Raw genomic sequence first — 108,724 nt, forward strand, 5'->3', positions numbered from 1 at the left:
GATCCAATCCGGCATCGTATTTTTGCGCTTCACAATGCTGAAGCCCCACGCTCTTAAATCTCAAGCATACCATCAGATCAAAGCGATTGCATTGAATCTCCCGCGCCGAGGCCGCCTGTGCAATGGGCAGAGAGGCGATAACGATGGCGCTGTTGCGCGAATACCCAAAAAGTAGGCTGTCTCGATCGCCTTCCAAATTGCTGATATTCGCTGCCACCGCAGGGTTTGGGACTGTGCGAACTCACGCGATAGCGGGCGGAGTGGCCCCCCCAAATCCCTTCTTCACCCACCGGGCTCTGGCTTACGGGCCGCCCTTGCTCCAATGCCTCACCTGATGCAAACTTGCATACGGTGGAGGAATGCCTGTTTCACCGCGGGTCTGCTGCCAAAAAGACCATCGCGGCGATGTGTTTCGGGAGGAGTGCGCCATGACATCCAAGACCGCAGGTTCCACACCACCGGACGATCTGACGCCGCAGCAGCCGGGCAGCCCCGCGGTCAACAAGGTGACAGCGGATGACATCGCCGAGGCACTGAAGGCCGGGTTTTCCGACTTTCTGGCGCGCCCCGTCATGAGCGGCTTCTTCGGCCTGTTCTATGCGGTATTCGGAATCCTGTTTGTTTGGTGCCTGTTCTGGCTCGGCAAGATCTGGATGGTCATTCCCGCCGCCATAGGCTTTCCGCTCGTCGCGCCGTTTGCCGCCGCCGGGCTATATGAAATGTCCCGCCGGCTGCAGAAGGGAGAGAGCTTCGGCTGGTCTGAAATCCTCACCGTCATGGCCAAGCAACGCAAGCGTGAAATGGGCTGGTTAGCCTTTGTCACCCTGTTCATTTTGTGGGTGTGGTTCTACCAGTTTCGGACATTGCTGGTGATTATCCTGAAAGACTCGTCCTTTTCGGATTTGGACGGGTTTTTGAACACTGTGTTCTTCACATCGGAGGGCTGGATCTTCCTTGCTTTTGGCACCTGCGTCGGCGCATTTCTGTCAGCTGTCCTTTTCTCGGTGACCGTCGTCGCCATGCCCATGCTGCTTGACCGGGAAGTTGACTTTATTTCTGCAATGCTGACATCCATTCGCGTCGTTTATGAAAATCCGGTGGTGATGCTCGCCTGGGCGGCGATTATCATTGTCACCATGCTGTTGTCGCTGGTTCCGGCGTTTCTGGGTCTGATTTTCACACTGCCGATCCTTGGTCATACGACATGGCATCTCTATCAGCGGGCCGTGACCCCAGCCGAGGGGTGATCCCCGATACGCTTGGGTCGAAGCTCCCCTGTGTGCAGAACACGCTTTATTCGATTGCCGAAGATGTGCGAGGTCCGCTTTGGACTCTGCGCTGACTTGCGACAGAACGGCAAAACCATACAGGCGAGCCGACCAAAATCGTTTCGAGACTAGGTTGAGAAATATAGGGCAGCTTTAAAGTAGTTCCAGCACTCTGTTGGCGCATAGAGATCGCAAATTGATCCGATGGCCTTGAAGACCTCGTTGAATGTTCTGGCTCCAATGCGGCGCAAGTGTGCTTTCAGTTTTGAGAAGGCCTACTCAATTGGGTTCAGATCGCGAGAGTTCCGGCGGCCACGCCATTCATCATCACCGGATAACGCATCGCTTTGGGTGCTGCCGGGACAACGGTGGTGGCGTCTGAACTGCTGGCAGCGCGAAACGGACTTGGCTTCCTGCTGCAGAAAGGACGGCGCTATTTCCTGGCCGATCAGGTGATGATGGCGATCGTCATCGTAAGCACCTGCGCGTTCGTCATGGACAGGATCTTACGCCGGATTCAGGCGCATCTCATGCAATAGTCGGCGGCGCGAGAATAATGCGCGAGGTTACAGTCGACAATCTGATCCAATCTTGCGGCAAAGGCGGGCCAAGACCGATCCCGTCAGCAACCGCGTGCTCACGAATCTTCGACGCCTTGATCAACCAGAAAAGATGCGCATGAAAACCAATGGTCCGCCCAAGCGTGACCATTGAGACAGGTTTGGGGACATCTCGGCGTGGGTGCAAACGGGTCAGATGCTATTTCTTGTCCAGCACGTTTTCCTTGAACGCGGTTTCGAATTCGGCCTGTTTTTCCGGGCTGGCCTCGGTCTGATAGGTCGATTTCCATTCATCCATGGTCATGCCATAGAAGATCTCGCGCGCCTCAGCCTTGCCCATCTCGATGCCTTTTTCGTTGGCCGCTTCCTGATACCAGCGGCTCAGGCAGTTTCGGCAGAAACCCGCGAGGTTCATCATGTCGATGTTCTGGACATCGGTGCGGTCTTGCATCAGGTGCTGCTGCAGGCGGCGAAAGGCGGCGGCCTGAAGCTCGATTTCGGTTTGAGGGTCCATTGTCGGGCTCCGGGGTTGAGAGAGACTGTTGTGCAGTAACACCACAGGTTGGCTGGAAAAACAAACGCTTGATCGTGGCGGTCTGCTCAGGCCAGCTTCAGGGCCAGCCAGGGTGTCAGGCAGAAGATCAGCGTCATAATTTTGTAATTGGCTAGAAAGGTGAAATAGGCCTTTCGCACTTCGGCGGGGTTCATATCGAACATTCTGCCGTGAATATCAGCGACCCAATCTTTCAGGACGATGATCATGATCGTGCTGAAGCCGAGAATCGCGAAGTTGAGGAACGTTAACCACCCGAAAACGGTGGTGAGCATATCCTGTGTCATCGGCACCTCCATTGCTCAAAAGATGGGGACCGGGCGGCGGGCACACAAGAAACGGCGCGCTGATTGCGCGCCCTTCAGACACTATGTCACAGGCTGCTCTGCGCCAGTGCGTCCTGCAGAATCAGCGCCAGCCGTTCGGCCCAAGCGCGCTGCCCGGCATGATCGGCAATCAGGTCGTTGCGCAACTCGATCAGCACATTTGGACGGTGATGCCCCGTGCAATGCCGGTCGATGGAATCCCCTGGTAAAACACCGCTGTAAGGTTCGTTGACACCAACGCGCAGGTCGTCTTCGAGTTCTAACCGGTCGACCAGGGGGCGCGAGAACCGCTCATCCGGGGTGTGCAGCACGCCCACATGCCAGGGCCGGGGCGCGCGACCGCGCAATTGCCGGGTGAAGGAGTGCATTGCAATCACAACCATATGCGGCAGCGCCGCAAGCCGTTCATACGCATCGTGATACGGGCGATAGCACATGTTTAACCGTCGCTCGCGTTCATCTGCGTCCGCATCGCGGTTGGCGGGAATGACCGACCCGTCATAGAGCTTCATCAACAGGGTGGGATCGTCCTCGCCCCGGTTGGGGTCAATGGCCAGTCGCGAGAAATTGGCGGCGATCACCGGGGCGTTCAACAGCTCTCCCAGATGTTTCGAGACCTCATAGGCGCCGACATCATAGGCGATGTGGCGTTCCATATCCTCGCGCGGCAGACCCAGATCGCCACCATTGATCGCGGGCGGTACCATATTGGTGGCGTGATCGCAGGTGATCAGCCAGCGCCCGGGGCGATCTTCACCATGAATGAAAAAGGGGGAATATGTCATCAGCCTGTCATCTTCTTTGCCGCACCTCTAGGACAGTTGCCTGCAAAAGGGAATTGGGTCATAAGCGGCGCAACCGATGTTTGCGGTAACATCTGGAATGGCAGGAGGGCAAGACGATGCGACGTCTGAGAAATGTGAAAATAGTGGCGACGCTGGGACCGGCGTCAGAGACTTATGAGACGATCCGGGCCTTGCACGAGGCGGGGGCAGATGTGTTCCGTTTGAACATGAGCCATGGCTCCCATGAAGAGATTCGCGAGAAGCACCGTATCATTCGCAAGATCGAGCAGGATCTGGACAGCCCGATTGCCATTCTGGCCGATCTGCAGGGACCGAAGCTGCGCGTCGGTGTCTTTGCAAATGGCGCTGAGGACCTGGTTGAGGGCGCGGCCTTCCGGCTTGACCTCGACGATGCGCCGGGTGATGCCACGCGGGTCTGCCTGCCGCATCCCGAGATCTTTCAGGCGCTGGAACCCGGTGCGCGTCTGCTGGTCAATGACGGCAAGATTCGCCTGATCGTGCAGGAATGCGGCCCCGATTTTGCCAACACAACCGTTGAGACCGGCGGTACCATCTCCAACCGCAAGGGCGTGAACGTGCCCGATGTGGTGCTGCCACTGGCGGCGCTGTCAGAAAAGGATCGCAAGGATCTGGAATTTGTCTGCGAACTGGGCGTGGACTGGCTGGCGCTCAGTTTCGTTCAGCGCTCCAAGGACGTGTTCGAGGCGCGTGCACTGGCCGATGGCCGCGCCGCGATCCTCAGCAAGATCGAGAAACCTGCGGCGATCGAGGCGTTTGACGATATCCTTGATGCTTCGGACGGGATCATGGTGGCGCGGGGTGATCTGGGCGTGGAATTGCCGGTCTCTGCCGTACCACCGATTCAGAAGCGTCTGGTACGCAAATGCCGGGCTGCGGCCAAGCCGGTGATCGTGGCCACCCAGATGCTGGAGAGCATGATCGAAAGCCCGATGCCCACGCGGGCCGAGGTTTCCGACGTGGCCACAGCGATCTATGAGGGCACCGACGCCATTATGTTGAGCGCCGAATCCGCTGCTGGATCCTATCCGGTGGAATCGGTCAGCACCATGAACAAGGTGGCCATCGAGGTCGAGGCTGATCCGACCTATACACAGATCATCGCCGCGTCTCGCTCGGCCGCCGGGACCACTGTTGCGGACGGTATCGTCGCTGCCGCTCGTGAGATTGCGGAAAAGACCGAGATCAAGGCGATCTGCTGTTTTACCCAGAGCGGCACCACCGGTCTGTTAACTGCTCGCGAACGTCCCGGCATCCCGATCATCGCCATGACATCGGTGTTGGGTACCGCGCGACGGCTCTGCCTGTCCTGGGGCTGCAACTGTGTCATCACGCCGGAATTGGAGCGGTTCAAGGGTGCCGTCGTCGCCGCCGCACGCGCCGCGCGCTCAGGCGGGTTCGCCGCCGAAACTGATCAGATCGTGGTCACCGCCGGCGTCCCCTTCAACGTACCCGGCACCACCAACATCCTGCGCATTGCCCCCTGCGACGAGCGGTTGATCTACAATATGGATCCGGGCTGAGGTAGGAGTTCAACCAAGTTAGAAAGACCCAAGCCGACCGACAACGGTAGGCTTGGACGATATCAGCAGCGTAGTCGTGCGGCATCTCAAAGGTCAGCAATGCGGGACAAAGCGAGCTTTCAAATCTTTGGCTAGATGTCCGCTTGCAAGCTAAAACGTGCTATTGCCGATTTTTCATTGAATGCAGATCTCGGGGCTTACATTCTTGTTTTCATACAGTTTTTCCACTGAAAGCTTACATTTCCAAGCCGCTCTTTTTGCCAGAGCTCGAAGCGATAGCGAACTGCAATTATCCAAGGCGAACTTTTTTGAGATGTTGCTGTCGCTTCAGATTCATGATGCCTCGCATCGCTACAGTCTCTGTGCGATTGGTGTTTGTCTTCAAATAAATACGGGTAACGCAACCGCAGTTCGATATCGTTGAAGTTCATATTCGTTCCTCCGATAAAAGATTTGCGTCCAGAATATGCTAGCCAGAACAACAAAACTTCGGTAAATGCCGAAGCATGGCGTCATCGAATAGAATAGCTGCTGTGGCTGCAGCGATGGGAGATTCTGCACGGATCAACATGCTGATAGCGCTGCGCTTTGATTGCGTGCTGTCTGCAAAAGAGCTCGCGGCTGTCGCGAATATTGCGCCAAGCACCGCGAGCGAGCACCTCACAAAGCTCACAGTAGCAGGCCTTATTTCGTGCAAAAAGGTTGGCCGCAGCAGGCTCTATTCAATAACTGATGGAGACGTATGTGACCTAATCGACGGCATCACAGCTCATGCCGACAGAATTGGGTCGCGACACGAGGACAAATCGCGGCTTCCAAAGGCTGTCAAGCACTCCCGGCTTTGCCTTGACCATTTAGGTGGAGAACTCGGGTGTCTTGTCAGCAATGCGATGTTCTCTGGTGGTTATCTTCGTCATACACCGAAGGGTCCAGAGGTCACTCGAGACGGGGAAGGGTGGTTGAGTTCGCATGAAATTGGCAAGCACTTTCCAAATGAACACCTACGATGCCCGCTCCGGCTATGCCATGACTGGACGCACGGTGGTTATCATTTGGGAGGCGGCATCGCTGCGGCATTGCTTGCCACTTTCGTAGAGCGCGATTGGCTGCGTACTCGCAGAGGTGAGATCGCAGTTTCTCTGACACCGAAAGGCATCACCGGTCTGGGTAAGACGTTCGGTCTAGATCTAAGGCAGGTGACTGGATAAGCACCTCTCAGTACGTAGAGAGCTACCACGTTCAGTCCGAACTACTTGCGCACAAAACGGACATTTGAAAAGTCTACAGCATTTTGAAATTTGGGCTCACTACCGTCGTTCGTACCCATGACAAAGACGCGCCGATGGAGGCGCGCCTTAGACTTTGTTCCCGAACTGATCAGACCTTCAGGTTCGGAATGATCTGCTTTTTGCGGCTCATCACGCCTGGCAGAACCACGGTGTCACCTGCCGGGGCGACGTCGAAGGATTTCTCGGCCACGGTTTTCACCAGATCGTTCGGGACCAGCAGGGTGGCTTCCTCGTTCAGGATATCCACCACAAAGAGCAGCACCTGATCGACGCCATCCTCGGAGGCCACGGTGGTCATGCTGTTCATCAGCGAGGCTTTGCGATCCAGCACCACGCCCGGCGCAGTGGTTTCCAGGACAGAAACGCGGAACTTGGTGCCCTCGACCGCGTATTCCTTGCTGTCCATGCGCAGCAATTCGGCATCCGAGAAGCTGGAGACGTCGGATTTTGCGGCAAACATCTCGGCGGCATAGGCCGAGATATCCAGTCCCAGGTCCGCGGATAGCGCCTCGGCGACGGCGCGGTCGTGGTCGGTGGTGGTGGGGGAGCGGAATTCCAGCGTGTCGGACAGGATGCAGGTGAGGGCCGCGCCCTTGACCGCTTCGGGCATCTTCGCGGCATCATCCCCGATCAGGTCCATCATGATAGTTGCCGTGCAGGCCAGCGGGCGCACGGTGATGTCGATCGGGCCTTTGGTTTCCAAGCCGCCGACCAGTTTGTGGTGGTCGATGATGGCGCGGATATCGGCGCTGTTGATGCTGTCGGGCAGTTCAGCCGGATTGTTGGTGTCAACGATGACGACCGGAGCATCCTCGGCCACGTCACCGATGATCTCGGGCTTGTCCAGGCCCCAGCGTTCCAGCATGAAGGCGGCCTCGGTGTTGGGCTCGCCCAGCAGCACCGGCTTGGCGGTCTCGCCCTTGATCTCGTTCAGGTACCAGGCCCAGAGAATGGGAGAGCCGGTGGAGTCGGTATCGGGGGATTTATGTCCAAAGATTTGGGTGGTCATGTCACTGTCCTATCGTCACGAATTTGCGCGCCTTATATGGGGGGTGGCAGGCCTTGTCACCCGGGCTGTTGGCGGCAAATGGACGCCGGGCCGCCAGTGGCATAAAACTAGGGACAATGGAGCGCGAGCAGGATCTTTATGCGCCGGTCAAGGCGCTGCTGCAACGACAGGGATATGTCGTCAAAGGCGAGGTCGGCGCCGCTGATGTGGTGGCAAGGCGCGGTGACGAAGCGCCGGTGATTGTGGAGCTGAAGCTGCGGTTTTCACTGGCGCTTTATCATCAGGCGATCGCGCGGTTCCGGCTGACCGATCAGGTTTATATCGCGGTTCCCAGACCCACAGGCCGCAGTCAGCGGCGGGCGCTGCGGGACAACATTGCCATGTGCCGCCGGTTGCGCCTGGGCCTGATCACGGTGCGGGGTGACGGACGGGCCGAGGTGCAGTGCGATCCGGGGCCTTATGCGCCCCGCAAGTCCCGCAAGCACACCGAGCGTTTGCTGCGCGAGTTCGACCGGCTGCAGGGCGACCCGAATGCGGGCGGGGCCACGCGGCACGGGATTGTCACCGCTTATCGACAGGACGCGCTGCGCTGCGCGGCCTATCTGGCCGAACATGGCGTGACAAAGGGCGCCTTGGTGGCGAAATCCACTGGTGTGTCGCAGGCGACGCGGCTGATGCGGGACAATCATTATGGCTGGTTCGAGCGGGCCGGAAAGGGGTTCTATGCGCTGACCGAGGCGGGCACTGAGGGGCTGCGACACTGGGCTTATAGCTGGGAACCCGACTGAGCGCAGTTTCGGCTCGTTTCGCTGGCCAGTGTAACAAATTCTTCATGCTGAATTCATGCCGACATGTCGTGTATGTTACAAACGCGGTCTCCAGTTCTCTCACTCGTCAAAGCCGACAGGGAGCTTTTCATGCCACTTATTCGACCTTCGCGCCGCGCCGTTCTGGCTTCGGGTGCGGCCTTTGTTGCAATGCCCTCGATCAGCCGCGCCGCGTCGCGCCCCACCTTCACCCACGGGGTTCAATCCGGGGACGTCGATACGACGTCGGGGATGATCTGGACCAGAACCGATCGTCCCGCCCGAGTAATGATGGAGGTTTCGACCACCGAAAGCTTTGACAACGCGCGTCAGCTGTCACCGATGGATGCGATCCCGAATTCAGACTTTGCGGTGAAGCGCCTCGTGGCCGGGTTGCCGTCGGATCAGGATATCTTCTATCGGTTCGTCGCCGCTGATCTCAGCGACATCAACGTCACCTCCGAGCCGCTGGTGGGCCGGTTCAAGACAGCGCCCACCTCGCGCCGTTCGGTGCGGTTCGCCTGGTCCGGTGATACGGCAGGCCAGGGCTGGGGCATCGATGACGAAGGCATGGCGACCTACACCACCATGGCCGGTCATCAGCCTGATTTCTTCATCCATTCCGGCGATACTGTCTATGCAGATGGCCCCATGGAGGATGAAAAAGAACAGCCTGACGGCACCATGTGGAAAAACACCACGCTGATCGATTCCAAGCGCAAGGTGGCCGAAACGCTGCAAGAATTCCGCGACCAGTGGAAATACAATATGATGGACCGCCACGTGCGGGACATGAATGCAGCCGTTCCGACGTTCATGCAGTGGGACGACCACGAGGTGGTGAACAACTGGTCGGACAGCAAGGATTTGCTGGGCGATGACAGATACACCGAGAAGTCGGTGCATGTGCTGCAGTCGCGGGCCACGCGCGCGTTCCACGAGATGACGCCGCTGCGCCGCTCTGCCGAAGAACCGGCACGGGTCTATCGCAAGATCAGCTATGGTCCCATGCTTGATGTGTTCTTCATCGACCTGCGCTCATATCGCGGGCCGAACGCCGCCGAGATGACCGAAACCCTGACTGACGAACAGCGCGTTTTTGGGCCCGAACAAATCGCATGGCTGAAAGAAGAGCTCGCAGGATCAAAGGCGACGTGGAAGGTCATCGCCTCGGATCAGCCTCTGGGTCTGATCGTCTGGGACAACTTCCGCGAACAGGCCGGATCCGAAGGTGTCGCCGATGGCACCAATGGCCCCGCCAAAGGGCGTGAGGTTGAACTGGCTGATCTGCTGCGCTTCATCAAGACCGCGGGCATCGACAACACCGTCTGGCTGACCGCTGACGTGCATTACACGGCGGCGCATTATTATAACCCGAACGCGGCGCATTTCAGTGATTTCGAACCGTTCTGGGAATTTGTTTCCGGCCCGCTGCACGCTGGCAGCTTCGGACCCAATGCGCTCGACAATACGTTCGGCCCCGAGGTGAAGTTTGTGAAAGCGCCGCCCGAGGGCCAAGTCAACCTGCCACCATCGATGGGGCTTCAGTTCTTCGGTCTCGTGGACATTGACGGCGCGACGCAGCAGATGACCGTCCGTCTGATGGATCGCGCGGATACCGAGCTTTACCGTGTGACGCTGGACCCGGTCGGCGCATCAATCTGATCGTTCAGGGGGCGTGCCGCCAGGCGCGCCCCGCTTTCTTGATCGCTCCGATATGAGGCGCGTATCTGCGCTGTTGGGGCCTGCAATCCGGACGATCAAGAATTTGCCAAGATAATTCACGCAGGGCCGTTGACACACACATGCGATATGCCTAGCTATGCGCCGTTAGCACTCAGGATGTCTGAGTGCTAACGGCCCTCCGCGGGAGGCGTGAGGGCGCAAAAGGAAACGTACTTTGAGCCCAAGGAGCTGCAAAGATGGCATTGAAACCGCTTCATGACCGTGTGCTGGTTCGTCGCGTCGAGAGCGAAGAGAAAACCGCAGGCGGCCTGATCATTCCCGACAGCGCAAAAGAAAAGCCCAGCGAAGGCGAAGTCGTCGCGACCGGCGAAGGCGCGCGCAAGGACAGTGGTGAGCTGATCGCGATGTCGGTCAAGGAAGGCGACCGCATCCTGTTCGGCAAATGGTCCGGTACAGAAGTGAGCATCGACGGCGAAGAGCTGTTGATGATGAAGGAAAGCGACATCATGGGAATCATGGCCTAAGCCTGCGTGCTTTGCCGATCCCATATCGCTCAACGCTGACAAGAATTCTCAAGGAGAAAGAACATGGCTGCAAAAGACGTCAAGTTCGAGACCGATGCCCGCAACCGCATGCTGCGCGGCGTCAACGTTCTGGCCGATGCCGTAAAAGTAACCCTGGGCCCCAAAGGCCGTAACGTGGTTCTGGACAAGTCCTTTGGCGCGCCGCGCATCACCAAGGATGGTGTCTCGGTTGCTAAGGAAATCGAACTGGAAGACAAGTTCGAAAACATGGGCGCGCAGATGGTGAAAGAAGTCGCCAGCCGCACCAATGACGAAGCCGGCGACGGCACCACCACCGCGACCGTTCTGGCTCAGTCCATCGTCAAAGAAGGTCTGAAGCAGGTTGCAGCGGGCCTGAACCCGATGGATCTCAAGCGCGGCATCGACCTGGCAACCGCCAAGGTTGTTGAAGGCATCAAGTCGGCCTCGCGCGAAGTGAAGGACTCGGCAGAAGTTGCTCAGGTTGGCACCATCTCGGCCAACGGCGAAGCTGAAATCGGCCAGCAGATCGCAGACGCGATGCAGAAGGTTGGCAACGAAGGCGTTATCACCGTCGAAGAAAACAAAGGTCTGGAAACCGAGACCGACGTTGTCGAAGGTATGCAGTTCGACCGTGGCTACCTGTCGCCCTATTTCGTGACCAACGCCGACAAAATGATTGCAGAGCTGGACGACTGCATGATCCTGCTGCACGAGAAGAAACTCTCGTCGCTGCAGCCGATGGTTCCGCTGCTGGAATCGGTGATCCAGTCGCAGAAGCCGCTGCTGATCATTGCTGAAGACGTCGAAGGCGAAGCGCTGGCGACCCTCGTGGTCAACAAGCTGCGTGGCGGTCTGAAAATTGCTGCTGTCAAGGCACCGGGCTTCGGCGATCGCCGCAAGGCCATGCTGCAGGACATCGCGATCCTGACCGGCGGTCAGGTCATCTCCGAAGACTTGGGCATGAAGCTGGAAAACGTCACCATGGACATGCTGGGTTCGGCCAAGAAAGTGTCGATCACCAAGGATGAGACAACCGTGGTTGACGGCGCAGGCGAGAAGGCCGAGATCGAAGCACGCGTCGCTCAGATCCGCACCCAGATCGAAGAGACCACTTCTGACTACGACCGCGAAAAGCTGCAGGAACGCGTTGCCAAACTGGCAGGCGGTGTTGCCGTGATCCGCGTCGGTGGCATGACCGAGGTCGAAGTGAAAGAGCGTAAGGACCGTGTGGACGATGCTCTGAACGCGACCCGTGCTGCTGTGCAGGAAGGTGTTGTCGTTGGCGGCGGTGTTGCTCTGGTCCAGGCAGGCAAGGCACTGGACGACCTGAAAGGCGCAAACGCCGATCAGGACGCAGGCATCACCATCGTGCGCAAGGCCATCGAATCGCCGCTGCGCCAGATCGCTGAAAACGCAGGTGTCGACGGTGCCGTGGTTGCTGGCAAAGTGCGCGAGTCCTCGGACGCCGCATTTGGCTTCAACGCACAGACCGAAGAATATGGCGACATGTTCTCGTTCGGCGTGATCGACCCGGCCAAGGTTGTCCGGACCGCTCTGGAAGATGCAGCCTCGGTTGCGGGCCTGCTGGTCACCACCGAAGCGATGGTTGCAGACCTGCCCCAGAAAGACACGCCTGCTGCAGGCGGCGGCATGCCCGACATGGGCGGCATGGGCGGCATGATGTAAGCCACCCGGACCGTTTGGTTCACAGATTGGGGCGGCCTTCGGGCGGCCCCTTTCTTGTTATGTCGCCCCCAAGGCATTTGAGCCGCGCGCGCCAAGCCAGCTTGTTTCACGGTTTTTTTGGTTTATTCATTGGACGCATAGATTTTCGGAGATTCACGTGGCGACCCCAGAAATACACCCCTTGGCAGCCGAGCATATTCCCTCTTACGTGGTGGCTGCTGATGGCAGCGACTTTCTGTTCACCTTCATGCTGATCTTTACGGTCGCAGTGATCCTGCTCATCGGGGTGGGTTATTTCACCCTGCATTCGATCCCGGAAAAGATGGCCCATGAGTCCAACCACCCGCAATTCCAGCTTGTGGGCATTCTGGCGCTGCTGGCCCTCTTTACCCATAACGGGATTTTCTGGATCGCGGCGATCCTGGTGGCGGGGTTCCAGATTCCCGATCTTGCCGCGCCGCTGCGTTCGATTGCAGATGCGATCCGCTCTCTGACCCCCGCGCGGCAAGTGCCACCCGCGCCCGAGCCGCCTCGCGACCCCGAAACTCTGGTCGAGGAGCGCTGATCCATGCTGGAAACAATGATGTGCGCCCTGATCACGGTGCTGCCCGACTACCTGTTCCGCCGTTATTTTCAGGGCAAGCGGATCGGCCATGAGATCACCTTGTTCACCATGTGGTACGAGTTGCGCTGGGGTTTGACCGCCTGCGCGATCCTGGCCCTGACGGTGATCACCACCTTGTTCTACTTTCATCCGGCCAGCTCCAGCGTGGCCTCGTATTTCCGCACGGTGACCATTCTGCCCCAGTTGGGCGGGCGCGTCTCCGAGGTCTTCGTCAAGAACAACGAACTGGTGACCGCCGGGCAGCCGATTTTCAGGCTTGAGGATTACACACAGCAGGCGCAGGTGCAGGCCGCCAATGCCAAGATCGCCGAAGTTCAGGCCTCAATGAAGGTTGCCGAAACCGATCTGGCAGAGGCTGATGCGGGCATTGCAGGCGCGCGTGCCTCGCTTGCGCAAGCGGTCGAGGATCTTGAGCGCAATGAAACCCTGCGCGACGAAGGCTCCAGCGCGGTTCGACTGGCCGAGGTCGAACGGCTGGAAAACCTTGTCGCCGAGCGCGAGGCGCAGGTGGTTGCGGCGCAGGCACAGAAGGCAGCAGTTGAACAACAGATTCAGGAGTTGATCCCGGCGCAGATGGCAAGTGCGATTGCACAGCTAGATGCCGCCAATACCGAACTTGAAAAGACGCTCATTCTGGCCGGTGTCACCGGTACAGTCGAACAGTTCGGCCTGCAGGTCGGCGACTATGTCAGCCCGCTCTTGCGCCCCGCTGGCATTCTGGTGCCGTCCTTTTCCGGGCGCGACCGGTTTGAGGCCGGATTCAATCAGATGGCGGCGCAGGTTATTAAGCCCGGCATGATCGGCGAGATCGGCTGCATGACCCGCCCGTTCAAGGTCATTCCGGTCGTCGTCGTCGGAGTGCAGGATGTCATCCCCTCGGGTCAGATCCGCCCCAGCGACGAGTTGCGTGATCCGGCAAGAAACCAGGTTCCCGGCTCGATCCTGGTCTATCTGGAGCCGCTCTATGAAGGTGTGGCCGACCACATTCCACCGGGCAGCACCTGTCTGGCCAATGTCTATACCGACAACCATCACAAGCTAGAGGATGAGAATCTGGGCTTCTGGCACAAGGCGTTCTTGCATGTGGTGGATGCGATCGGCGTGGTGCACGCGGCGGGGCTGCGGTTGCGGCTGATCCTGATGCCGGTCAATACGCTGGTTCTGACGGGCGGCCATTAAGGCTCGGGCTTTCGCTCGCCGAGCCCACCACTCTTTCAAAAGCGCTAGGCGCAATGCGCAGGAAACGGATCGTCTCCTGCGCGCGCGCATGTCATCGCTGGCTTGTCAAAACCAAGGAGCCGGGCGATGGGACCAGTAGCCAAATCAATGGATGTGCAGGACTGGGGTCTGCTTGTTTTTCTGTCGATCCTGTGGGGGGCGACCTTCTTCTGGGCCGGGGTCGCGGTAAAAGAGTTGCCGCCACTGACCGTTGTGCTGATCCGGGTCGGGCTTGCCGCACTTGCCCTGCTGCCGCTCTTGTTCTGGGCCGGTCACCGCCTGCCGCGCAGCCTCTCTGGCTGGGTGCCGTTTCTGGGCATGGGGCTGCTCAACAACGTGCTGCCGTTCGGTTTCATCTTCGCTGGTCAGACACAGATCGGCGTGGGTCTGTCCGCCATCATCAACTCGATGACACCGCTATTCACCGTCCTGGTCATGGCCGGATTCGGTGAAGAGCGTCTGACCCGGTTCCGCTTGATCGGTGTGTTGATGGGTGTCGGAGGCGTTGGCGTTCTGAACGGTGGCGGCGCGGCGCTGCAAGGGGGGCAGATACTGGGTATCGCGCTCTGCATGGCGGGCGCGATGAGCTACGGGTTTGCCGCACTCTGGGCGCGTCGCAGGCTGGCGAATGTTCCGCCGCTCAAATCCGCCACTTGCCAGTTGATGTGTTCGACAGCGATTCTGTTGCCTGTTGTGACGCTGATCGATCGGCCCTGGACGCTTGCCATGCCCTCTGACGGGGTTCTCTATGCGATGGTTGCATTGGCGGTGTTGGGCACGGCGCTGGCCTATCTGGTGTTTTTCCGCATTCTTGCGAGCGCTGGTCCAAGCAATGTGATGCTGGTTACCCTGCTGATCCCCGTAACCGCGATCCTGCTGGGCTGGGCCTTGCTGGACGAGGCTGTGACGGCCCGCGATCTGATCGGGGCCGGGGTGATCGGGCTGGGCCTGCTGTTCATCGACGGTCGCATTCCGTCCCGACTGGGCGGAGTGCGGCGCGCGAGGTCATGACTGCACCCGATCCGGCGCATACGCGGAATTGAGTGTTCAAGGCGCGGCACAGCGGATATGGGCAGGTATGCGCCTGATTTTGCTCATCTGTCTCACCATGGTGGCCTTTGCCGCCAACTCGATCCTGAACCGGCTGGCCGTGGGCAGCGACGCGGCTGATCCCGGCTCTTTTGCTGTGGTCCGCGTCTTGGCCGGGGCGGTGTTCCTGTGCCTTCTTGTGCTGGCGCGGGGGGGGCGGGTGCCGTTGACGGGCTCGGGCCGCGTGGTGGGCGCGCTGTCGCTGACTATCTACATGGTTGGGTTCTCGATGGCCTATCTGACGTTGGATGCCGGGCTGGGCGCGCTGATCCTGTTTGGTGTTGTGCAGATCGCGATGTTTGCCTTTGGTGCGTTGCGCGGCGCACGACCCTCGCCGAAACAGATTCTGGGCGCGGCGATTGCCTTTGCGGGGCTGGCCTATGTGCTCTGGCCGTCTGGTGGCGCGCAGGTGGATGCCGGTGGCGCTGCCCTGATGGCCCTGGCCGGGCTTGGCTGGGCCGCTTATACGCTTGCGGGTCGCTCCGCTCCGGACGCGCTAAAGGCCACCGCCGCCAATTTCGTGGTCGCCCTGCCGTTGACTGCGGCTGCGATCTGGGTGGTTGGCCCGGCATTGAACATGACGCTTACCGGGCTGGCGCTGGCCTGCCTTTCCGGGGCGGTGACATCGGGCATGGGCTATGCGCTCTGGTACCGGTTGGTCCCACAGCTCAGCCCGGCTGTGGCGGCGACGGTGCAGTTGAGCGTGCCGGTGATCGCGCTGGTGGCGGGCGTGTTGCTGCTGGGCGAGGTGGGCAGCCTTTCGCTGGTTCTGGGCACGGCGCTGGTGTTGGGTGGCATCGCCCTTGCGGTCCTGCCCGGCGCGCGGCGCTGAGGGTTTATCCCGGCACGGATTGAAGGTATCCCGCTGCCATGCGTATCCTGTCTTTCCTGTTGCTGATCCTGCCTGCGCCGGCATTGGCCGAATGTGTCATCCTGCTGCACGGGCTGGCCCGGACCGAGGTGTCGCTGACCGTCATGCAACAGGCGCTGGAACTGGCGGGATATGACACGGTTGCGCCGGGTTACCCCTCGACCGATCTGCCGATTGACCAATTGGCCGCGCAAACGCTGCCCCCCGCGATCGAGGCCTGCGGCGATCAGAAAGTGAACTTTGTGGCCCATAGCATGGGGGGTATCCTGATCCGCTACTGGATGCAGGATCACAAGCCTGAGAATATGGGCCGTGTTGTCATGCTGGGGCCGCCCAATCAGGGCAGCCAACTGGTCGATGAGTTGGGCGATTTTGAGGTTTTCGGCCTGCTGCACGGGCCCGCGGGTCTTTCGCTGGGCACCGGATCTGACAGCGTGCCGCTGAGCCTGCCGCCGGTGAATTTCGAGCTTGGGGTGATCGCTGGTAGGAACTCTCTGAACCCCGTCTTTTCGGCGATGATCGACGGGCCGGATGATGGCAAGGTGTCGGTGGCTTCGACCGCTGTGGCGGGGATGGACGATCACATCGTGCTGCCGGTCACCCATACGTTCATGATGAACAATCCGCTGGTCATCAGAGAGACCGAGCATTTCCTGAAGTATGGCCGGTTCGACCCTGATCTGACCTGGATCGATTCGCTGATCGGGCCGGTCAAGGAAGGCTGCGACGGGCAGGATTGCGGCGCCGATGAGGAGGCGCCGCGCGAATGAGCCTGGAACTGACATTTACCGGAGCCCAGGTGCTGTTGCCGGGGCAGGGGCTGGTTGAGGCTGAAGTTTCCATTGCCGACGGGGTGATCTCGGAGGGCGCGGGCCGCAAGGTAAATCTGGATGGCTATCTGGTGCTGCCCGGTATCGTCGATCTGCATGGCGACGGGTTCGAGCGGCACCTGGCCCCAAGGCGCGGCGCGATGAAGCAGATGGACGAAGGGGTGATCGCCACCGAGGCCGAACTGGCCGCCAACGGCATCACCACCGCTGTCATGGCGCAATTCTGGAGCTGGGAGGGCGGCGTGCGCGGCCCGGATTACGCGGCGCAGGTCTTTGCCGCCATCGCCAGAATGCGCGCGCGTGTCGTGACCGATCTGCTGCCGCAACTGCGGTTCGAAACGCATATGCTGGAGGATTATGACGCTCTGCCGGAGCGTCTGGCGGATTGGGGCGTGTCTTATCTGGTGTTCAACGACCACCTGCCGCATGATCGGCTGGCTGCGGGTCGCACACCGCCGCGCCTGACCGGGCAGGCCTTGAAAGCGCGGCGCAACCCCGAGGCACATCTGGCTCTGCTGCAGCAGTTGCACGAGAACGGAGCCAAAGTTCCCGCCGCGCTGGATCGCATATGTGAGATTTTGCGGGCGCAGGGCGTTGTGCTGGGCAGCCATGACGATCAGAGCGCACAGGACCGCGCGGACTGGCGCGCGCGGGGGGCGCGGATTGCCGAGTTTCCCGAAACCATCGAGGCCGCCGAGGCGGCCAAGGCGGCAGGTGATCCGGTTATCCTGGGGGCCCCGAATGTAGTGCGGGGCGGGTCGCATAAAGGCAATGCCAGCGCGCTGGATCTGATCTCGATGGGGCTGTGTGAAGCCATCGCCTCGGATTATCACTATCCCAGCCCACGCCGGGCGGCACTGATGCTGGCGCGCAGTGGTGTGTTGGACTTTGCTTCTTCCTGGGATCTGATCTCATCAGGACCGGCGCGGGTGCTGGGACTGGAGGACCGGGGCGCGCTTGCGCCGGGCAAGCGCGCCGATCTAGTGGTGCTGGAGGCCGAGAGCCATCGGGTGGCGCTGACACTTGCAGGCGGGCGCGTGAGTTATATGAATGGTGCCATTGCCGAGCGGCTGCTGAGGTAGCGCGGACGCGGCGGCTCGGGCCCGGCGGGCCGTCGCCGCCACGTCGAAAATCTGTGATTTTCGGGCGTCAGGTGGCGCGAGTGATGCGATTGACATGGCCCATCTTGCGACCCGGCTTGACCTCGGCCTTGCCATAGAGATGCAGCGCTACGTCCCGTTCTTGCGCCAGTGCAGGAACCCGGTCCATATCGTCACCGATCAGGTTTTCCATCACCACATCCGCATAGCGTTGCCCGTCACCCAGCGGCCAGCCAGCGACCGCGCGGATATGCTGTTCGAACTGGTCTACAGTGCAGCCGTTTTGCGTCCAATGGCCGGAATTGTGTACGCGTGGGGCGATCTCGTTCACGATCAGGCCTTGCGGCGTTACAAACAGCTCCACCCCCATCACGCCGACATAATCCAGACGATTCAGGATATTGGCGGTCAGTAGCACGGCATCGGTTTTCTGCGCGGAGGTCAGTCGGGCGGGGACCGTTGTGGTGCGCAGGATACCTGCCTCATGCACGTTCTCACCCGGGTCGAAACAGGCGACCTGACCGTCGAGCCCGCGTGCGGCAATGATCGAGACCTCGTGCGAGAAGTCCACAAACCCTTCCAGAATGGCGGGTGCCCCTGCCATGTCGGCCAGCGCCACCTCGGCATCGGCGGGGGTTTTCAGGCGGGCCTGCCCCTTGCCGTCATAGCCGAAGCGGCGGGTTTTCAGGATTGCGGGTGTACCGATCTCGGCAATTGCAGCCTGCAGGCCAGCCAGATCGGTGATATCAGCAAAAGGCGCGGTTTGCAGACCGAGATCGCGCAGAAAGTGTTTTTCGGTGAGCCGGTCCTGGCTGATCCGCAGCGCCTCGCGCCCGGGGTGGATCGGGCGATGTGCTTCGAGCAGGTCGAGCGCCTGTGTCGGTATGTTCTCGAATTCATAGGTGATCACGTCGACCGATTGGGCAAAAGCGGTGAGCGCGGCCTCATCTTCATAGGAGGCGGTTGTGACGGCATGGGCAACATGGCCTGCAGGTGGGTTTGCGCCGGGTTCATAAATATGCGTGACAAAACCTAACCGCGCCGCTGCAACTGACAGCATCCGGCCCAACTGGCCACCACCCAGAATACCAATCCGTGCGCCCCGGTTTAGCGTGTCTGTCATTGCTATGTCTCCAACCGTTTGCAAATTTTGGTCAACGCCGCAAGTAGGGCTGCATGCGCTTTGCCTGCTTTCAGGGCTTGTGTCATCTGCAGGCTGAGTGTGCCTTCTGTCGCCAGCGCGTCGCGTTCTTCGGCGAGTCGGCCTTCTCGGTCAGCGGGCATCGTTGCCAGAAATCCAGACAGGAGCTGCGTGGTGTAAAACTCGGCTGCGTCTGCATCGCCGGTTTTCTGGGTCAGCCAGTCTGAACCTGTTGCCATCAGGTCCAGAATGCCGGGGATCATTGCACAGACAGCGAAATGTGCGTTCAATGCCGCTTCATCTGCGACTCTGACCACCGGGTTTTCCGGTTCAAACAGGTCAGCCAAAAGCGCGTCATCGCCAAATGCGGCTAGCGGGCATCCGCCCTGCTGAATGAAGCCCAAAGGAATGGTCCGGACGAAATCCGACGCCGGAGCGCACAGGCTGCAAAGCTGATCGGTTGAGATCGCTGCCATAACGGAAACGATCTTTTGATCCGGGCGAAAAGTCAGTAGTTCAAGGATATTTGGCGCCATTTGCGGACGCAGGCACAGAAACACGATGTCGGTGGTATCAATGACCGTCTGCGGCGATCCCACCGTGACATCCAGATCGGCTTTGAGGTCGGCCGAAATGCGTTTGTTGCGTTCCGTTACCGCAATGTCATGTCCCTTGGCAGCTAGAAAGCGCACCATTGGAGCTGCAATATGCCCGGTTCCGATGAACCCGATGCGGCTCATCCCTGCGGCTCTTCCGGGATTGACGCGGAAAGGGCGTTGCGCCAGGCGTCGAGCCGCCCTGCCAGCGTGTCATCTTGCAGCGCGAGGATACCGGCAGCCATCAGCCCGGCATTGGCCGCCCCGGCTGATCCGATTGCCATGGTCGCCACCGGAAAGCCCTTGGGCATCTGCACGATGGAATAGAGCGAGTCGACGCCTGCGAGCGCGCGAGTCTGAACCGGCACGCCGATCACCGGCACGCGGGTCTTTGATGCCATCATGCCCGGCAGATGAGCGGCGCCCCCTGCGCCCGCGACGATCACGTGCAACCCGCGATCTACGGCGGTTTTGCCATACTCCCAGAGTCGATCCGGCGTGCGATGGGCCGAGACGATGCGCGCCTCGTAAGCCACGTCGAGCGCGTCAAGAATATCGGCTGCCTCTTTCATCGTGGGCCAGTCCGACTGGCTGCCCATGATGATCCCCACTTTGATGTCGCCCATCCGCTCGAACCCCGGCTTTGGAAAGAGCGCGCACTATAGCCAAATCGCTGCGGCTGGCAATGCGGATGCGCGCGTCGGGCTTGCGGGGCAGGGCAGGTCGTGATCAAACCGGATGACGAACAGGGAGGAGGGGGAGAATGCAGATCAGAGAAGCCGGGATCGAGGATGCCGCGGGCATCCATCGCATATTGCAGGAACTGGTTGCAGCGCGGCTGCGCACGCGACCCGCTACGCTTGATTTCGCGCGTGACAATTACATCACCCATCCCGACAAGTTGTGGTGCGGGGTTGCAGTTGACGAAGGCGGGACACTTCTGGGGTTTCAGGCGTTGAAACTGGCGGTCGAGGGAAACGAGTTTGACGTCCAGCCCGGCTGGGGCGTTATCGGAACCCATGTCAGTCCCAACGCGGCCCGGCGGGGTGTCGGCGCAGCCTTGTTCGCCGTCACGCGGGAGGTCGCGCAAAAGCGGGGTCTCAGCAAGATCGATGCCAGTATCGGCGCGGATAACGCGGTGGGGCGGGCCTATTACGACGCGATGGGGTTCGTGACCTACCGCACGCCCAAAGGGCTGGACTGCAAATGTTACGAGGTGGTCTGACCGGCCCGCACCCCCGCCCAAGGGTCAGGCAATGATATCCGGCGTCAGCCGATCCTCGATCAGGGCAATCATGTCCTTGAGGCGCAATTTCTGCTTTTTCAGCCGCTTGATCGTCAGCTGATCCGCCGTCCCCTTGTCCACGAGCGCATGGATCGCCTCGTCCAGGTCACGGTGCTGGCGGCGAAATACCTCCAGTTCGACACGCAGCACATCGTCGGTTTTCATCGAGAGGTCGGTAGGAGCGTTCATGAGTGACTCGGGTCTTTGTTGGATCTTGCCTGTACCCTAGAATACGCGTTCACGATGATTTCGCCTAGACCTTGTGGTGGGCAAGGTTTCTCCCCATATTGTCTTATGCGCGGTTGCCGGAACGGGATCGCGCGCACCGTCGCTTTGACAGAAAAAGGACGATTGGACGTGTCAAAAACAACGCTTGCGTCTTACCCGCATCTGCTTGGGTTCGAGCAATTGGAACGCCTGCTGGAACGCTCGGCGAAATCGGGTAACGAAGGCTATCCGCCCTATAATATTGAACAAACCTCGGATCATTCCTATCGCATCACCCTGGCCGTGGCCGGGTTTGCGGAAGAGGATCTGGCGATTACCGTCGAGGACCGCCAACTGGTCATACGCGGCCGTCAACGCGATGACAGCGAGGGGCGCGTGTTTCTGCATCGCGGCATCGCGGCGCGACAGTTTCAGCGCATGTTTGTGCTGGCTGACGGCGTGGAGGTCGGTGAGGCCATCATGGAAAACGGGTTGCTGCATGTCGATCTGACCCGCGCGATCCCGGATACCGTGGTGCAGAGGATCAACATAAAGAAAGGGTAAGCGATGAATACACCGTTTGAGATGAAGAATGACGCGGACCGGATCGTTTATGTGAAAGCGGTCGATGTGGCTGATTTGCCGGATAAGCTGCGCTCGCAAGCCGGTGATCTGGAGCAGATCTATGCGGTTCACGACGCCTCGGGCCAGCAACTGGCACTGGTGGCGGACCGCAAGCTGGCCTTCGTGCTGGCACGTGAAAACGACTATATGCCAGTGACCGTTCACTGACGCTTTTGCCGCGCGGGCCGGGCAACTTCCCGCGTGACAAGCCGGACAGAACCGGAGATAGATGTCACCCTGACGGCCCGCCAAAGTCAGGGGATACGAGATGAGCAGGTTCGATTTCGATTGGGTTGATGCGTTTACCGACCGCGCCTTTGGCGGCAATGGGTGCGCCGTGGTGCATCAGGGCGCAGGGCTGTCTGATGAGACCTGCATGCGCTTCGTGCGCGAGACATCGCTGATGGAATGCACCTTTACCGGCCCCTCTGACACAGCCGATATCCGGGTTCGCTATTTTCTGGCCAGCCGCGAGATTCCCTTTGCCGGTCACCCGACCATCGCGACCGTGGCGGCGCTGCGCGCGCGCGGCCTGATCACGGGCGACAAGCTGATTCTTGAGACCGGTGCAGGGATTGTGCCGGTGCATATTGACGGCGACCAGATCGAGATGACGCAGGTTGCGCCCGAAATCGGGGTCGAGGTTCCGACAGATATCGTGGTAAACGCAATTGGGCTGAACGTCAGCGACATTGTTGGCCAGCCACAGATGGTTTCGACCGGTCTGCCCTTCTGCGTCACCCTCCTGCGGGATCGCGCGGCGCTGGAGCGGGCAGTGCTGAATATCGATGCGTTTCGCAGCATGACGGATTTTCTGGGCTATGACGGCACCGACATGATGGAGCCATTCATGGTCACGCTGGGCGGCGCGACTGATAAGGGTGATACCTATTCCCGGCTTCTTCTGGCCCCGCCCAGCCCGGCCGAGGACCCGTTCACCGGATCGGCCACCGGCGCGATGGCGGCGTATCTCTGGCATCACGGGCTGATGGACAAGGACAGTTTCATCGCCGAGCAGGGCCACGGCATGGGGCGACCCGGCCAGGCGCGGGTGACGCGGGTTGGGCCGCGTGAGGCCATGACCGGGATTCGCGTCTCGGGCCAGGGCTTTGTGCTGATGGAGGGGCAGGTCAACATGCCCGAGGACGCGGCATGAGCGACGCACCGGGCATCGCGATCCTGCCTTATGGCACCTCGTTGGGGCCGAATCTGGCACAGATGCCGCTGTCGGACCTGACCTGGCCGCTGGGCTGCCCGGACCGCCTGTTGGGCAAGCGTGTGGGTGATCTGGAGTGCACCGATCACCTGATCATGTATCCCAAAACCTCGCATCATTATGTGCTGCGCCGAGGCACCAGGGCGCGGATATCGCTGATGATGGGCGAGCCCTCGGTGATCCATGCCAAGCATATCAAACTGCTGAAATGGACGTGGCGGCGGTTTTATCGGGTGCTGAGTTTTCACGAGGCGTTAGTGGGTGCGATCCCAAATTGCGTCTTTTTCCCCTATGGCACAACCTGGGTGACCGAATGGCGCGATCTGAAGATCGAAAAGACGAAACCCTGCTCGCTGATCGCCTCGGCCAAGCGCGACACGGCGGGGCATCAGCTACGACATGAGATGGTCGATTGGGTGCGCGAGACGGGGCAGGATGTGGATGTTCTGGGGCGTGGCTATATGCCGTTTGACAAGAAATCCGACGGATTGGCGCCTTACCGCTATTCCATCGTGATCGAGAATGTGCGCGAAAAGAACTATTTCTCGGAGAAGCTGCTGGATGCGGTATTTTGTGAGACCGTGCCGATCTATTGGGGCTGCCCGAATATTGGCGACTTCATCGATCCTGAGGGGATAATCATCTGCGAAACGCGCGACGAGGTGCGTGCGGCGGTGCAGACTATGTCCGAGGAAGATTATCAGCGTCGCTTATCTGCGATCCGGTCGCTCAAGGACCCGTTGCAGACTTATGCAGATATCGATCTGCGGGCGGCGAAAGTGATCGAAAAGGAAATCGCGGCCTCCGGTTGACTGGCCGGTCCCACCACGCGGCGGGACCGGATGACAGGCGGTGTTTATTCCGGGATTAGAACCGTGTCGATCACGTGGATCACGCCGTTTGAGGCCTCGACATCAGCGGTGACGACCTTGGCGTTATTGACCTTGACCCCATTGCGGGCGTTGACGGCCAGGCGGTCGCCCTGAACCGTCAGGACCTTGGCGCGCTTGCCGGCAATGTCGCCCGACATCACTTTGGCGGGCACCACGTGATAGGCCAGAACCGCCACAAGCTGATCCTTGTTTTCGGGCTTCAGCAGGTTTTCCACGGTGCCTTCGGGAAGCGCTGCAAAGGCTTCGTCGGTCGGGGCAAAGACGGTGAAAGGCCCGTCGCTTTTCAGCGTGCCCACCAGATCGGCTGCCTGAACGGCGGCGACCAGTGTGCCGAAGGAACCCGCCTCGACAGCGGTATCGACGATGTCTTTCTGGCCTGCCGCAAAGGCTGCGGTCATGCTGGTTGCTGCGATTGCGGCGGCACTAAGGGTGGCGATGAAGTGGCGTCTGAACATTGGTCTCTCCCTGTGTGAATATGGGTCTGTTACGTCCCCGCCCGAAGAAGTGGATCACATTGAGGTCAAAGAAAATTGAGGCCGCATTTTTGAAAAGAAAATGTTTCTATAAAAAACAATCCATTAATAGGCATCCAGAAAATGAAAATGCCCGCCAATTGGCGGGCCTTCCGTTTCAGCTGGTTTAGTGATCAGCCTGCGATCAGGCCCATGCTTTCCAGTTTCAGCAGCACCTGATGGGCGCAATTGTCGACATCGACATTCTCGGTTTCCACGCTCAGCTCAGGGTCTGCGGGAACGTCATAGGGGTCCGAGATGCCGGTGAACTCCTTGATCTTGCCTTCACGCGCCAGCTTATAGAGCCCCTTTCGGTCGCGGCGTTCGCATTCCTCGATCGAGGTGGCAACATGCACTTCGACAAAGGCACCGAAGGCTTCGATATCCTCGCGCACGGCCCGGCGAGTGGTGGCATAAGGCGCAATCGGCGCGCAGATGGCGATACCGCCATTCTTAGTGATCTCGCTGGCCACATAACCGATGCGGCGGATGTTCAGGTCGCGGTGCTCTTTCGAGAAGCCAAGCTCGGAGCTGAGGTTTTTCCGCACGATGTCACCGTCCAACAGCGTGACCGGGCGGTCACCCATCTCCATCAGCTTGACCATCAAAGCGTTGGCGATGGTGGATTTGCCCGAACCGGAGAAGCCAGTGAAGAAAACGGTGAAACCCTGTTTCGAACGTGGCGGGTAGCGGCCGCGCAGCTGGTCCACCACCTCGGGAAAGGAGAACCATTCCGGGATCTCCAGCCCTTCCCGCAGACGGCGGCGCAGTTCGGTGCCGCTGATATTCAGGATCGTGACGTTGTCCTTATCGGCGATCTCGTCATTGGGCTCGTATTGCGCACGCTCCTGCACATAGACCATGTGTTTGAAATCGACCATTTCGATGCCGATCTCGTCTTGGTGTTCGCGGAACAGGTCCTGCGCATCATAGGGGCCATAGAAATCCTCACCGGCAGAGTTCTTGCCAGGGCCCGCGTGGTCGCGACCAACGATGAAATGGGTGCAGCCGTGGTTTTTCCGGATGATCCCATGCCAGACCGCCTCGCGCGGACCGGCCATGCGCATCGCAAGGTTCAGCAGCGACATGGAGGTGGTGGCGGCCGGGTATTTGTCCAACACCGCCTCATAGCAGCGCACACGGGTGAAGTGGTCAACATCGCCCGGTTTGGTCATGCCCACGACCGGGTGGATCAGCAGGTTGGCCTGCGCCTCTTTGGCGGCGCGGAAAGTCAGTTCCTGATGCGCGCGGTGCAGCGGGTTGCGGGTCTGGAAGGCCACGACCCGACGCCAGCCCACTTTGCGGAAATAGGCGCGCAGCTCGTTCGGGGTGTCGCGGCGGGCACGGAAATCATAATGCACCGGCTGCTGGATCCCCGTGACGGGCCCGCCCAGATAGACCTTGCCAGCCACGTTATGCAGATAGTTCACCGCCGGATGGGCCTGATCGTCGGCGCCAAATACTTTCTCGGCCTCGTTGGATTTGTCCGGCGTCCAGCGGTCGGTCACCGTCATGGTCGCCAGAATCACACCTTCCTGATCGCGCAGGGCGATGTCCTGACCCAGTTCAATGCTATCGGCGAACTCTCCGGACACATCCAGTGTGACCGGCATAGGCCAGAGCGAGCCGTCCGCCAGACGCATGTTTTCGACCACGCCGTTATAGTCGGTCTCGCCCAGAAATCCCTTGAGCGGGTTAAACCCACCGTTCATCAGCAATTCCAGATCGCAGATCTGGCGCGGGGTCAGATCGTGGCTGGTCAGATCCGCAGCCTCGACTTTGAGTTTTTGGGCAGAATCGTAGGAAACATACAGCTCCGGGATCGGAGCGAGATTGGCAAGCATGGTCATTCGAATACTCTCTGATCAATCCGTAATTTCGGGTTTGATGGACACTGCCGCGCACTTGCCCGGTCTTGTTTCGGAAGTCCAGAGATTGAGAACAATTGAAGGAGGAGATGTGCGGAAAAACCGCAATTTGGAACAGATTCCTGCTCATATGGCGGGTTGTATACCATATGTTCCCAATCGCGCCCGCAAGGGTCAGCCGAGATACGCCCCTTTTTTCAACGGTGCCAGCGCGATGGTCAGCTGCGACGCGGTGACCACCGGCAGGCCCCGGATCGGTTCGGAAACACCACGCAGCTTGAACGGGTGCAGCGCGATATCATCACCCGAATACCCTGCTGCATTCAGCAAAGGCGCTGAAACGATCAGCTCGACGCCCATTCTCTTGGTTTCCGCCTGCAATCGGCTGGTGGCGTTCACGGCATCCCCGATGATCGTGCGCGGCGCGTTCTCGGTGGTTCCGATCTCACCCAGAACCACATTGCCCAGATGCAGCGCCATGCCAATCTGAACTGTGCGGTCGTTGTGATCCGCAAGCGATTGGTTGAAGGCCTCCAGAGCCTTGCCTGCGCCTTCGGCGGCGCGCAGCCCCGCACGGGCCGAGTCCTCAGCGGTAGCGCTTTCGAACACCGCCAGGAAACCATCCCCCATATATTTGTCCACGTTGCCGCCCGCCTCGGTAACTGCCGGTACTATCGCGTCAAAAAAGCGGTTGAGGAAAAACACCACGTCATAGGGCAGCTGCCCGGCAGTGCGGGAGGTGAAACCGCGCATGTCCAGGAACAGGATGGCAAGCTGGCGTTCTTGCCCCTGACTGGCATGGGCGCGGGTGCGCCCGCCCTGAGGGCGGAAGACCCGGTGGACCGTCAACGGGTCGACAGGCCGGATCTGGCAGGCCAGGCGCGTATTGGCTGTTGCGCCCACGGCCTGAAGGCTACGCGCTTCCGCCTCGCTCGGGGGATGCAGCAGATCGGCACCCTCCTCGATCACCACCCGGCACGTGGTGCAGCGCCCCTTGCCGCCGCAGAGCGCGGTATGGGGGATGTTGTTTGCCCTCGACATCTCCAGCAGAGTCATGCCGCGTTCGGAGGTGATTTCGGGGCCGTCGACATAGCTGACCTTTACCGATCGCCGTCTGCGCAGCAATTTACGTGTGAGATACACGATAGCTGTGACGGCTAGCAGCGCCCAGAAGATGTTCTGGGCCAGGTTTTTGGCTGCAAAAAGCTGCTGGAATGCGGCCTCATCAGGCCAGTTGAAATACTCGATTGCTATGTCGCGCAATTCGGGGTCGCCAAAGGCCGCCCACATGTTGCGCCCCTCAGTCAGCAGCCCGGCAAAGGCAAAAGCTGGGACAAGCACCGCAAGTCCGATCAGATAGGGAACGGCGTGTTGCCACCAGTGCGTCAATCGCAACCAGAAATGCAAACCCATGCAACCATGCACCCAGACCAGCAGCAACAACAGCGATTGATACCAGACCGAAGGGTTGTTCCACATCAGCACGATCAGATAGCTCATCTTGTCATTGACATCGAAAACCTCATGCGCAAAGCGCGTGAAGGCCAGATGCGATAGCAGCTGCAACGGGATCAGCAGGCCAAGAATAACCTGCAGTGCATGTGGCCACGACATGCGCACTGTGCGGCGTGTGGCAAGATCATAAAGCGCGATCCCGATATGGATCAGGAACGCGCCATAGAGCAGGGTCGACCCGATCGGGTTGCGGGTGATGGCATGCCGCCCCGCCTGAAACGCATCCATTGCCTCGACCGATATAAGGCCCATACCGATATTGAGGAAATGGAATAGGGCATAGGCGAACAGGATCAGGCCCGAGATGATCCGCGCCCGTACCAGCCAGCTTCCTTGCCACAACACGTTGGCCACGCGCGTTCCTTTCGGTTTCGAGGGGCCAGAGTGGGGCGCTCGGGCAGTGGGGTCAAGTCACAGCCGCGTGCTGTTGCAGGTATCCTTGGGCCAGGGTTGCGCAGCGGCATCGGGATGTGCTCGTGCGATCTGGGGATCGAAGATCACCAGATGGCTGAGGTCCGGGCGTGAGCGCGAGGAGTAGAGCATTGCCTGCGCGCCATTTGCTCGGGCCGCGTCCGAAAACGCCCAGGTGGGCGATGGCGCGCCGGTGGCGCGGATGTCCTGCCAGATCACAGAGGCGTCGCGATTGCCCCGCAGATCGGCCACGCGCGCCGCATCTATCTGCAGCGGTTGGATCTGGCGCGGCGCATCCTCGGGCGACATGTAGCGGCGGATCGCGATGGCGGTACCCTCAGCGGTGAGCGAACTGTAGATCGCCACCTGCCCCGAATGGTGAAACCGCCCCTCGGGCGAGGTGACCGGGACCCGCGCATCCTGACCCTCAAAGGTCATGCGCCAGACGGTCCCGGTGAAGGGGATCATTCCTGCTCGGCCAGGAAGCGTTCGGCATCCAACGCCGCCATACAGCCCATCCCGGCGCTGGTCACCGCCTGGCGATAGACATGGTCGGTCAGATCACCCGCCGCAAAGACGCCGGGCAGAGAGGTTTCGGTGGTGCCGGGTTTGGTGACGACATAGCCGCCCATATGGGTGTCGAGCTGATCAATCACCAACTCGTTTGCCGGCGCATGGCCGATAGCGACAAAAACGCCTTTGCAGGGGATTTCGGAGATTTCGCCGGTTTTGACGTTCCTGACCTTCACACCTTCGACGCCCAGCGGCGTGTCGGTCCCGGTCACTTCTTCCAACTGGTGGAACCAGAGTGGTTCGATCTTTTCGTTCTTGAACAGGCGATCCTGCAGGATCTTTTCGGCGCGCAACTCGTCGCGGCGGTGGATCAGCGTGACCTTGCTGGCGAAATTGGTCAGGAACAGCGCCTCTTCCACGGCGGTGTTGCCGCCGCCGATCACCACGATTTCCTGCCCGCGATAAAAGAACCCGTCACAGGTGGCGCAGGCCGAGACGCCAAAGCCCTTGAACTTCTCCTCCGAAGGGAGTCCCAGCCACTTGGCGCGCGCGCCGGTGGCCAGAATGACCGCATCGGCGGTATAAACCGTGCCGCTGTCGCCCTTGGCGGTGAAGGGGCGTTTGGACAGGTCGAGATCGCTGATGATGTCGCCGATCACCTCGCAGCCCATGGCTTTGGCATGGTCCTGCATCCGGACCATCAGGTCGGGACCCTGAACCTCTGTATCGCCGGGCCAGTTCTCGACCTCGGTGGTGGTGGTCAGCTGACCGCCCGGTTCGATGCCCTGCACCAGGATCGGCTCCAGCATGGCGCGACTGGCATAAACGGCGGCGGTATAGCCCGCCGGCCCGGATCCGATGATAAGAACCTTGGTGTGACGTGTCTCGGCCATGGGAACCCCGTTTTGACGGATGGCGGGAGCGCCATCTTCGGAGGATGCATATAGCGACGCGCAACCGCAGCTTAAACCCCTTATCTGATACAGCCCAGCGCTAGTGATATGCGATGCAAGCACGCCCGATTGGTCATTGTGATTAACATAATTGCGCTACGATGAAATATTATTGCTCATCCCGGTGCGGCTGATATAACAACCGCAAAAATGAGCGGAGAATTTCATGGTCGCGACCCGACTCGATCCGATCGACAGGAAAATACTGGCAGAATTGCAGGCAGATGGCCGGATGACCAATGTGGAACTGGCCAAAAGGGTCGGCATTTCCGCGCCGCCCTGCCTGCGCCGCGTCCGCTCACTGGAAGAAGCGGGCTATATCCATGGATACCATGCCGATGTGAACGCCCGCGAGCTGGGGTTCGAGGTGCAGGTCTTTGCCATGGTCGGGCTGGAAAGCCAGGCCGAAGTTGAACTGTCGGCCTTTGAAGAGACTTGCCGCAATTGGCCGCTGGTGCGCGAGTGCCACATGCTCAATGGCGAGGTCGATTTCATCCTGAAATGCGTCGCGCCGGACCTGAGCAGTTTTCAGAGCTTTCTGACCGGCGAATTGCTGTCCACCACCAACGTGGCCAGCGTCAAGACCTCGCTTGTCATTCGCGGCGCGAAGGATGAGCCCGGAGTGCCCTTCGACGTGCTCGAAGACCGCCTGAGCCGGAGCGCTTGAGTGCAATCTGCTCCTTAGTGGTCACGGTTGAGGGCAGAAAGGCGCTGATGAAAACGCTGATCATCCATAGTAGCATCAGTTTCATGTCAGACCTCAGACGCCGATCGCGTCATATTCACCATCTCCGGCACGCGGCAGTATCTGCGGCCCGAAATCGGTGAGCTTCTCGATATGCGCGAAGAGGTTCAGATAGAGAGACCTCATCGCGTGGCTCATGACCCGCACCGCATGGATGCCGGGGTGATAGGTTTCGAACTGCAGCCCGTCCACCTTGATCACTGAATGGCGTCTGAGGCACAGATGAAACACCTCGACCGGCGTTGGCGGCGCGGTTTCGACCACGTTCATGCCATCCACGAATTCCTTGATCGGCGTCAGAATCTGATCTCCGGCACATAGACTTCGCAGATGTCCGGGCGTGGCCAGCAACCGGGCCGATGGCCCGACGATCACCCCCGACATCGGGCGCTGCATGCCAAAGCTGTCGGCCATGATTCGGGTCAGGCTCTGCGCGCGCCCTTTCAGGTCGGGTCGACCGGGGATCAGCGTGGTCGATCCCTTCCAGAGCAGTTCCTGCGCCGATCCGTCCTGCACGACCAGGCGGTCACCCGGCAGCAAATCCTCGATCGCCAGCGGCCCCATATCCGTTTCCACCAGCGAGCCACGGGAGAAGGCGCAGAACGCCTCTTCGAACAGCGGCAGCGCCGGAGCGATATGGCGTGTCTGGGCAATCTCGTTCTTGCCGATTAGCGTGCTCACCTCATAGCGCCGCAATTGTGGTTTGGACCGGCTTTGCAGCTTGGCCGGATCCTCTAGCAGTTTGCCGGTTTCGACAGCATTCCGCGCCGCTCGTGCTAGCGAGTGGGGGATAGTCATACCTATTCAACCTTCTTCATACATGTCAGCTCTGTGTTGGCCCCAGACAACGAGTCAGAGCGACTCGGTTTTAATTGTTTTTGCCCCCAAAATTACCTTCCGGCCGCGTGGTTTTTACACCGCGTTCCCCAGTCTGCGCCCATCCGGCTCACGATCCCATTGACCCCCCAATGGCACCGTTTCGTAGCGGGAGGATGTCTTACTCCCGGTCTTCTTTGCTGCCCAAACCCGCCTCGCCATTGGGCGAGGCGGGCTCTTGTCCCCGGCCGGTCAGGGGCAGCGTCCGGCACCGGGTTCCAGAGGTGAGCCAATCAGGCTCACCCGTATTGCGTACCGCTCAACTGCTACCGCGCCTCTCAAGGCCGCTTTGAGCGCGGCGCGCGATCATCTGGGCGCGGCGTGCGCCACGGGTCCAGGGCAGTTGAACCTTCTGAGCAGACACGGCGGTGATCTTTAAGGTTGTATTGCGTCCCTTGATCTTCAACCCTGTCCCTCCTGATCCTGCTTGCGGGGCCGGTCCGGCACCGCGTGTTCGACAGGATCAAAGTCGCAGTTCTTTGGGGCGGCGATTGGGCTGATCCGGGGAAAATAAGGGACGTTAGGAGACGGCGCGGCGTCACAGGTTGAGAGCGCGCCAAACGAGGTTTCGCTCTGATATTTATGACAAAAACCAAAACGGGCAGCCTGTCTACCAGCGGCAGATGGTCTATCTTCGGCCACATTTGTGACACGTCAGAGCCGTCCACCTGCGATGTCAGAGGCGAATGGCCGAGATCAATCGCCCGTAATCGGCCTCTTTGGCATGGGTGCTGCGACGATAGGAATAGAATCGGTCGGCATCCGAATAGGTGCAGTGCCGCGTCCATTCCGCCTGTTCGACCCCGGCGCGGCGCAGGCGGTGAAGGCCAAAGGCGGGCAGGTCGAACTGCATCCGGTCGCCTTGTCCATTGGCAAAGAAACGCGCGTTTTCCGGGTCGTCCTGCATGAACTCGTCAAACATTTCAGGCCCGACTTCATAGGCGCGCTGCGAGATAGCTGGGCCGATCACGGCCATGATCTGCGAGCGCTGCGCGCCCAGACCTTCCATTGCATCCAGTGTGGCTTCTAGCACCCCGGAAAGCGCGCCGCGCCACCCGGCATGGGCTGCGCCGATGACACCCGCCTTCGGATCGGCAAAGAGCACGGGCTGGCAATCGGCCGTCAGAATCGACAGCGCCAGACCCGGCGTAGACGTCACCACCGCGTCGGCTTTGGGCTTGTCGGGCAGTGGGTGGTCCACAATCACCACGTCGGGGGAATGCACCTGATGCACGCCAACCAGATGGGTCTCTGGCACGTCCAGCGCCTGCGCCGCGCGCTGGCGGTTGATTGCGACCGCCTCTCGTTGGTCGGATGAGCCGGTGCCGCAGTTCAGCCCGGCAAACACCCCGGACGAGGCTCCGCCCCGGCGGGTAAAGAACCCGTGTCGAATTGGGGACAGGCCATCTGAGGTCAGGATTTCCAGTGTCATGCTTCCAGCCCGGGTGGAGGGTTCGCGGCAGCTGGGTAGAGGCCCAGCACCTTGAACAGGTTTCCCATTTCCTCGGGATGCGTCAACCGGCGATGCGCGGAAATCAGGGATTGCAGCTCTGATCCGCTCAGGGGTTCCGCAAGTTTCTGCGCGCGCTCGGTGATGCCCAGCCGCTCCAGAAACACGCCTTGCGGAGTCAGGCGGGTATGGGCGCAGCCCGTGCGATGCGCCATCTGCGCCAGGACTTCGAAATCCACATGCACGGTCAGATCGGCCTGTCCGGGCTCTGCCAATGGATCGGTTTTCTGATGATGTCGCACCGCCTGCAGCGTGTCACCCAGCGAGCGCCAGTCACCATAATCGATCAGCAGCGCCGCGCCGCCATGTGCCACGATTCGCTCTGCGATACCCGTTATGATCGGGCGCGCGGCATCGCATATCTCGACCAGATCGCCGGGTTCGGTGTCCTCCAGACGATGCGCCAGACCCGGCTGCGGGGCGTCTGCCCCCAGACCAAAGGCTAGCACCCCGTCCTGCGCACCGATAAGGCGTTCGCGCCACCCCGAGGCCTCGCGGATGAATTGCCGAATCGGCAGCGCGTCGAAGAATTCGTTGGCGATAAGGAAGAGCGGCGCCTGCGGCAGGGTGTGGACATTGTCTGTCCAAAGCGGATCGTCCGTAGCCAGTCTGTCGGCCTGCATCTGTTGCAAGGTGGGCGAGGCCTCGATCAATATGATCTGCGCGGCGGCGTGAAACCCTGGCACCGCGGCGGTTGCGCGCTGAAGATCTGCCATCAACGTGCCGCGACCGGGGCCAAGCTCGGCCAGCGTGAAGGGGTCGGGGCGGCCCTGATCGATCCAGGCCTGCGCCAGCGACAGGCCCAACAACTCGCCGAACATCTGGCTGATCTCGGGCGCGGTGGTGAAATCGCCCCGGACGCCAAAGGGATCGCGCGTAGCGTAATAGCCGAATTCCGGGTGCAGCAGGCAGTCTGACATGTACTGCGCCACGCTCAGCGGCCCGGTTTGGCTGATCCGCTCCAGCAGCAGGGCGCGCAGGCTCATGCCGGTGCGGCGCTGGCCGCGCGACGTGCCCGCAGGATGAACCACAGCCCCAGCGCGATCATTGGCAGCGACAGGATTTGTCCCATGGTCAGCCCATAGCCGCCCACATGCCAGGCGAGCCCCAGCGGGTTGCCGGGCGAGATGAACTGCGCATCGGGCTGGCGCAGGAACTCGACCAGAAATCGCGCAAGGCCATAGCCTGCAAAGAACGTGCCCATGATCTGGCCGGGCCGTTTGAACGCCCCACGCCGATAGGCCAGCCAGAGCAACAGCGCGCCTAGCACCAGCCCTTCCAGCGCGGCCTCATAAAGCTGTGAGGGGTGGCGGGCGCAAAGACCCTCGACCCCCGGACAGTTCTGCGCGGCCCCACCGGGAAAGATCACCGCCCAGGGCAGCTCTGACGGACGCCCCCAAAGCTCGGCATTGATGAAATTTGCCAGCCGACCAAGCAACAGCCCCGGCGGCACTGTATGGGCCACCAGATCGCCAAGCGTCAGCGCGGGAACCTTCTGCCGGACGGCAAAGATCCAGGACGCGGCCACTACGCCCAGCATACCGCCATGAAAGGACATGCCGCCCTGCCAGACCATCAGGACCTCGATAGGATGGGCAAGGTAATAGGCGGGTTCGTAGAACAGCACAAAACCCAGCCGTCCGCCCAGAATCACACCCAGAATGATCCAGGTGATCAGATCGTCCAACTGCACACGATTAAGCGGCGCATGATCCCCGTGCCAAAGCGCCGGGCGCGCGATGGCCATTCGCGCCAGTTGCCAGGCGATCAGGATGCCGACGATATAGGCCAGCGCATACCAGCGCGGCGCAAAGTCGAAACCAAGCAGCGAGATGGTGAAGATCTCGGGCGAAAAATCCGGGAAGGTGAGAACAGCCTGCATGGCGCTTCAATGCCCATGCGGGGCAGTGCAAGTCAACCTTGAGACGCGGCGCATTCTTGCCCATATAGAGGGCAGCCGCGAAACCGGAGACATGACATGCAAAGCCGCAACAAAGTACTCGACGATATCTCGCAACTGATGACCAACGCGATGGGCGTGGCGCAAGGCGCACGGGAGGAGGCCGAAACCGCCATGAAGTCGATGATCGACCGCTGGCTGGCCGACCGCGACTTCGTCACCCGCGAAGAATTCGACGCCGTGCGCGCCATGGCGCAGAAGGCCCGCGAAGAGAACGAAGCGCTGGCCGCGCGGATCGCCGCATTGGAAGAAAAGCAGGGCGGCTGACGCAATACTGCACATCCTCGACGTCAGGGCGCGCGGTGTATCATGCACCGGTGCGCCCTTTTTGCAAGCAAATCCCGGTTAACACCCCAATATTTCGGGCGAAGTGACAATCACTCCACAACTTATTGCCGTTATCCCCAAAATTAGGGGTTGCCACACTGGCTGCAACGCAGCACCATATCTGGTACAAGCTGCGGGAAACGCCCCGGTTTGTAGAGCAGGCAACTAGCGCTGGGGCGCTGCCAGCCCCAATCCGCTAGAGATCAGTGAGGTGGCATCATGGCCCTTTCCGAGCAGTATCTGGAAGAAGACATTCACCCCATCGACATCGTCGAGCATATCGCCGAGCACCATGACTGGGATTTTGATCGTATCGGGGACGATCAGATCGCCATGGCGGTAGAGGGACAATGGCGGACCTATTCCATCACACTCGCCTGGTCGGGTTATGACGAGACCCTGCGCATGGTCTGCACCTTTGAAATGGAGCCGCCCGAGGAAAAGCTTCCGCAGCTATATGAGCTGATCAACGCGATGAACGATCAGTGCTGGGCGGGGGCCTTCACCTATTGGGGTGGTCAGAAACTGATGGTATATCGGTATGGTCTGGTTCTGGCGGGCGGCCAAGTTGCAAGTCCCGAGCAGATCGATACGATGATCAACGCTGCCGTGCTAAGTGCCGAACGGTATTACCCGGCGATCCAGCTGATGGTTTACGGTGATCGCAGCCCGGCGGATGCGATGCAGGTTGCCATTGCAGAGGCGTATGGCCGCGCATAAACCTTGACCCCGAACGTATCGACGGGAGGGGTGTCATGGACATGTCACGGATCGCGGCGCAGGGGCTTGTCCTGCTGGGCTGCGGAAAGATGGGATCGGCGATGCTGGCGGGCTGGCTCTCGGAAGGGCTGCCCGCTTCGTCCGTTTGGGTGATCGATCCGGCCCCTTCGGACTGGTTGCGCGGAACTGGCGTGCATATAAATCAATCGCTTCCCGACGCCCCAGCGATTGTTTTGGTCGCGGTCAAACCGCAAATGATGGGCGATGCGCTGCCCGTCCTTCAGGATCTGGGAGGCGGGGCGACACTGTTCGTATCAGTGGCGGCGGGCACCGCCATCGCCACCTATGAAGAGATCTTGGGCGACCGCACCCCGATCATCCGCGCCATGCCCAATACCCCGGCCGCCATCGGGCGCGGCATCACGGCGCTGATCGGCAATGCCCATGCCAACGAAGATCACCTCGATCTGGCCGAGGGGCTGCTGGCCGCTGTCGGTCAGACGGTTCGGCTTGACCATGAGGGTCAGATGGATGCGGTTACTGGCGTCAGCGGCTCTGGCCCGGCTTATGTCTTTCACCTGATCGAAACCCTTGCTGATGCAGGTGAGGCGCAGGGTCTGCCCGCAGACCTTGCATTGCAACTGGCCCGCGCGACCGTGGCAGGTGCCGGCGCGCTGGCCGAAAGCGCCGAGGAAAGTCCCGGCCAGTTGCGCGTCAACGTGACCAGCCCCAATGGAACCACGCAAGCCGCCCTTGAGGTGCTGATGCACGAAGAGGAAGGGTTTCCGAACCTGCTGCACCGCGCGGTGACTGCCGCGACCGAGCGCTCAAAGGAGCTGTCCCTTGGCTGAGATCTCGTTTGATGACTTCCTTAAGGTCGATATTCGCGTCGGTGAGGTGATCCGGGCGGAGCCTTACCCCGAAGCACGCAAACCGGCGATCAAGCTGTGGATCGACTTCGGCGATGAGATTGGTGTGCGCAAATCCTCGGCCCAGATCACCGCGCATTACGCGCCCGATGCGTTGATCGGCAAACAGGTGATGGCGGTGGTGAACTTTCCGCCGCGCCAGATCGGCAGATTCATGTCCGAGGTGCTGGTGCTGGGCCTGCCGGATGACGAAAAAGAGATCGTTCTGATCGGCCCCGACGGGGCTGTGCCCAAAGGCGGGAGGATGCATTGATGCGCGTCTGGATCACACGTCCAATGACAGAAGCGGTCATCGCGCGAGCGAAGGAGACGCTCGATGTGGAATTTCGAGCGGAAACTACCCCGCTTGACCCCGATGAGCTGCGCCGTGCCCTGACTGAGTTCGACGTCGTGGTACCGACGCTGGGCGACCGGTTCAGTGCCGAGGTATTTGGCGCGGTGAAGCAGCCTCGCTGCCGCCTGCTGGCCAATTTCGGGGTCGGCTACAATCATATAGATGTTGTGGCAGCGGGCGCCTCCGGCATCGCCGTCACCAATACGCCGGGCGCCGTCACTGATGCCACCGCGGATATTGCCCTGACGCTGCTGTTGATGACCGCGCGGCGCGCGGGCGAGGGCGAGCGGCTGGTGCGTGCGGGCAATTGGCAGGGCTGGCATCCGACCCAGATGCTGGGTCATCACGTCACCGGCAAGCATCTGGGCGTTGTGGGCATGGGCCGGATCGGGCAGGCAATCGCGCGGCGCTGCCATTTCGGGTTCGGGATGGAGGTGTCGTATCTGGCCCGCAGCCCCAAGGAACTGAGCTTTGCCGCCACGCAGGCGGATGATCTGCGCGGCCTCGCGGCCTCGGTCGATTTTCTGGTCATCGCGGTGCCGGGCGGGGCCGAGACCACCCATCTGATCAACGCCGGTGTGCTGGCAGCGATGAAACCCTCGGCGCTGCTGATCAATATCGCCCGAGGTGAGGTTGTGGATGAGGCCGCGCTTATTTCGGCCCTGCAGGCAGGGCAGATCGCGGGGGCGGGGCTGGATGTCTATGAATTCGAGCCAAAAGTGCCGGATGCGCTGATCGGCATGGAGAATGTGACCCTGCTGCCGCATCTGGGCACGGCAACTGAAGAGGTCCGAACAGCGATGGGGTATATGGCGTTGGACAATGTGGTGGCCTGTATCGCCGGTCAGGACCTGCCGAACCTTGTGAGCTGACCCCCCGTCGTTCGACCCGGTTCAGCGTGCCTCCGTGGGGAGGTCACCCATCGCCTCGCGCCAATGCTTGCGGCAGAGTGAGACATAGGTTTCATTCCCGCCGATCTGAACCTGCGCGCCCTCAGTGATTGCACGCCCCTGTTCATCCTGCCGGATGACCATCGTGGCCTTGCTGCCGCAGGCGCAGATCGTGCGCACTTCGCGCATTTCATCGGCCAGCGCCAGCAGGGTGGCCGAGCCCGGAAACAGCTTGCCCTGAAAGTCGACGCGCAGCCCGTAGGCCAGAACGGGCACCCCCAGATCATCGACGGCGCGCGCCAGTTGCCAGACCTGATCGGGGGTCAGGAACTGCGCCTCGTCAACAAAAACGCAAGCCAGCCGCCCTTGATCTAGCTGGCGGGCGATCATCACAAAAACGTCATCGCTGGTGGTGAAGGTATCGGCTTCGGCGCCGATGCCGATCCGTGAGGCGATCCGGCCTTGCCCGGCGCGCCCGTCGATGGCGGCCGTCATCAGATAGGTCTGCATGCCGCGTTCGCGGTAATTATGGGATGCCTGCAGCAAAACGGTCGATTTGCCGGCATTCATCGTCGAATAGTTGAAATAGAGCTTGGCCATGGGGCCGGTCTAAATCGCAAGACAGTCCCGGACAAGTTGCGAAGTAAAGGAAAAAACCATCGTCTCCGCACATCCTCGCAACTCTTGTGCTGCGCGCTTGGCAGCAGGCCGCGTTGGATGGCGGAGACCTGTACCCCAACTCACTCTCTAATTCACCACAACGGCTCCAGAGGCTTTGGTATTGCCCACCAGAGCCCACTAGTTAACCGACGCCGTTCGACGCCCCCACTCTCTCAAAAACCCTCAGAAAACCTGAGGGATAGCCAATTTGTTACATTTGATTTAAGAGTCAGGAATGGGAAATATCCCGGGCCTTTCCCCTCTTGGTGACTGTTGGGGGGGCGACAGTTGAGAGAGGGTAACAATGGCCGAGATCGGGTCTTATCTGAAAAAGCACACCGAGGCGCTGGTCAAGGATGTGGGTATTGAGGCAGCCTGCGAACTGACAGGAAAATCCAAGGCGACACTGGGGCGGTATTATTCCGACAATTCCGAACATCTCGACCGCTTCATGCCCGTGGATGCGGTGGCCCGGCTGGAACAGGCGGCAAGCTATCCGCATGTAACTTCGGCGCTGGCAGAGTTGAAAAACATCACGCTGTCTCACGGCAGCGCCCCGGCCAATAGAGAGCGTCAAGGCGGCGTGAACGCGGATGTCATAGCGCTCAGCCAGCGTTTTGCGATGCTGATGACGGAATATCAGGAAGCCATAGAGGACGGCATCATCACCGTGAATGAGGCCAAGCGTCTGCTCAGGGAAACCGTGGCGCTGCAGCAGGTTCTGATCGACATGAAGCTGCATCTGCAGGAAGAAAGCACCTGAACCGGTGGATCTTGACGACCTGCCGAGTATCGTCCCCGAGGCGCTACAACCGATTGCCGTTGATGGCCTGATCGCCGAGGGGGACCCCACCCATCCGCCGCGTATCCTGTTGCTTTACGGGTCGCTGCGCGATGTCAGCTATTCCCGCAAGGCTGCGGAAGAGGCCGCGCGCATCCTGCGCGCCTTTGGCTGCGAAACCCGCATATTCGACCCCGCCGGTCTGCCTTTGCCCGATGATGCGGGGGCCTCGGAACATCCCAAAGTGGCGGAGCTGCGCGATCTGGCGGTCTGGTCCGAGGGTATGGTCTGGTCTTCGCCGGAACGGCATGGCGCGATGACCGGTCTGATGAAGCTGCAGATCGATTGGCTGCCCCTGTCACTCAAGGGCGGCATCCGGACAACCCAGGGCAAGACGCTGGCGGTGATGCAGATCTCGGGCGGGTCGCAATCCTTCAACGCGGTGAACCAGATGCGTATTCTGGGGCGTTGGATGCGGATGCTCACCATCCCGAACCAAAGCTCGATCCCCAAGGCCTGGCTGGAATTTGATGAGGACGGGCGGTTGCCCGAAGGCTCGTTCTATCGCCGGGTGGTGGACGTGATGGAGGAGTTGGTGAAGTTCACCTATCTGGTGCGCGGGCGGCAATCCTACCTCGTCAATCGCTACTCGGAACGCGTCGAGAGCGTCGAAGAGGTGCACAAGCGCGTGTCGAAACCATCCTGAGCTTCGATCTGCTCAAACGCCCTGGCAATGTGATCTGATTGCCGGTCTCTGCCGTATTCAATTCATATATATATTTTTTTGAAAGGAATTGAGATGTCAGGAGGACATGTTTTGGGATTTGGGAGGAGTGTGCCCCTCGAAGACAAGATTTCCGAGCTTGATGATTATCGTCTGACAGATGAGGGCTATTTGCTTTTCACGCTTCTCCACATCGTGGACGACATCGACGTTGATGCGTTCGTTTTCAACGACGAACGGGCCGACGCCCCTGCGCCCGCAGAGCCAAGCGCCGAGTTTGCTCCGTCCTTAGGGGCCGTCGCGCTCGCGGAGGATGCTGGTCAGGGTTTCACTGGTTCCCTCGCGCCTGCACCGTTGAAACCTTCCGACGATGTCATTGAGCATATTGATTTCGAGGATGTTCTTTTTGAACCTGAAACCTATGAGCACGTTCTTTAGGCCCGGCCTTGGCACGTGAGTTTCCGCTTGGCTTATAGTTCGTGCAGACCTGCGCGGGCGGCTCTACCGCCCCGCGCGATCAGCTATGGCGCCGGACGATCACCGAACCCACGGAATAGCCCGCCCCGAAGGAACAGATCAGGCCAAGATCACCCTCGGCCAGATCGTCGGAATATTTGGAAAACGCGATGATAGAGCCTGCCGAGGAGGTGTTTGCATAGTCCTGCAGAATGTTGGGTTGCTCGCCCGCCTCTGGTTCGCGGCCCAGGACCTTCTTGCCGATGAAGTCATTCATCGTCTTATTGGCCTGATGCAGCCACAGCCGTTTCAGATCGGCGCTGCCGACGCCCTCGTCGGCCATGTGATCGGTGATATGCTGGCTGACCATCGGCAGCACTTCCTTGAACACCTTGCGGCCGTTCTGCATGAACTGCATGTCGCGGCGGTCTTCCATGCCAGCGGGGCGCGAGCGACGCAGGAAACCGTTATTGTTGCGGATATTATTCGAGAATTTGGTGGCGCAGCGGGTCGAGAGCACCTCGAAACAGGGGCCTTTGGCGTCTTCGGTGCGTTCCAGAACCACGGCGGTGGCCACGTCTCCGAAGATGAAGTGACAGTCCCGGTCGCGCCATTCCAGATGCGCGGTGCAGATCTCGGGGTTCACCACCAGCGCCGAGCGGATGCTGCCCGAGCGGATCATGTCAGCAGCGGCCTGCAGGCCAAACGTGGCCGAGGAACAGGCAACGTTCATGTCAAAGGCGAACCCGTCGATGCCAAGTGCGTCCTGCACCTCGATTGCAATTGCCGGATATGCGCGTTCGTGGTTGGATGCTGCGCAGATCACGGCATCGATATCGCCTGCTTCGCGACCGGCCTGCGCCAGGGCTTTTTCAGCGGCGTCCACAGCCATTTCAGTCATGAGCCCTGGTTCGTCATCGCTGCGCTGGCGCAGCAGCGGGTGCATCACATCGGGGTCCAGAATGCCGGTCTTGTCCATGACATAGCGGTTCTCGATCCCACTGGCCTTGAAGATGAACTCTTCCGACGAATGCTGCATCGCGTCAACAGAGCCTGCGGCGATCTCATCGGCATGTTCGCCATTCCAATTATCCGCATAGGCATTGAACGCCGTGACCAGTTCGGCATTGGTGACCACATCGGTAGGCGTGAAAACACCGGTGCCTGTGATGGCGGGCGTGTACATGGCTTGCTCCTGCGAAATGATGATTTGCCTAAGATGCTGCGCGGGGCGGCAAGGTTCAAGAGGCGTCGCGCAGCACAATCTTGCTCATATGCGGCATTTGGCTCTGCACACCCGCGCCGAACGGGCCTAGGCTGGCCGCAACTCAACCCATCAGCGCAGAGAGAATGCGATGACAATGACGGTTCCCCCCGACACCAAAGACGCAGCAGGCCAGCTGTTGAGCGGGCAGAACATGCCCTGTTTCGAGGCGCTGCTGCAACGCTCGCGGCCACATGACCCGATCCGCACCGCGATCGTGCATCCCTGTGACGAACATGCGCTTGAAGGCGCGATGCAATCCCGCGCGGAAACGCTGATCGAGCCGGTGCTGGTCGGCCCGCGCGCGCGGATCGAGGCCGCCGCGACTGCGGCCGGTATCGACCTGACCGGGATCGAGATCGAGGACACTCCCCACAGTCATGCCGCCGCCGAACGCGCGGTCGAACTGGCCCGTGCAGGCAAGGTCGAGGCGCTGATGAAAGGCGCGCTGCATACCGACGAGATCATGGGCGCAGTCGTGCATGCCAAAACCGGGCTGCGCACCGAACGCCGCATGAGCCATGTCTTTGTGCTGGATGTCTCGCGCTATCCCCGGCCTCTGCTGGTGACGGATGCGGCCATCAACATCTTTCCCGATCTCGAAACCAAGGCGGATATCATCCGTAACGCGATCGGGCTGGCCAGATCGCTGGGCATCGACCCGCCGAAAGTGGCGATTTTGTCGGCGGTCGAGACGGTGACCGAGAAGATCCCTTCGACCGTCGAGGCGGCGGCGCTGTGCAAGATGGCAGATCGCGGTCAGATCAAGGGAGGTGAGTTGGATGGCCCGCTGGCGTTCGACAATGCGGTCTCTCCCGAGGCGGTCGAAGCCAAAGGCATCGTGTCTCCGGTGGCCGGGCAGGCGGATATTCTGGTCGCCCCGGATCTGGAGGCAGGCAATATGATCGCCAAGCAACTGATCTATCTGGCGGGCGCGGGCTGTGCCGGTCTGGTGCTGGGCGCACGCGTGCCGATCATGCTGACTAGCCGGGCGGATGGGGTTGTGGCGCGGGTGATGTCGGCGGCGCTGGCCCAGCTTTATGTGCGTAACAGACATGGCGCGGTGCCGGGAACGCTGGCCAAGCCGATAGCCGAGGATTGAGGGTGCAGGAAAGGCTTGACCTCAACCTAACTTGAGGTCGTAGCAAGGTCATAGTCACGCGGAGAAGACCATGACCGACCTGTCTCAATCCTCCGAGCCTGCCGTTTCGGGCAGCGTCTCCTGGCGCGCGTTGCTGACTGGGCCTCATGCCGCTGCGCTGGCGTTGATCTGCCTGTCGGTCTGGCTGCACTCCGCTGACAGCCTAATGGTCGCAACCATGCTGCCGTCCATCGTGGCCGAGGTTGGTGGTGCCGCATTGGTGGGTTGGTCGGTGTCGCTTTATGAGATCGGGTCGATCATCGCGGGCAGCGCCAGCGCCCTGCTGACCATGCGTTATGGTTTGCGCAGGCCGATGATCTGCGCCGCATCGCTCTTTGCGGCGGGCTGCCTCGTCAGCGCGCTCAGCCCGTCCATGCCCTTGGTGCTGATGGGCCGCCTGTTGCAGGGGCTGGGCGGCGGCGGCTTGGTGGCGCTGGGCTTTGTCGCGGCGGGCGTGATCTTTCCGCGCAGCCATACGGCGCGGGTCATGGCGGCCATTTCGACGCTTTGGGGCGTCTCGGCCTTTATCGGGCCGCTGATCGCGGCCTTATTCGTGGAATATGCCAACTGGCGTTGGGGATTTGCGTTTTTCGGCCTACAGGCAGTTGCGCTGGCGCTCTGGATCGCGCTGCGGCCGGAACCGGAGAACGCGCGCGGCACGGGCGAGGCGGGCCGGTTCCCGCTCAAGCGTCTGGCGCTGCTGTCGGCGGGGATCGTGTTGGTCGCGTCGGCGGGGGTCGAGATCGGCCCCCTGCGCACCCCCGCGTTGATGGTCGCAGGGCTGGCCTGCCTTGCCACGTTTCTTTGGCTGGACGGGCGCGGCGGTGAGAGCCGGTTGCTGCCGCGCGCTGCCTTTGACCCGCGCCACCCGACCGGCGCGGCGTTGCTGATGATCCTGTGCCTGTCGATGGCCACGATTGCCATCACCGCTTTTGGCCCCCTGCTGCTCACCGCGATCCACGATGCCGCGCCTCTTGCGGTGGGCTATATCATCGTCTGCTCTTCGGTTGGTTGGACGCTCACCGCGATCCTGGTCAGCGGATCACCCGAGCGCTACGACAGGTTCTTCATTGCGCTGGGCATGGGCCTTGTCTGCCTGAGCATTCCCGGCTTTCTCTATGCGGTGCCGCGGGGCCCGCTCTGGCTGATCGCGATGATGGCCGCGCTGGAAGGGGGCGGGTTCGGCATGGCCTGGACCTTCATCCTGCGTCGCTGCACCGCGTTGGCCGCGCCGGACGAAGTGCAGCGCGTTTCGAGCGCTATCCCGACGGTACAGCGCGCAGGCTACGCGCTGGGCGCGGTGGTTATCGGCATGGTGGCGAACGCAACCGGGTTTCTGGAATTGCAGCGCGAGGGGAGCGCTGCCACCGTCTCCAACTGGGTCTTTGTCGCCTGCATTCCCTTCGCGATGATCGGGCTTTGGGCGATGGTGATGTTCCTTCGCGAACGTCCCATGGCGCAGGCCAGAGGCCCGCGCCAGGATGCCGTCTAGTCGCGATCACATCTGCAGTGATTTCACCTCGACATCGCCGTCCGCTTGCGCACGGATTGCCAGCGCAGCGGCATATGAGGCGGCAGCGGTGGTGAAATAGGGGATCTTGTCATAAAGCGCGATTGAGCGGATCGACTTGGAATCCTCCACCGCTTGCGCGCCTTCGGTCGAGTTCATCACCAGTTGCACGCCACCGTTTTTCATCAGGTCGGTGACGTCCGGGCGGCCTTCATAGACCTTGTTGACCACGCCACAGGGCACTTCATGCCCATCCAGCCAGCTTTGGGTGCCGCGGGTAGCAACCAGCGTAAAGCCTTGCTCCACCAGCACTTTCGCGGCCTCCAACATGTCCGAACCTTTGTCGGCATCCTTGATCGAGATGAAGGCACAGCCCGACGATGGGAGCACCATGCCCGCGCCGATCTGCGCCTTGAGGAAGGCGCGGGGGAAGTCGCGGTCCCAGCCCATGACCTCGCCGGTCGAGCGCATCTCGGGGCCAAGGATGGTATCGACACCGGGGAAACGGGCAAAGGGCAGCACGGCTTCCTTCACCGAGAACCACGGCATGTTGGGATCGGCCAGCGTCATCTGGTCGGCGATCTTGGTGTCATCGACATGTTTGTAGGGCGGGCGCATCGGGAAATTCGACAGCGGCTCGCCCGCCATCACCCGTGCGGCGATGGAGGCAATGGCGCTGTCGGTGGCCTTGGCCACAAACGGTACGGTGCGCGAGGCGCGCGGGTTGACCTCAATCAGGTAGATCTCGTTGTCCTTGACGGCGAATTGCACATTCATCAGCCCGATCACATTCAGGGCCTTGGCCAGCTTATGCGCCTGATCCTTGACCTGTTCGATGATCTCATCCGACAGCGAATAGGGGGGCAGTGAACAGGCGCTGTCGCCCGAATGCACACCAGCCTCTTCGATATGCTGCATGATGCCTGCCACATGCACATCCGTCCCGTCGCAGAGCGCATCCACATCCAGTTCCACCGCCCCGGCCAGATAGCTGTCCAGCAACACCGGACTGTCGCCCGAGACCACAACGGCCTCGCTGATATAGCGCTCAAGCTGCGCCATATCGCGCACGATCTCCATCGCGCGACCGCCCAGCACATACGAGGGGCGAATCACCAGCGGGAAGCCGATTTCCTCTGCAATGGCAAGAGCTTGTGCGTCCGTCGAGGCAATGCCGTTGCGGGGCTGCTTCAGACCTAGGTCATTGACCAGTGCCTGGAACCGTTCGCGGTCTTCAGCCAGGTCAATGGCGTCTGGCGTGGTGCCCAGGATCGGGATGCCCTCAGCCTCCAGCGCATTGGCCAGTTTCAGCGGGGTCTGGCCGCCGAATTGCACGATCACGCCATGCAGGGTGCCGTTTTCCTGTTCCTTGGTCAGGATTTCCATGACGTGTTCGAAGGTCAGCGGCTCGAAGTACAGACGGTCCGAGGTGTCGTAGTCGGTGCTGACGGTCTCAGGGTTACAATTGACCATGATGGTTTCATAGCCCGCATCCGTCAGCGCGAAACAGGCGTGGCAGCAGCAATAGTCAAACTCGATTCCCTGACCAATCCGGTTCGGGCCACCGCCCAGAATAACCACTTTCCTGCGATCCGAGGCGCGCGCCTCGCATTCCACCTCGCCCATCATCGGGGCTTCGTAGGTGGAGTACATGTAGGGCGTCTGCGCCTCAAACTCGGCGGCGCAGGTGTCGATGCGCTTGAACACCGCCGAAACACCCAGGTTTTGCCGCGCGCGGCGCACGTTGTTTTCGTCCCGGCCTGTCAGCGCGCCCAGACGGGCATCTGTGAAGCCCAGCATCTTGAGCGAGCGTAACCCGGCCTCGGTCAACGGCAACCCGTCGCGCCGGACCTGCGCCTCGGCTTCGACGATTTCGCGGATACGGGCGAGGAACCAAGGGTCGAACTTGGTGACGCCAAAGATTTCATCATTGCTCAGCCCGTGCCGCATGGCCTGCGCGATGGTGCGCAACCGGTCGGGCGTCTGCTGGCTGATCGCCTTGATCACGGCGGCCTTGTCATCCGCCTCGTCCCAGGGACCCACGTTGAGGCCCGGAATGGTGACCTCGTCAAAGCCGGTCAGACCCGATTCCATCGAGGCCAGCGCCTTTTGCATCGATTCGTGGATGGTGCGGCCAATCGACATCGCCTCACCCACCGATTTCATCGCGGTGGTCAGATAAGGTTCGGAGCCGGGGAATTTCTCAAAGGCGAATTTCGGGATCTTGGTCACGACATAGTCGATGGTCGGTTCGAAGCTGGCGGGCGTGACCTTGGTGATATCGTTGTCCAATTCGTCCAGCGTATAGCCCACGGCCAGCTTGGCCGCGATCTTGGCAATCGGGAAGCCGGTTGCCTTCGACGCCAGCGCCGAAGAACGGCTGACACGCGGGTTCATCTCGATCACGACCATGCGGCCATCCTCGGGGTTGATCGCCCATTGCACGTTCGATCCACCGGTCTCGACGCCGATTTCGCGCAGAACGGCAATCGAGTGGTTGCGCATGATCTGAAATTCTTTGTCGGTCAGCGTCAGGGCTGGCGCGACGGTAATCGAGTCCCCTGTGTGCACGCCCATGGGATCGACGTTTTCGATGGAGCAGACGATGATGGCATTGTCGGCGGTGTCGCGCACCACCTCCATCTCGTATTCCTTCCAGCCCAGAAGGCTTTCATCGACGAGGATCTGCCCCACAGGGCTGGCATCCATCCCCGAGCGGCAGATCGCCTCATAATCATCGCGGTTATAGGCGACGCCGCCGCCAGTGCCGCCAAGGGTAAAGGCCGGGCGGATGATGGCGGGCAGACCGATTTCCTCAAGCGTTTCCAGGGCAAGTGCCACGCCTGCTGTCAGGTCTTTGGTGCCATCGGAATCCTTGGGCGCAGTCACGATGGTGGCGCGCGGGTTTTCGATGCCCAGCCGGTCCATCGCCTCGCGGAACAGCTTGCGGTCTTCGGCCATTTCGATGGCGTCGCGCTTGGCTCCGATCATCTCGACGCCGAATTCCTCCAGCACGCCCATCTCTTCCAGCGCCAGTGAGGTGTTCAGCCCGGTCTGCCCGCCCATAGTCGGTAGCAGCGCGTCAGGGCGTTCTTTCTCGATGATCTTGGCGACAATCTCGGGTGTGATCGGCTCAATATAGGTGGCATCGGCGAGGCCGGGATCGGTCATGATCGTCGCCGGGTTCGAGTTTACCAGAATGACCCGGTAGCCTTCCTCGCGCAGCGCCTTGCAGGCCTGGGCACCGGAATAGTCGAACTCACAGGCTTGGCCGATGACGATGGGGCCCGCCCCGATGATCATGATCGACTGGATGTCGGTTCTCTTCGGCATGGCCCAAACCCCTGTGATGTCGCGAGTCAACGGGCACACCCCTGCGCCCAAATTGTCCTGCGTTATAGGGAGCGCGCGAAAAGGTGCAAGGGGTATCGGAAACCATCAACAACCTGCCGCTTTCCCCCTTCCAGTTTTCTGTGGTTGCTCTATATCCGAAGCCTTCTGACACGGGGCTGGATGTGGACATACGCTTTGATCAGGGTCCGGCGGGTCCGGGCACAGCGTTTACTTCTGCCGATGAGGTGATCCGCGCGGATGTGGCGGCGGATGTGCCAGCGACATTGGCACGCATCGATGCCGCGCGCGCCTCAGGCAAATGGCTGGCGGGCTATGCCAGCTATGAGTTGGGTTATGTGCTGGAGCCCCGGCTTGCACCGCTGCTGCCCGAAGGCAGGCGGCTGCCGCTTTTGTGCTTTGGCGTCTATGACGCGCCCGAGGTGCAGGATGCGCAGATGCCCGGTGCCGCGCTCTCGCAACCAAAGCCGCGCTGGGACGAGGCCCGCTATTTGCGGGCCTTTGACCGCGTGCATGAGGCGATCGGGGCTGGCGACATCTATCAGGCCAATCTGACCTTTCCAATCGATCTGGATATCGAGGGCGAAGCGGCCCCGCTGTACTCGGCGCTTTGCGGCGTGCAACCGGTTCTGCACGGCGCGCTTGTGACACAGGAAGGCTTGCCCGATCTGCTCAGCCGCTCGCCGGAGTTGTTTTTCCGCACGGATGAAGATGGTGTTATCGAAACCCGCCCGATGAAAGGCACCCAACCCCGCAGCGTCGATCCCGAAGAGGATGAGCGCAGCCGCGTGTTTCTGGCCGGTGATGCCAAGAACCGGGCTGAGAACCTGATGATCGTGGACCTGTTGCGCAACGACATCAGCCGGGTCTCGGTACCCAGCACGGTGAAGGTGCCCGAGCTGTTTCATGTCGAATCCTATGCAACGGTGCATCAGATGACGTCGCTGGTGCGGGCACAGCTACAGCCCCGCACGCAATTGTCGGACATCCTGCGCGCGCTCTTTCCCTGCGGCTCGATCACCGGAGCGCCCAAGATCAAGGCGATGGAAATTCTGCGCAATCTGGAACCCTGGCCGCGTGACATCTATTGCGGCAGCATTGGCTGGGCCGCGCCGGACGGGCGGTCGGAGTTCAATGTGGCGATCCGCACATTGATGGTCGAGGAAGGCGCGGCAACCCTGAATGTGGGCGGCGGTGTGGTCTGGGACAGCACCAGCGCCTCGGAATATGAGGAGGCGCTATGGAAAGCCCGCTTCGCCACCCAACTGAGCCTGATTTCCGCCTGATTGAAACGCTGGGCATCGACCCTGCGCGTGGCTTTGTCCGGCTGGACCAGCACCTGGATCGTATGGCGCACTCGGCGCGGGTACTGGGCATTTCTTTCGATCGAGCCGCCGCGGTCTCCTGCCTGAATGGGGCGGAGGGCGACGCGCTTTTGCGTTGCCGATTGACGCTGGATGCAAGCGGCGCATTTGCTCTGGCCACCGGCGCGCTGACGCCATCGCCTGCGCTGTGGCGCGTGGCGATTGCACAAGAGCGCCTGAACCCGGATGACCCTTGGCTGCGCCACAAGACAACCCGGCGTGCGCTTTATGACACCGCCCGCGCGGCCTTGCCCGGCGGTGTGGACGAATGGCTATTCCTGAACACAAAGGGTGAACTCTGCGAAGGCACCATCACCAATCTGTTCGTCACCCGTGAAACAGGTGAGGTGATCACCCCTCCGCTCTCCTGCGGCTTGCTGCCCGGCATTCTGCGGCAGGAAATGCTGATGCAAGGCGCTGCAAGCGAACAGATCGTCACCCTTGACGATCTGCGCTGGGCTCGGCTCATATCGATGGGTAATTCCCTGCGGGGGCTGATCCAGGTGGAGCTGGTTGAGAGTGTTTAGTGATCTGTCCCTCTACAACGCGCCAAGCGACCGAAGACTGAAGCTAGAGTTTGTCTTGTTCTATCTGGCCGCTCCTGTGTTCATTGCCGTGTTCCTGCCGCCCACCATGATGTTCCAGGCGCTTTTTGCCTTCACCGGGCTGGGGCTGGCGCTGTTGCATTTCACCCCGGATTTCCGCTGGGCCGAGCTGCGCTATGGCTGGCGTGACTGGGCCTGGCGCGAACTGGCCCTTTTTGCGATCCTGATGCTGGTACTCTGCGTGGCGTTGATCTACCTGCTGCGACCCGAGGCCGCGTTCTTTCTGCTGCGCCAGCGCCCGGAACTGCTTGCCTTCATCTGGATCGGGTATCCGCTGGTCTCTGCCCTGCCACAGGAATTGCTGTTTCGTCCGCTGTTCTTCCGCCGCTACGGCGCGATCCTGCCACAGGGACAAAGGGCCGATATTCTGAACGCGGCGATATTCTCGTTTGCGCATCTAATGTATTGGAGCTGGCTGGTCGCGCTGATGACCTTTGCCGGAGGGCTGCTGTTCTCCTGGGCCTATCGCCAGCGCGGCGCGTTTGTCTATGCGGTGCTGCTGCACGCTGTTGCCGGAAACATCCTCTTTGCGGTCGGAATGGGCGTCTATTTCTATTCTGGAAACGTGGTGCGACCGTTTTGAGCCTGTTCCGTCCCGTGCTCCCTTGACTTCCCGCGCGTGCCGGGGTGTATCGGCGCGACATTTTACGCGCCCGAAGGGATATCACCGATGCATGTCTATCGCAGCCACACCTGCAACGACCTGACCGCCGCCAATGTGGGCGAGACCGTCCGCCTGTCCGGCTGGGTGCATCGGGTACGAGATCACGGCGGGCTGCTCTTCATCGATTTGCGCGACCATTACGGTGTGACGCAGGTCATGGCCGACCCCGACAGTCCGGTCTTTTCTGAGATCGAAAAGGTCCGGTCCGAATGGTGCATCCGCATCGACGGCAATGTGAAAGCGCGCGACGAAAGCCTGATCAACTCCAAGATCGCCACCGGCGAGATCGAGGTGTTCATCCGCGATATCGAAGTGCTGGGCGACGCGGGTGAGTTGCCGCTGATGGTGTTCGGCGATCAGGAATATCCCGAGGAAACCCGCCTGCGCTATCGCTATCTGGACCTGCGCCGTGAGGCGATGCAGCGCAATATGACCCTGCGCTCGGATGTTGTGGCCTCGATGCGCCGCCGGATGTGGGACAAGGGGTTCCGCGAATACCAGACGCCGATTATCACCGCATCCAGCCCCGAGGGCGCACGCGACTTCCTCGTGCCCTCGCGCCTGCATCCGGGCAAGTTCTACGCCCTGCCGCAGGCGCCGCAGCAGTTCAAGCAGTTGATCATGGTGTCTGGCTTCGACAAGTATTTCCAGATCGCGCCCTGTTTCCGCGACGAGGACCCGCGCGCCGACCGTTCGCCCACCGACTTCTACCAGCTCGACCTTGAGATGTCCTTCGTCGAACAGCAGGACGTGTTCGATACGATCCAGCCGGTTTTGCAGGGCGTCTTCGAGGAATTCGGCGGCGGTCGCAAGGTCGATCAGGACTGGCCGCAGATCAGCTATCGCGATGCGGCGCTCTGGTATGGCACCGACAAGCCCGACTTGCGCAACCCAATCAAGATGCAGGACTGCTCGGACCATTTCCGGGGCTCGGGCTTTGCCATCTTTGCCAAGCTGCTGGAACAGGACGGCACCGAAATCCGCGCCATTCCCGCGCCGACGGGCGGCAGCCGCAAATTCTGCGACCGGATGAACAAGTTTGCCCAGCAAGAGGGCCTGCCGGGCATGGGTTACATCTTCTGGCGCGATCAGGGCGAGGGAATGGAAGCGGCAGGACCGCTGGCAAAAAACATCGGTCCCGAGCGCACCGAAGCCATCCGTGAGCAACTGGGTCTGAGTGTGGGAGACGCGGCTTTCTTCCTGGGTGGCAAGCCGAAAGCCTTTGAAAAGGTTGCAGGCAAGGCGCGCGACGTGATTGGCGCCGAACTGGGCCTGACTGATCAGGACCGTTTCGCCTTTGCCTGGATCGTCGATTTCCCGATCTACGAACAGGACGAGGAAACCGGCAAGATCGACTTCGAACATAACCCGTTCTCCATGCCCCAGGGCGGCATAGCGGCGCTGGAGGGTGATCCGCTCAAGGTGCTGGGCTACCAGTATGACCTGTCCTGCAACGGCTACGAGCTGGTCTCGGGCGCGATCCGGAACCACAAGCCCGAGATCATGTTCAAGGCCTTCGAGATCGCGGGGTATGGCAAGGACGAGGTGGAAAAACGCTTTGGCGGCATGGTCAACGCCTTTCAGTACGGCGCGCCGCCCCATGGCGGCTGCGCGGCGGGCATCGACCGGATTGTGATGCTACTGGCGGACACGGCGAATATCCGCGAGGTCATCATGTTCCCGATGAACCAGCGCGCCGAAGACCTGATGATGGCGGCCCCCTCCGAGCCCAGCAGCGACCAGTTGATGGAGCTGGGCCTGCGCGTTATTCCGCAGGATTAAGCCTGGCCCATTCGCAAATATTTGCCGGCGCGCGACGGAATCCGCGCCGATCTGCGTTTAATGGTCTCAAGAGCGTGATTTCGGTGGTCCGGGCCTCTATGCTAAGTCTCGGGCGATCCTGGAACTGAGGAGGGTAGAGGTGCGCTATTCCCCGGAATTGGCGGCGATCCGGTTTGGGTGCGGGTTGTCTCCTGCTTTGCCTCCGCCACGGTCGGTCAGCGATTTGCTGGACGGGCTGATCGGACCCGATGAGATGGCCCGAACCTATCCGATCGAGCTGTTTGACCGGTACCAGAACCGGTTGATCGACCTTACCGCCCTCTGGAAAGCGCATCGCAAAGCCAAAGAGCGCGAGGCAAAGGGCCAGCTGCGTGACCAGATAGATGCGGTCCGAGATCAGGCGCGGCGCGACGCGTCGATCTGGTTTGCCCATACGCTGATGCGCTGGATCGATACGCAGAGCGGCCTGCGCGAACGGCTGGCATTTTTCTGGGCCGACCATTTCACCGCGCTTGGCAAGAGCGGTGCGATCCGCTATTCTGGCCTGCCTTATGTGGAACAGGCGATCCGTCCCAATATGACCGGGTATTTCTCGGATTTGCTGATCTCCGTCACCACCCATCCGCTGATGCTGCAATATCTCGATCAGGCCTATTCGATCGGCCCCGGCAGTCCTATTGCCCGGAAAAAGCCGGGCAGGGGGCTGAACGAAAACCTCGCGCGCGAGGTACTGGAACTGCACACGATGGGCGTCGATGGCGCCTATACACAGTCCGATATCCGCGCCCTGGCCGAACTTTTCGCCGGGTTGAGCTATGATTGGGCGGGTGGTTTCCGCTATCGGGCCGACTTTGCGCAACCCGGGGGCGAGACGGTTCTAGGCCAGTCTTACGGGGGTAAGAAAGCGTCGCTGTCACCGGTGTTGGAGTTCCTGCGCGATCTGTCGGTCCATCCCGATACCGCCCGCCATATTGCCCGCAAGCTGGTGGTACATTTCGTTTCGGACACGCCCGATCCCGATCTGGTCGCGCATGTGGCGCGGCGCTATCGTGAAAGCAATGGTCATCTGCTGACGGTCTATGGTGCTCTGCTCGAACACCCCGGGGCCTGGCAATCCGAGTTGATGAATGTGAAACCCCCTGCCGATTTTGTGGCGTCTGCCTGCCGTGCGCTCAATGTGCGCCCCGATCGGCTTGATCTGGACCGCCCGGGCCGGTTGCGTCGGCGGCTCGTTCACCCGATGGCCGGGATGGGGCAACGCTGGATGGCGCCCGAGGGGCCGGATGGCTGGCCCGAGGAGGACGCCGCCTGGATCACGCCGCAGGGTTTGGCGAGCCGAATCTCATGGGCCATGACCCGGCCCCGGCAGTTGGTCGGCGACCTGCCCGACCCGAGGCGGTTTCAGTGGGATGCGCTGGGCTCTTATGCGCCCGCATCGGTGCAGTTTGCGGCGCAGGCCGCGGAAACGCGGGCCGAAGGGATCGGTCTGGTGTTGGCATCGCCAACGTTCCAGCGGCGATAGAAGGGGAACGCGATGGCACTTGATCTGACACGACGCAGCTTTCTGACCCGATCGGCACTTATTGGCTGTTCGGCTGCGGCCAGCCCTCTGCTGACGCGGGTCAGCTTCGCTGCGGCCCCTTGGGACACAAGGCTGGTGGTGATCATCCTGCGCGGCGGCATGGATGCGCTGGATGTGGTGCGCCCCCTTGGCGATCCCGACTATACAAGCGCGCGGGCAGGGCTCCTGCGGCAGGACGATCCGGTGATCGATCTGGACGGGTTCTATGCGCTGCATCCGGGGCTGCAACCTCTGCTGCCGCTCTGGCGGGCAGGTGAGTTCGGTGCCGTGCAGGCGGTTGCGACGCCCTATCGTGACAAGCGCAGCCATTTCGACGGTCAGGACCTGCTGGAAGCGGGCAGCACGGGGCTGGGCGATGTGGCGGGCGGCTGGCTGAACCGGGCGCTGGGGCAGGTGCCGGGCGTATCTTTGCGCACCGGTTTCGCACTGGGGCATGGTGAGATGAAGGTGCTGGCGGGCGACACGGCGGTGACCGACTGGTACCCCGATACGGCCCTGACTCTCAGCCCGCAGGCCGCCCTGCTTGCCGAACAGATGATGGCCGAAGACCCGTTGTTCCACGGGGCCTATGCGCAGGCCATGGCGCTTATGGGAGAGGGGCAGGAGGGTGAGACCGCCACCAACGGAGCTGCCAAAGGCAAGCGCCGATTGCCCGAGCATGTGAACATCGCCAGCTACGCCGCCGAACAGCTGCGCGGCGACGCGCGGGTTGTTGGCTTCTCGCTCAACGGATGGGACACCCACCGGGCGCAGACAAAGGGGCTGACCCGGGCGCTGAAGCGGCTGTCGCAAACGATCCTGACGCTCAAGCGCGAGCTGGGCGCGCCAGTCTGGGGCAAGACCGTGGTGCTGGCCATGACTGAGTTCGGCCGCACTGTGCGTCAGAACGGCACCGGGGGCACCGATCATGGCACCGGCGGCGCGCTGCTCTTTGCGGGTGGGGCGGTGCGAGGCGGTCAGGTGCTGGGCGACTGGCCGGGCCTGCAGGAAAGCGCTTTGCTCGATCGACGCGACCTGATGCCGACCGCAGATCTGCGGGCCTATGTCGCGGGTGTCTTGCAAGGGGTTGCGGGTTTGGACCGTGCCGCGCTTGAAGGCACGGTTTTCCCGGGGCTGGATATGGATGGCCCGACAAGCTTGCTGCTGTGATCCATCGCGGTAATGCTGGCGCAAAAACACGGTTGACTCGGCCCATGCCATCTCTATAAGCGCGGCTTCATTGGTGTTGGTGGCCCCCGCAAGGGGATGCCTGTCATGGGGTCAGACCCAAGAGGACAACGCCCTTCATAGTGGTCCATCCCGGACCTCGACCTAACGAAGGAGATCAGCCGTGACCAAACGCACGTCTGCCAAGCATAAAATCGATCGCCGTATGGGCGAAAACATTTGGGGTCGCCCCAAATCCCCCGTCAACCGCCGCGAATACGGCCCCGGCCAGCACGGTCAGCGCCGCAAGGGCAAGCTCAGCGATTTCGGCATCCAGCTGCGCGCCAAGCAGAAGCTGAAAGGCTACTATGGCGATCTGACCGAAAAGCAGTTCCGCCGCATCTATGCTGATGCCGTGCGTGTATCCGGTGACACCGGTGAAAACCTGATCGGCCTGCTGGAGCGTCGCCTGGACGCCGTCGTCTACCGCGCCAAGTTCGTGCCGACCGTCTTTGCCGCCCGTCAGTTCGTGAACCACGGCCACGTGAAAGTGAACGGCAAGCGCGTCAACATCCCGTCCTACCGAGTCAAGGAAGGCGACGTCATCGAGGTGCGCGACAAGTCCAAGCAGCTGGCCATCGTGCTGGAAGCCGCCGCTCTGGCCGAGCGTGACGTGCCGGACTACATCGACGTTGATCATTCGAAAATGACCGCCACTTTCGTGCGCGCACCCGGTCTGGGCGATGTGCCCTATCCGGTCATGATGGAGCCGAACTTGGTCGTGGAATTCTACGCGAAGAACTGATCTTCGCCAGATTTCCGGTTTTTGGAAGGGCTGCGCGGATTGCGCAGCCCTTTTTCGTGCGCTGAACAGTGATTCAGCGCGGATGATAAGTCTTTGAGAAACTCTGATATGCTGGGCCTAAACATCAGAAATGGATGCAGCACCATGTCAGACCCTTACTCAGACCTAGCCGGGCAGAACCAGAGCACCCAGGCTCTGATCGCCGACGCGATGGAGGCACGCTGTATGGAACCGGCCCAGATCGCGATCCGGCGCGCTTATCTGAGCGGGCTTTCCGTGCCCGCCGATGCTTTTGCCGTTGAGTTCGGATCGGGAACCGGTCATGTAACAAGCGATCTCATTGCTATGGCTGGCGCTACGCGGGCGCTTGGCATTGAGCCGTCGCCGGTGATGGTTGCTCGGGCACAGGCGCATTTTGCCGATGATCCGCGTTTGAGCTTTAAAACCGGTGACGCCAAGCGGACCGAGTTGCAGGACGCCACGGTTGATCTGGTCCTGATGCACACGTTGCTGTGCCATGTTCCCGAGCCGCAAGAGGTGGTTGCCGAGGCGTTTCGGATTCTGAAGCCCTGGGGACAATTGGCGATCTGTGACGGGGACTACGATACCGCCACGGCCCAGATTGCGGATTATGATCCGCTGGATCAGATCATTCGTTTCATGATCAATCAAAACGTGACGAACCTGTGGATCATGCGCCAGATCACCGAGATTCTGACGGGCGCGGGGTTCACGCTCGGGCCACGGCAGGGGCATGGCTATGTCGCGGAAGGCGAGGCCACCTATTTCATGACCGTCATCAGCAGGGGGGCGGATCGGATGATGGAAACCGGGTTGCTGTTTCCGGAAACGGCCCAAGCCCTGAAGGATGAGGCGCAACGCCGGGTCGAGGCCGACAAGTTCTTTGGCTTCATGTCATATGTCAGCCAGATTGCGATCAAACCTGGCACTGCGTGATCGCGTCGGGCGGGCCTTCAGCGCAGGATCAGCCGGGGTGCGGGGCCCAGCGGGATCGGGCCAAGAGCTACGAATCCGTCGCGGAAATTCAGCTGTACGTCGAGCGAATTGCGGTTACCGCCAAGGCCGGCCAGCATGCCCAGAACCCGGTTTGCCGGGCCAACCGCCTGTTCAGGGATGGCACCCGCCGCTTGCGCCATGGCCAGCATTTCCTGCCAGTTTTCCGCCTTGAGCGCGACTTCTCCGGTGGGAATGCCCTGGCCATCGACCTCCAGCTCTCCGGTCGCAAAGAGCCTCAATTCGCCCCAGCGCATTTCAGCCAGACGCAGGTCGATCATCTGCGGCTGCGGTCGGTTCTCTTCCAGCGCGCTGCGATCCCAAGGCTTGTCGAAGCGCACCGCCACGTCGAGTTCAAGCGTATCGAGACTGCGGGGCAGGGCGGAATCCGAGCGCAACAGGCGGCGCAGCGCATCGCCCGGCGTGAAGCCTTCGGCGGATATCCCGAACATGTAGGTCTCGGGCTGCGCCTCCTGCGCCATGGCAAGCGACATGGTGTCTGCCTGAAGGGCGGTGCCGTTGACGGTGTCGATACGCCACGGACCCGCTGTCAGCGCCATACGCTGCAGCTCAAGCCGGACGCCGGGATGCAGGTGCAGGTCTGCGGTCAAGTCCTGCGCCGTCACAACGGCGGTCTGGTCGAAATAGGACAGGCGCTGCGGCGTGTCGGCAAAGCGCAAGGTCTGACGACCGGGCCAGATCGCGGGGCTGTCAAACATGATCCAGTCGGCCTGCCAGGCCGCTCCGGTGCGCGGATCGGCCAAGGCGGGGCTGGTCAGGGTGGTTTTGTGGCGCAATGGATAACCGGCGGTCGAGATCTCGGCATAATCGGCCTGCCAGCCCCGCTCTGCCTGGGCGGCAAACCACGCCTCGACACTGCTGCGCAAACCATAGGCGGCGGCCAGCCAGTAGCCGGACCACAGCACGATCACCACAATGGCGAGTTTCAGCAAACGGCGCATGCTCGATTGGCCCCTTTTTCCCGGCTCTGATTTGGTATTTATAGGGCGAAACAGGCAAGGACCAGTGCGATGACGATGTGGGTGTTCGGCTATGGATCGCTTTTGTGGAACCCCGGGTTTCCGGTGGCGCGCAGCGAGGTTGCGACATTGCACGGCTATGCGCGGTCCTTCTGCATGAGTTCCATTCACCACCGGGGCACCGAGGAAAAACCGGGGCTGGTGCTGGCGCTGGATGAGGTTGACGGGTCCCATTGCCGAGGTCTGGCCCTGTCGGTGCAAGAAGGGCAAGAAGACCGGACGCTGGCTGAGCTGCGCGAACGAGAACTGATTTCGTCCGCCTATCTGGAGCGGATGTTGGCAGTCGAGTTGGAAAGCGGCGACCGCGTCACCGCCGTCACCTATGTGATCGACCCTAATCACGTGCAATATTGTGGCGGTCTCGCGCTGGAGGATCAGGCCCATATCATCGCCGATGCGGTGGGCGGGCGCGGCCCCAATACCGACTATCTCTACAATACAGCCGAACATCTGGCCGAGATCGGGCTCAGCGACCCTGATCTGGACTGGTTGACCACCCGGGTACGGGCCCTGACCGCATAAAGCCTTGGCCTTGCGGGCGGCTTTTCGGTAGGTTCTCCCTAGAGCAGAAAATCAGGACACGCGCATGGCGCAGGCACGTTTCGAGGCGAGACCGCAATTCTCGCGCCCCTTCCGGCAGATCATCATGATGCTGGTCGTGATCGGCCTGTCGGGTTTCGGCGTTTTTGTGGCATTGCCGCGCGTCGCCTCGGTCTTTCAGGCAAATCCTTATCTGAACGGATTTATCGTTCTGGTCTTTGTCATCGGTGTTTTGGCCTGTTTCTGGCAGGTCTTCCAACTGATCGGATCGGTGCGCTGGATCGACGGCTTTGTTGGCGGCTTTGAACGCGAGGGCATTCCCGCCCCGCAGCTTCTGGCGCCTTTGGCCACGCTGCTCAGCGCCCGCAGCGCGCGGATGCAGATCAGTTCCACCTCGACCCGTTCGATCCTCGATTCTGTCGCCGAGCGCATCGAGGAAGAGCGCGAGATCACGCGATACATCACCAATGTGCTGATTTACCTCGGATTGTTGGGCACTTTCTTTGGTCTGGCCACCACAGTTCCCGCCATTGTCGACACCATCCGCAGCCTCAACCCGCAGGAAGGCGAAGAGGGTTTGGCGGTGTTCAACCGGCTCATGGTTGGGCTGGAATCCCAGCTACAGGGCATGGGCGTGGCCTTTGGTTCCTCCTTGCTGGGTCTCGCCGGGTCGCTGATCGTGGGCTTGCTGGAGCTTTTTGCCAGCCATGGCCAGAACCGATTTTACCGCGAGTTGGAGGAATGGCTCTCGACGATCACGCGGGTCGGGTTTTCCTCCGGCGATGAGGGCGGGTCAGATACCGGCGCTATAGATGGCGTGATGGAGGCGATGACTGAGCAAATGGATGGGCTGCGGATGATGTTCGAAAACTCCGAACAGGACCGGGCCATGCTGTCGGATAAGATGGGTGAGTTGGTCGACACCATTGCCCAGATGAACCAGCGCCAATCCGATACTGACGGTGTCACGCGCGCGCTGGAGCGCCTTGCCGCAAATCAGGAAGCGCATGTGGAACTGCTGCGCAGCCATGAACACGGCGACGGGATTGATGCTGAAAGCCGGATGCGGCTGCGGTCGATCGACGTGCAGATGCTGCGCATTCTTGAAGAGATCTCAGCCGGGCGGCAGGAAAGCATGGCCGAACTGCGCCGGGATATCGATACGCTCGTCATGGCGCTGATCCGCAGGGCTGATACGCGCGGCATGGACGGGGAGTGATCCATGGCCCTGTCACGGCGCACCGGTCAACGGTTCCAGGGCTCTGTCTGGCCCGGTTTTGTCGATGCCATGACCGGGCTGCTGATGGTGCTGACCTTTGTGCTGACCATCTTCATGGTGGTGCAATTTGTGTTGCGCGAAACGATCTCTGGGCAGGAAAGCGAGCTTGACGCGCTGTCGAACGAAGTCTCGGCGCTGGCGCAGGCGCTGGGGCTGGAAGAGCAGGAAAACGATCAACTGCGCCAACGGGTCGGCGCGCTGAATGCCACGCTTTCGGAAGCGCAGGGCAGCTTGGCGCAGGCGCAGAATCTGATCGATACTCTGACAAGTGAGCGGGATCGGCAGGACGCGGCTCTGGCCGAGGCCCAGACCCGGATCACCACGTTCGAGGCCCAGGTTGCGGCGCTGATCGCAGATCGAGATCAGGCCTTGGCCAATGTGGAAAGCCTGTCGGCTTTGCAGGCCGATCTTCTCTCCGAGCAAGAGGCGCTGAACCTCGCCCTGGCGCAGTCGCGCAGTGAGATCGACGCTCAGACCGAGGCTGCTCGCCTAGCCGCCGCGCGTCGCGAAGCGCTGGAGGCGCTGGTGGCGGATTTGCAGAGCGAAAGCGCCGAAACTTCTGGACAGATAGCCGCGCTTCAGGGCCAGCTTGACGAGGAGGAAGAGGTCCGGCTGGCCGAGGCCGCTGCTGCTGAGGCGCTGCGGGCGCGCTTGCAGAATGCCGATAGCGAACTGACGGCGATGACGCTGGCGCTGGAGGCACAGCGCAAAGAGGCCGAAGAAACGCTGACCCTGCTTGCGGCGGCGGATGCGGCCCGGGATGCGTTGCAGGGCGAACTGGAGGCTGCCCGTTCCAAAGCAGATCAAGCTGATACCCGCGCCGCGCTGCTTGCTCAGGCCCGCGAGTTGTTGGCCGCAGAACAGCAGGTCTCAGCAGCAGCGCAGCGGCAGACCGCTTTGCTGAACCAGCAGATCGCGGCGCTGCGCAGCCAGTTGGGCGGGCTGCAGGCGCTGCTTGACGACTACAAGGCGCGCGATGAGGCGGCACAGGTGCAATTGCAGTCGCTCGGGCAGGACCTCAATACGGCGCTGGCCCGCGCTGCGTCGGAAGAACGGCGACGGCGCCTGCTGGAGGAGGCAGAGCGCAGGCGGCTGGAGGCGGAGGCCGAGGACCTGCAAGCGCAGGCCAAGGATCTGGAACGCTATCGTTCGGAATTTTTCGGACGGCTGCGCGATGTTCTGGGCCAGCAGGAGGGCGTGCGGATCGAGGGCGACCGATTTGTCTTTTCCTCCGAGGTGCTGTTTGCGCCCGGCTCGGCCACGCTGTCACCCGAGGGCCGGTTTGAGATCGCCAAGATTGCGGAAATCCTGCGCAGCATCGCAAGTGATATCCCGCCCGAGATCAACTGGGTGATCCGGGTCGATGGCCATACCGACAACACGCCGCTGAGCGGCGGCGGGCGCTATCGCGACAATTGGGAACTTAGCCAGGGCAGGGCGCTGTCGGTTGTGCGTTACATGGTGGACGCGCTGGGCATCGCACCAAATCGGCTGGCGGCCAATGGCTTTGGTGAGTTCCAGCCGCTGAACACGGACGATACCGAAGACGCGCGCGCGCAGAACCGGCGGATCGAGTTGAAACTGACCGAGAAGTGAGTGCTGAGGGCTACTGAACCGTTGTCGTCGTCGATTTCTGGCTGATCACCTGCCCATCCCGTACCAGACTCACCCTACCGGTGTAGGTTCCCGCAGGCCATCGCTCAGCGGTCAGACGTTTGCCATAGGCCCGGAAGAACCGGGCGCGATTGCGTTCCAATTCGACCTGCTGGCCGCCAAAAGGCCCGTCGGGTCCCACGATCTCGATCCTCATTACATCGCCTTTCAGCCCACCATAGGCGAGACCGTAAAGAACCAGCCCAGAGCTCTGGTCGGACAACACGTCTTGCGCGGCGTCACCTGCAAGAATCGCGTCATATTCCGGGACCAGCGGGGCAAAGCCCACATCCAACAACGCGCCCGGCACATAGTCGGGCGTGTCGGCCCAGAGGTTATCGCCCCCTTGCCCGCATTGCGCCTGTCCGGTGGTGTCGAAGGGGTCGACCACCTGACCGTCCTTGCGCACCGAGAGGTGAAGATGCGGAAACTGCGTCTTGCCGCTCAGCCCCACCTGGCCCAGCACGGTTCCGACATCGATCACATCGCCGGATTTGACCCGGATCGAGCCCTGCCGCATGTGGCAATACTGGGTTTCCCAGCCGTCCTCATGCTTGAGGACAACGCCATTCCCGCATTCGCGCCCGTCGACTTGAGCCGTGGTCTCACTGGTAAAAAGCTGATCGGGCATGGAATTGCGAGTGCCCTGCACGATGCCAGGTGCTGCAGCGCGCACATCCACACCCTGCTGCATGGCGCGCAGCGTTGGCAGGGCAAAATCGGTGCCTTTGTGCCCGTCATAAGACAGCGTGCCACATGTGAAATCGCGGGCTCCGGCACCGGGATCACGGTCGACGAATTGCTGGATGTAGCAGGTCTCGCCCAGCTCGCAGTCAATAGGCAGGCTCAGAACGGGATCGCTCGCCGCCGGTCCGGCAGCGAGCGCGAGAGTCGCGAGCAGTCGCCCGTACATCAATCTGCGGTCAGCAACGGCGGCTTGTCGCCCGGAATGCGCGGCTGGCGCGGGCCGTTGATCTGCAGATCCAACTCGCCGTTCTTCACAGCGACCTTCACCACACCGCCTTTGGCAAGTTTGCCGAATAGCAGTTCTTCGGCCAAAGGCTTCTTGATGTGTTCCTGAATGACGCGTCCCAGCGGGCGCGCACCCATCTTGTCGTCATAGCCTTTGTCGGCCAGCCATTCAGCTGCCGGACGGGTCAGTTCTATTGTCACATTGCGATCCAGCAACTGCGCCTCCAGCTGGAGGACGAATTTCTCGACCACCTGCAAGATGACCTCTTTCGGCAGCGGCGCGAAGGAAATCACCGCATCCAGGCGGTTGCGGAATTCCGGTGTGAACATGCGCTCGATCGCGGCGGTGTCCTCGCCCTCGCGACGGTCGCGGCCAAAGCCGATGGCTTCCTTGGCCTGCTCCTGCGCCCCGGCATTCGAGGTCATGATCAGAACCACGTTGCGGAAATTCACCGTCCGGCCATTGTGGTCGGTCAACTCGCCATGGTCCATCACCTGCAGCAGGATGTTGAAAACATCCGGATGCGCCTTTTCGATTTCGTCAAGCAGCAGCACGCAGTGCGGGTGCTGGTCGACCCCATCGGTCAGCATGCCGCCCTGGTCAAAGCCGACATAGCCCGGAGGCGCGCCGATCAGGCGGGAAACCGCATGTTTCTCCATGTATTCAGACATGTCGAAGCGCAGCAGCTCAACACCCAGCGTATCGGCCAATTGCTTGGCGACTTCCGTCTTGCCGACACCGGTGGGACCGGCAAACAGATAGTTGCCGATTGGCTTTTCCGGTTCGCGCAGGCCCGCGCGGGCCAGTTTGATGGCGCTGGACAGCGCGTCGATGGCCTTGTCCTGTCCGAACACCACGCGCTTGAGCGAGGCTTCGAGGTCTTTGAGAACCTCCGCATCGTCCTTGGTGACGTTCTTGGGCGGGATGCGGGCGATCTTGGCCACCACCGCCTCGATCTCTTTCACGCCGATAGTTTTGCGCCGCTTGCTTTCCACCACCAGATGCTGCGCCGCGCCTGCCTCATCGATCACGTCGATGGCCTTGTCAGGCAGCTTGCGGTCGGTGATATAGCGCGCCGCCAGTTCGACCGCCGATTTGATCGCGTCGGCGGTGTATTTGATGTCGTGATGTTCCTCGAAATAAGGCTTCAAGCCGCGCAGGATCTTCACGCTGTCTTCGACGGTGGGTTCGTTCACGTCGATCTTCTGGAACCGGCGGCTGAGTGCGCGATCCTTCTCGAAATGCTGGCGGAACTCCTTGTAGGTTGTCGAGCCCATGGTGCGCAGCTTGCCGCCTTGCAAGGCTGGCTTGAGCAGGTTCGAGGCATCCATCGCACCACCGCTCGTGGCACCGGCGCCTATCACGGTATGAATCTCGTCAATGAACAGCACCGCGTCTGGGTGGCTTTCCAGTTCCGAAACGACGGCCTTGAGCCGTTCCTCAAAATCGCCGCGATACCGGGTACCCGCCAGCAGCGCGCCCATGTCGAGCGAATAGATCGTGGTGGCCGACAGCACCTCGGGCGTGTTGCCATTGACGATCTTGCGTGCGAGACCTTCGGCGATGGCGGTTTTGCCCACGCCGGGGTCGCCCACCAGCAACGGGTTGTTCTTGCGGCGACGGCAGAGCACCTGAATGCAGCGTTCCACTTCAAGGTCACGGCCGATCAGCGGGTCTACATCGCCATCACGTGCCTTGGCGTTCAGATCGACGCAATATTTCGACAGCGCGCTTTCCTTCTGGTCCGGCTCGCTTGCTGCGGCCTGCGTTTCTTCTTCGGGTTCATCCGAGCCCGAGACGGACCGGTTTTCGCCATAAGCCGGGTCCTTGGCCACACCATGAGCGATGAAATTCACCGCGTCATAGCGGGTCATGTCCTGTTCCTGCAGGAAATAGGCCGCGTTGCTTTCGCGTTCGGCAAAGATCGCAACCAGCACGTTGGCGCCGGTCACTTCGGTGCGGCCCGAGCTTTGCACGTGGATCGCTGCGCGTTGGATCACCCGCTGGAAGGCGGCGGTCGGCACTGCCTCGGATCCGTCGATATCGGTCACCAGATTTGACAGATCTTCGTCGATGAACTCGACAAGAGTGCCGCGCAATTCATCCAGATCGACGCTGCAGGCTTTCATCACCCGCACAGCATCCGGTTCATCGAGCAGCGCCAGAAGCAGATGTTCGAGCGTTGCAAATTCGTGGCGCCGTTCATTCGCGGCTGCAAGCGCTGCGTGAATGGCTTGTTCTAGTGTGCTCGAGAATGAAGGCACCGGCGTGCTCCTCTATACTGGGGTTGGCTGGGGGCAAGTTCGGCGTTGGTCCCCCCAGACCAACCATGTCCTCATATTATTAGAGTTTGGTTGAACGCACGGCGGCTTCAAGGGTTTTTTGTTAAATCATCCTCACATTTAATGTGACTGATGCCATGAAGCTGGAAAAACAGGCCTTAGAAGCGGTCTTTGCGGGCGCGAATCTCGGCGAAAACATCCACCGGCGCACTGCCGGTCATTCCCAGATTTGCCTGAATTCCCGGTTCATTGGCACGCAGGAACGGATTTGTGGCCTTTTCCAACGCCAATGCTGACGGAACTGTGGACCGCCCTACGGCTCTTGCCGCAGATATATCTGCGATGCGTTTTTTCAATGCGGCATTTTCCGGCTCGATTGTTTCCGCGAACCGACCGTTGGCCTGCGTGTATTCATGCCCGGAGTATACGATGGTGTCGTCCGGCAGTGCGGCCAGCTTGTTGAGCGAGGTCCACATCTGTTCTGGCGACCCCTCGAACAGCCGCCCACATCCCAGCGCCATCAGGCTGTCCGCAGTAAAGACCGCATGGCTTTCGGGCATATAAAAGGCAATGTGGCCGACCGTGTGCCCGGGCACCTCGATCACCTGCACATCTTCGCGCGACAGAGAAAAGACGCTGCCTTCGCGCACCTCCATATCCAGTTTGGGCAGACGTTGCGCATCCGCCGCCGCGCCCACAACGCTTGCGCCGAATCGCGACCGGAGCGCTTCGACCCCGTCGACGTGATCCCAATGATGGTGTGTCAGCCAGATCTGGTCCAGTGTCCAGCCGCGCCGGTCAAGCTCTGCCTCGATGGGGGCGGCCTCGGGGGCATCCACGAGGGCAGTCAATCCGCTGCCCGGCGCATGGATCAGAAAGGCATAATTGTCGCTGAGGCAGGGGATTGTGACGATCTCAAGAGGCATGGTCTTTTGCCCTTTCATTGCTAGACTGCGCCCAGCTAAGCCGATCACGCGAGCACCTGCAATGCATCTGGATGTCCAGGATCTAAGGAATTTCTACTATCGCAGCACGCTGGGGCGCGCGGCACAGGCGGCCATTCGCGGTCGCCTGCTAGAGCTTTGGCCCGAGGCGCATGGCCAGACGGTGGCCGGGTTTGGCTTCGCGGTTCCGCTGCTACGGCCCTACTTGAAAGATGCGCGGCGGGTGATCGGGCTGATGCCCGGTCCGCAAGGGGTCATGCCCTGGCCCGCGGGGATGCCCAACGTGTCGGTCTTGGCGGAAGAGACCAGATGGCCCATCGAAACAGGACATGTGGACAAGCTCGTGGTGATGCACGGGCTGGAAACCTCGGAACGGCCCAGCAACGTGCTGGACGAATGCTGGCGAGTGCTGGGCCCCGGCGGCAAGGCAATGTTCGTCGTGCCCAATCGCGCCGGGCTGTGGTCTCGATCGGACAAGACGCCGTTTGGTTACGGGCGGCCTTATACGCTCAGTCAGTTGGAAGCGCAGTTGAAAGAGCATGACTTCCTGCCCGACGCGCATTGCTCAGCGCTGTATCAACCGCCGTCCTTCCGCCGGTTCTGGCTGAAATCGGGAGCGTTGATCGAAAAGGCGGGAACCCGGCTGCCGACCGTTATGGCGGGCGGTGTCTTCATGGTCGAGGCCAGCAAGCGCATGCAACCACCCAGTGGCCGGGTTGTTCCGCATGAGCAGAGGCGGCCCATTCAGGCGCTGGACGGGTTATTAAAGCCCGCCTGAGAGGTGTGAAAAGCATTGTTCAAAACCCGTCAGATCGCTGTAACTTTGCGGCAGGAATCGCGAAAACCTGCGATCTCGTAACATTTTTCAACGAGGGTCGTGAGGTCAAACCGTCACACTTTCTTCTAACCCATTGAAAACAAGTAATTTGGGGATAAGTCTTCTGCTGTTATACTGTATTGCGAGGTTGTGAACGCTCTGCTACATCCCCGGTGATTTTGATGCCCTGCCGTCCTGGCGGGGTTTTGTCACGCCCCCGGTTTGCCTGTTCTGCGCGAATTCGGGGCCAAGTAGCGGAAGGGTGGACGTGTCCGAACCAGCTTCGATTTCCGCCGGCATAGCCGAGCGTTACGCCACCGCGATCTTTGAGATCGCGAAAGAGAACAAGAACCTTGACGGCCTGGAAACAGGTGTCACCGATTTGGCCGAAGCACTGGACGCTAGCGCAGACTTGCGCGACCTGATCCAATCGCCCCTGATCTCGCGAGCTGACCAGGCGGCGGCCATTGGCGCTATTTCCCAAAAGATGAACCTGGCCCCGGTGCTGGCCAACGCGCTGGGCCTGATGGCGCAAAAGCGCCGTCTGTTTGTCGTGCCACAACTGATCGCAGCCCTGCGCGCGGCACTGGCGGATGAGCGCGGCGAAGTGACCGCTGAGGTGGCGTCGGCCAAGGCACTGACCAAGACCCAGATGGAAAAACTGTCCAAAACGCTCGGCGAGCAAGTGGGCAAAACCGTAAGTATCAATGCGACCGTCGATGAAAGCCTCATTGGCGGTCTTGTCGTCAAAGTAGGCTCGAAGATGATCGATAGCTCGATCCGCTCCAAGCTCAACTCCCTACAGAATGCAATGAAAGAGGTCGGATAGATGGGTATCCAAGCTGCAGAGATTTCTGCAATCCTGAAGGACCAGATCCAGAATTTTGGTCAGGAAGCAGAAGTGGCCGAGATCGGTCGCGTGCTGAGTGTCGGTGACGGGATTGCCCGCGTCTATGGTCTCGACAATGTGCAGGCCGGTGAAATGGTCGAATTTCCTGGCGGTATCATGGGAATGGCGCTGAACCTGGAAAGCGACAATGTCGGCGTTGTGATCTTCGGCTCGGACCGGGACATCAAAGAAGGCGATACCGTAAAGCGCACCAACTCGATCGTGGACGTGCCGATCGGGAACGAGCTGCTGGGCCGCGTTGTGGACGGTCTGGGCAACCCGATCGACGGCAAGGGCCCGATCAACGCCACCCAGCGTGGCGTGGCCGACGTCAAGGCACCCGGCATCATCCCACGTAAATCGGTGCATGAGCCGATGTCGACCGGCCTGAAATCGGTTGACGCGATGATCCCGATTGGCCGGGGCCAGCGGGAACTGATCATTGGTGACCGCCAGACCGGCAAAACCGCCGTTGCGCTGGACACCATCCTGAACCAGAAATCGGTCAACGAAGCTGCAGGCGACGATGAGAGCAAGAAGCTCTACTGCGTCTATGTCGCGGTTGGCCAGAAACGCTCGACCGTGGCGCAGCTTGTGAAGCGTCTGGAAGAGTCCGGCGCCATCGATTACTCGATCGTCGTGGCCGCAACCGCCTCCGACCCGGCGCCGATGCAGTTCTTGGCGCCTTATGCCGCCACGGCTATGGCCGAGTTCTTCCGCGACAATGGCCGCCACGCGCTGATCATCTATGATGACCTGTCCAAACAGGCTGTGTCCTATCGTCAGATGTCGCTGCTGCTGCGCCGCCCGCCGGGACGTGAAGCCTATCCGGGTGACGTATTCTACCTCCACTCGCGCCTGTTGGAGCGTTCGGCGAAGCTGAACGAAGACTTTGGTGCTGGCTCGCTGACCGCTCTGCCGGTTATCGAAACCCAGGGCGGCGACGTGTCTGCCTTTATTCCGACCAACGTGATCTCGATCACCGACGGTCAGATCTTCCTGGAAACCGAGCTGTTCTACCAGGGCATCCGCCCCGCCGTGAACACCGGTCTGTCGGTTAGCCGTGTGGGCTCTTCGGCGCAGACCAACTCGATGAAGTCGGTCGCCGGTCCGGTGAAACTGGAACTGGCGCAGTACCGCGAAATGGCCGCGTTTGCTCAGTTTGGCTCCGACCTCGACGCCGCAACCCAGCAGCTGCTGAACCGTGGCGCGCGCCTGACCGAGCTGATGAAACAGCCGCAATACTCGCCGCTGACCAATGCGGAAATCGTTTGCGTCATCTTCGCGGGCACCAACGGCTACCTTGACAAGATCGACGTGTCTGACGTGGGTCGTTACGAGGCTGGTCTGCTGGCGCATCTGCGTGGCAAGCATGCCGACCTGCTTGACTGGATCACCAACGAAGATCCCAAGATCAAGGGCGAGGCATCTGACAAGATCAAGGCTGCTCTGGACGAATTCGCCGCAAACTTCGCTTAAGGAGACGCGGCAATGCCAAGTCTAAAGGACCTTAAAAACAGGATCGAGTCAGTCAAATCGACCCGCAAGATCACCAAGGCCATGCAGATGGTCGCGGCCGCAAAACTGCGCCGCGCCCAGGAAGCGGCCGAGTCCTCGCGCCCTTATGCCGAGCGGTTCAACACCGTGATGGCGGGGCTGGCGGCCTCGGTCGGCGGCAGCGATAACGCGCCGATGCTGCTGCGCGGTACCGGTAAGGATGACGTGCATTTGCTGGTCGTCATGACCGCAGAGCGCGGGTTGTGCGGCGGCTTCAATTCAAGCATCGCCAAACTGGCCCGCGTCAAGGCTGAGGAGCTGCGCGGCAAGGGCAAGACCGTTAAGGTCCTGACCGTCGGCAAAAAGGGCCGCGACGCGCTCAAGCGTGATCTCGGCGAGTTCTTTGTCGGCCATGTGGATCTGAGCGAAGTGAAACGTCTGGGCTACAACAACGCGCAGGATATCGCACGCGACGTTCTTGGCCGCTTTGATGCGGGCGAGTTCGACGTGGCGACGATTTTCTTTGCCAAGTTCCAGAACGTGGTGACCCAGATCCCGACCGCGCAACAGATCATCCCCGCCGCCTTTGACGAGGTTGAGGGCGATGATGCTGGCACGCTTTATGATTACGAACCCAGCGAAGAGGCCATCCTGGCCGACTTGCTGCCCAAGGGGGTCGCAACCGCGATCTTCTCGGCCCTGCTTGAAAACGGTGCCTCGGAACAGGGTGCCCGGATGAGCGCGATGGACAACGCGACCCGCAACGCGGGTGAGATGATCGACAAGCTGACCATCCAGTTCAACCGCTCGCGTCAGGCCGTGATCACCAACGAGCTGATTGAAATTATTTCCGGCGCCGAAGCGCTGTAGAGACAAACCGGAGACGAAACATGGCGAATGCAAAAGGCAAAGTCACTCAGATCATCGGGGCCGTCGTCGACGTGCAGTTCGATGGCGAGTTGCCTGAAATTCTGAACGCGCTGGAAACCACCAACAACGGCAAGCGCCTAGTGCTGGAAGTTGCCCAGCACCTGGGCGAGAACACCGTGCGGACCATCGCAATGGACGCAACCGAAGGTCTGGTGCGCGGCGAGGCCGTGACCGACACGGGTGGCCCAATATCGGTGCCGGTGGGCAATGCCACGCTGGGCCGCATCCTGAACGTCGTGGGCGAACCCATCGACGAAAAGGGTGACGTGAAAGCCACTGAAACCCGTGCGATCCACCAGCCCGCGCCGGAGTTCGACGAACAGTCGACCGAGTCGGAAATTCTGGTGACCGGCATCAAGGTTGTGGACCTGCTGGCTCCTTATGCAAAAGGCGGTAAGATCGGCCTGTTCGGTGGTGCCGGTGTGGGCAAGACCGTTCTGATTATGGAACTGATCAATAACATCGCAAAAGTGCACTCGGGTTACTCGGTGTTCGCGGGTGTTGGCGAACGGACGCGTGAGGGCAACGACCTTTACTGGGAAATGATCGAATCCAACGTGATCAAGCCCGACAACCTCGAAGATTCACAGGTTGCTCTGGTTTACGGCCAGATGAACGAACCTCCGGGAGCGCGTGCACGTGTTGCTCTGACCGGTCTGACGCTCGCCGAGCAGTTCCGTGACCAGTCCGGTACCGACGTTCTGTTCTTCGTCGACAACATCTTCCGCTTCACGCAGGCGGGCTCCGAAGTGTCGGCTCTGCTGGGGCGTATTCCTTCGGCGGTGGGTTACCAGCCGACGCTGGCCACCGACATGGGCGCGCTGCAGGAACGCATCACCTCGACCAAGGCCGGTTCGATCACCTCGGTGCAGGCCATCTACGTTCCTGCGGACGACCTGACCGACCCTGCGCCGGCGACCTCGTTTGCGCACCTCGACGCGACCACCGTTCTGAACCGTGCGATCTCGGAAAAGGGTATCTACCCGGCGGTTGACCCGCTCGACTCGTCCTCGCGTCTGCTGGACCCGGCCATCGTCGGTGATGAACACTATGCGGTTGCGACCGACGTTCAGCAGATCCTCCAGCGCTACAAGTCGCTGCAGGACATCATCGCCATCCTCGGCATGGACGAACTGAGCGAAGAGGACAAACTGACCGTGGCCCGTGCTCGTAAGATCGAGCGATTCCTCAGCCAGCCGTTCGACGTGGCCGAAGTCTTCACCGGTTCGCCGGGTGTTCAGGTGCCGCTGGATGTGACGATCTCGTCGTTCAAGGCCGTTGTGGCTGGCGAATATGACCATCTGCCCGAAGCGGCCTTCCTGATGGTTGGCGGCATCGACGATGTGGTCGCAAAAGCCGAGAAGATGGCTGCAGAAGCTGCCTAAGGAGTAAACCTGATGGCAAACACAATGCAATTCGACCTTGTCAGCCCGGAACGGAGCCTTGCTTCGTTCCCGGTCAGCGCGGTCCAGATTCCCGGCGCGGATGGGGACATGACGGCGATGCCTGATCATGCTCCCACCATCACCACGCTGCGGCCCGGTATCCTGAAGGCCGAAGGGCCCGATGGCAACGCCGAATTTCTGGTGACCGGCGGGTTTGCCCAGATCAACGCGGATGCTATGTCGGTTCTGGCCGAAAAGGCGATACCGGTGGGCGAAGTGACCCGCGCGCATCTGGACGAGATGATCGCCGAGGCCCGTGCCTCGCATCAGAACGCTGTCGATCAGGGTCACCACTCCATCGTGGATGAAGCGGCCAAATTGTTGGCCGATATGGAGGCCCTGGGCACCCATATGAGCCTGTGATGCGGGCGTTTCGCAATATCTGAAAATGGCCGGTTTCCTTTAGGGAGCCGGCCATTTTGTTTCCTTGGAATTGACGATTTCCGTCTTTAGTGCCCATCGGACGCAGTAACTTAGTTGACGTGATGCATGTTTTTTCGACCCACCCGGTGGGCATTTTGCAAGGCGAGCTTGGCCTGTTCTCGGATTTCGAGAATGGCGGCGAGATGTGGACCGGTCATGGCCCGCGTGAGCGCCGCACCAAGGTCAGCTTCCCCGAGCCGTTTCGAAGCATTCCCGCCGTGCAACTGAGCATGTCGCTTTGGGATTTCGACACCAACACTTCGATGCGGGCCGAACTGAAAGCCGAGAATGTGACCGAGGGCGGGTTCGACGCGGTGTTTCGCACCTGGGCCGATACCCGTGTGGCCCGCCTGCGTGTGGCCTGGACCGCGATTGGCGACGTACCGCATGACGATGATTGGGAGGTCTATTGACCAGTGGTCATCGTAAGGCAAGTACCTCAGCGGGACAGGCCGCAAACCGAAACGCACAGAGATTGCATTAAGACGCTCAGGTGCGGGTGAAACCCCCGCACAGAATCCGATCCGTTGCTAAGGCGCGCGCTGCGTGCCGGGAGACATCGACGGCGCTCAAACGCAGGCGCCGCCACCTGCTGCAAGTGACAGATGGAAGTCTCTGGCGATGTGGCCTCTGCGACAGGCAAGAACCTGATCGCACGAGGCGCAGGTCGGTTCAGCGCTGCTCTAGCAGAGATGGAACCGCCGGTTCTTCGCGGTGATGCGCGCGGTTACGCCGAATGTTGCGCGCGCGAAGGCGCAACTGCCCGTAGAGCCCCAGTGCAATTGTTGCCATTGCTGCCAGAAACACCTCGATCATGCCTCATATCGCCTTTCTGTTTTGTAAGCGTTGTTGCACAAGCCCCGCCAATCGCGCGGCGTCGCTGGTGACCGGTGCGCCGCGGGCGCGGGAGCGGGCCAAACGATCCGCGGCATCCGCCAGCGCGGTGTCCTGTACACTATGGGCCACGCCGCGCACGAACTGCGCCACATAATCCAGCATCTTGTCATCAACCTCCTCGGTCATCACGGTCGCGGCATGCGCCATGTCATCGTGATAGGCCACGCGGTCAGGCTCGACCGTTTCGTCACTGATCGACATCAGCGGGGGATAATGCTTGTCCGTCGGCATGCGCGACAGCACGGCGTTCTGAAAGGCGGCGAGGGAATGCACCGGCTTGGCAAGAAACCCGTCGGCACCGGCGGCGATCGCCAGTTCTTCGCCCTGATCATCGCCCGAGATACCCAGGATCACCGGCACGCGGGGCACGGACACAGCCAGTTCGGCAATCAGGTCGGCCCCCGATCCGTCAGGCAGCCCCATATCGATGATCAGGCAGGAGGGGCGATAGACCCGCAGATGCCGCCGCGCCGATTTCAGATTGTCCGCGCGCCGGATACGCGCCCCGCTACGCAAGCAGAGCAGGCGCATAGCCTCGCAGGCATAACGGCTGTCCTCGACAACCAGAATGGTCAGACCCAGCAGCGGTCGGTCGATGGTGGGCGTGACATGGGCGGTGGCGAAGGGATCCGAATCGTCCATGGTGAAACTCCTATCAGCAGACCCGGCCAACGCTAGGTCATGGTGGCTAACGCGGAGTTAATGCCGCACCACCCGCTCTTGCCCTTTTGCCCGCCGCGTGGTCAAAACCGTCCGACCGAGCAACGAGGAGACCCGCCATGATTGGCCGACTGAACCATGTAGCTATCGCCGTTTCGGATCTGGAGGCCGCATCCGAGCAGTATCGCAACGCTCTGGGCGCCAAGGTGGGCGCGCCGCATGACGAACCCGATCACGGCGTCACGGTGGTGTTCATCGAATTGCCCAACACGAAGATCGAACTGCTCTATCCGCTGGGCGAGGACAGCCCGATCAACGGGTTTCTGGAAAAGAACCCGGCGGGCGGGATTCATCACGTCTGCTATGAGGTAGAAGACATACTCGCCGCGCGCGATCACCTGAAAGAGACCGGCGCACGCGTGCTGGGTTCGGGCGAGCCTAAGATCGGCGCCCATGGCAAGCCAGTCCTGTTCCTGCACCCCAAGGACTTCAACGGCTGTCTGGTGGAACTGGAACAGGTCTGAGCCTGAAAGCGGCGGACCCACAGGAAAGGATGCAGCAACATGGGTATCACATCCGGCATCGTGCTTTATGCAGTGATCTGGTTCATGACCTTTCTCGTCGTGCTGCCGATCCGCATCAAGACTCAAGGCGATCTGGGCGACATTGTTGCGGGCACCCATGCCGGTGCGCCGGAACATCACCACCTCAAGAAAAAGGCCTGGATCACCACGGCGGTGGCGGCGGTTTTGTGGGTGATCATTGCCGGGATCATCCTGTCGGGTGTGATCAGCATCAGCGATTTCGACTGGACCGAGAATCTGCCCCCGGTCTAGTGACCACGCCGCTTAGCGCGTTTTGTTAAGTGCGTGGTAGATATGGGTGAATGTTGCGGCACCCAGAACCGGGATCAGCAGGCTTACCAGTGGCACTGACAACGGGATCGCCATCAACGTCCCGGCCAGCCAGATCGTGCCGGTATGGCGCGCGCGCAGTTCATATGCCTTCTCGCGGCCCAGCCTGCGCATGGCGGCGAGCGTGAAATATTCGCGCCCCAGAAGAAACCCGTTCAGCCCCCAGAAGATGAAAGGGGCCAGCGGCGTGAAGATGGCATAAAGGATTAGCGCCAGGATGTTGGCGACGATCAGGATGCCCATGAAACTCAGCGAATCCCGGATCGCCTCGGAAACGGGAACGGGAGATACTTGGGGCAGCGCGGGATAGTGGCGATCCTCGACCGCTTGCGCCACCTCATCGAGAAACAGCGAGGTGATGGCCGAGGCAACCGGCACCATTAGAAACACCGGCAGGATCAGCACTAGCACGATGCCGGAATAGTTCAGCACGTCGTTCAACCAGGGCACCGCACCGATAAATGGCAACGAGATTTCGCTGCCCGATAGCCAGTTGATGAGCCAGATCGCGGCGATACAGGCGGCGATCAGCAGAGCGATGGTCAGGCCGACACCACGCAGCAGCACGCTGCGAAACCTGGGGTCTCCGATCTGGCCCAGTGCCTGAAGGAAGGAATTCAGGATCATCATTGTGATACCCAACCGGTGATCGCGTCCAGATCGGGGCGCGGGCGTTCCGGCGGCTTGCTGCCTTCACTTGCGACATGGATGAACCCGGCGATACGTTCGTTTTCCGCCAGCCCCAGACCCTCCTTGCAGAACCCACGGTCATGCGAGGGCCACCCGCTGAGCCAGTTTGCGCCCCAGCCCGAAGCCAGCGCGGCATTCAGGAGCGCCAGACAGACCGCACCGGCGGAATAGCTCTGTTCGATGGCGGGGATTTTCTCGGAAGGTTTCTGAACCTCGATCACGGCCACAGTGAGGATACCCTGATCGAACTGGCTGCGGCCCTTGGCGATGTCTTCGTCGGATTTGCCCAGCGCCTCGCCCCGGCGCGCGACCAGATCGGCAAGTCGGGGCATGGCACCCTGTTCCAGCACGATGAAACGCCACGGCTCCAGCTTGCCGTGATCGGGGCTGCGGGCGGCGGCTGTCAGCAAGGGCAGCAGCGCCTCCCGGTCCGGGGCGGGCGCAACCAGTGTTTTTGCCGGGCGGGACCGACGGGACAAAAGGAAATCAAGGGCAGGCTGATCGTTTTGAGGCATATGTAAACTCTTTTTACATCCGTGTCTGCTATCTCGGTCACGCGGCCCCCGGTTTCAAGGGTAATCTGGCCACATCTGCCGGGAAATCTTCTGGTTCTGTCCCCTGATCCGGGGGACACTGCGTGCCATGGGAAAACCCAAAACCAAAGACCTGGTCGATTTGCGGAATCTGGCGGTGCCGGGGGCCGAGATCACCTTGCATGTTACCCCCAGGGCGGCGCGCAATAGCCTGATCTGGCGCGACGGCATGTTGCGGACAAAGGTCATCGATCCGCCCGTCGACGGGCGCGCCAATGACGCGGTCTGCGCTCTGCTGGCCCGAGCCATGGGCGTCGCACCCAGCCGCCTGAACCTGGTCCGGGGCCAGAGCGCGCGGGACAAGACGTTTCGCTAAGATGGCGGCTGACCGCGCGGAGCTTCGCGCATCTGATAGACACCCTCGGGCAGGTCAAGGGCTGCGGCCAGATCGCGCAATTGCTCGGGCGACAGGGTGATCTTCTGGACCTGGTCGGTCCGGGGGTCTAGCTGCTCCAGCGTGACGCATTCAGCGAAGGAGTTGATGGTGACATCCTCCAGCAGCGGCGTTTCGCCCTCATCCATCAAGGTGATGACCGTGGCGTCGAATTCGTGCTCAATGGTAAACATAGGCGCAGAGTGACGGCGTGCGCGGCGGGTTGCAAGCAAAACAGATCGTGTTCTTGCAGGGCTGGCAGCCGATGGTCGGACGGGCTAGGTTCCCCTTCGAGCAGTTCTACCGAAAGGCCCCTTTGTCATGCGCCGCCTCGTGCTTTTTCTGGCCCTGAGCCTGACCGCCTGCGCCGAGTTGTCGCCCCAGACCGGCGGCGGACCTCCGATCGCCGGGCAGGAGGGGCCGGCCAACACGCCGGAAGAGGCCGCACGCGCCTTCACCGAGGTTAGCCGCGCCGTCAAGCCTCGCGCGGTCGAGGAATGCCGCCGCCGGACCCGCAATGTGAACTGCGACTTTCTTATCGTTGTCGACCCCGACCCGCGCGCGCCGGTCAATGCGTTCCAGAGCCTTGATGAGGATGGCCGTCCGGTCCTCACCTTTACCGTCTCGATGATCGCATCGGTGCGCAATCAGGACGAGTTGGCCTTTGTGATGAGCCATGAAGCCGCGCATCACATCAAAGGCCATCTGGACCGGCAGGCCGAGAACGCGGCAGCAGGCGCTGCGATCTTTGCGGAACTGGCGACGATCACCGGCGGCAACGAGGCTGCGGTTGAAAACGCGCAAAAGATCGGCGCGGTGGTGGGCGCGCGCAGCTATTCCAAGGAATTCGAACTTGAAGCGGATGAGCTGGGCACCATCATCACCGCCCGGGCCGGATACAACCCGCTCGTGGGGGCTGAGTTCTTTTCACGCCTGCCTGATCCCGGCGACCGCTTTCTGGGCACGCATCCACCAAATGCCGAACGGATCGAAATCGTGCGCCGCACCGCCACGCAGGTGGGATTCTGAGGTGTCAAAGCTCACCCGGCTTGGCGTGATCTTGACCGATCGCGGCTCGAAATACGCGGTATCGGGCGCAGGCGTCGCAAGCCGGGCAGATGTCGACGCGGTGCTGGCCGATCTGAAATCGGACCGCGCCTATGCCAAGGCGACACATAATACATGGGCGGCGATCCTGCCGACAGGCGCGCTCAAGGCCGATGATGGCGAAAGCGGCGCAGCGATGGTGATTCTGCGGATGATGGAACGGGCCGAGCTGCAAGATCACGTGATCATTGTGACCCGCTGGTATGGCGGTAAAAAGCTGGGTGGCGATCGGTTCCGGCGCGTTCAGGACGCAGTGCGGGCCTATCTCGATCAATCAGGCATTTGATCTGAATCAAATTTCGCGCCGAAGGGTCGCGATATTCTCCCCCTGGCCAGAAACGGCGCGGAGGGAAGATCATGCGAAGTCCAAAAATGCTGAAACGTCACGCGTCTCTGGTGGATCGGATGGCGCGGACAGTCGGTGTCGATCTGGAAGAATCGGCACTACGCGGAGACCTCGCATTCGACGAGATCGCAGATGCGGTGATTGCCTGTACCGGATGCACCAACCCCACCCATTGCGAATCCTGGCTGGCTGAAAAAAACAGCGCCGAGTCCACACCAGAATATTGCCGCAATACAGAGCTGCTGAAACGGCTCATGCCCTGAGCTTTTGTTTCCGCAACCGCGCGAGGTGCCAGCGGTAAATCAACGGCGCCAGCGCGTGGTCGTAAAGCGCGCTTGCCAGCCACCGGATGCCGGGCAGGCCGACGATGCGCGCCAGCCAGCGGTATCGCCGCATGTCCTGCCAGAGCACCAGAAACCCGTCGATTCCGCCATAGAGCGCGCCGTCCTTCAATACATAAAGCCGCCGCGCCGCCTGATCGCGGGTCAGCCCCCACTGCGCCAGATCTTCGGTGTTCAGGTCTTCGAATCGCAGTGGCAGGGCGTGGCGCTTTGCATAGCGCTCATAGTGCCTGATCTCGTAATTGCAGACCGGGCATTGGGCATTAAAAAGCACGCGGGTTGTGTGGGTCGTATTCATGCAAATCCACCTAGCACCCATCCGAGCACTGGCCATGGACCGATTGCCGCAGGCTCAGAGCTTGGAATGGCTGCCGTCGCATAGCGGCATCTTGTGGGACTGCTTGCAGCCGCAAAAGAACACCTTCTTATCGGCCTCGGCAGTGTATTTTATTGGCTCGATCGTACTGCCCTTGTGCGATCCGTCGCAGAAAGGCTGCTTCGCCGATTTTCCGCAGGCACACCAGAAATAGGTTTTCCCTTCGGTGACGTCGATTGGATAGGGCGCTTTTTGCGCAACGATGGGCGCGTCTGACATGTGGCTCTCCTTGCTGGCTGATGTCGGGGTTCAACGATAGCGCAACCCGCTGGGATTGGTAGAGCGCGCCTATCGAAGAAATTCAAAGTCTCAAGTTGGGAATTCACTACTTTTTAAACAAATTGGGTCATGACAACCTAAAGAAGAGTAGCAGGGGCAGATATGATTTCATTGGTAGTAAAGGGCAGCATCCCATTGATGTTTGGCGCGGCAGCATCCGTTTACGCGGCCGATCCGTTTTCGTCGGAGTTTGAGCGCTTTTCCCGAGAGACGGTCTGGCAGCTTCAGGCCGATGGGCAGCCCGTTGCGACATCCGAGGTTCTGGGCTTCCTGAGCGAGGCCGGGATCGAGGACAGGGTGTCGTTCCTTCAAAGCAACATGGACGCGTGGGCACCTTATCACGTGGATGATCCCGAACTCTCATCCAATATCCGGTCGGCCCTTGTGGATCAGGACACGCAGGTATTGCGGGTCTATTCCGACTACCATTACGGCCTGTTCGACGGCGGGCATGAATTGCGGGTTCTGATGTGGGAAAAGGCGGATGGCGATGCCGAGCTCGCCGCCTATGTGGTCGATCACAGCCTTTGACGTGACATTCGCCTGAGCAGGCGCTTCACATCTTTGTGATTGGAGGATGACCGACCCTGCGGCTTAGCGCTGGTGTTCTTGGGATCAAGTGATTTCTTCCGCAATAGGGACTGAACCGCACCACCGTTCGGCCCGTATCGGTTGTGATGCACACGAAGCGTCTCAACTCAAGAGGACCGACCATGTTCCGCAATTTTGCTATCGCATCCGCGACCACCATTCTGATGACCACTGCCGGTTTTGCCGGAGGGCACGCCAAGGATATTGTCGACACCGCCGCCGGAGCGGGATCGTTCACCACGCTCGTCGCCGCCGTGCAGGCCGCCGATCTGGTCGACACGCTCAAGGGCGATGGGCCGTTTACTGTCTTCGCCCCCACGGATGAGGCCTTTGCCGCGCTGCCCGAGGGAACGGTGGAAACCCTGCTCAAGCCGGAAAACAAGGATCAGCTAGTTGCTATTCTTACCTATCATGTTGTGCCCGGCAAAGTGATGTCAGGTGATCTGGCCGACGACATGACCGCCGCGACCGTCCAGGGCGGCACCGTGACCATCGATCTCGACAATGGCGTCATGGTCAATGACGCTACTGTTGTCACTCCGGATATCGAGGCCGAAAACGGGGTCATTCATGTGATCGACAAGGTCATCCTGCCCGCAAGCTAACAGCTTGGCGGCCCCGAAAGGGGCCGCAGACCTAGGCCGAAAGTCGGCCCCAGAGGTCGTATTCCCCGGCCTCGTCCACCTCGACAGTCACGATATCGCCGGGTTTCAGCTCCTCGAACCCCTCGTCGATGAACAGGTTGCCGTCGATCTCGGGGGCGTCGGATTTGGTGCGGCAGGTCGCGGCCTCACTATCCACCTCATCCACGATCACTTGCAGCCTCTGCCCAACCTTCGCCGCCAGCTTGGCCTCAGAGATCGCCTGCGCCTTTTCCATGAACCGCTCCCAGCGTTCCTGCTTGAGTTCGGGGGCGACATGATCGGGCAGGTTGTTGGAGCGCGCGCCATCCACGTTCTCGTATTGAAAACAACCGACACGATCCAGTTGCGCTTCGTCCATCCAGTCCAGCAGGGTCTGGAACTCCGTCTCGGTCTCGCCGGGATACCCGACAATGAAGGTCGAGCGCAGGGTGATATCGGGGCAGATCGCGCGCCAGGCGGCGATCTCGTCCAGCGTCTTGGCGCCAGCTGCGGGTCGCGCCATGCGTTTCAGCACATCCGGATGGGCATGCTGAAACGGGATGTCGAGATACGGCAGCAGACCGCCACCTTCGGCCATCAGCGGAATCAGGTCGCGCACAAAGGGATAGGGATAGACGTAATGCAGTCGCACCCAGGCATCGAGCTGTCCCAACTCGCGTGCCAAATCGGTGATATGGCTGCGCACCTGGCGGTCTTTCCACGGGTTCACGTCATAATTGCGGTCCAGACCGTAGGCCGAGGTGTCCTGACTGATGATCAGCAACTCCTTGACGCCGTTATCGACCAGCTTTTCGGCCTCGCGCAGCACCGCATGGGCCGGGCGGCTGGCCAGGCGTCCGCGCATATCGGGGATGATGCAGAACTTGCACTTGTGATTACAGCCCTCGGAAATCTTGAGATAGCTGTAATGGCGCGGTGTCAGCTTTACACCCGAAGCAGGAAGCAGGTCGACAAACGGGTCCGGGTCGGGTGGCACCGCCCCATGCACGGCGTCCAGCACCTGTTCGTATTGATGCGGGCCGGTTACAGCCAGAATGCGCGGATGATGCTCGCGGATATAGTCCGGCTCTGCCCCCAGACAGCCGGTCACGATCACCTTGCCGTTTTCGGTCAGCGCCTCACCAATCGCATCCAGCGATTCTGCCTTGGCGCTGTCGAGAAATCCGCAGGTGTTCACGATCACCGCATCGGCCCCGGAATAATCGGGCGAGATGCCGTAACCCTCGGCGCGCAGTCTGGTCAGAATGCGTTCGCTGTCCACCAAGGCTTTAGGGCAGCCAAGCGAGACCATGCCAATGGTCGGCTGGCCCGCGCGGGGCGTGTCGGCGATCCGGGCTGCGGGGGCAAGATCGGGGCGGAGATCGGGTGGGTTTGTGCTCATGCTCGCGCGTATAGAGGCGTTGGAGCACACGTGCAAACGTTGCACCACGCTGCGGCCCTTGCCATAGTTCGAAAAACCCAGCCAGAAGGGGAAGAACAGAGCATGCGTTGGTTGTTTCGTATCGTTTTCATTGTTGTCGCGGTTCTGGGTCTTGTGATTGGCGTGTTGCTGCTGTTGCCGGGCGAGAAACTGGCGCAGATTGCCGCTGACCAGATCCGCGCCGAAACAGGGCGCGAGGTGACCTTCGACGGCAAGGTAAAAGTCTCGTTCTGGCCGGTTCTGGGGCTGGAAAGCGGGCCGGTCACCATCGCCAACGCGCCCTGGGCCACATCCGGACCCATGCTAAGCGCCGACCGGTTGTCGGTAGGGGTCTCCGCACCCGATCTGCTCACGGGTACGATCCGGATCAAGCAATTGCTGGCGGATCGACCGGTTCTGCGGCTGGATGTGCAGGGGGACAAGGCGAATTGGGATCTGTCGAAGCCGCATGTGGTCAGTTCCAGTGCGCCCAGTAGCGGGACCGGATCAGGCTCGGGAACAGACGAACAAACAGCCGCGGATTTCTCACTGGAAAAGCTTGTTCTGAGCGATGCGCAGCTGATCTATACCCGCGATGGGAAGGTCGATTTCAAGCAGACGGGTGTCGACCTGACGGCGCGCTGGCCACTGGCCGATGGCCCCCTCGATCTGGAGCTCGCATTGTCCCTTGGCGGCGATCCTCTCGCGATCACAGCCGAAATCGCAAAACCGCAGCTGTTGAACGCTGGCAGCGCCTCGCCCGTCACCCTCGACATAAAAACCAGCGCGGGCTCGGTCGGTTTCGATGGCCGGTTCTCGCGCGATGGGGATGCGGAGGGTAATCTGGTTGTGACCAGTACTGACACCCCGCGCCTGCTTGCGGCGTTAGGGCAGGGCGGGATCGACATTCCGCGGGGCCTGGGCCGGGCCGCAAGCTTTAAGGGTAAGGCAACCTATACAAATGACGGCCGCCTGTCCCTACGCAAAATGGTGCTGAAGCTGGATGGTAATCAGATCAAAGGCGGCGCAGATGTGCAGTTGGCGGCCAAACCCAATATCACGGCCAATCTAAGGGCGGGTACGCTGGACTTCTCAAAGACCGCTCCGACCGCAACGGCATCCTCCGGCGGTGGCGGCGCTGCGTCCTCCGGTCAGAGCACCGGTTGGTCGACCTCCCCGATCGATGCCTCCTTACTCGGGCTTGCCAACGCAACGATAAACCTGACAGCGCAAGCGGTTAAACTGCCGGAATTCGATTTGGGCAAGACCCAGGTGACTCTCAAGATCGAGCGCTCCCGCGCCGTACTCAGGATGAAAGAGGTCTCGGTGTTTTCCGGTCTGTTGAGCGGGCGTCTGGTCGCCAATAACCGCAGTGGCCTGTCCGTAGGCGGAGACCTGACAGCACAGGATATCGACCTGAACCAGGCGCTGAGCGCGCTTGCGGATGTCACCCGGTTTTCGGGGCAGACCTCTGGCAAGTTGAAGTTTCTCGGCGTCGGGCAGACCGAAGATCAGATCATGCACTCGCTGTCAGGATCGGGCAGCATCAGCATGGGTAAGGGGGTGATCTCGGGCTTTGATCTGCACCGCCTGATGGACGGCCATACCCGCACGGGCGGCACCACCGTGTTCAACAGCCTGACGGCCAGCTTCACCATGGAAAATGGTGATCTGGACAATCAGGACCTTCTGTTGAAACTCGACAATTACCGCGCTGACGGGAAGGGGCGGATTGGCATTGGTGCCCGCGACATCGACTATCTCTTCACGCCTGTTCTGCTGCGCGCGAATTCCGGCAAAGGGCGCGAGGTGCCGATCCGGATCAATGGGCCTTGGTCGGACCCGTCGATCAGGCCGGATCTGAAAAAAGTAATCGAGGCTGCGGCGGAGGCGGAATTGGACAAGGTCGCAGACACCGCCAAAAAGGCGCTGCATGGTAAACTGGGCGAAGAACTGGACGCGCCTGTCGAAAACACTGCGGACGTCGAAAAAGCTTTGAAGAACAAGCTGGAAGAGGAAGCGAAGAAGGGCCTGTTGAAGCTGTTCGGAGGGGATTGACCGTTTCTCCTATTTTGCGACGGGGGCAGGGCCCCCGATGCAAGTGTGGGTCTTCAGATGGTCTGGTCGTACTCCCCCACCAATGGCTCGGTGCGGATCACGTCGTCGATATCGGCAAAGATCGCCCGCAACTCGGCCTCGCTTTCGGGGCTTTCGCAGACGACCACCAGATTGGGCGTATTGGAACTGGCGCGCACGAGGCCCCAGGCCCCGTTGTCCAGGATCACCCGAGCGCCGTTGACGGTCACGACCTGTGCGATCTTGCGGCCGGCCATAGTGCCACCTTCGGCGGCGCGTGCCTCCAGCTTGCTGACCAGACGTCGCAGCACATCGTATTTCTCGGTATCGGCGCAATATGGTGACATGGTGGGTGTGGAATAGGTTTTGGGCAGCGCTTTGCGCAGATCCGACATGGATTTGCCCGGATTGCGATCCATCAGCTTGCAGATCTCGACCGCCACGCGCATTCCGCAATCATAGCCGCGCCCGATGGGTTCGGCGAGAAAGTAGTGGCCTGACTTCTCGAACCCCGCCAACGCGCCGATCTCTTTTACGCGGCGTTTCATGTGGCTGTGACCCGTCTTCCAATAATCGGCCTTGATCCCATGTGCCTGCAGTTCAGGGTCCGAGGCAAAGAGCCCGGTGGATTTCACATCCGCCACGAAGGTCGCGCCAGGATACAGTTTCGCCAGGTCGCGGGCCATGATCACGCCTACCTTGTCGGCGAATATCTCTTCGCCCTCGTCATCCACCACGCCGCAGCGGTCGCCATCCCCGTCAAATCCCAGCGCAAGGTCGGCGCCGCTGGCTTTCACAGAATCGGCCATGTCATGCAGCATCTCCATGGCTTCGGGGTTTGGATTATAGTGGGGGAAGGTGTAGTCGAGCGTGTTGTGGCTGGGCACAACCTCCACCCCCATGCGCTGGAAAATCTCGGGCGCAAAGGCCGAGGCGGTGCCATTGCCGGTGGCACAGACCACTTTCAGCGGGCGCGAAATGCGGAAATCTCCGACCAGATCATCGATATAGGCTTTGCGCACGCCATCGACGAATTCATAGGACCCGCCGGTGCGAGGCTGGCCCTCACCGTTCAAAATGATATCGCGCAGTTCCGCCATTTCGTCCGGCCCATGGGTCAGCGGGCGCTCAAACCCCATCTTGACGCCGGTCCACCCGTTTGGATTATGGCTAGCGGTCACCATCGCCACTGCGGGCACATCCAGGTGAAACTGCGCGAAATAGGCCATCGGGGACAGGGCCGGACCGATATCCTTGACCTCAATGCCCGCCTGCATCAGCCCCAGGATCAGCGCGTTTTTGATCGCCAAGGAATAGTCGCGGTAATCATTGCCCACCGCGATCACCGGCGCAATTCCACGCCGGTGCATCTGGGTGCCGAGGCCTAGGCCAAGCGCGGTCATGCCGGGCAGGTTGATCTCATCAGGGTATTTCCAGCGGGCGTCATATTCACGGAACCCGGTGGGTTTGATCATTGCATCACGCAGGAAGTTCCAGGTGTTCGGTGACACCTCGGGCAAGGGTTTGGTCATGACAAAAGTCTCTGGGTGTTCAGATTTGAATTGGGTTTGCCTTTGCAAGCCGGTCGAAGTCCATCAAGGAGGCAATCAGCGCGGGCATCTGATCGAGATAGATCATGTTCGGCCCGTCACAGGGGGCATTGTCGGGGTCCTGATGTGTTTCCATGAAGACCCCTGCCACGCCAACAGACACCGCTGAGCGCGCCATGACTGGCGCGAATTCGCGCTGACCACCCGATGCACCGCCGAGACCGCCGGGTTGCGCAACCGTATGGGTGGCATCCATGATCACGGGATACCCGGTGCGCCCCATTTCGGGCAGGGATTGCATGTCTACGACGAGCCGGTTGTAGCCAAAGCTGACACCGCGTTCGGTCAGCAGTATGTTGTGATTGTTCGTACTTTCGATCTTGGCCGCGACATTCTGCATGTCCCATGGGGCCAGAAACTGTCCCTTTTTGACGTTGACCGCAGTGCCGGTCGCGCCTGCCGCCTTCAACAGTGCTGTCTGGCGGCACAAGAAGGCGGGAATTTGAAGGATATCGCAGGTTTCGGCGACGGCGGCGCATTGTTCCTTTTCATGCACATCAGTTGTCACCGGCACGCCGATGGCGTCCTTGACCGACTGCAGGACCGCCAGCCCATTTTCGAGGCCGAGGGCCGGAGCGGCGTTGACGGATGTTCGGTTCGCCTTGTCAAAAGATCCCTTGAAGACATACTGCGCGCCTGCTGTCTCGCAAGCCTCCTTCAGGGTGCCTGCGATCATCTGCGCATGATCAGCGCTTTCCAGTTGGCAGGGGCCCGCGATGATGGTCAGCGGGCGGTCATTGCCGATAGTCAGATCGGCCACTTGCACATGTTTCATGGTCTATGAAGATACCTGTTCTCGTAGGATCGACGCGGTAAGCGAAATCATCAGGTAGATACCAGCAAAGACCAGGAATGCCAAAATCGTATTTTCGAATTTGCGCGGATAGCTGGGTTCCTGGCTGGGCACCGGGTTGACCGACACGGTGAGATAGCGCACCTGCCGGTTCGCCTCCATGCGCGTGGTCTCCATCTGCTGCAGGGCCGATTGCAGCATCATATCGCGCGAAACGAGGTCCGCCTGCGCCATCTGTATCCGCACGCTCAGCTGCGCCAGTGAGTTCTCGCCATTCGAGGCATCGACCATTTCGGCATTCAGCGCGTCCAGCAGGGTCTGCAATCGCTTGATGTCGGCCTGCGTGCCCTCGACTTTGGCGCGGTTCGGACGGGTATTGTCCAGCAGCGCGGCCAGTTGCAGTTCCTTTTCCTGCAGTTCCAGTTCAACCGTGTTGATGCGGCCGCGCAGCCCGGCGATCACGCCCTGCGGATCCAGAACCGCGCCCCTCATCTGCAGTTGAACCAGAGCCTCCTGCGCATTGCGCCTCTCTTGCTGGGCGCTTTCAAAGCTCTTGCGCGCCTCACGCATCTGGTCATCCCGTTTCTGCCCCGAAAGGTCATTCACGCGATCTTCGGCATAACCAAGCAAGCTCTCGGAAAATTCGGTGGCGGTTTCAGGGTCAGCGGCGGTGACGTCCATCCGGATCACACCCTCGGTCGGGTCATATCCGATGGTCACGATCCGCGAATAGGTTTTGTAGGCCTCTTCATTGGTGGCGTCCGGCGAGAGGCGCTGGATTGGATCGACCCAAGGTTGCGAGAAATGCGCCTTGAACCCGCGATCCCGGTCCAGCAGCAGCATCGCCTCTTTCGATTCCAGAAACGACTGAACCGAAATCGAGTCCTGACCGGTCGCAAACTGGGTTCCCGCAAACAACCCGCCAACACTCCCACCACCGCCATCGGCCTGCAGGATCACAAATTCCGACTTGGTCGAGTACATCGGCGTTGCAATATTGTAGAAATACCAGCCCACGATGGCGGTCGGCAGCAATACGAAAAACGCCAGTCGCGCCATCAGCATCGTCAGCTTGCGTCGGCGTCGACGCGCGATGTCGCGCTGTATCTGGGTGATTTCCATTTCCCGGCGTTGAGCGGGGCTCATATCCGGGGCTGGCAGGTTCTGCTGGCCGGGCTTCACGGTTTGCGGCAATTGCACGTCCTGGCGTGCCTTGGCCGAGAGGCGGTCCTGGTCTGGCGCTTCCTCGTCGCGTGGCACCACAAGTTCCAGCAGGTTCGGCCGCTTGAATGGCTCGATCCCGCGTTCCCGCAGCAGCCGGACCGCGTCATAATCCGAGGTGGCAGGCAGGTTGTGCTTCTGCGCCATGCGCCGCGCCATGCGCAACTGGCGTCCGGTCAGACCTTCGCGCTTGATGGCCGCGATGTCGGTCTGGGCGATGTTTTCCGCCCCGCTATCCTGTTCCGGTGGCGGTGATTCAACATTGCCGTCAGCGACCTCGGGTGTTTCGGGCCTTGCGCTGCCTGCATCGGTGCGCCGGATGCGGAATTTTCTAGCCTTGGGTTTCGTAGTCATAGAGCTGTTTCGCTTCTTCCAAGGTGTCGAACATGTAGAGCTGACCGTCCAGCAGAACCGCCGCCTGCCGGGCGAACTTTTCCAGCACTTTCGGGCTGTGCGAGACGATCACGATTGTGGTGGTGCGCAGGCGTTCCTCCAGTATAGACCCCGCTTTGCGGTTGAACTCCACATCGGTGGAGCCGGGCATCCCTTCGTCGATCAGATACATGTCGAAATCCAGCGCCAGCATCAGCGCAAAGGAAAACCGGGCCCGCATCCCCGACGAATAGGTCCCCAGCGGTTGGTCGAAATACTCATCCAGATCGCAAAGCCAGCGGCAATAGGCCTCGACATAATCGGGGTCCATACCATAGAGGCGCGCGATGTAGCGGCAGTTTTCCATCGCCGAGATACGAGAGACCACCCCGCCCATGAACCCCAGCGGAAACGAGATGTTGCATTCGCGATGGATCGTACCTTCATCAGGTTTTTCCAGCCCGGCGATCATGTTGATCAGCGTGGTCTTGCCGGTGCCGTTCGGGGCCAGCACGCCCAGCGATTTGCCGACCTCGACGCGGAACGACACCCGGTCCAGGATCACCTTGCGCTGTGATCCGGTCCAGAAGGACTTGCTGACAGTGTCGAATTCAAGCATCGGTGATCTGCTTTGGCCTGCGTCATTCATTCTGGGGCGCGGCTGCGACCCCTGCTGCATACCCGTTTTCGGGTTTGTCTCAGCCTAAGCGCTGATATGGGCCACATTATGTCGAAACATGAAACAAATAATCAACGCGAAACCGCCCGCCCTGGCAGAAGTGAACAGCAACAGGGGGCGGCAAGTTGGCATGTTGAGTTCTACGCCCCACCATTCACCCGCGTCGCAAAGGCAGGTCACGTTGCTTTTCATCAAGCACAGCCTGGAATAGTGATGTCAGCTCTGACTTTTGCAGCAGCGGTACTCTAGCTTTCTTGTCCGAATTGGCTTCATCGGCGTCATTTGAAGCTGAGGTTTGAACTGGTTCCGCCACTTTAAAGCGGTTGAGAAATGACTTGATTTGCATCTTCAGATTCCTTCAACACTGGGCTTTCAAAGTTGTCGCTGTGGACCTGGTCCGAACCTAGCTGTAGGTGGCTCAAGGACCTGTAATCCGTGAGTGGCGATCCACAGCGACACTGCGCATTTAGGAAAAGCCTTTGTTGTCGTAAGGGGGAAGAATCCGCCGATTTGCGTCATTTTTTGACCGGGCAGTCAAAAAATCGATACATGTCTTACGTTTACGTCAACATACCGAGAAGACAGGCCAGTCAATGCGACGTAACGTAAGATGCAACCAAGAAACGCTCAAACAAATGCGACAACGAAGAACATTCCGCAAGGAACCTCTGCTCGCTATCGGAGCCTCAATAAAGGCGCCGCCACGGAATTGGCTCTTCGGTTGTGCAGGTGTTGACTGACCGTAGCTGCAAGACTGGGGCTCATCGACCTAGGGGTGTTCAATGCTGCTCGAATTCGGCGCAGCGCTAACGGCCGTTTCGAAATGATGAGAGACAAGCTAAACGCGGATGGGACCTTTTCAAACGGTTCGACATCCGGTCGTTTCCTTGTGACGCGCTGTTGATGGTGACACGAGCGTAGATCAACTTTGCCAAAGATCAGGTGTCGAAATTGTGGTACCTGTTCTTCATGAATATGGCCAAGAAGCAAAATCCGGGTGTAGTCTATCGGGAGGTGAAAACGCGCTATTTCGCTATAGCATTCGCTCCGGTATTCATCTTTTTGATCAACACCCTTATTACCAACCATCTCTTCGCCACAGATATAGATGTCCCTACAGACATTCTGCAAACCGAGCGCCCTTGGCTCGAAGCAGTGGGTCGGCACAGATTTCTTGCCGCCACTTGGTTCTTCGCCGCCCTGGCAATCTTTGCTGTCGCAATGCTGATACGAAACCTTGCTCGACCAACCGCGCCAAAAACAAGGGTGGTGGCCATAGCTACGCTGCTCATCATATTGTTGCTGGCCCTTGTCCCGACAATTCAGCAAAGCATTAACCCCGACGGATCGCGGGTCTATCATCGACTGGGGGCTGCCTTCTTTGAGGCTGCGCTGTCGCGGGGAGGTCTGCCAGGATGTGTTGGACCAGATGACCTCTGGCTTCTGGGTCGATGTGGCGAAATACCCGCCATATCCTTGTTCAATCGTATCATCGACATCGTCAATGTTCTTGCCGGTCTCTCTGTCGGTGCACTTGTCGTGGGAATGGTGCTTTGCCTGGAAACGCGCGACGGCGACGATATTGAAGATCAGGCCGCACTTTTGGCGGGAAACCTCAAGCAGATGCGGCAGCAATTATATGTCTCCAGCATCGTGCTCACATTCGGCATGTTGTTTGCGACGAGTTGGATGTACTGGCCGCTCCCTTTGGTAAAAGAGACAGAACAGGCCGCATACAGCGCGCTCGTCCTCGCATCGGCGCTCTTTAGTGGGACGTATTTTAGCCTTTTGATGCTTAGCTTTTACCTGCCCGTAGCCTTGATTCTGGATGGCCGTACGCGAAGGTTGGCCGAGAAGGTGCGCCAGGGTGCACGACCTGATGAGCCTCTGAATGCCCTAGAGTGGAGGAAGGCGAGAGGATTGCAGGAAGGAGCGGTAGACTACTTGCGCGCTGGCTTCGCAGTAACCGCACCGATTCTGGCGGCTTTCGCTGGCGGCATTTCACCGATTGCCCTCTAGGTTCTATGGCAGATGTCGCTTCTCTGCATTCCAGGAATTCTACGTATATCAATGCCGTGAAGGGTGGATTGTAAGAGGGCGCGTATTGCGAAACTCCGCAAGCTTATGAAACTGAGTTGTATTTTCGGGTTCTGCCATGCTTCTGTCCCTGCTTTGGGCTGGCGCTCCCTGAAAACGAAAAAATCGGCTACACTTGCTATCATCAGACAGGAGAATGCCATGCTCTATCCGCTCGCCACGCTTGAAGCCGACAAACTCAACGCGATTCAGAATCTTGAAAAGGAAATCGGCAGCCCGGTGGTGGCGCTTGCTGGAATCGATGCCAATACTGCCAACCTGACGGACGACAAACTTAAAAAGTTGCAGGACCTTGAGAACGAGCTTGATGTCGTTCTTGTCGCGGTACGGCCTAGCTAGCTCGCCCTTGGGGCGTCTACTCGTCCGTCGCGTCGCCAAAGGCGACAATCTCAAGCACCCCATCAGGCGGCGCGCGTTGTAGAGCTCCAGCATCTTCCCAAGGTGCTGTCAGCCACGTCTCAACCTTGCCCGGCGTTTGCAGAATCACGGGCATGGCCTTCGGATGAATCGCGCCCACAACGTCAATCGGTTCTATGGTCAGAAAGCCGTAGAAGTCCGCGTTGACCTCACCTTCCTTTACTTTGCGCGCGCTTGTCCAGTTGGTCCAGACGCCCGCGAAGAACATCAGTGGTCGATCCTCGTTGAGTGCAAACCAGACCGGTTCGGATTTGCCATCCGCATTACTTCCCGGCTCTGAGAATGAGGTGAAGAGGGTTAGCTGGCTTCGATTTGCGCGCTGCTGAAGATCAAGTTTTGTCATGGCCAGTACACTGCTCTGTCTGAAATTCCATGACGTTCAATCTCGTTCCGTAGAGCTTTGAGGTCTGCTCTCGCCCTAACTCTTTCGGTAGTCGACAAATTCATCGCCGTTCAAAATGAGTTTCCTGCCTGGCAAGAAGTCAATAAACTCAAGCAACTTGGCACGCGCCTCTACGCTATGGTCCTTTGAATGCCGGGATCCCATCGAAGTTCTGAACCCTTTTGGGACACCGTATCCCTTTGTCTTTTAACGCATCCCTGAACCAGTCGGCGTCATAGCCGCGGTCTCCGAGTAGCCAATCGACTTTTGGCAGACTGCTGAGCAACGCCCGCGTGCCGATGTAATCGCTGATCTGCCCGGCAGTGACGAATAGATTAAGCGGCCGTCCCTGGCTGTCGCAGATGGCGTGCAGCTTCGTGTTCATGCCCCCCTTGGTTCGACCAATCAGGCGTCCAAGCCCCCCTTTTTCGCGGCCATGCTGGTCGCTGCGCGGTGGGCCTTTAGATACGTCGCGTCGATCATCACGGTCTTTTCCTTGCCATGTTTGGCTGCCAGGCCGACCATCATCCGCGCGAAGATGCCTTTTTCGCTCCATCGTTTCCATCGGCTGTATGGCGTCTTATGCGGTCCGTATTCCTTGGGAGCGTCGCGCCAGCGCAACCCGTTGCGATTGATGAAGATAATACCGATCAGCACTCTCTTGCCATCGACCCGTGGCTTGCTGTGCGACTTCGGGAAGAAAGGGGAAAGCTTGGCCATCTGCTCGTCGGTCAGCCAGTAAAGATCGCTCATCTCACCGCTCCGTTTTCCAAGCCGTGAATCACGCAGCGCGTTGAAAATCAATGCGTCCTGACCCTAGCATCTCCATCAGGCGGAAGTAGACTTTGCCGGAAAGCGCAACGAGGCGCTTAAGTGGGAGGGATTCTGGCATTGCCCTGAGAGCAGTCCACCGATTCTGGAGCTTTGCGTATTCGGCTGCGAATTGCTCCTTCGCCTAGGAAGGGTCTCGGGTGCGGAGTGATTTGGACACTTCGGCCCGCCCAACGATTCCCGTAAGGTCCGCTGGAACGCGCACTTGAAGATAGTAGTTTTCGCTGTTTTTGTCTTTCGCTGGGGTCGGCATGATTAAGGTCACTGTGTAGGGCTCCTGTGTAGGAGTCGGCAAGCGCAAGCCCCTACTTGGGCATAAGTTTTTGAGAAATATGAGGTTTTTATGGTGCTGCTGGAGAGAATTGAACTCTCGACCTCTCCCTTACCAAGGGAGTGCTCTACCTCTGAGCTACAGCAGCATCGTGGGCGGCTCTCTAGACCGAATGGCTCAACGGCGCAAGGGCTATCTGGACGGTTTTTTGTGGCTGCTGTAGAGAAAGGGAATGGCAGAGCAAAGACCATCCCGGGAACGTCAAAAACCCGATGCATCGCGTGAAGACCGGTTGAAATCCGCGTTGAAGGCAAACCTGGCGCGGCGTAAGGCGCAGGCGCGTAAGCGGGCGGATGGCCAGGATAAAAACGAGCAGACAGAAGGCTGAAGGCAGATGGATTCGATTCTTGTGACGGGCAATGGCCCGCTGAATGGGCAGATTCCCATTGCCGGGGCGAAAAACGCCTGTTTGACGCTGATGCCGGCGACGCTGCTCAGCGAAGAACCGCTGACGCTGACCAACGCGCCGCGGCTGAGTGACATCAAGACCATGACGTTGCTTTTGCAGTCGCTGGGCGCCGAGGTGTCCTCGCTGCAGGATGGGCAGGTTCTGGCGATGTCGAGCCACGATTTGACCAGCCATACCGCTGACTATGACATCGTGCGCAAGATGCGGGCATCGAACCTTGTGCTGGGTCCGATGCTGGCGCGGCTGGGGCAGGCGGTGGTGTCGCTGCCGGGCGGCTGTGCCATCGGCGCGCGACCGATGGATCTGCATATCGAGGCGTTGGAAGCGCTGGGGGCGCAGATCGAACTCAAGGACGGCTACCTGCATGCGAAAGCGCCCGGCGGTCTGAAAGGGGCCGTGCATGAGATGCGGTTCGCCTCGGTCGGGGCGACCGAAAACATCGTGATGGCCGCTACGCTGGCCAAGGGAACGACCGTACTCAAGAATGCAGCGCGTGAGCCCGAGATCGTCGATCTGGTCGAGTGCCTGCGCAAGATGGGCGCGCAGATCGCAGGCGAGGGGACCTCGACCATTGAAATTCAGGGAGTCGACCGCCTGCACGGCGCGACTCATCAGGTGGTGACCGACAGGATCGAGTTGGGGACTTATATGCTGGCTCCGGCGATCTGCGGCGGTGAGGTCGAACTGCTGGGCGGACGGCTAGACCTTGTCGGTGCCTTTGTCGAAAAGCTGGATGCGGCCGCCATTGACGTGACCGAAACGGACAAGGGATTGAAGGTCAGACGCCGCAACGGGCGGGTGTCGGCGGTGAATGTCACGACCGAGCCGTTTCCGGGTTTTCCCACCGACCTACAGGCGCAGATGATGGCACTTTTGTGCACGGCGGAGGGTATTTCGGTGCTGGAGGAAAAGATTTTCGAGAACCGGTTCATGCACGCGCCGGAACTGACACGGATGGGGGCGCAAATCGACGTGCATGGCGGTACGGCTACGGTGACGGGGGTCCAGCGGCTCAAAGGAGCGCCGGTGATGGCGACCGACCTGCGGGCCTCGGTCTCGCTGATCCTGGCGGGGTTGGCGGCCGAGGGTGAAACCGTGGTCAACCGGGTCTATCATCTGGATCGCGGATATGAGCATGTAGTGCGCAAGCTGGAAGGCGTAGGCGCAAGAATAGAACGGATCAAAGAGTGATGGTGGACGCAAGTTTCAAGGACGGAAGAGAGGCCCCGTTGAATCTGGGCGCACAGGATGCCGAGGATTTGCAGGTCATCGCAACCCTGTCGCAGGACGCGGTGTTTCCGATCACCGAAATGTCCTGGCGCGCAAAAGAACGGCGCTTTGCCATCCTGCTGAATCGGTTCCGCTGGGAGGATCGCGACGCCGCTGAGCGCCGCAAGCGTGCCTATGAGCGTGTTCAGGCGCTGCTGGTTTTTGATAATGTTCTGTCGGTCGCAAGTCAGGGTGTCGATAGAAGCGAAGTCGATATGGTCCTGTCGTTGCTTTCGATCGCGTTCGAGCCCGGAGAGGACTGTACGGGTGAGATTGTGCTGACGCTGGCGGGCGACGGGGCGATCCGGCTGCGCATCGAAGCCCTTGATGCGACACTCAAGGACGTGACCCGGCCCTATATTGCACCGTCAAAGTATGCCCCAACCCATCCGGAATGATTGGGATTCGCGCTCTTACATCGGCTGAAGTGGACCTCTGGCGCGCGCTTCGAAACGAGGGCGCGCGGCTTTATCCCGAAGCCTTCATCGTCTCTTAAGAGGAAGCCGTCGCTCAGCCCAAAGAGCTCGATGCTCGCTTGCTGGATCAGGGTGGCCGGTTTGCGGCCTTTGACGGGGCGGACCCTGTGGGGATCGCCGCGCTGCGTCCGGAGGTGTTTGCGCGGTGCTGTCATCGTGGCTCGATCGGTCCCTTCTATGTGACAACTGCAGCCCAAGGCGGTGGCGCAGGGCGCGCATTGATGGCGGCGCTGATTGATCATGCTCGGGCACATGGCATCTGGCAGCTTGAACTCTCGGTCGCCGCCGACAACGCTCGGGCGATCCGGTTTTATGAGAGTTGCGAGTTCAAGCGGCAGGGGCGTTTCCCCAATGCGGTGATCCTGCCCGACGGAGCGCAGGACGATCTGTTCTATACGCTCGACCTTCGGGACGCGGAAAGCGTCGCGGCGCATAAGGCTTGAGGCCGCGCGAAACCACGGGTATTCGGGCAGGGCAAAGGGGAATAATCGATGCCTGTATTTCTGGATACAACCGCGCGCGATTTCGAGGCGGAATTCAAGGCGCTGCTGAGCGCCAAGCGCGAAGACAGCCCGGATGTGGATGCGGTTGTGGCTGATATCATCGCGGATGTGCGTGAACGTGGCGACGCTGCGGTGATCGAGTTGACCTCTCGGTTCGACCGTCTTGACCTGACGCCGGAAACGCTGGCCTTTTCACCTGACGAGATCGACATGGCTGTCAGCGATGTGACTGCTGCGGATCGCACGGCGCTGGAACTGGCGGCGGATCGGATTCGGGCCTATCACCAGAAACAGATGCCCGAAGATGCCAGTTGGCAGGATGCCTGCGGCGCGACGCTGGGCTGGCGCTGGACGCCGGTGTCGGCGGCGGGGCTTTATGTGCCGGGCGGGTTGGCCTCTTATCCCTCTTCTGTGCTGATGAACGCGATCCCAGCGAAAGTTGCAGGAGTTGAACGGCTGGCGATCACGGTGCCCACCCCCGATGGCGTGGTCAATCCGCTGGTTTTGCTGGCGGCGCAACTGTCCGGCGTGGATGAGATCTATCGCATCGGCGGGGCGCAGGCGATTGCGGCGCTGGCCTATGGGACCGACGCGGTTGCCCCGGTCGACAAGATCACCGGCCCCGGCAATGCTTATGTGGCGGCGGCCAAGCGCCGGGTGTTTGGCAAGGTCGGCATCGACATGATCGCAGGCCCGTCCGAGATTCTGGTCATCGCCGACCAGGACAATGATCCCGACTGGATCGCGCTGGACCTGCTCAGCCAGGCCGAACATGATGAAAGCGCCCAGTCGATCCTGATCACCGATGATGCCGGTTTTGGCCGTGCCGTGGCGGAGGCGGTGAATACGCGCCTGCAAACCCTAGAACGCGCCGCCATTGCCGGGGCGTCCTGGCGCGATTTCGGCGCTGTCATCACGGTTCGTTCGCTGGACGAGGCCGCCGAACTGTCGAACCGGATCGCGCCGGAACATCTGGAGCTTTGCGTGGCCGAGCCCGAGGCCTTGTCGCAAAAGACCGTCCATGCTGGCGCCATCTTCCTAGGCCAATACACACCCGAAGCCATCGGCGACTATGTGGGCGGGCCGAACCATGTGCTGCCGACTGCCCGTTCGGCGCGGTTCTCCTCCGGCCTCAGCGTGATGGATTTTCTAAAACGCACCACGCTCAGCCAGATGACACCGGCAGCCCTTCGTGCTATCGGGCCTTCGGCTGAAACTTTGGCCCAATCTGAAAGCCTTGAGGCGCATGGTCTGTCCGTGCGGGCGCGTCTCGATCAACTCAACAGGTGATGCCCATGTCGCGTATTGTCGATATTGCGCTGGATGACGCTGGTCTGCCGCCACCAACGCCCGAAATCGAACAGGAACGGCGCGTGGCCGTGTTCGATTTGCTGGAAGATAACAGCTTCGTATTGCCTGCGCGCAATGACCGCGCCGTGCCCGAGGGCCCTTACCGGGTGAACCTGTCGATCCGCGAAAAGCGCTTGGTGTTCGACGTGAACACGGAAGAGGACGAAAAGGCGGCCGAATTTCACCTGTCGCTGGGCCCCTTCCGGCAGGTGGTGAAGGATTACTTCCAGATTTGCGAGAGCTATTTCAACGCGGTCAAAACCCTGCCGCCCAGCCAGATCGAGACTATCGACATGGCCCGGCGCGGCATCCACAACGAAGGCAGCCGGGTCCTGCAGGAAAGGCTGGAGGGCAAGGTTGCGGTCGACACCGATACCGCCCGCCGCCTCTTCACGCTGATCTGCGTGCTGCATTTCGGAGGCTAGGGCGTGACGGAGCTGCCGCAGTCGATCCTGTTTTGTTGCGATCACAACGCGGTCCGGTCCCCGATGGCCGAGGGGATCATGAAGAAATTCTATGGCACCGGCACCTATGTGCAATCCGCCGGTGTTCATAATGATCTGGAGATCGACGGGTTCTGCATCGCAGTTTGCCAGGAACTGAATGTCGAGCTCAGCCGCCATCGCTCGCGCAGCTTCGACGAGATGGAGCAGTGGGGCGACGATCTGAGCTCTTTCGACCTGATCGTGGCGCTGTCTCCGGCCAGCCAGCGCCGGGCCTTGGAACTGACGCGTTTCTTTCATCTGGATGTGGAATATTGGCCGATCATGGACCCCACCGGTCTGGGCGAGGGCCGCAATGATAAGCTTGTCCATTATCGGCAGACGCGCGATCAGATCATCAAGCATCTGAAAGACCGCTGGGGCGAACCGACGGAGGTCCAATGACAGAGACGGTGAAGAAGTATTTTGAGGCGTTCAATGCGGGCGATATTGCGGGTATGCTGGCCTGCCTGTCCGACGACGTGGCCCACCACGTGAACGAGGGGCAGGTGCGTGTCGGCAAGGATCAGTTCGCTGCCTTCTGCGCCCATATGAACCGCTGCTACAAGGAAGTGCTGACCGATATGGTCGTGTTCGAGGCCGAAGGCGGCACACGCGCGGCGGCGGAATATGTGGTCAACGGCACCTATTTGGAGACCGATGACGGCCTGCCAGAGGCGACCGGTCAGACCTACCGCCTGCCTGCGGGATCGTTTTTTGATCTTTCGGATGGGCTTATCACCCGGGTGACCACCTATTACAATCTGGCTGATTGGACCAAGCAGGTGACCGGTTCGGATTGACGTCAGTCTGCAATCGATCACAGGAGAGAAAGGCCAGACATGCATATCGAAGCGCTGAGCGGTCAGAAACTTGTGGACTCACTGGAGGATGTGGCGCGGCTGCGGATCGAGGTGTTCCGCGACTGGCCCTATCTTTATGATGGCGATCTGAAATACGAGCATGAGTACCTGAAATCTTATGCCGAATCCGCCTCGGCCATTCTTGTGGGCGCTTTTGACGGCGACAAGCTGGTGGGCGGATCCACCGGGATGGCGTTGCTGGAACATGCCGACGATTTCTCTGCCGCTTTTGAGGGCACCGATCTGGATCTCGGCACGATTTTCTATTGCGCGGAATCGGTGTTGCTGCCGCAATATCGCGGGCAAGGGATCGGGCATCGCTTCTTCGATCTGCGTGAAGAACACGCCCGAGAGCTGGGATTCTCAAAATGTGCCTTTTGCGGCGTCGTGCGCCCCAAGGATCACCCCGCCCGCCCCGCCGATTACCGTCCGCTGGACGGGTTCTGGACCAAGCGGGGTTATCACCAGTTACCGGGTGTCGTTGCGCAGTTTTCGTGGAAAGACCTTGGCGATGAGGCTGAAAGCCCGAAGAACCTGCAATTCTGGATTCGCGATCTCTGATATCGTCTTACCGGGAGTTTCGGAATGAAAGTCGCCACTGCCGCCTATCCGCTCGACTGGCTCGACAGCTGGGCGCAATACGAGGACAAAATCGCTACCTGGGTTGCACAGGCTGCAGAGCAGGGCGCTGATCTACTGGTCTTTCCCGAATACGGCGCGATGGAGCTGTCGACACTGGCAGGGGCCGAGGCGGCAGACGATCTGGCCAGCTCGATCCACGCTGTATCTGAACGGATGGAGAAGGCCGCAGCGCTGCACCAAAAGCTGGCGGCGGAATACCGGGTGCATATTCTGGGGGCGTCGGCGCCAATTGTCGAAACGACTGCTCTTCCGGTCAACCGCGCCGAGCTTTACGCGCCATCCGGTTTGCGGGACCATCAGGATAAGCAGATCATGACCCGGTTCGAGCGCGAGGAGTGGGGCATCGCGCCCGGTGGTCCTCTGAAATTGTTCGAGACCGCGCTGGGGCGGATCGGCATCCTGATTTGTTATGACAGCGAGTTTCCGCTGCTGGGTCGCGCGCTTGCTGAGGCTGATCTCATCCTGGTGCCGTCCTGCACCGAAGCGCTTGCGGGCTATTGGCGGGTACGGGTCGGGGCGATGGCGCGCGCGCTGGAAAACCAGTGCGTGACCGTGATGTCCTCGATCGTGGGGCGCAACGACTGGTCACAGGCGGTGGACATGAACACCGGCGCCGGCGGCATCTTTGGGCCACCCGACAAGGGCTTTCCAGCAACCGGTGTTCTGGCCGAGGGGAAGATGAATACACCCGGCTGGACCTATGCCGAGGTTGATTTGGCCACGATCACCGAGGTGCGCCGGGATGGGGCCGTGCTGAACCGGCAGCACTGGAGCAAGCAGGACCACCGATCCGTGGCCGAACCGGTTCGTTTTTTCCGCGACGCCATCGAGCAGGTCAGCCCCTGAAGGACAAGGTCGCAACGCCGGCTCAAGAAATCGGATTAATTCCGGCAAAGGTACCTTGAAAAAAAGCGCAAATGGGACCATTTAAGCGCACGGCCTGCATCTGAGCGGGCAAAACTGTAATGGAGACAACATGGCCAAGGAAGATACGCTCGAATTTCCCGGTGTCGTGAAGGAACTCCTGCCTAATGCGACGTTTCGGGTCGAGCTGGAAAACGGCCATGAGATCATCGCACATACGGCAGGCAAGATGCGCAAGAACCGCATCCGCGTTCTGGCTGGCGACAAGGTTCAAGTCGAAATGACCCCCTACGATCTGACCAAGGGTCGGATCAACTACCGCTTCAAGTAACGCCGCCCTCAATGGCGTTCATTCTCGGATCGGGCAGCCCCAGACGGCTGGACCTGCTGGCCCAGCTTGGCGTGCAGCCCGATGCCGCCCGCCCGCCCGACATTGACGAAACCCCTGCCAGGGGCGAATTGCCGCGTCCCTATTGCGTCCGGATCGCGCGCGAAAAGGCATTGGCAGTCGAGGCAGGTGACGATGACCTCGTCCTCTGCGCCGACACCACGGTTGCGCTGGGGCAGCGTATCATGGGCAAGCCCGAGGATGCGGGCGAAGCGGCACAGTTTCTCTATGCGCTCTCGGGGCGCCGCCACCGGGTCATCACGGCTGTGGCCCTGCGCAGAGGCGCACGCCTTTGGCAACGCGATGTCGTGAGCAACGTGAAATTCAAACGCCTCTCTGATGCGGAGGTGAACGCCTATCTCGCCACCGGCGATTGGCAGGGCAAGGCCGGGGCCTATGCCATTCAAGGGCCTGCCGGCGCATTTGTCCCGTGGATCAGCGGCTCGTTCACCGGCATTGTGGGGCTACCGCTTGCCGAAACTGCAGGTCTGCTGCAGGCTGCGGGCTATCCGCTCTATCGCGAGGCATCATGAAGGGACGCACCATCATCCTCGACCATATCCGGGATCGCGAAGCTGCCGCGCTGCTGGTCGATGGCAAGCTGGACGATTTCCTGATCGCCGCTGATGCGCCCGCGCCCGGCACGATCTACCGCGCCCGCGCCGACCGCCCCGTAAAGGGTCAGGGTGGCATGTTCCTGGCCACCCCCGATGGCCCGGCCTTTCTGCGCCAGGTCAAAGGACTGGCCCCGGGCGCGCCACTGCCGGTGCAGGTCACCGGCTATCCCGAACCGGGCAAAGCGATCCCTGTGACCGCAAAGCTGCTGTTCAAGAGCCGCTACGCCATCGTCACACCCAGCGCGCCGGGCCTAAATGTCTCGCGCAGCATCAAGGATGAGGACGAGCGCGATCGCCTGCAGGAGATTGCGCATGACGAGATGGGCGGAAGCGACTTTGGTCTGATTCTGCGGTCGGCTTGCGCGGGCGCCGACGCGGAAGAAATCGCCGAGGATATCGCCCAGATGGCCGACCTCGCCGCGCAGGTGCTGCAGGATAGCGAAGGCGCGCCGAAGCGACTGGCAGACGGGGACGGCCCGCATGTACAGGCCTGGCGCGACTGGACTGACCCGGCCGAGGTTGTGACCCAGCCCGGCGGGTTCGCCGAGCATGGTGTTCTGGATCTGCTTGACGACGCGCTCTCTACCCGCGCCCCGCTTGCCGGCGGCGGATTTCTCTTCATCGAGCCCACGCGGGCGCTGGTCGCGGTGGACGTCAATACCGGCAGTGACACATCGCTGGCGGCTGGTCAGAAAGCCAATTTCGCCTGCGCCAAAGCCCTGCCGCGCGCGCTGCGCATACGGGGCCTTGGCGGCCAGATCGTGCTGGATCTCGCCCCCATGGCGAAGAAAGACCGGCGCGGCTTTGAATCCGCCCTGCGCGCCGCTCTGCGCGCGGATAGCGAGGAAACCACACTGGCAGGCTGGACCCCGCTGGGCCATTTCGAACTGCAACGCAAACGCGGACGCGTCCCGGTCTCGGAGGTGCTGAGATGAGCTGTCCGATCTGCGGTCAGGAGACCCGTAAAAGCTATCGTCCCTTCTGCTCGAAACGCTGCGCTGACCTTGATCTGGCCAACTGGTTCAACGGCAGCTACGCAGTCCCCTCAACCGAGCCCGAAACCCCTGAGGATGCGCCGCAGGAGACTGGCGAAACACCGCCACGCCCACACTGAAAAAAGATCAATTAGCCTCTGGACACCGCCTGAGCCTACGCATAGAACGCCCCCACCCAAAGGCCCAAGCCTTTCCCGTGCCCGGGTAGCTCAGGGGTAGAGCAGTGGATTGAAAATCCTCGTGTCGGTGGTTCGATTCCGCCCCCGGGCACCACTAAAACAATCTAAACCATTATATATCAGTAATTTAGCTAATACCACAATTCCAAGAATGTACGGCTCTATGGACAGTTTTTCTGCCGCAATAGTTGGCTGCATGTTTGAAGCTTTTCTCTTGGTGCATCTGAGAAAGCCTCTGCGCTAGAGAAAATTCGGACGTTGTTCGACTACTATCTTTTTTGCCTTGCCCCTCTGGCAGGGCAGATGCTTACCCCACGGTTCGCTATTGAAATGTTGCTTAGGTAAGTAGCGGAGCATGAATTCAATTATAGGGTGACTTGCCGCTCCTTCGCAGATTGATGGCAAGATATTTCGTGGTTAGTATGCGGTGAAGCACAAGATGCGCGACCTGCGAAGCGTGTACCTTGAAGCTATTGAACTACCATTTGTTTGGGAAAGGCTTGTTTTGGCAGACGATCTTCTATCAGGAATTACACGAGACGCAGAGTTAGGCCGGTCTACGGATGCGGGCCAGGAACTTGCGAACTACTTGGACCCAGAACTCAACATTGGAGAGTTACTTTCGATAAACTACCAAGACGCGCAGGTCTTGGTTCACGACTACGCCCGCCAGAAAGTCAGAGGGTTGCCTCACGGATCATTTCTGGTGGCCAGTCGAATAAATCTGGATGCGTCTACAGAAGTGCCTGCCGAGGATGAAGAAACTGCTTTGGTGCTTCTCCGAATTGTCGGTGACTATCAACTTCCAAACGCTCGGCAGATGGAAGACTACCGTTTTCAAGCAGGTATGCGCGCGACAGACAGTGAGGAGACTTGGGATCACCCTAACCGAGTTGATGAGTGGACGAAAAACAATCTCTCCTACGGTGGTTATAAATGCCGAGTACTTGGAACCTTTCGTATGAAGGAAGCGGACGACGGCACTTATAAGTTTTCGTTTGGGGCAGACCTTGTGAACTACTATTCCGGACGGGGAATGAAAGTTTACAAGCCAATCGGACGATTACTGTCCGATATTGTGAATTTCCAAAAGACAGTAGGCGAAAGCGAGTTTGGTGATGCTGGTCGCTTGCGTGTGGGACGGGTTAGGTTCGCAGCGAGCGAGATAGGCGTAGACGAATCCTTGGACAACGTGCCGGTTGAAGTTGATCCTACTGACTTTGTATCGCGGCGTACATTTTATGGCGGCATGAGCCGAGGTGGTAAATCGAATGCAATGAAGATTACCGCAAAGGCAGTCTATTTGCTGAGAGCGAAGTTAGCATCAGCTAGAGTGGGGCAGTTAATTTTTGACCCGAATGGAGAGTACGCCAACGCGAACATTCAAGATGGTGGCTCGATCCGTTCTGTTCACGAAGCAATTTCTGGGGTTGAGTACGCCGACGAGATCGCGACCTACGGGTTAAATGAGCACCCCAATGATCCGCAACGCAAGATTGTCAAAATCAACTTCTACGGTGCTCGACCGACCAATTGGGCTGACTCAACGGCTGTTGGGCAAGCGCTTGAGCAACTTATCGTTGGAAAGCAGATAATTGCGACATCGCTAGGTGAAGCCGGAGAGAAGTATATTCTAGCGTTTCGTGACGCAGATATTGTTGTTCCCGACGATCTTTCCGGCCGAGGCGATCAAATCCGCCTAAGAAGGGAAGTTCAGGTCTATCGCGGCATTTTGAAAGCGGCGGGCTTCGAGGCTCCGAGCCAGACTGTGGACATTAGAGGTTTGTTTAGTCGCGACCTTCGCACGGCTATGCAGAACAACCGTTGCGACGGCGATAACCAAACCAACATCGCTGCCGCTGTGACCATCTTGGGGAACGATTCTGTTTCGTGGGAGGATTTCGCCGACGCTCTTCGTGGATTGTTGCTGTTTATGGAGGAGCGAGACAGCGGCTGGACCGACTTTGATAGAGGCTATAGAGACTCACACGAAGGTCGCCCTTGGGACCGCGGCACAATTCACAATCTACTGCAAATCTTTAAATACCCAAACGGCGTCAGGAGTTTTATGGGCCTGACAAAGCAGCACTCCGCAAGGTCGACAACAGACTATGCTCAAGAGGTAGTTCGCGATCTACGGCTGGGAAAGCTTGTCATATTTGACCAGTCCACCGGCGATCCTGATCAGAACGTTGCGGCGGCAGAGAGAATTCTTTGGGCTATCTTTAATCGCCAGAAAGCCGATTTTGTGGAACCTTCGGTGGACGACGACGGCGAGATCGTTCCGCCCCCTCCTGTAATGGTCTATCTTGAGGAGGCGCACAACTTGTTGCCTGCAGCCGGTGGCAAGGACGACCTTAGAACCATTTGGGCCAGAACTGCTAAAGAAGGCTCAAAATACAGAATTGGTATGGTGTTAGCTACACAGGAACCGTCCTCTGTAATGCCAGCGATTCTAAAAAACACAGACAATTGGTTTGTGGCTCACTTGAACAACACTGACGAAGTTAGGGCGTTGTCAAAGTTCTATGATTTCGAAGACTACGCGCACCAGATAAAAAGCATCTCCGACCCGGGATTTGTGCGAATGCGAACGCTGTCAAATCCATTTACTATTCCGGTTCAAATTGACTTGTTCAAGGCGAGGTCCGAGTAGCCGCCATGCCCTACGAGAACCAGCGCGCTACTGGAGAATCGCTCATAGCTCTGCAACAGAGCGCTCTCTTTCAAGAATTCGCGGGACGGATCAGAGCGCCTGAAGTAGAAGCTGTAGATCCACTGCTGCCAACAGACATTCCTCGATCAAGTTCAGAAATCAACCGGATCGTTGCGATTGACGGTTCACTTGTAACTGAGACCCTTAAGGATGGGTTTCCCGGCGCGGAAGCTAGTCTTGTGCAGCTAGCTTTGGTTTACGTCGACCTTCGGAAGCTCCAAACCAAAGCCGAAACCAAAATCATCCCACCACGCGCTTTTAATGAAATGGATACCGCGCATACTCTTCAGGCTGTCCTTCCGGGACGAAACGTAGTGCGAGAAGATGGTTTGCCTCCGCGAGACTACTTTCGAGCGTCAGTCTTCGAGGCTTTGCAAGGGAAGGTCGTTGCACATGGCCACGAAACACTGTTGGAAACTTACGAAATACTTGTTTCAGGTAGAGACACTCCATTCAAATGCCCGCATTGCGATGCGCCGACCTTGCCTAGTACTGGACGGAGCACATGCAGTCATTGTGATGGAGAGCTTCTAAGCACCGATCAACTTAGATTTCACGAGCGCTTCAACGAAACGGGCCCCAATGGAGAACCACATGGCGAAGTAATGCGCTTCTTGGAGATTGTGCTTCTTTTGAATGTGCTTCGATACTTCTTGAGTTCTGACGCAGCGATTCGAGTACTGCCAGACATCGCTTTTGTACTCGATGGTCCGCTAGCGGCGTTTGGACAATTCGCATCTGTAGCGCCACGCGTGAAAGCTGAACTTCGGCGTATACATGAAGAGTGTGTTCGGCGAACTGGTCGAGGGCTACTTCTCTTTTCACTGATCAAGACTGGCCAATTTGTTGAGCACTTTGAGCAAATCGATTTTGATCGTGAGAAAGGACCGGGAAGATACTTCACCGAGCAAAGCGCTCTACTGCCCAGCATCAACTACATTCATCGAAACATAGTTTATCGCCCCAGCAACGCGAAGGAATGGGGCAAAGACACCTACTTTGGGCGCATGGTGCTCTATAAAAGTAAAACGGGACAAAAGATGGTGGTAAACACCCCAATGACCTCCGAACAAGCCGACGATTTGTCTGATGTCTCATTGGCTGCATACCCCAGACTAGGTGATGCCCTTACGATTGTTGATAGACTGTCTACTTATCTGTTTGAGGGAGGATTTGTTCCGATAGTTCGAGCACATTCGCATGCTGCCATTCCTCTTAAATTGGGCGGTGAAATATTGAAGAGTCTGTTTGAAGAAGATGTTTGACGATCAAATCGAAAATTGGCCTATCGGAACACCTCAAGGTCGGTGGGCGGGATTTGGACCCTACTATGCAATGTTCCCTGTCAAATTCGCGCGTCAGATTATCTCAGAATATAGTAGTGTAGGAGATACGGTCATTGATCCGTTTTGCGGGCGCGGTACCACAAACTATGTTTCCCAAATCCTAGGAAGAAACTCGTTTGGATGCGAGTTAAACCCCGTAGGATGGCTCTACGCCAAAGCCAAGACCAAACCCGCGCGCCAATTGGGTAGAGTGCTTCGAAGGATTGAAGAAACCGCGGAGGCGAAATCTTCAGAAGACATTTGCCCGGCGAACGAGTTTCAGGAGTGGGCGTGGTGTCCTGAAGTGCTCGGTTTCATCAACAGTGCAAGGCGAAACCTGAATTGGCGATCATCCATTGTCGATAGAACCGTGGCTTCCCTGCTACTGGTCTACTTACACGCAAAGATTGGAGGTGGGCTTTCCAATCAAATGAGACAAAGCAAGTCTATGTCACCAGACTACGCAGTTCGCTGGTGGAAGGAACGAGATATGCGTCCGCCTCCACTAGATCCGTGCTTATTTCTTAAGTCTCGCGCCGAGTGGCGATATGCCAAGGGCTTTAACACTGTGGTCGGGCGCAGCCGATTGTATTTTGGGGATGCTCGAGTCGGTTTGAAACGCTACGATGGCGATTTGGCTTCATTAGTCCTGACGTCTCCACCATACCTTGGAGTCACTAATTACCAGTACGACAACTGGATCCGCTTGTGGGCGTTGGGGGGACCTGAACTCCCGGACTGGAGCCAAAAACAGCGTTATGCCAACAAGGAGAAGTATGAAGCCCTAATCGGCGAAGTTTTTTCCGCTCTTGCCGGTAAATCACGCTCAGATGCTGTGATTGCAGTGAGGACAGATGCGCGCCAATTTACTCTGGAAACTACGGCATACGCCATGGATAGGGAGTGGCCACAACACCGTTTGTTCGGGCGTAGATCTAAAGCGGACAGGCCAACACAAACGACTCTATTCGGTGACAAATCCGAAAAGCCGGGAGAAATTGATTTAATTGCTCTACCAAAAACGAAAACTCCCCCTGCTGGCTTCATAGACGTAGCTTCAGGCGTGGTTGTGTCCTAAAGGCATGGAATATTAAAATGAGTGAATTTGAGATTGCGGCAACAAACTATCGCCCACTTCGCTATTCGCATATCAAGATCAATCCCGGAGCTGACTATGTATTGACTGCTGACCCTTGGTCATACCTGCATAGCCAATTGTTGAAGGATCTAGATTCAAAACGCGGCAAGAACCGAGCAAACAAAGAAAGAGCCATCTTTTATCTTGGTCTTTCTCAAAATTTTTTTCGTGCGTCCGATGCTGCTGAGTTACCGGCCAAGGCTACATTGCTTTATTACGGTATGCTGAATCTGGTAAAAGTCTGGCTGTCGGTAATCGGAGTCGAGTTGGAGAAGACCATAGAACACCATGGTATCTCGCTACCACTTGGCAAGAAACACACCTTAGAAGTGTCCGGCACAGGAACAGGTTCAATTTCGATTTTTGCCGAGTTCGCAAAAGCACTGAGAACGCCGGTGGCAGCGAAGGAAGTCTTTTCTTTAGAAGATGTTATCTGCCGGGTTCCCGAGCTGCATTCGACTCGAAAGAGCCTTGTGCCAGACGAAAAACAGCAATTCTTAAGCATCAACATTAGCTTTTTGACCGACGCTGCGCACAAGAAACTCCTGACCTGTATGAGCTACGACAAAAAGCTAGAAGGTTTAGTTCAGTATGCAAAAATTCTTTCAGGTGCGAGGAAAGGGTATTTCCAAGATCCTGAAAATAAGGACGGCAAAGTTCTTCTCAAGAGTAAAACTGTCCGTACACCTGCCAACTGGAAAAACCTCACCAGAGTCTACAATACTATTCTGGATGAATATGATGAGTTCAATATATGTTCGATCCTCACACGTTCCGGATATCAATATTATCTCGATCTAAAGCCGGGTAAGTATCACCATCTTTGCTACACACTGATGCTAATGTACTACCTAGGTACTGCTGCGAGATACAGGCCATCGGCAGTTAAACAAATACTAGAAGGCGACTTGAGGCAGTCGGTGACCGAAGCTTGTGCGATCTGTCCAAGACAATTCCAATACCAACTAGCAAGCCGAATTACCAACTCTCTTTGTGTAATTCCTTACGCCAGAATTTAAAGGCATTGGCCTTTGACAAGTCACCTAATTTTAGGTGGTCTTTTTTCCTAGTTTCTGTTTCCAAATTGGGGTTGCGAAACCAACAATTCGCCTGTTTCTCGCTGAGGTGTTTTACGCGTTTCTCCCGCTGAGATAACGATAAACCGAAGAACGAGCGATACCCAGTTGCTTAGCGATGGCGCTGGGTGACTTGCCCTCTCGGCTCAGTTTTGCAATTTGTTTTGCATCAATTGATGCAGGCCGGCCCCTAAACGGGCTGCCGACACCCTTGGCTAGTGCAGCATCAATTCCTTCGCGCTGTCTTTCTGCTCGAATAGACGCTTCAAACTCACCGAATGCTGCCAAGATTGTAAAAAACAGTTTTCCTGCTGCGCTCGTCGTATCGATGGGCTGTTCAATAACCTTCAGATGCACGCCTTTGTCATCTAGCGTCTCTGCTATTTGCAGTAGATCTCGCGTTGAACGAGCCAATCTATCTAACCGTGTACAAACTACCGTATCACCTTTTCGAATGCCGCGTTGCAACATGTCTGCAAGCGCCGTTCTATCTTTGCGGGATGTGCCAGAGACTTGTTCCGCGTAAAGGTGCTCCAGTTTCACACCAGCGCGCGTAAGCGCGATTCTTTGCAGTTCAAACGACTGAGACCGCGATGATGTTCTTGCGTATCCAATGAGTTCACCCATTTCCTTAGCCTCATGTCCAAATTGACTGTCCTATAAATCACTGGTGTCCGATAAATGATTCGGCAAGTCTAATAGGACACATTTGGAGGGGTTTTCCTTGTCCGTTTAGAGTATACTCAAAACGGATACCATGATGTCTTGTGCTGCACTGATCCCTTTGGGCACCTGTCGTATCTTGTTGCCACGCGCCACCCATCCTTGAGCCTGTCGAGCATGATCCCGATCCGGTTGATCATCGTCTATAACCGGGTAGTTGAGGGCATGAGTAAGAGTGAGGGCGCGCCTGCCAGTTTCGAGAATGGGTGGAACCAATTGAGCCCTTGTCCAATTGAGCGCTCCGCGTATGGTCGCCTTACAGGAAGCCGCTATCGCCCGGGGCCGGGTGTCGGGGTGGCGGTGCAGTGAATGAAGGAGCACACCATGGGCCTGACCGTCTACCTCTCTGGCGAGATTCATACCGACTGGCGCGAGCAGATCATCGAAGGGGCCTATGGGCTGGATGTGCATTTTGCCAGCCCGGTCACCGATCACGCGGCCTCGGATGATTGCGGCGTTGCAATCCTGGGTGAGGAGCCGAACAAATACTGGCATGACCACAAGGGCGCGATGGTCAACGCGATCCGGACCCGCAAGGGTATTTCTGACGCTGATGTGGTCGTCGTGCGATTTGGCGAGAAGTACAAACAGTGGAACGCGGCCTTCGATGCGGGCTATGCCGCTGCACTGGGCAAGTCGATCATCGTTCTGAACCCGCCCGAGCATCAGCACGCCCTGAAGGAGGTCCATGCCGCCGCGCTGGCCGTCGCCGAAGAACCAGCGCAAGTGGTTGAAATCCTGCGCTATGTGCTGACCGGAAAGCTGCCGGGCTAGGTGGCGTAACGTCACCCTTCCGGCCCGGTGTCATGCGCCTCACCATATTGCTAGCGTCCCTCTCAGGAGGAGCATCGCATGGCATATGATTACGTGATTGTTGGGGGTGGTTCGGCGGGTTGTGTGATGGCCGCGCGGCTCAGCGAGGACCCGAGTGTCTCGGTTTGCCTGCTGGAAGCCGGCGGTGAGGGCAGGGATATCGCGATCCGCGCACCTGCTATGGTGGCGGCGATGGTTTCGGGACGGCCCAAGATCAACAACTGGGCCTTTCACACCGAACCCCAGCCCGAACTGAACGGGCGGCGCGGGTTCCAGCCGCGCGGGCGTGCGCAGGGTGGGTCCTCGGCGATCAATGCCATGCTTTATGTGCGCGGTCATCCGGGCGATTATGACGAATGGGCTGATCTGGGCTGTGAGGGCTGGGACTGGCAGAGTGTGCTGCCCTATTTTCAGAAGTCCGAGCGCAATCAGCTTGGCGGTGACGTGCTGCATGGCAGCGACGGACCGTTGCAGGTGGCAAAC

At 59.8% G+C, this 108,724-nt stretch carries 120 protein-coding genes, 2 tRNA genes and 3 pseudogenes (1 of these 125 cut by a window edge); 80 read left to right on the forward strand and 45 right to left on the reverse strand.

Annotated features, from left to right (window positions below; translation table 11 throughout):
• Positions 1–217 (reverse strand): hypothetical protein (locus Q5Y75_RS18420; RefSeq protein WP_306200292.1); only part of this gene is annotated, 217 nt, incomplete at its 3' end.
• 211 nt (positions 218–428) lie between these two features.
• On the opposite strand from Q5Y75_RS18420, the gene Q5Y75_RS18425 reads away from it, so the two are divergent.
• Positions 429–1,247: a DUF2189 domain-containing protein gene (locus Q5Y75_RS18425; protein WP_306200294.1), complete on the forward strand. Its 819-nt coding sequence runs from the start codon at positions 429–431 to the stop codon at positions 1,245–1,247.
• Between the two features lie 149 nt (positions 1,248–1,396).
• Here the strand turns inward: Q5Y75_RS18425 and Q5Y75_RS18430 are convergent.
• A pseudogene (locus Q5Y75_RS18430) lies at positions 1,397–1,612 on the reverse strand (IS630-like element ISSpo6 family transposase); the annotation flags it as partial.
• Positions 1,613–1,639: 27 nt separating this feature from the next.
• Here Q5Y75_RS18430 and Q5Y75_RS18435 point away from each other — a divergent pair.
• On the forward strand, positions 1,640–1,807 hold the full coding sequence (locus tag Q5Y75_RS18435; RefSeq protein WP_306200296.1) for an ABC transporter permease family protein: 168 nt from the start codon (positions 1,640–1,642) through the stop codon (positions 1,805–1,807).
• A gap of 220 nt (positions 1,808–2,027) precedes the next feature.
• Here the strand turns inward: Q5Y75_RS18435 and Q5Y75_RS18440 are convergent, their stop codons facing one another.
• From Q5Y75_RS18440 to Q5Y75_RS18450, 3 genes are all read right to left on the reverse strand, one after another.
• Positions 2,028–2,342, reverse strand: coding sequence for a DUF1244 domain-containing protein (locus Q5Y75_RS18440; RefSeq protein WP_306200298.1), 315 nt, complete (start codon positions 2,340–2,342; stop codon positions 2,028–2,030).
• Positions 2,343–2,428: 86 nt separating this feature from the next.
• Positions 2,429–2,668, reverse strand: coding sequence for a DUF6868 family protein (locus tag Q5Y75_RS18445; protein ID WP_306200299.1), 240 nt, complete (start codon positions 2,666–2,668; stop codon positions 2,429–2,431).
• An 86-nt stretch (positions 2,669–2,754) separates the two neighbouring features.
• Positions 2,755–3,492, reverse strand: a complete 738-nt coding sequence (locus Q5Y75_RS18450) for an N-formylglutamate amidohydrolase (RefSeq protein ID WP_306200301.1) — start codon at positions 3,490–3,492, stop codon at positions 2,755–2,757.
• Between the two features lie 116 nt (positions 3,493–3,608).
• Between Q5Y75_RS18450 and pyk the strand changes: the two genes are divergently transcribed.
• Positions 3,609–5,054 (forward strand): pyruvate kinase, encoded by a 1,446-nt coding sequence (gene pyk, locus Q5Y75_RS18455; RefSeq protein ID WP_306200303.1) that lies wholly within the window; start codon positions 3,609–3,611, stop codon positions 5,052–5,054.
• Positions 5,055–5,251: 197 nt separating this feature from the next.
• On the opposite strand, the gene Q5Y75_RS18460 is transcribed toward pyk, so the two are convergent.
• Complete coding sequence (locus Q5Y75_RS18460; protein WP_306200305.1) at positions 5,252–5,485, reverse strand: hypothetical protein; 234 nt, start codon at positions 5,483–5,485, stop codon at positions 5,252–5,254.
• Positions 5,486–5,599: 114 nt separating this feature from the next.
• Here Q5Y75_RS18460 and Q5Y75_RS28555 point away from each other — a divergent pair, with 114 nt between their 5' ends.
• On the forward strand, positions 5,600–6,262 hold the full coding sequence (locus Q5Y75_RS28555; RefSeq protein WP_371933289.1) for an ArsR/SmtB family transcription factor: 663 nt from the start codon (positions 5,600–5,602) through the stop codon (positions 6,260–6,262).
• A gap of 169 nt (positions 6,263–6,431) precedes the next feature.
• Here the strand turns inward: Q5Y75_RS28555 and Q5Y75_RS18465 are convergent, their stop codons facing one another.
• Positions 6,432–7,352, reverse strand: coding sequence for a manganese-dependent inorganic pyrophosphatase (locus Q5Y75_RS18465; protein ID WP_306200307.1), 921 nt, complete (start codon positions 7,350–7,352; stop codon positions 6,432–6,434).
• Between the two features lie 116 nt (positions 7,353–7,468).
• On the opposite strand from Q5Y75_RS18465, the gene Q5Y75_RS18470 reads away from it, so the two are divergent.
• From Q5Y75_RS18470 to Q5Y75_RS18515, 10 genes are all read left to right on the forward strand, one after another.
• Complete coding sequence (locus tag Q5Y75_RS18470; RefSeq protein WP_306200309.1) at positions 7,469–8,140, forward strand: DUF2161 domain-containing phosphodiesterase; 672 nt, start codon at positions 7,469–7,471, stop codon at positions 8,138–8,140.
• Positions 8,141–8,269: 129 nt separating this feature from the next.
• Entirely contained in the window at positions 8,270–9,823 is a 1,554-nt protein-coding gene (locus Q5Y75_RS18475) for an alkaline phosphatase D family protein (RefSeq protein WP_306200310.1), read from the forward strand.
• Positions 9,824–10,080: 257 nt separating this feature from the next.
• On the forward strand, positions 10,081–10,368 hold the full coding sequence (gene groES, locus Q5Y75_RS18480) for a co-chaperone GroES (RefSeq protein WP_306200312.1): 288 nt from the start codon (positions 10,081–10,083) through the stop codon (positions 10,366–10,368).
• 63 nt (positions 10,369–10,431) lie between these two features.
• The gene (gene groL, locus Q5Y75_RS18485; protein ID WP_306200314.1) at positions 10,432–12,075 is read left to right on the forward strand and encodes a chaperonin GroEL; all 1,644 of its coding nucleotides are present in this window, start codon (positions 10,432–10,434) and stop codon (positions 12,073–12,075) included.
• Positions 12,076–12,232: 157 nt separating this feature from the next.
• Positions 12,233–12,640, forward strand: coding sequence for a hypothetical protein (locus Q5Y75_RS18490; protein WP_306200316.1), 408 nt, complete (start codon positions 12,233–12,235; stop codon positions 12,638–12,640).
• Positions 12,641–12,643: 3 nt separating this feature from the next.
• On the forward strand, positions 12,644–13,879 hold the full coding sequence (locus Q5Y75_RS18495; RefSeq protein WP_306200318.1) for an HlyD family secretion protein: 1,236 nt from the start codon (positions 12,644–12,646) through the stop codon (positions 13,877–13,879).
• A gap of 126 nt (positions 13,880–14,005) precedes the next feature.
• Entirely contained in the window at positions 14,006–14,929 is a 924-nt protein-coding gene (locus tag Q5Y75_RS18500; protein WP_306200320.1) for a DMT family transporter, read from the forward strand.
• A 67-nt stretch (positions 14,930–14,996) separates the two neighbouring features.
• The gene (locus Q5Y75_RS18505; RefSeq protein ID WP_306200322.1) at positions 14,997–15,839 is read left to right on the forward strand and encodes a DMT family transporter; all 843 of its coding nucleotides are present in this window, start codon (positions 14,997–14,999) and stop codon (positions 15,837–15,839) included.
• Positions 15,840–15,877: 38 nt separating this feature from the next.
• Entirely contained in the window at positions 15,878–16,648 is a 771-nt protein-coding gene (locus Q5Y75_RS18510; protein WP_306200324.1) for an esterase/lipase family protein, read from the forward strand.
• On the forward strand, positions 16,645–17,790 hold the full coding sequence (locus Q5Y75_RS18515; protein WP_306200326.1) for an alpha-D-ribose 1-methylphosphonate 5-triphosphate diphosphatase: 1,146 nt from the start codon (positions 16,645–16,647) through the stop codon (positions 17,788–17,790). The genes Q5Y75_RS18510 and Q5Y75_RS18515 overlap by 4 nt, the downstream gene beginning before the upstream one ends.
• A gap of 67 nt (positions 17,791–17,857) precedes the next feature.
• Here the strand turns inward: Q5Y75_RS18515 and Q5Y75_RS18520 are convergent, their stop codons facing one another.
• Genes Q5Y75_RS18520 through purE form a run of 3 tightly spaced genes read right to left on the reverse strand, consistent with a single transcriptional unit; the run spans position 17,858 to position 20,171 of the window.
• A complete protein-coding gene (locus Q5Y75_RS18520; RefSeq protein ID WP_306200327.1) occupies positions 17,858–18,931 on the reverse strand; it encodes a 5-(carboxyamino)imidazole ribonucleotide synthase in 1,074 nt (357 codons plus the stop codon).
• A 2-nt stretch (positions 18,932–18,933) separates the two neighbouring features.
• Positions 18,934–19,689: an NAD(P)-binding domain-containing protein gene (locus Q5Y75_RS18525; RefSeq protein ID WP_306200329.1), complete on the reverse strand. Its 756-nt coding sequence runs from the start codon at positions 19,687–19,689 to the stop codon at positions 18,934–18,936.
• A complete protein-coding gene (purE, locus tag Q5Y75_RS18530) occupies positions 19,686–20,171 on the reverse strand; it encodes a 5-(carboxyamino)imidazole ribonucleotide mutase (RefSeq protein WP_306200331.1) in 486 nt (161 codons plus the stop codon). The genes Q5Y75_RS18525 and purE overlap by 4 nt, the downstream gene beginning before the upstream one ends.
• Before the next feature lie 137 nt (positions 20,172–20,308).
• On the opposite strand from purE, the gene Q5Y75_RS18535 reads away from it, so the two are divergent.
• Positions 20,309–20,770, forward strand: a complete 462-nt coding sequence (locus Q5Y75_RS18535; protein WP_306200333.1) for a GNAT family N-acetyltransferase — start codon at positions 20,309–20,311, stop codon at positions 20,768–20,770.
• 24 nt (positions 20,771–20,794) lie between these two features.
• Here Q5Y75_RS18535 and Q5Y75_RS18540 read toward each other — a convergent pair whose 3' ends face one another.
• Entirely contained in the window at positions 20,795–21,019 is a 225-nt protein-coding gene (locus Q5Y75_RS18540; protein ID WP_249708120.1) for a YdcH family protein, read from the reverse strand.
• Positions 21,020–21,187: 168 nt separating this feature from the next.
• Between Q5Y75_RS18540 and Q5Y75_RS18545 the strand changes: the two genes are divergently transcribed.
• The 4 genes from Q5Y75_RS18545 (at position 21,188) to Q5Y75_RS18560 (ending at position 23,689) form a co-directional block, all read left to right on the forward strand.
• Positions 21,188–21,601: an Hsp20 family protein gene (locus tag Q5Y75_RS18545; protein ID WP_306200336.1), complete on the forward strand. Its 414-nt coding sequence runs from the start codon at positions 21,188–21,190 to the stop codon at positions 21,599–21,601.
• Positions 21,602–21,604: 3 nt separating this feature from the next.
• Entirely contained in the window at positions 21,605–21,829 is a 225-nt protein-coding gene (locus Q5Y75_RS18550) for a DUF1150 family protein (protein ID WP_306200338.1), read from the forward strand.
• A 100-nt stretch (positions 21,830–21,929) separates the two neighbouring features.
• Positions 21,930–22,817 carry a PhzF family protein gene (locus Q5Y75_RS18555; protein WP_306200340.1) on the forward strand — a complete coding sequence of 296 codons (888 nt, stop codon included), beginning with the start codon at positions 21,930–21,932 and terminating at the stop codon, positions 22,815–22,817.
• A complete protein-coding gene (locus Q5Y75_RS18560) occupies positions 22,814–23,689 on the forward strand; it encodes a glycosyltransferase family 10 (protein WP_306200342.1) in 876 nt (291 codons plus the stop codon). The genes Q5Y75_RS18555 and Q5Y75_RS18560 overlap by 4 nt, the downstream gene beginning before the upstream one ends.
• Before the next feature lie 44 nt (positions 23,690–23,733).
• On the opposite strand, the gene Q5Y75_RS18565 is transcribed toward Q5Y75_RS18560, so the two are convergent.
• The 5 genes from Q5Y75_RS18565 to trxB all read right to left on the reverse strand — a co-directional run bounded on the left by Q5Y75_RS18565 (position 23,734) and on the right by trxB (position 29,482).
• Positions 23,734–24,225 (reverse strand): fasciclin domain-containing protein, encoded by a 492-nt coding sequence (locus tag Q5Y75_RS18565; RefSeq protein ID WP_306200344.1) that lies wholly within the window; start codon positions 24,223–24,225, stop codon positions 23,734–23,736.
• 191 nt (positions 24,226–24,416) lie between these two features.
• The gene (locus Q5Y75_RS18570; protein WP_306200346.1) at positions 24,417–26,132 is read right to left on the reverse strand and encodes a bifunctional sulfate adenylyltransferase/adenylylsulfate kinase; all 1,716 of its coding nucleotides are present in this window, start codon (positions 26,130–26,132) and stop codon (positions 24,417–24,419) included.
• Positions 26,133–26,324: 192 nt separating this feature from the next.
• Complete coding sequence (locus Q5Y75_RS18575) at positions 26,325–28,019, reverse strand: adenylate/guanylate cyclase domain-containing protein (protein ID WP_306200347.1); 1,695 nt, start codon at positions 28,017–28,019, stop codon at positions 26,325–26,327.
• A gap of 57 nt (positions 28,020–28,076) precedes the next feature.
• Positions 28,077–28,544, reverse strand: coding sequence for an RES family NAD+ phosphorylase (locus Q5Y75_RS18580; RefSeq protein WP_306200349.1), 468 nt, complete (start codon positions 28,542–28,544; stop codon positions 28,077–28,079).
• Positions 28,541–29,482: a thioredoxin-disulfide reductase gene (trxB, locus tag Q5Y75_RS18585; protein WP_306200352.1), complete on the reverse strand. Its 942-nt coding sequence runs from the start codon at positions 29,480–29,482 to the stop codon at positions 28,541–28,543. The genes Q5Y75_RS18580 and trxB overlap by 4 nt, the downstream gene beginning before the upstream one ends.
• 226 nt (positions 29,483–29,708) lie before the next feature.
• On the opposite strand from trxB, the gene Q5Y75_RS18590 reads away from it, so the two are divergent.
• Positions 29,709–30,209 (forward strand): Lrp/AsnC family transcriptional regulator, encoded by a 501-nt coding sequence (locus Q5Y75_RS18590; RefSeq protein WP_306200354.1) that lies wholly within the window; start codon positions 29,709–29,711, stop codon positions 30,207–30,209.
• A 93-nt stretch (positions 30,210–30,302) separates the two neighbouring features.
• On the opposite strand, the gene Q5Y75_RS18595 is transcribed toward Q5Y75_RS18590, so the two are convergent.
• From Q5Y75_RS18595 to lgt, 4 genes are all read right to left on the reverse strand, one after another.
• Entirely contained in the window at positions 30,303–31,085 is a 783-nt protein-coding gene (locus Q5Y75_RS18595; RefSeq protein ID WP_306200356.1) for a Hint domain-containing protein, read from the reverse strand.
• 754 nt (positions 31,086–31,839) lie between these two features.
• On the reverse strand, positions 31,840–32,595 hold the full coding sequence (pgeF, locus tag Q5Y75_RS18600) for a peptidoglycan editing factor PgeF (RefSeq protein ID WP_306200358.1): 756 nt from the start codon (positions 32,593–32,595) through the stop codon (positions 31,840–31,842).
• On the reverse strand, positions 32,592–33,659 hold the full coding sequence (locus Q5Y75_RS18605; protein ID WP_306200600.1) for a class I SAM-dependent methyltransferase: 1,068 nt from the start codon (positions 33,657–33,659) through the stop codon (positions 32,592–32,594). The genes pgeF and Q5Y75_RS18605 overlap by 4 nt, the downstream gene beginning before the upstream one ends.
• A complete protein-coding gene (gene lgt / locus Q5Y75_RS18610; protein ID WP_306200360.1) occupies positions 33,656–34,555 on the reverse strand; it encodes a prolipoprotein diacylglyceryl transferase in 900 nt (299 codons plus the stop codon). The genes Q5Y75_RS18605 and lgt overlap by 4 nt, the downstream gene beginning before the upstream one ends.
• Positions 34,556–34,651: 96 nt before the next feature.
• On the opposite strand from lgt, the gene Q5Y75_RS18615 reads away from it, so the two are divergent.
• From Q5Y75_RS18615 to Q5Y75_RS18635, 5 genes are all read left to right on the forward strand, one after another.
• Entirely contained in the window at positions 34,652–34,900 is a 249-nt protein-coding gene (locus tag Q5Y75_RS18615; protein WP_306200362.1) for an accessory factor UbiK family protein, read from the forward strand.
• A gap of 279 nt (positions 34,901–35,179) precedes the next feature.
• The gene (locus tag Q5Y75_RS18620; RefSeq protein WP_306200364.1) at positions 35,180–35,680 is read left to right on the forward strand and encodes a type III secretion system chaperone family protein; all 501 of its coding nucleotides are present in this window, start codon (positions 35,180–35,182) and stop codon (positions 35,678–35,680) included.
• Positions 35,681–35,715: 35 nt separating this feature from the next.
• A complete protein-coding gene (gene proC, locus Q5Y75_RS18625) occupies positions 35,716–36,531 on the forward strand; it encodes a pyrroline-5-carboxylate reductase (RefSeq protein WP_306200366.1) in 816 nt (271 codons plus the stop codon).
• On the forward strand, positions 36,524–36,862 hold the full coding sequence (locus Q5Y75_RS18630) for a tRNA-binding protein (RefSeq protein WP_306200368.1): 339 nt from the start codon (positions 36,524–36,526) through the stop codon (positions 36,860–36,862). The genes proC and Q5Y75_RS18630 overlap by 8 nt, the downstream gene beginning before the upstream one ends.
• Positions 36,862–37,815 (forward strand): 2-hydroxyacid dehydrogenase, encoded by a 954-nt coding sequence (locus Q5Y75_RS18635; protein WP_306200370.1) that lies wholly within the window; start codon positions 36,862–36,864, stop codon positions 37,813–37,815. The genes Q5Y75_RS18630 and Q5Y75_RS18635 overlap by 1 nt, the downstream gene beginning before the upstream one ends.
• Before the next feature lie 21 nt (positions 37,816–37,836).
• Here Q5Y75_RS18635 and Q5Y75_RS18640 read toward each other — a convergent pair whose 3' ends face one another.
• Positions 37,837–38,433, reverse strand: coding sequence for a thymidine kinase (locus tag Q5Y75_RS18640; RefSeq protein WP_306200372.1), 597 nt, complete (start codon positions 38,431–38,433; stop codon positions 37,837–37,839).
• A gap of 364 nt (positions 38,434–38,797) precedes the next feature.
• Between Q5Y75_RS18640 and Q5Y75_RS18645 the strand changes: the two genes are divergently transcribed.
• The 3 genes from Q5Y75_RS18645 to Q5Y75_RS18655 all read left to right on the forward strand — a co-directional run bounded on the left by Q5Y75_RS18645 (position 38,798) and on the right by Q5Y75_RS18655 (position 40,436).
• A complete protein-coding gene (locus Q5Y75_RS18645) occupies positions 38,798–39,256 on the forward strand; it encodes a hypothetical protein (protein WP_306200374.1) in 459 nt (152 codons plus the stop codon).
• A gap of 4 nt (positions 39,257–39,260) precedes the next feature.
• The gene (gene arsH / locus Q5Y75_RS18650) at positions 39,261–39,980 is read left to right on the forward strand and encodes an arsenical resistance protein ArsH (protein WP_306200376.1); all 720 of its coding nucleotides are present in this window, start codon (positions 39,261–39,263) and stop codon (positions 39,978–39,980) included.
• A gap of 129 nt (positions 39,981–40,109) precedes the next feature.
• The gene (locus Q5Y75_RS18655; RefSeq protein WP_306200378.1) at positions 40,110–40,436 is read left to right on the forward strand and encodes a hypothetical protein; all 327 of its coding nucleotides are present in this window, start codon (positions 40,110–40,112) and stop codon (positions 40,434–40,436) included.
• A gap of 79 nt (positions 40,437–40,515) precedes the next feature.
• On the opposite strand, the gene Q5Y75_RS18660 is transcribed toward Q5Y75_RS18655, so the two are convergent.
• Complete coding sequence (locus Q5Y75_RS18660; RefSeq protein WP_306200380.1) at positions 40,516–41,640, reverse strand: beta-ketoacyl-ACP synthase III; 1,125 nt, start codon at positions 41,638–41,640, stop codon at positions 40,516–40,518.
• Positions 41,641–41,809: 169 nt separating this feature from the next.
• Here Q5Y75_RS18660 and Q5Y75_RS18665 point away from each other — a divergent pair, with 169 nt between their 5' ends.
• Both Q5Y75_RS18665 and Q5Y75_RS18670 read left to right on the forward strand, forming a co-directional pair.
• Positions 41,810–42,820 carry a bifunctional enoyl-CoA hydratase/phosphate acetyltransferase gene (locus Q5Y75_RS18665; RefSeq protein WP_445758204.1) on the forward strand — a complete coding sequence of 337 codons (1,011 nt, stop codon included), beginning with the start codon at positions 41,810–41,812 and terminating at the stop codon, positions 42,818–42,820.
• A 70-nt stretch (positions 42,821–42,890) separates the two neighbouring features.
• Positions 42,891–44,351 (forward strand): MFS transporter, encoded by a 1,461-nt coding sequence (locus Q5Y75_RS18670; protein WP_306200382.1) that lies wholly within the window; start codon positions 42,891–42,893, stop codon positions 44,349–44,351.
• A 6-nt stretch (positions 44,352–44,357) separates the two neighbouring features.
• On the opposite strand, the gene carB is transcribed toward Q5Y75_RS18670, so the two are convergent.
• Positions 44,358–47,702 carry a carbamoyl-phosphate synthase large subunit gene (gene carB, locus Q5Y75_RS18675; protein ID WP_306200384.1) on the reverse strand — a complete coding sequence of 1,115 codons (3,345 nt, stop codon included), beginning with the start codon at positions 47,700–47,702 and terminating at the stop codon, positions 44,358–44,360.
• A 182-nt stretch (positions 47,703–47,884) separates the two neighbouring features.
• Between carB and Q5Y75_RS18680 the strand changes: the two genes are divergently transcribed.
• The 8 genes from Q5Y75_RS18680 to Q5Y75_RS18715 all read left to right on the forward strand — a co-directional run bounded on the left by Q5Y75_RS18680 (position 47,885) and on the right by Q5Y75_RS18715 (position 56,625).
• Complete coding sequence (locus Q5Y75_RS18680) at positions 47,885–49,006, forward strand: aminodeoxychorismate synthase component I (RefSeq protein WP_306200604.1); 1,122 nt, start codon at positions 47,885–47,887, stop codon at positions 49,004–49,006.
• Positions 48,961–49,611, forward strand: coding sequence for an aminotransferase class IV family protein (locus Q5Y75_RS18685; protein WP_306200385.1), 651 nt, complete (start codon positions 48,961–48,963; stop codon positions 49,609–49,611). Before Q5Y75_RS18680 ends, Q5Y75_RS18685 begins: the two co-directional genes overlap by 46 nt.
• A complete protein-coding gene (locus Q5Y75_RS18690) occupies positions 49,604–50,272 on the forward strand; it encodes a CPBP family intramembrane glutamic endopeptidase (RefSeq protein ID WP_306200387.1) in 669 nt (222 codons plus the stop codon). The genes Q5Y75_RS18685 and Q5Y75_RS18690 overlap by 8 nt, the downstream gene beginning before the upstream one ends.
• Positions 50,273–50,359: 87 nt before the next feature.
• A complete protein-coding gene (gene aspS, locus Q5Y75_RS18695) occupies positions 50,360–52,135 on the forward strand; it encodes an aspartate--tRNA ligase (RefSeq protein WP_306200389.1) in 1,776 nt (591 codons plus the stop codon).
• A gap of 139 nt (positions 52,136–52,274) precedes the next feature.
• A complete protein-coding gene (locus Q5Y75_RS18700) occupies positions 52,275–53,657 on the forward strand; it encodes a DUF1800 domain-containing protein (protein ID WP_306200391.1) in 1,383 nt (460 codons plus the stop codon).
• A gap of 12 nt (positions 53,658–53,669) precedes the next feature.
• Complete coding sequence (locus Q5Y75_RS18705; protein ID WP_306200393.1) at positions 53,670–54,866, forward strand: DUF1501 domain-containing protein; 1,197 nt, start codon at positions 53,670–53,672, stop codon at positions 54,864–54,866.
• Between the two features lie 181 nt (positions 54,867–55,047).
• Positions 55,048–55,668: a 30S ribosomal protein S4 gene (gene rpsD / locus Q5Y75_RS18710; RefSeq protein ID WP_306200395.1), complete on the forward strand. Its 621-nt coding sequence runs from the start codon at positions 55,048–55,050 to the stop codon at positions 55,666–55,668.
• A 144-nt stretch (positions 55,669–55,812) separates the two neighbouring features.
• Positions 55,813–56,625 (forward strand): methyltransferase domain-containing protein, encoded by an 813-nt coding sequence (locus tag Q5Y75_RS18715; protein WP_306200397.1) that lies wholly within the window; start codon positions 55,813–55,815, stop codon positions 56,623–56,625.
• A 17-nt stretch (positions 56,626–56,642) separates the two neighbouring features.
• Here Q5Y75_RS18715 and Q5Y75_RS18720 read toward each other — a convergent pair whose 3' ends face one another.
• Positions 56,643–57,644: a DUF2125 domain-containing protein gene (locus Q5Y75_RS18720; protein WP_306200399.1), complete on the reverse strand. Its 1,002-nt coding sequence runs from the start codon at positions 57,642–57,644 to the stop codon at positions 56,643–56,645.
• Positions 57,645–57,713: 69 nt separating this feature from the next.
• Here Q5Y75_RS18720 and Q5Y75_RS18725 point away from each other — a divergent pair, with 69 nt between their 5' ends.
• The 3 genes from Q5Y75_RS18725 (at position 57,714) to Q5Y75_RS18735 (ending at position 61,137) form a co-directional block, all read left to right on the forward strand.
• On the forward strand, positions 57,714–58,244 hold the full coding sequence (locus Q5Y75_RS18725; protein WP_306200402.1) for a gamma-glutamylcyclotransferase: 531 nt from the start codon (positions 57,714–57,716) through the stop codon (positions 58,242–58,244).
• Between the two features lie 64 nt (positions 58,245–58,308).
• Positions 58,309–59,481 carry a biopolymer transporter ExbB gene (locus tag Q5Y75_RS18730; RefSeq protein WP_306200404.1) on the forward strand — a complete coding sequence of 391 codons (1,173 nt, stop codon included), beginning with the start codon at positions 58,309–58,311 and terminating at the stop codon, positions 59,479–59,481.
• A gap of 3 nt (positions 59,482–59,484) precedes the next feature.
• On the forward strand, positions 59,485–61,137 hold the full coding sequence (locus tag Q5Y75_RS18735; protein ID WP_306200406.1) for a peptidoglycan -binding protein: 1,653 nt from the start codon (positions 59,485–59,487) through the stop codon (positions 61,135–61,137).
• Positions 61,138–61,147: 10 nt separating this feature from the next.
• Here Q5Y75_RS18735 and Q5Y75_RS18740 read toward each other — a convergent pair whose 3' ends face one another.
• The 3 genes from Q5Y75_RS18740 to gloB form a co-directional block, all read right to left on the reverse strand.
• A complete protein-coding gene (locus tag Q5Y75_RS18740) occupies positions 61,148–62,107 on the reverse strand; it encodes a peptidoglycan DD-metalloendopeptidase family protein (protein ID WP_306200407.1) in 960 nt (319 codons plus the stop codon).
• The gene (gene clpA, locus Q5Y75_RS18745) at positions 62,107–64,431 is read right to left on the reverse strand and encodes an ATP-dependent Clp protease ATP-binding subunit ClpA (RefSeq protein ID WP_306200410.1); all 2,325 of its coding nucleotides are present in this window, start codon (positions 64,429–64,431) and stop codon (positions 62,107–62,109) included. Before clpA ends, Q5Y75_RS18740 begins: the two co-directional genes overlap by 1 nt.
• A gap of 176 nt (positions 64,432–64,607) precedes the next feature.
• Positions 64,608–65,393 carry a hydroxyacylglutathione hydrolase gene (gene gloB / locus Q5Y75_RS18750; protein ID WP_306200411.1) on the reverse strand — a complete coding sequence of 262 codons (786 nt, stop codon included), beginning with the start codon at positions 65,391–65,393 and terminating at the stop codon, positions 64,608–64,610.
• A gap of 43 nt (positions 65,394–65,436) precedes the next feature.
• Between gloB and Q5Y75_RS18755 the strand changes: the two genes are divergently transcribed.
• The 7 genes from Q5Y75_RS18755 to Q5Y75_RS18785 all read left to right on the forward strand — a co-directional run bounded on the left by Q5Y75_RS18755 (position 65,437) and on the right by Q5Y75_RS18785 (position 71,807).
• A complete protein-coding gene (locus Q5Y75_RS18755; RefSeq protein WP_306200413.1) occupies positions 65,437–66,171 on the forward strand; it encodes a class I SAM-dependent methyltransferase in 735 nt (244 codons plus the stop codon).
• Positions 66,172–66,478: 307 nt separating this feature from the next.
• Positions 66,479–67,039, forward strand: a complete 561-nt coding sequence (locus Q5Y75_RS18760; RefSeq protein WP_306200415.1) for a F0F1 ATP synthase subunit delta — start codon at positions 66,479–66,481, stop codon at positions 67,037–67,039.
• Positions 67,040–68,578, forward strand: a complete 1,539-nt coding sequence (atpA, locus tag Q5Y75_RS18765; protein ID WP_306200418.1) for a F0F1 ATP synthase subunit alpha — start codon at positions 67,040–67,042, stop codon at positions 68,576–68,578.
• A gap of 12 nt (positions 68,579–68,590) precedes the next feature.
• Positions 68,591–69,466: a F0F1 ATP synthase subunit gamma gene (locus Q5Y75_RS18770; RefSeq protein WP_306200420.1), complete on the forward strand. Its 876-nt coding sequence runs from the start codon at positions 68,591–68,593 to the stop codon at positions 69,464–69,466.
• Between the two features lie 20 nt (positions 69,467–69,486).
• On the forward strand, positions 69,487–70,911 hold the full coding sequence (gene atpD, locus Q5Y75_RS18775) for a F0F1 ATP synthase subunit beta (RefSeq protein WP_306200422.1): 1,425 nt from the start codon (positions 69,487–69,489) through the stop codon (positions 70,909–70,911).
• A gap of 12 nt (positions 70,912–70,923) precedes the next feature.
• Positions 70,924–71,334, forward strand: a complete 411-nt coding sequence (locus Q5Y75_RS18780; RefSeq protein WP_306200424.1) for a F0F1 ATP synthase subunit epsilon — start codon at positions 70,924–70,926, stop codon at positions 71,332–71,334.
• Positions 71,335–71,456: 122 nt separating this feature from the next.
• A complete protein-coding gene (locus Q5Y75_RS18785; RefSeq protein ID WP_306200426.1) occupies positions 71,457–71,807 on the forward strand; it encodes an H-type lectin domain-containing protein in 351 nt (116 codons plus the stop codon).
• A gap of 259 nt (positions 71,808–72,066) precedes the next feature.
• Here Q5Y75_RS18785 and Q5Y75_RS18790 read toward each other — a convergent pair whose 3' ends face one another.
• Positions 72,067–72,210, reverse strand: a complete 144-nt coding sequence (locus tag Q5Y75_RS18790; RefSeq protein WP_306200428.1) for a hypothetical protein — start codon at positions 72,208–72,210, stop codon at positions 72,067–72,069.
• 3 nt (positions 72,211–72,213) lie between these two features.
• Positions 72,214–72,933, reverse strand: coding sequence for a response regulator (locus tag Q5Y75_RS18795; RefSeq protein WP_306200430.1), 720 nt, complete (start codon positions 72,931–72,933; stop codon positions 72,214–72,216).
• A gap of 137 nt (positions 72,934–73,070) precedes the next feature.
• On the opposite strand from Q5Y75_RS18795, the gene mce reads away from it, so the two are divergent.
• On the forward strand, positions 73,071–73,475 hold the full coding sequence (gene mce, locus Q5Y75_RS18800) for a methylmalonyl-CoA epimerase (RefSeq protein ID WP_306200432.1): 405 nt from the start codon (positions 73,071–73,073) through the stop codon (positions 73,473–73,475).
• Between the two features lie 39 nt (positions 73,476–73,514).
• Positions 73,515–73,787, forward strand: coding sequence for a DUF1467 family protein (locus tag Q5Y75_RS18805; protein ID WP_306200434.1), 273 nt, complete (start codon positions 73,515–73,517; stop codon positions 73,785–73,787).
• A gap of 12 nt (positions 73,788–73,799) precedes the next feature.
• Here the strand turns inward: Q5Y75_RS18805 and Q5Y75_RS18810 are convergent, their stop codons facing one another.
• Complete coding sequence (locus Q5Y75_RS18810; protein ID WP_306200606.1) at positions 73,800–74,492, reverse strand: EI24 domain-containing protein; 693 nt, start codon at positions 74,490–74,492, stop codon at positions 73,800–73,802.
• Entirely contained in the window at positions 74,492–75,070 is a 579-nt protein-coding gene (locus tag Q5Y75_RS18815) for a nitroreductase family protein (protein ID WP_306200436.1), read from the reverse strand. The genes Q5Y75_RS18810 and Q5Y75_RS18815 overlap by 1 nt, the downstream gene beginning before the upstream one ends.
• Positions 75,071–75,197: 127 nt before the next feature.
• Between Q5Y75_RS18815 and Q5Y75_RS18820 the strand changes: the two genes are divergently transcribed.
• Positions 75,198–75,464, forward strand: a complete 267-nt coding sequence (locus Q5Y75_RS18820) for a DUF167 domain-containing protein (RefSeq protein ID WP_306200438.1) — start codon at positions 75,198–75,200, stop codon at positions 75,462–75,464.
• On the opposite strand, the gene Q5Y75_RS18825 is transcribed toward Q5Y75_RS18820, so the two are convergent.
• The gene (locus Q5Y75_RS18825) at positions 75,461–75,715 is read right to left on the reverse strand and encodes a DUF8831 family protein (RefSeq protein ID WP_249708321.1); all 255 of its coding nucleotides are present in this window, start codon (positions 75,713–75,715) and stop codon (positions 75,461–75,463) included. The genes Q5Y75_RS18820 and Q5Y75_RS18825 overlap by 4 nt on opposite strands.
• Before the next feature lie 127 nt (positions 75,716–75,842).
• Here Q5Y75_RS18825 and Q5Y75_RS18830 point away from each other — a divergent pair, with 127 nt between their 5' ends.
• The 3 genes from Q5Y75_RS18830 (at position 75,843) to Q5Y75_RS18840 (ending at position 77,237) form a co-directional block, all read left to right on the forward strand.
• Positions 75,843–76,550 (forward strand): M48 family metallopeptidase, encoded by a 708-nt coding sequence (locus Q5Y75_RS18830; RefSeq protein WP_306200440.1) that lies wholly within the window; start codon positions 75,843–75,845, stop codon positions 76,548–76,550.
• Between the two features lies 1 nt (position 76,551).
• Positions 76,552–76,914, forward strand: a complete 363-nt coding sequence (locus Q5Y75_RS18835; protein ID WP_306200441.1) for a YigZ family protein — start codon at positions 76,552–76,554, stop codon at positions 76,912–76,914.
• A gap of 71 nt (positions 76,915–76,985) precedes the next feature.
• On the forward strand, positions 76,986–77,237 hold the full coding sequence (locus Q5Y75_RS18840; RefSeq protein ID WP_306200443.1) for a DUF6455 family protein: 252 nt from the start codon (positions 76,986–76,988) through the stop codon (positions 77,235–77,237).
• Here Q5Y75_RS18840 and Q5Y75_RS18845 read toward each other — a convergent pair.
• Together Q5Y75_RS18845 and Q5Y75_RS18850 are read right to left on the reverse strand one after the other, a co-directional pair.
• A complete protein-coding gene (locus Q5Y75_RS18845; RefSeq protein ID WP_306200445.1) occupies positions 77,227–77,613 on the reverse strand; it encodes a thiol-disulfide oxidoreductase DCC family protein in 387 nt (128 codons plus the stop codon). The genes Q5Y75_RS18840 and Q5Y75_RS18845 overlap by 11 nt on opposite strands.
• Positions 77,614–77,667: 54 nt before the next feature.
• A complete protein-coding gene (locus Q5Y75_RS18850) occupies positions 77,668–77,910 on the reverse strand; it encodes a CDGSH iron-sulfur domain-containing protein (protein WP_306200447.1) in 243 nt (80 codons plus the stop codon).
• A 162-nt stretch (positions 77,911–78,072) separates the two neighbouring features.
• Between Q5Y75_RS18850 and Q5Y75_RS18855 the strand changes: the two genes are divergently transcribed.
• Together Q5Y75_RS18855 and Q5Y75_RS18860 are read left to right on the forward strand one after the other, a co-directional pair.
• Positions 78,073–78,501, forward strand: a complete 429-nt coding sequence (locus Q5Y75_RS18855) for a hypothetical protein (RefSeq protein WP_306200448.1) — start codon at positions 78,073–78,075, stop codon at positions 78,499–78,501.
• 182 nt (positions 78,502–78,683) lie between these two features.
• On the forward strand, positions 78,684–79,166 hold the full coding sequence (locus tag Q5Y75_RS18860; RefSeq protein WP_306200450.1) for a fasciclin domain-containing protein: 483 nt from the start codon (positions 78,684–78,686) through the stop codon (positions 79,164–79,166).
• Positions 79,167–79,197: 31 nt separating this feature from the next.
• Here Q5Y75_RS18860 and rimO read toward each other — a convergent pair whose 3' ends face one another.
• Complete coding sequence (gene rimO / locus Q5Y75_RS18865) at positions 79,198–80,586, reverse strand: 30S ribosomal protein S12 methylthiotransferase RimO (protein WP_306200452.1); 1,389 nt, start codon at positions 80,584–80,586, stop codon at positions 79,198–79,200.
• A 102-nt stretch (positions 80,587–80,688) separates the two neighbouring features.
• Between rimO and Q5Y75_RS18870 the strand changes: the two genes are divergently transcribed.
• Positions 80,689–82,662 carry an AsmA family protein gene (locus tag Q5Y75_RS18870; RefSeq protein ID WP_306200454.1) on the forward strand — a complete coding sequence of 658 codons (1,974 nt, stop codon included), beginning with the start codon at positions 80,689–80,691 and terminating at the stop codon, positions 82,660–82,662.
• A gap of 53 nt (positions 82,663–82,715) precedes the next feature.
• On the opposite strand, the gene Q5Y75_RS18875 is transcribed toward Q5Y75_RS18870, so the two are convergent.
• From Q5Y75_RS18875 to Q5Y75_RS18895, 5 genes are all read right to left on the reverse strand, one after another.
• Positions 82,716–84,212, reverse strand: a complete 1,497-nt coding sequence (locus tag Q5Y75_RS18875) for a phosphomannomutase/phosphoglucomutase (RefSeq protein WP_306200455.1) — start codon at positions 84,210–84,212, stop codon at positions 82,716–82,718.
• Positions 84,213–84,231: 19 nt separating this feature from the next.
• Positions 84,232–85,065, reverse strand: a complete 834-nt coding sequence (gene kdsA / locus Q5Y75_RS18880) for a 3-deoxy-8-phosphooctulonate synthase (RefSeq protein ID WP_306200456.1) — start codon at positions 85,063–85,065, stop codon at positions 84,232–84,234.
• A 3-nt stretch (positions 85,066–85,068) separates the two neighbouring features.
• Complete coding sequence (locus tag Q5Y75_RS18885) at positions 85,069–86,658, reverse strand: KpsE/RkpR family capsule polysaccharide export protein (RefSeq protein ID WP_306200457.1); 1,590 nt, start codon at positions 86,656–86,658, stop codon at positions 85,069–85,071.
• Positions 86,636–87,295, reverse strand: a complete 660-nt coding sequence (locus Q5Y75_RS18890) for an ABC transporter ATP-binding protein (RefSeq protein WP_306200459.1) — start codon at positions 87,293–87,295, stop codon at positions 86,636–86,638. The genes Q5Y75_RS18885 and Q5Y75_RS18890 overlap by 23 nt, the downstream gene beginning before the upstream one ends.
• Positions 87,296–87,509: 214 nt before the next feature.
• Positions 87,510–87,701 carry a hypothetical protein gene (locus Q5Y75_RS18895; RefSeq protein WP_306200460.1) on the reverse strand — a complete coding sequence of 64 codons (192 nt, stop codon included), beginning with the start codon at positions 87,699–87,701 and terminating at the stop codon, positions 87,510–87,512.
• Positions 87,702–88,306: 605 nt separating this feature from the next.
• Between Q5Y75_RS18895 and Q5Y75_RS18900 the strand changes: the two genes are divergently transcribed.
• The gene (locus Q5Y75_RS18900; RefSeq protein ID WP_306200461.1) at positions 88,307–89,374 is read left to right on the forward strand and encodes a hypothetical protein; all 1,068 of its coding nucleotides are present in this window, start codon (positions 88,307–88,309) and stop codon (positions 89,372–89,374) included.
• 219 nt (positions 89,375–89,593) lie between these two features.
• Positions 89,594–89,791, forward strand: a complete 198-nt coding sequence (locus tag Q5Y75_RS18905; RefSeq protein ID WP_306200462.1) for a hypothetical protein — start codon at positions 89,594–89,596, stop codon at positions 89,789–89,791.
• A gap of 16 nt (positions 89,792–89,807) precedes the next feature.
• Here the strand turns inward: Q5Y75_RS18905 and Q5Y75_RS18910 are convergent, their stop codons facing one another.
• The 4 genes and pseudogenes from Q5Y75_RS18910 to Q5Y75_RS18920 form a co-directional block, all read right to left on the reverse strand.
• Complete coding sequence (locus Q5Y75_RS18910) at positions 89,808–90,212, reverse strand: SOS response-associated peptidase family protein (RefSeq protein ID WP_306200464.1); 405 nt, start codon at positions 90,210–90,212, stop codon at positions 89,808–89,810.
• Between the two features lie 229 nt (positions 90,213–90,441).
• Positions 90,442–91,004 (reverse strand): annotated as a pseudogene (locus tag Q5Y75_RS18915) (IS5 family transposase); the annotation flags it as partial.
• 202 nt (positions 91,005–91,206) lie between these two features.
• Positions 91,207–91,335, reverse strand: a complete 129-nt coding sequence (locus Q5Y75_RS28560) for a DUF6538 domain-containing protein (RefSeq protein ID WP_371933290.1) — start codon at positions 91,333–91,335, stop codon at positions 91,207–91,209.
• Positions 91,336–91,426: 91 nt separating this feature from the next.
• Positions 91,427–91,501 (reverse strand) — tRNA-Thr (locus tag Q5Y75_RS18920).
• 84 nt (positions 91,502–91,585) lie between these two features.
• On the opposite strand from Q5Y75_RS18920, the gene Q5Y75_RS18925 reads away from it, so the two are divergent.
• From Q5Y75_RS18925 to Q5Y75_RS19015, 19 genes and pseudogenes are all read left to right on the forward strand, one after another.
• Positions 91,586–91,741, forward strand: coding sequence for a hypothetical protein (locus Q5Y75_RS18925; protein ID WP_306200466.1), 156 nt, complete (start codon positions 91,586–91,588; stop codon positions 91,739–91,741).
• A gap of 6 nt (positions 91,742–91,747) precedes the next feature.
• Positions 91,748–93,013: a UDP-N-acetylglucosamine 1-carboxyvinyltransferase gene (gene murA / locus Q5Y75_RS18930; protein ID WP_306200468.1), complete on the forward strand. Its 1,266-nt coding sequence runs from the start codon at positions 91,748–91,750 to the stop codon at positions 93,011–93,013.
• Positions 93,013–93,489, forward strand: a complete 477-nt coding sequence (locus tag Q5Y75_RS18935) for a DUF2948 family protein (RefSeq protein WP_306200470.1) — start codon at positions 93,013–93,015, stop codon at positions 93,487–93,489. The genes murA and Q5Y75_RS18935 overlap by 1 nt, the downstream gene beginning before the upstream one ends.
• Positions 93,490–93,611: 122 nt before the next feature.
• Positions 93,612–94,010, forward strand: a pseudogene (locus tag Q5Y75_RS18940) (GNAT family N-acetyltransferase); the annotation flags it as partial.
• Between the two features lie 48 nt (positions 94,011–94,058).
• Entirely contained in the window at positions 94,059–95,360 is a 1,302-nt protein-coding gene (hisD, locus tag Q5Y75_RS18945; RefSeq protein WP_306200472.1) for a histidinol dehydrogenase, read from the forward strand.
• Between the two features lie 5 nt (positions 95,361–95,365).
• Entirely contained in the window at positions 95,366–95,845 is a 480-nt protein-coding gene (locus Q5Y75_RS18950) for a UPF0262 family protein (RefSeq protein ID WP_306200474.1), read from the forward strand.
• A gap of 3 nt (positions 95,846–95,848) precedes the next feature.
• A complete protein-coding gene (locus Q5Y75_RS18955) occupies positions 95,849–96,307 on the forward strand; it encodes an arsenate-mycothiol transferase ArsC (protein ID WP_306200476.1) in 459 nt (152 codons plus the stop codon).
• A complete protein-coding gene (locus Q5Y75_RS18960; RefSeq protein WP_306200478.1) occupies positions 96,304–96,705 on the forward strand; it encodes a ketosteroid isomerase-related protein in 402 nt (133 codons plus the stop codon). The genes Q5Y75_RS18955 and Q5Y75_RS18960 overlap by 4 nt, the downstream gene beginning before the upstream one ends.
• A gap of 39 nt (positions 96,706–96,744) precedes the next feature.
• A complete protein-coding gene (locus tag Q5Y75_RS18965; protein ID WP_306200480.1) occupies positions 96,745–97,326 on the forward strand; it encodes a GNAT family N-acetyltransferase in 582 nt (193 codons plus the stop codon).
• Between the two features lie 24 nt (positions 97,327–97,350).
• Positions 97,351–98,253: a carbon-nitrogen hydrolase family protein gene (locus tag Q5Y75_RS18970; protein WP_306200482.1), complete on the forward strand. Its 903-nt coding sequence runs from the start codon at positions 97,351–97,353 to the stop codon at positions 98,251–98,253.
• Positions 98,254–98,383: 130 nt separating this feature from the next.
• Positions 98,384–98,602: a translation initiation factor IF-1 gene (gene infA / locus Q5Y75_RS18975; protein WP_005978431.1), complete on the forward strand. Its 219-nt coding sequence runs from the start codon at positions 98,384–98,386 to the stop codon at positions 98,600–98,602.
• Positions 98,603–98,613: 11 nt separating this feature from the next.
• On the forward strand, positions 98,614–99,192 hold the full coding sequence (locus tag Q5Y75_RS18980) for a Maf family protein (RefSeq protein ID WP_306200484.1): 579 nt from the start codon (positions 98,614–98,616) through the stop codon (positions 99,190–99,192).
• Positions 99,189–100,211 (forward strand): ribonuclease E/G, encoded by a 1,023-nt coding sequence (locus Q5Y75_RS18985; RefSeq protein WP_306200485.1) that lies wholly within the window; start codon positions 99,189–99,191, stop codon positions 100,209–100,211. Before Q5Y75_RS18980 ends, Q5Y75_RS18985 begins: the two co-directional genes overlap by 4 nt.
• Positions 100,208–100,390 carry a DNA gyrase inhibitor YacG gene (locus tag Q5Y75_RS18990; RefSeq protein ID WP_306200487.1) on the forward strand — a complete coding sequence of 61 codons (183 nt, stop codon included), beginning with the start codon at positions 100,208–100,210 and terminating at the stop codon, positions 100,388–100,390. The genes Q5Y75_RS18985 and Q5Y75_RS18990 overlap by 4 nt, the downstream gene beginning before the upstream one ends.
• Positions 100,391–100,469: 79 nt before the next feature.
• Positions 100,470–100,544, forward strand: a tRNA-Phe gene (locus tag Q5Y75_RS18995).
• A gap of 345 nt (positions 100,545–100,889) precedes the next feature.
• Positions 100,890–103,106 carry a helicase HerA domain-containing protein gene (locus Q5Y75_RS19000; RefSeq protein ID WP_306200489.1) on the forward strand — a complete coding sequence of 739 codons (2,217 nt, stop codon included), beginning with the start codon at positions 100,890–100,892 and terminating at the stop codon, positions 103,104–103,106.
• A gap of 5 nt (positions 103,107–103,111) precedes the next feature.
• Complete coding sequence (locus Q5Y75_RS19005) at positions 103,112–104,431, forward strand: hypothetical protein (RefSeq protein WP_170529343.1); 1,320 nt, start codon at positions 103,112–103,114, stop codon at positions 104,429–104,431.
• Positions 104,424–105,569, forward strand: coding sequence for a DNA methyltransferase (locus Q5Y75_RS19010; protein ID WP_306200608.1), 1,146 nt, complete (start codon positions 104,424–104,426; stop codon positions 105,567–105,569). Before Q5Y75_RS19005 ends, Q5Y75_RS19010 begins: the two co-directional genes overlap by 8 nt.
• 17 nt (positions 105,570–105,586) lie before the next feature.
• Positions 105,587–106,648 (forward strand): YaaC family protein, encoded by a 1,062-nt coding sequence (locus Q5Y75_RS19015; protein WP_306200493.1) that lies wholly within the window; start codon positions 105,587–105,589, stop codon positions 106,646–106,648.
• Positions 106,649–106,759: 111 nt separating this feature from the next.
• Here the strand turns inward: Q5Y75_RS19015 and Q5Y75_RS19020 are convergent, their stop codons facing one another.
• Complete coding sequence (locus tag Q5Y75_RS19020) at positions 106,760–107,332, reverse strand: recombinase family protein (protein ID WP_306200495.1); 573 nt, start codon at positions 107,330–107,332, stop codon at positions 106,760–106,762.
• Positions 107,333–107,752: 420 nt separating this feature from the next.
• On the opposite strand from Q5Y75_RS19020, the gene Q5Y75_RS19025 reads away from it, so the two are divergent.
• Together Q5Y75_RS19025 and Q5Y75_RS19030 are read left to right on the forward strand one after the other, a co-directional pair.
• On the forward strand, positions 107,753–108,202 hold the full coding sequence (locus tag Q5Y75_RS19025) for a YtoQ family protein (protein ID WP_306200610.1): 450 nt from the start codon (positions 107,753–107,755) through the stop codon (positions 108,200–108,202).
• A gap of 78 nt (positions 108,203–108,280) precedes the next feature.
• A protein-coding gene (locus tag Q5Y75_RS19030; protein WP_306200497.1) for a GMC family oxidoreductase crosses the window boundary here: on the forward strand, positions 108,281–108,724 show its 5' end (the start). Its footprint extends 1,176 nt past the window's final position; the window shows 444 of its 1,620 coding nt (coding positions 1–444); the start codon lies at positions 108,281–108,283; the stop codon falls past the right edge of the window.

It is taken from the genome of Ruegeria discodermiae (genome assembly GCF_030758345.1).
In the GTDB taxonomy this organism is placed as follows: Bacteria; Pseudomonadota; Alphaproteobacteria; order Rhodobacterales; family Rhodobacteraceae; genus Ruegeria_C.

Bases quoted from the DNA above. Each gene is read 5' to 3' on its own strand.
- Q5Y75_RS18425 (WP_306200294.1), top strand. From the start codon at position 429: ATGACATCCAAGACCGCAGGTTCCACACCACCGGACGATCTGACGCCG.
- Q5Y75_RS18440 (WP_306200298.1), bottom strand. From the start codon at position 2,342: ATGGACCCTCAAACCGAAATCGAGCTTCAGGCCGCCGCCTTTCGCCGC.
- Q5Y75_RS18445 (WP_306200299.1), bottom strand. From the start codon at position 2,668: ATGACACAGGATATGCTCACCACCGTTTTCGGGTGGTTAACGTTCCTC.
- Q5Y75_RS18450 (WP_306200301.1), bottom strand. From the start codon at position 3,492: ATGACATATTCCCCCTTTTTCATTCATGGTGAAGATCGCCCCGGGCGC.
- pyk (WP_306200303.1), top strand. From the start codon at position 3,609: ATGCGACGTCTGAGAAATGTGAAAATAGTGGCGACGCTGGGACCGGCG.
- Q5Y75_RS18460 (WP_306200305.1), bottom strand. From the start codon at position 5,485: ATGAACTTCAACGATATCGAACTGCGGTTGCGTTACCCGTATTTATTT.
- Q5Y75_RS28555 (WP_371933289.1), top strand. From the start codon at position 5,600: ATGGGAGATTCTGCACGGATCAACATGCTGATAGCGCTGCGCTTTGAT.
- Q5Y75_RS18465 (WP_306200307.1), bottom strand. From the start codon at position 7,352: ATGACCACCCAAATCTTTGGACATAAATCCCCCGATACCGACTCCACC.
- Q5Y75_RS18470 (WP_306200309.1), top strand. From the start codon at position 7,469: ATGGAGCGCGAGCAGGATCTTTATGCGCCGGTCAAGGCGCTGCTGCAA.
- Q5Y75_RS18475 (WP_306200310.1), top strand. From the start codon at position 8,270: ATGCCACTTATTCGACCTTCGCGCCGCGCCGTTCTGGCTTCGGGTGCG.
- groES (WP_306200312.1), top strand. From the start codon at position 10,081: ATGGCATTGAAACCGCTTCATGACCGTGTGCTGGTTCGTCGCGTCGAG.
- groL (WP_306200314.1), top strand. From the start codon at position 10,432: ATGGCTGCAAAAGACGTCAAGTTCGAGACCGATGCCCGCAACCGCATG.
- Q5Y75_RS18495 (WP_306200318.1), top strand. From the start codon at position 12,644: ATGCTGGAAACAATGATGTGCGCCCTGATCACGGTGCTGCCCGACTAC.
- Q5Y75_RS18500 (WP_306200320.1), top strand. From the start codon at position 14,006: ATGGGACCAGTAGCCAAATCAATGGATGTGCAGGACTGGGGTCTGCTT.
- Q5Y75_RS18505 (WP_306200322.1), top strand. From the start codon at position 14,997: ATGCGCCTGATTTTGCTCATCTGTCTCACCATGGTGGCCTTTGCCGCC.
- Q5Y75_RS18510 (WP_306200324.1), top strand. From the start codon at position 15,878: ATGCGTATCCTGTCTTTCCTGTTGCTGATCCTGCCTGCGCCGGCATTG.
- Q5Y75_RS18515 (WP_306200326.1), top strand. From the start codon at position 16,645: ATGAGCCTGGAACTGACATTTACCGGAGCCCAGGTGCTGTTGCCGGGG.
- Q5Y75_RS18520 (WP_306200327.1), bottom strand. From the start codon at position 18,931: ATGACAGACACGCTAAACCGGGGCGCACGGATTGGTATTCTGGGTGGT.
- Q5Y75_RS18525 (WP_306200329.1), bottom strand. From the start codon at position 19,689: ATGAGCCGCATCGGGTTCATCGGAACCGGGCATATTGCAGCTCCAATG.
- purE (WP_306200331.1), bottom strand. From the start codon at position 20,171: ATGGGCGACATCAAAGTGGGGATCATCATGGGCAGCCAGTCGGACTGG.
- Q5Y75_RS18535 (WP_306200333.1), top strand. From the start codon at position 20,309: ATGCAGATCAGAGAAGCCGGGATCGAGGATGCCGCGGGCATCCATCGC.
- Q5Y75_RS18540 (WP_249708120.1), bottom strand. From the start codon at position 21,019: ATGAACGCTCCTACCGACCTCTCGATGAAAACCGACGATGTGCTGCGT.
- Q5Y75_RS18550 (WP_306200338.1), top strand. From the start codon at position 21,605: ATGAATACACCGTTTGAGATGAAGAATGACGCGGACCGGATCGTTTAT.
- Q5Y75_RS18555 (WP_306200340.1), top strand. From the start codon at position 21,930: ATGAGCAGGTTCGATTTCGATTGGGTTGATGCGTTTACCGACCGCGCC.
- Q5Y75_RS18560 (WP_306200342.1), top strand. From the start codon at position 22,814: ATGAGCGACGCACCGGGCATCGCGATCCTGCCTTATGGCACCTCGTTG.
- Q5Y75_RS18565 (WP_306200344.1), bottom strand. From the start codon at position 24,225: ATGTTCAGACGCCACTTCATCGCCACCCTTAGTGCCGCCGCAATCGCA.
- Q5Y75_RS18570 (WP_306200346.1), bottom strand. From the start codon at position 26,132: ATGACCATGCTTGCCAATCTCGCTCCGATCCCGGAGCTGTATGTTTCC.
- Q5Y75_RS18580 (WP_306200349.1), bottom strand. From the start codon at position 28,544: ATGATCCCCTTCACCGGGACCGTCTGGCGCATGACCTTTGAGGGTCAG.
- trxB (WP_306200352.1), bottom strand. From the start codon at position 29,482: ATGGCCGAGACACGTCACACCAAGGTTCTTATCATCGGATCCGGGCCG.
- Q5Y75_RS18590 (WP_306200354.1), top strand. From the start codon at position 29,709: ATGGTCGCGACCCGACTCGATCCGATCGACAGGAAAATACTGGCAGAA.
- Q5Y75_RS18595 (WP_306200356.1), bottom strand. From the start codon at position 31,085: ATGACTATCCCCCACTCGCTAGCACGAGCGGCGCGGAATGCTGTCGAA.
- pgeF (WP_306200358.1), bottom strand. From the start codon at position 32,595: ATGACACTGGAAATCCTGACCTCAGATGGCCTGTCCCCAATTCGACAC.
- Q5Y75_RS18605 (WP_306200600.1), bottom strand. From the start codon at position 33,659: ATGAGCCTGCGCGCCCTGCTGCTGGAGCGGATCAGCCAAACCGGGCCG.
- lgt (WP_306200360.1), bottom strand. From the start codon at position 34,555: ATGCAGGCTGTTCTCACCTTCCCGGATTTTTCGCCCGAGATCTTCACC.
- Q5Y75_RS18615 (WP_306200362.1), top strand. From the start codon at position 34,652: ATGCAAAGCCGCAACAAAGTACTCGACGATATCTCGCAACTGATGACC.
- Q5Y75_RS18620 (WP_306200364.1), top strand. From the start codon at position 35,180: ATGGCCCTTTCCGAGCAGTATCTGGAAGAAGACATTCACCCCATCGAC.
- proC (WP_306200366.1), top strand. From the start codon at position 35,716: ATGGACATGTCACGGATCGCGGCGCAGGGGCTTGTCCTGCTGGGCTGC.
- Q5Y75_RS18635 (WP_306200370.1), top strand. From the start codon at position 36,862: ATGCGCGTCTGGATCACACGTCCAATGACAGAAGCGGTCATCGCGCGA.
- Q5Y75_RS18640 (WP_306200372.1), bottom strand. From the start codon at position 38,433: ATGGCCAAGCTCTATTTCAACTATTCGACGATGAATGCCGGCAAATCG.
- Q5Y75_RS18645 (WP_306200374.1), top strand. From the start codon at position 38,798: ATGGCCGAGATCGGGTCTTATCTGAAAAAGCACACCGAGGCGCTGGTC.
- Q5Y75_RS18660 (WP_306200380.1), bottom strand. From the start codon at position 41,640: ATGTACACGCCCGCCATCACAGGCACCGGTGTTTTCACGCCTACCGAT.
- Q5Y75_RS18665 (WP_445758204.1), top strand. From the start codon at position 41,810: ATGACAATGACGGTTCCCCCCGACACCAAAGACGCAGCAGGCCAGCTG.
- Q5Y75_RS18670 (WP_306200382.1), top strand. From the start codon at position 42,891: ATGACCGACCTGTCTCAATCCTCCGAGCCTGCCGTTTCGGGCAGCGTC.
- carB (WP_306200384.1), bottom strand. From the start codon at position 47,702: ATGCCGAAGAGAACCGACATCCAGTCGATCATGATCATCGGGGCGGGC.
- Q5Y75_RS18685 (WP_306200385.1), top strand. From the start codon at position 48,961: ATGGAAAGCCCGCTTCGCCACCCAACTGAGCCTGATTTCCGCCTGATT.
- aspS (WP_306200389.1), top strand. From the start codon at position 50,360: ATGCATGTCTATCGCAGCCACACCTGCAACGACCTGACCGCCGCCAAT.
- Q5Y75_RS18705 (WP_306200393.1), top strand. From the start codon at position 53,670: ATGGCACTTGATCTGACACGACGCAGCTTTCTGACCCGATCGGCACTT.
- Q5Y75_RS18715 (WP_306200397.1), top strand. From the start codon at position 55,813: ATGTCAGACCCTTACTCAGACCTAGCCGGGCAGAACCAGAGCACCCAG.
- Q5Y75_RS18720 (WP_306200399.1), bottom strand. From the start codon at position 57,644: ATGCGCCGTTTGCTGAAACTCGCCATTGTGGTGATCGTGCTGTGGTCC.
- Q5Y75_RS18725 (WP_306200402.1), top strand. From the start codon at position 57,714: ATGACGATGTGGGTGTTCGGCTATGGATCGCTTTTGTGGAACCCCGGG.
- Q5Y75_RS18730 (WP_306200404.1), top strand. From the start codon at position 58,309: ATGGCGCAGGCACGTTTCGAGGCGAGACCGCAATTCTCGCGCCCCTTC.
- Q5Y75_RS18735 (WP_306200406.1), top strand. From the start codon at position 59,485: ATGGCCCTGTCACGGCGCACCGGTCAACGGTTCCAGGGCTCTGTCTGG.
- Q5Y75_RS18740 (WP_306200407.1), bottom strand. From the start codon at position 62,107: ATGTACGGGCGACTGCTCGCGACTCTCGCGCTCGCTGCCGGACCGGCG.
- gloB (WP_306200411.1), bottom strand. From the start codon at position 65,393: ATGAAAGGGCAAAAGACCATGCCTCTTGAGATCGTCACAATCCCCTGC.
- Q5Y75_RS18755 (WP_306200413.1), top strand. From the start codon at position 65,437: ATGCATCTGGATGTCCAGGATCTAAGGAATTTCTACTATCGCAGCACG.
- atpA (WP_306200418.1), top strand. From the start codon at position 67,040: ATGGGTATCCAAGCTGCAGAGATTTCTGCAATCCTGAAGGACCAGATC.
- Q5Y75_RS18770 (WP_306200420.1), top strand. From the start codon at position 68,591: ATGCCAAGTCTAAAGGACCTTAAAAACAGGATCGAGTCAGTCAAATCG.
- atpD (WP_306200422.1), top strand. From the start codon at position 69,487: ATGGCGAATGCAAAAGGCAAAGTCACTCAGATCATCGGGGCCGTCGTC.
- Q5Y75_RS18780 (WP_306200424.1), top strand. From the start codon at position 70,924: ATGGCAAACACAATGCAATTCGACCTTGTCAGCCCGGAACGGAGCCTT.
- Q5Y75_RS18785 (WP_306200426.1), top strand. From the start codon at position 71,457: ATGCATGTTTTTTCGACCCACCCGGTGGGCATTTTGCAAGGCGAGCTT.
- Q5Y75_RS18790 (WP_306200428.1), bottom strand. From the start codon at position 72,210: ATGATCGAGGTGTTTCTGGCAGCAATGGCAACAATTGCACTGGGGCTC.
- Q5Y75_RS18795 (WP_306200430.1), bottom strand. From the start codon at position 72,933: ATGGACGATTCGGATCCCTTCGCCACCGCCCATGTCACGCCCACCATC.
- mce (WP_306200432.1), top strand. From the start codon at position 73,071: ATGATTGGCCGACTGAACCATGTAGCTATCGCCGTTTCGGATCTGGAG.
- Q5Y75_RS18805 (WP_306200434.1), top strand. From the start codon at position 73,515: ATGGGTATCACATCCGGCATCGTGCTTTATGCAGTGATCTGGTTCATG.
- Q5Y75_RS18810 (WP_306200606.1), bottom strand. From the start codon at position 74,492: ATGATCCTGAATTCCTTCCTTCAGGCACTGGGCCAGATCGGAGACCCC.
- Q5Y75_RS18815 (WP_306200436.1), bottom strand. From the start codon at position 75,070: ATGCCTCAAAACGATCAGCCTGCCCTTGATTTCCTTTTGTCCCGTCGG.
- Q5Y75_RS18820 (WP_306200438.1), top strand. From the start codon at position 75,198: ATGGGAAAACCCAAAACCAAAGACCTGGTCGATTTGCGGAATCTGGCG.
- Q5Y75_RS18825 (WP_249708321.1), bottom strand. From the start codon at position 75,715: ATGTTTACCATTGAGCACGAATTCGACGCCACGGTCATCACCTTGATG.
- Q5Y75_RS18830 (WP_306200440.1), top strand. From the start codon at position 75,843: ATGCGCCGCCTCGTGCTTTTTCTGGCCCTGAGCCTGACCGCCTGCGCC.
- Q5Y75_RS18840 (WP_306200443.1), top strand. From the start codon at position 76,986: ATGCGAAGTCCAAAAATGCTGAAACGTCACGCGTCTCTGGTGGATCGG.
- Q5Y75_RS18845 (WP_306200445.1), bottom strand. From the start codon at position 77,613: ATGAATACGACCCACACAACCCGCGTGCTTTTTAATGCCCAATGCCCG.
- Q5Y75_RS18850 (WP_306200447.1), bottom strand. From the start codon at position 77,910: ATGTCAGACGCGCCCATCGTTGCGCAAAAAGCGCCCTATCCAATCGAC.
- Q5Y75_RS18855 (WP_306200448.1), top strand. From the start codon at position 78,073: ATGATTTCATTGGTAGTAAAGGGCAGCATCCCATTGATGTTTGGCGCG.
- Q5Y75_RS18860 (WP_306200450.1), top strand. From the start codon at position 78,684: ATGTTCCGCAATTTTGCTATCGCATCCGCGACCACCATTCTGATGACC.
- rimO (WP_306200452.1), bottom strand. From the start codon at position 80,586: ATGAGCACAAACCCACCCGATCTCCGCCCCGATCTTGCCCCCGCAGCC.
- Q5Y75_RS18870 (WP_306200454.1), top strand. From the start codon at position 80,689: ATGCGTTGGTTGTTTCGTATCGTTTTCATTGTTGTCGCGGTTCTGGGT.
- Q5Y75_RS18875 (WP_306200455.1), bottom strand. From the start codon at position 84,212: ATGACCAAACCCTTGCCCGAGGTGTCACCGAACACCTGGAACTTCCTG.
- kdsA (WP_306200456.1), bottom strand. From the start codon at position 85,065: ATGAAACATGTGCAAGTGGCCGATCTGACTATCGGCAATGACCGCCCG.
- Q5Y75_RS18885 (WP_306200457.1), bottom strand. From the start codon at position 86,658: ATGACTACGAAACCCAAGGCTAGAAAATTCCGCATCCGGCGCACCGAT.
- Q5Y75_RS18890 (WP_306200459.1), bottom strand. From the start codon at position 87,295: ATGCTTGAATTCGACACTGTCAGCAAGTCCTTCTGGACCGGATCACAG.
- Q5Y75_RS18895 (WP_306200460.1), bottom strand. From the start codon at position 87,701: ATGCAAATCAAGTCATTTCTCAACCGCTTTAAAGTGGCGGAACCAGTT.
- Q5Y75_RS18905 (WP_306200462.1), top strand. From the start codon at position 89,594: ATGCTCTATCCGCTCGCCACGCTTGAAGCCGACAAACTCAACGCGATT.
- Q5Y75_RS18910 (WP_306200464.1), bottom strand. From the start codon at position 90,212: ATGACAAAACTTGATCTTCAGCAGCGCGCAAATCGAAGCCAGCTAACC.
- Q5Y75_RS28560 (WP_371933290.1), bottom strand. From the start codon at position 91,335: ATGCCGACCCCAGCGAAAGACAAAAACAGCGAAAACTACTATCTTCAA.
- Q5Y75_RS18925 (WP_306200466.1), top strand. From the start codon at position 91,586: ATGGCAGAGCAAAGACCATCCCGGGAACGTCAAAAACCCGATGCATCG.
- murA (WP_306200468.1), top strand. From the start codon at position 91,748: ATGGATTCGATTCTTGTGACGGGCAATGGCCCGCTGAATGGGCAGATT.
- Q5Y75_RS18935 (WP_306200470.1), top strand. From the start codon at position 93,013: ATGGTGGACGCAAGTTTCAAGGACGGAAGAGAGGCCCCGTTGAATCTG.
- hisD (WP_306200472.1), top strand. From the start codon at position 94,059: ATGCCTGTATTTCTGGATACAACCGCGCGCGATTTCGAGGCGGAATTC.
- Q5Y75_RS18950 (WP_306200474.1), top strand. From the start codon at position 95,366: ATGTCGCGTATTGTCGATATTGCGCTGGATGACGCTGGTCTGCCGCCA.
- Q5Y75_RS18960 (WP_306200478.1), top strand. From the start codon at position 96,304: ATGACAGAGACGGTGAAGAAGTATTTTGAGGCGTTCAATGCGGGCGAT.
- Q5Y75_RS18965 (WP_306200480.1), top strand. From the start codon at position 96,745: ATGCATATCGAAGCGCTGAGCGGTCAGAAACTTGTGGACTCACTGGAG.
- Q5Y75_RS18970 (WP_306200482.1), top strand. From the start codon at position 97,351: ATGAAAGTCGCCACTGCCGCCTATCCGCTCGACTGGCTCGACAGCTGG.
- infA (WP_005978431.1), top strand. From the start codon at position 98,384: ATGGCCAAGGAAGATACGCTCGAATTTCCCGGTGTCGTGAAGGAACTC.
- Q5Y75_RS18980 (WP_306200484.1), top strand. From the start codon at position 98,614: ATGGCGTTCATTCTCGGATCGGGCAGCCCCAGACGGCTGGACCTGCTG.
- Q5Y75_RS18985 (WP_306200485.1), top strand. From the start codon at position 99,189: ATGAAGGGACGCACCATCATCCTCGACCATATCCGGGATCGCGAAGCT.
- Q5Y75_RS18990 (WP_306200487.1), top strand. From the start codon at position 100,208: ATGAGCTGTCCGATCTGCGGTCAGGAGACCCGTAAAAGCTATCGTCCC.
- Q5Y75_RS19000 (WP_306200489.1), top strand. From the start codon at position 100,890: ATGCGCGACCTGCGAAGCGTGTACCTTGAAGCTATTGAACTACCATTT.
- Q5Y75_RS19005 (WP_170529343.1), top strand. From the start codon at position 103,112: ATGCCCTACGAGAACCAGCGCGCTACTGGAGAATCGCTCATAGCTCTG.
- Q5Y75_RS19010 (WP_306200608.1), top strand. From the start codon at position 104,424: ATGTTTGACGATCAAATCGAAAATTGGCCTATCGGAACACCTCAAGGT.
- Q5Y75_RS19015 (WP_306200493.1), top strand. From the start codon at position 105,587: ATGAGTGAATTTGAGATTGCGGCAACAAACTATCGCCCACTTCGCTAT.
- Q5Y75_RS19020 (WP_306200495.1), bottom strand. From the start codon at position 107,332: ATGGGTGAACTCATTGGATACGCAAGAACATCATCGCGGTCTCAGTCG.
- Q5Y75_RS19025 (WP_306200610.1), top strand. From the start codon at position 107,753: ATGGGCCTGACCGTCTACCTCTCTGGCGAGATTCATACCGACTGGCGC.